103 protein-coding genes and 38 pseudogenes (1 of these 141 cut by a window edge) are annotated in these 115,343 nt (G+C 29.1%); 67 read left to right on the top strand and 74 right to left on the bottom strand.

Features of this window, described 5'->3' with window-relative positions:
• Both bshB1 and ACZ1HD_RS08990 read right to left on the bottom strand, forming a co-directional pair.
• A pseudogene (gene bshB1 / locus ACZ1HD_RS08985) lies at positions 1-75 on the bottom strand (bacillithiol biosynthesis deacetylase BshB1) (it extends 641 nt beyond the left edge of the window).
• Between the two features lie 23 nt (positions 76-98).
• The gene (locus ACZ1HD_RS08990) at positions 99-1,256 is read right to left on the bottom strand and encodes a trans-sulfuration enzyme family protein (protein WP_472687244.1); all 1,158 of its coding nucleotides are present in this window, start codon (positions 1,254-1,256) and stop codon (positions 99-101) included.
• Between the two features lie 74 nt (positions 1,257-1,330).
• Here ACZ1HD_RS08990 and ACZ1HD_RS08995 point away from each other — a divergent pair, with 74 nt between their 5' ends.
• From ACZ1HD_RS08995 to ACZ1HD_RS09015, 5 genes are all read left to right on the top strand, one after another.
• Positions 1,331-1,627 (top strand): hypothetical protein, encoded by a 297-nt coding sequence (locus ACZ1HD_RS08995; RefSeq protein WP_472687245.1) that lies wholly within the window; start codon positions 1,331-1,333, stop codon positions 1,625-1,627.
• Positions 1,594-2,034 (top strand): Rossmann-like and DUF2520 domain-containing protein, encoded by a 441-nt coding sequence (locus ACZ1HD_RS09000; RefSeq protein WP_472687246.1) that lies wholly within the window; start codon positions 1,594-1,596, stop codon positions 2,032-2,034. Before ACZ1HD_RS08995 ends, ACZ1HD_RS09000 begins: the two co-directional genes overlap by 34 nt.
• 23 nt (positions 2,035-2,057) lie before the next feature.
• Positions 2,058-2,582 (top strand): KdsC family phosphatase, encoded by a 525-nt coding sequence (locus ACZ1HD_RS09005; RefSeq protein ID WP_472687247.1) that lies wholly within the window; start codon positions 2,058-2,060, stop codon positions 2,580-2,582.
• Positions 2,583-2,656: 74 nt separating this feature from the next.
• Entirely contained in the window at positions 2,657-2,926 is a 270-nt protein-coding gene (locus ACZ1HD_RS09010) for a DUF2147 domain-containing protein (RefSeq protein WP_472687248.1), read from the top strand.
• A gap of 25 nt (positions 2,927-2,951) precedes the next feature.
• The gene (locus ACZ1HD_RS09015) at positions 2,952-3,080 is read left to right on the top strand and encodes a DUF2147 domain-containing protein (protein ID WP_472689318.1); all 129 of its coding nucleotides are present in this window, start codon (positions 2,952-2,954) and stop codon (positions 3,078-3,080) included.
• A gap of 44 nt (positions 3,081-3,124) precedes the next feature.
• On the opposite strand, the pseudogene ACZ1HD_RS09020 reads toward ACZ1HD_RS09015, so the two are convergent.
• A pseudogene (locus tag ACZ1HD_RS09020) lies at positions 3,125-3,767 on the bottom strand (protein-L-isoaspartate(D-aspartate) O-methyltransferase).
• A 192-nt stretch (positions 3,768-3,959) separates the two neighbouring features.
• On the opposite strand from ACZ1HD_RS09020, the pseudogene ACZ1HD_RS09025 reads away from it, so the two are divergent.
• The 4 genes and pseudogenes from ACZ1HD_RS09025 to ACZ1HD_RS09040 all read left to right on the top strand — a co-directional run bounded on the left by ACZ1HD_RS09025 (position 3,960) and on the right by ACZ1HD_RS09040 (position 6,589).
• Positions 3,960-4,918, top strand: a pseudogene (locus ACZ1HD_RS09025) (Gfo/Idh/MocA family protein).
• Positions 4,919-5,054: 136 nt separating this feature from the next.
• Positions 5,055-5,943, top strand: a pseudogene (locus tag ACZ1HD_RS09030) (3-hydroxybutyryl-CoA dehydrogenase).
• A 9-nt stretch (positions 5,944-5,952) separates the two neighbouring features.
• Complete coding sequence (locus ACZ1HD_RS09035; protein ID WP_472687249.1) at positions 5,953-6,243, top strand: hypothetical protein; 291 nt, start codon at positions 5,953-5,955, stop codon at positions 6,241-6,243.
• 52 nt (positions 6,244-6,295) lie between these two features.
• The gene (locus ACZ1HD_RS09040) at positions 6,296-6,589 is read left to right on the top strand and encodes an acyloxyacyl hydrolase (RefSeq protein ID WP_472687250.1); all 294 of its coding nucleotides are present in this window, start codon (positions 6,296-6,298) and stop codon (positions 6,587-6,589) included.
• Between the two features lie 46 nt (positions 6,590-6,635).
• On the opposite strand, the gene ACZ1HD_RS09045 is transcribed toward ACZ1HD_RS09040, so the two are convergent.
• The gene (locus ACZ1HD_RS09045) at positions 6,636-7,109 is read right to left on the bottom strand and encodes a Dps family protein (protein WP_472687251.1); all 474 of its coding nucleotides are present in this window, start codon (positions 7,107-7,109) and stop codon (positions 6,636-6,638) included.
• A gap of 103 nt (positions 7,110-7,212) precedes the next feature.
• Here ACZ1HD_RS09045 and ACZ1HD_RS09050 point away from each other — a divergent pair, with 103 nt between their 5' ends.
• Positions 7,213-8,151, top strand: coding sequence for a hydrogen peroxide-inducible genes activator (locus tag ACZ1HD_RS09050; RefSeq protein ID WP_079736688.1), 939 nt, complete (start codon positions 7,213-7,215; stop codon positions 8,149-8,151).
• A gap of 74 nt (positions 8,152-8,225) precedes the next feature.
• Here the strand turns inward: ACZ1HD_RS09050 and ACZ1HD_RS09055 are convergent, their stop codons facing one another.
• Positions 8,226-9,845, bottom strand: coding sequence for an ABC-F family ATP-binding cassette domain-containing protein (locus ACZ1HD_RS09055; protein ID WP_472687252.1), 1,620 nt, complete (start codon positions 9,843-9,845; stop codon positions 8,226-8,228).
• Positions 9,846-10,031: 186 nt separating this feature from the next.
• On the opposite strand from ACZ1HD_RS09055, the gene ACZ1HD_RS09060 reads away from it, so the two are divergent.
• From ACZ1HD_RS09060 to ACZ1HD_RS09070, 3 genes and pseudogenes are all read left to right on the top strand, one after another.
• Entirely contained in the window at positions 10,032-10,244 is a 213-nt protein-coding gene (locus tag ACZ1HD_RS09060) for a hypothetical protein (protein ID WP_472687253.1), read from the top strand.
• A gap of 8 nt (positions 10,245-10,252) precedes the next feature.
• Positions 10,253-11,425: a hypothetical protein gene (locus ACZ1HD_RS09065; protein WP_472687254.1), complete on the top strand. Its 1,173-nt coding sequence runs from the start codon at positions 10,253-10,255 to the stop codon at positions 11,423-11,425.
• Positions 11,426-11,563: 138 nt separating this feature from the next.
• Positions 11,564-13,400: pseudogene (locus tag ACZ1HD_RS09070) on the top strand (DEAD/DEAH box helicase).
• A 54-nt stretch (positions 13,401-13,454) separates the two neighbouring features.
• Here ACZ1HD_RS09070 and ACZ1HD_RS09075 read toward each other — a convergent pair.
• The 3 genes and pseudogenes from ACZ1HD_RS09075 to pheT form a co-directional block, all read right to left on the bottom strand.
• A pseudogene (locus ACZ1HD_RS09075) lies at positions 13,455-14,073 on the bottom strand (LysE family translocator).
• 38 nt (positions 14,074-14,111) lie between these two features.
• On the bottom strand, positions 14,112-15,143 hold the full coding sequence (locus tag ACZ1HD_RS09080) for a quinone-dependent dihydroorotate dehydrogenase (RefSeq protein ID WP_472687255.1): 1,032 nt from the start codon (positions 15,141-15,143) through the stop codon (positions 14,112-14,114).
• A 48-nt stretch (positions 15,144-15,191) separates the two neighbouring features.
• A pseudogene (pheT, locus tag ACZ1HD_RS09085) lies at positions 15,192-17,616 on the bottom strand (phenylalanine--tRNA ligase subunit beta).
• 347 nt (positions 17,617-17,963) lie between these two features.
• Between pheT and ACZ1HD_RS09090 the strand changes: the two are divergent.
• Both ACZ1HD_RS09090 and ACZ1HD_RS09095 read left to right on the top strand, forming a co-directional pair.
• Positions 17,964-18,593, top strand: coding sequence for a hypothetical protein (locus ACZ1HD_RS09090; protein ID WP_472687256.1), 630 nt, complete (start codon positions 17,964-17,966; stop codon positions 18,591-18,593).
• Positions 18,594-18,831: 238 nt separating this feature from the next.
• Positions 18,832-19,956 (top strand): annotated as a pseudogene (locus ACZ1HD_RS09095) (LTA synthase family protein).
• Here ACZ1HD_RS09095 and ACZ1HD_RS09100 read toward each other — a convergent pair.
• From ACZ1HD_RS09100 to ACZ1HD_RS09125, 6 genes and pseudogenes are all read right to left on the bottom strand, one after another.
• Positions 19,953-20,507 carry a phosphatase PAP2 family protein gene (locus ACZ1HD_RS09100; protein WP_375240376.1) on the bottom strand — a complete coding sequence of 185 codons (555 nt, stop codon included), beginning with the start codon at positions 20,505-20,507 and terminating at the stop codon, positions 19,953-19,955. The pseudogene ACZ1HD_RS09095 and the gene ACZ1HD_RS09100 sit on opposite strands and share 4 nt — an antisense overlap.
• A 5-nt stretch (positions 20,508-20,512) precedes the next feature.
• On the bottom strand, positions 20,513-21,667 hold the full coding sequence (locus ACZ1HD_RS09105; protein WP_472687257.1) for a peptidylprolyl isomerase: 1,155 nt from the start codon (positions 21,665-21,667) through the stop codon (positions 20,513-20,515).
• A 4-nt stretch (positions 21,668-21,671) separates the two neighbouring features.
• Entirely contained in the window at positions 21,672-22,400 is a 729-nt protein-coding gene (locus ACZ1HD_RS09110; RefSeq protein WP_079736698.1) for an FKBP-type peptidyl-prolyl cis-trans isomerase, read from the bottom strand.
• A gap of 9 nt (positions 22,401-22,409) precedes the next feature.
• Entirely contained in the window at positions 22,410-22,538 is a 129-nt protein-coding gene (locus ACZ1HD_RS09115; RefSeq protein WP_472687258.1) for a hypothetical protein, read from the bottom strand.
• A gap of 5 nt (positions 22,539-22,543) precedes the next feature.
• Entirely contained in the window at positions 22,544-22,942 is a 399-nt protein-coding gene (locus ACZ1HD_RS09120; protein ID WP_472687259.1) for an FKBP-type peptidyl-prolyl cis-trans isomerase, read from the bottom strand.
• Positions 22,932-23,959: pseudogene (locus tag ACZ1HD_RS09125) on the bottom strand (DHH family phosphoesterase). The gene ACZ1HD_RS09120 and the pseudogene ACZ1HD_RS09125 overlap by 11 nt, the downstream one beginning before the upstream one ends.
• A gap of 80 nt (positions 23,960-24,039) precedes the next feature.
• Here ACZ1HD_RS09125 and ACZ1HD_RS09130 point away from each other — a divergent pair.
• Positions 24,040-25,071, top strand: a complete 1,032-nt coding sequence (locus ACZ1HD_RS09130) for an alkaline phosphatase D family protein (protein ID WP_472687260.1) — start codon at positions 24,040-24,042, stop codon at positions 25,069-25,071.
• Positions 25,072-25,121: 50 nt separating this feature from the next.
• Entirely contained in the window at positions 25,122-25,541 is a 420-nt protein-coding gene (locus ACZ1HD_RS09135; RefSeq protein ID WP_077809436.1) for a nucleoside-diphosphate kinase, read from the top strand.
• Between the two features lie 71 nt (positions 25,542-25,612).
• On the opposite strand, the gene ACZ1HD_RS09140 is transcribed toward ACZ1HD_RS09135, so the two are convergent.
• Both ACZ1HD_RS09140 and recF read right to left on the bottom strand, forming a co-directional pair.
• Positions 25,613-25,909 (bottom strand): DciA family protein, encoded by a 297-nt coding sequence (locus ACZ1HD_RS09140; protein ID WP_077809437.1) that lies wholly within the window; start codon positions 25,907-25,909, stop codon positions 25,613-25,615.
• On the bottom strand, positions 25,909-26,988 hold the full coding sequence (gene recF / locus ACZ1HD_RS09145) for a DNA replication/repair protein RecF (protein ID WP_472687261.1): 1,080 nt from the start codon (positions 26,986-26,988) through the stop codon (positions 25,909-25,911). The genes ACZ1HD_RS09140 and recF overlap by 1 nt, the downstream gene beginning before the upstream one ends.
• Before the next feature lie 114 nt (positions 26,989-27,102).
• On the opposite strand from recF, the gene ACZ1HD_RS09150 reads away from it, so the two are divergent.
• The 9 genes and pseudogenes from ACZ1HD_RS09150 (at position 27,103) to ACZ1HD_RS09190 (ending at position 34,257) form a co-directional block, all read left to right on the top strand.
• On the top strand, positions 27,103-27,870 hold the full coding sequence (locus tag ACZ1HD_RS09150) for a tetratricopeptide repeat protein (protein WP_472687262.1): 768 nt from the start codon (positions 27,103-27,105) through the stop codon (positions 27,868-27,870).
• Between the two features lie 75 nt (positions 27,871-27,945).
• Positions 27,946-28,451, top strand: a pseudogene (gene ribH / locus ACZ1HD_RS09155) (6,7-dimethyl-8-ribityllumazine synthase).
• 120 nt (positions 28,452-28,571) lie between these two features.
• Positions 28,572-28,847 (top strand): riboflavin synthase subunit beta, encoded by a 276-nt coding sequence (locus ACZ1HD_RS09160; protein ID WP_077809441.1) that lies wholly within the window; start codon positions 28,572-28,574, stop codon positions 28,845-28,847.
• Positions 28,847-30,659: pseudogene (mutL, locus tag ACZ1HD_RS09165) on the top strand (DNA mismatch repair endonuclease MutL). The gene ACZ1HD_RS09160 and the pseudogene mutL overlap by 1 nt, the downstream one beginning before the upstream one ends.
• A 2-nt stretch (positions 30,660-30,661) precedes the next feature.
• Positions 30,662-31,425: pseudogene (locus tag ACZ1HD_RS09170) on the top strand (rhomboid family intramembrane serine protease).
• Complete coding sequence (locus tag ACZ1HD_RS09175) at positions 31,391-32,245, top strand: rhomboid family intramembrane serine protease (RefSeq protein WP_472687263.1); 855 nt, start codon at positions 31,391-31,393, stop codon at positions 32,243-32,245. The pseudogene ACZ1HD_RS09170 and the gene ACZ1HD_RS09175 overlap by 35 nt, the downstream one beginning before the upstream one ends.
• Position 32,246: 1 nt before the next feature.
• Entirely contained in the window at positions 32,247-32,687 is a 441-nt protein-coding gene (locus ACZ1HD_RS09180; RefSeq protein WP_472687264.1) for a hypothetical protein, read from the top strand.
• A gap of 55 nt (positions 32,688-32,742) precedes the next feature.
• Positions 32,743-33,261: an endonuclease/exonuclease/phosphatase family protein gene (locus ACZ1HD_RS09185; RefSeq protein WP_472687265.1), complete on the top strand. Its 519-nt coding sequence runs from the start codon at positions 32,743-32,745 to the stop codon at positions 33,259-33,261.
• A 42-nt stretch (positions 33,262-33,303) separates the two neighbouring features.
• Positions 33,304-34,257: an FAD-dependent monooxygenase gene (locus ACZ1HD_RS09190; protein ID WP_472687266.1), complete on the top strand. Its 954-nt coding sequence runs from the start codon at positions 33,304-33,306 to the stop codon at positions 34,255-34,257.
• Positions 34,258-34,487: 230 nt separating this feature from the next.
• On the opposite strand, the gene ACZ1HD_RS09195 is transcribed toward ACZ1HD_RS09190, so the two are convergent.
• Positions 34,488-34,778 carry an antibiotic biosynthesis monooxygenase family protein gene (locus ACZ1HD_RS09195; RefSeq protein ID WP_472687267.1) on the bottom strand — a complete coding sequence of 97 codons (291 nt, stop codon included), beginning with the start codon at positions 34,776-34,778 and terminating at the stop codon, positions 34,488-34,490.
• Between the two features lie 193 nt (positions 34,779-34,971).
• Between ACZ1HD_RS09195 and mtaB the strand changes: the two genes are divergently transcribed.
• The 3 genes and pseudogenes from mtaB (at position 34,972) to ACZ1HD_RS09210 (ending at position 37,972) form a co-directional block, all read left to right on the top strand.
• On the top strand, positions 34,972-36,294 hold the full coding sequence (gene mtaB, locus ACZ1HD_RS09200) for a tRNA (N(6)-L-threonylcarbamoyladenosine(37)-C(2))-methylthiotransferase MtaB (protein ID WP_340933649.1): 1,323 nt from the start codon (positions 34,972-34,974) through the stop codon (positions 36,292-36,294).
• Between the two features lie 102 nt (positions 36,295-36,396).
• The gene (locus ACZ1HD_RS09205; protein WP_472687268.1) at positions 36,397-37,023 is read left to right on the top strand and encodes an alpha/beta hydrolase; all 627 of its coding nucleotides are present in this window, start codon (positions 36,397-36,399) and stop codon (positions 37,021-37,023) included.
• A 47-nt stretch (positions 37,024-37,070) separates the two neighbouring features.
• A pseudogene (locus ACZ1HD_RS09210) lies at positions 37,071-37,972 on the top strand (lytic transglycosylase domain-containing protein).
• Between the two features lie 9 nt (positions 37,973-37,981).
• Here the strand turns inward: ACZ1HD_RS09210 and ACZ1HD_RS09215 are convergent.
• The 9 genes and pseudogenes from ACZ1HD_RS09215 to ACZ1HD_RS09255 all read right to left on the bottom strand — a co-directional run bounded on the left by ACZ1HD_RS09215 (position 37,982) and on the right by ACZ1HD_RS09255 (position 43,894).
• Positions 37,982-38,179, bottom strand: coding sequence for a YwbE family protein (locus tag ACZ1HD_RS09215; RefSeq protein WP_340933642.1), 198 nt, complete (start codon positions 38,177-38,179; stop codon positions 37,982-37,984).
• 86 nt (positions 38,180-38,265) lie between these two features.
• Entirely contained in the window at positions 38,266-38,457 is a 192-nt protein-coding gene (locus tag ACZ1HD_RS09220; RefSeq protein ID WP_077809452.1) for a cold-shock protein, read from the bottom strand.
• 116 nt (positions 38,458-38,573) lie between these two features.
• Positions 38,574-39,514 (bottom strand): annotated as a pseudogene (locus ACZ1HD_RS09225) (NAD(P)H-dependent flavin oxidoreductase).
• On the bottom strand, positions 39,511-39,711 hold the full coding sequence (locus ACZ1HD_RS09230) for an energy transducer TonB (protein WP_472689319.1): 201 nt from the start codon (positions 39,709-39,711) through the stop codon (positions 39,511-39,513). The pseudogene ACZ1HD_RS09225 and the gene ACZ1HD_RS09230 overlap by 4 nt, the downstream one beginning before the upstream one ends.
• 29 nt (positions 39,712-39,740) lie before the next feature.
• Complete coding sequence (locus ACZ1HD_RS09235) at positions 39,741-40,319, bottom strand: toxin-antitoxin system YwqK family antitoxin (RefSeq protein ID WP_472687269.1); 579 nt, start codon at positions 40,317-40,319, stop codon at positions 39,741-39,743.
• Positions 40,319-40,987 (bottom strand): T9SS type A sorting domain-containing protein, encoded by a 669-nt coding sequence (locus tag ACZ1HD_RS09240; RefSeq protein WP_472689320.1) that lies wholly within the window; start codon positions 40,985-40,987, stop codon positions 40,319-40,321. The genes ACZ1HD_RS09235 and ACZ1HD_RS09240 overlap by 1 nt, the downstream gene beginning before the upstream one ends.
• Entirely contained in the window at positions 40,957-41,964 is a 1,008-nt protein-coding gene (locus ACZ1HD_RS09245) for a S8 family serine peptidase (RefSeq protein WP_472687270.1), read from the bottom strand. Before ACZ1HD_RS09245 ends, ACZ1HD_RS09240 begins: the two co-directional genes overlap by 31 nt.
• A 72-nt stretch (positions 41,965-42,036) precedes the next feature.
• Positions 42,037-43,214, bottom strand: a pseudogene (mnmA, locus tag ACZ1HD_RS09250) (tRNA 2-thiouridine(34) synthase MnmA).
• A gap of 71 nt (positions 43,215-43,285) precedes the next feature.
• A complete protein-coding gene (locus ACZ1HD_RS09255; protein ID WP_472687271.1) occupies positions 43,286-43,894 on the bottom strand; it encodes a toxin-antitoxin system YwqK family antitoxin in 609 nt (202 codons plus the stop codon).
• Between the two features lie 199 nt (positions 43,895-44,093).
• Between ACZ1HD_RS09255 and ACZ1HD_RS09260 the strand changes: the two genes are divergently transcribed.
• The 7 genes and pseudogenes from ACZ1HD_RS09260 (at position 44,094) to ACZ1HD_RS09290 (ending at position 49,982) form a co-directional block, all read left to right on the top strand.
• Complete coding sequence (locus ACZ1HD_RS09260) at positions 44,094-44,645, top strand: adenylosuccinate lyase (protein WP_472687272.1); 552 nt, start codon at positions 44,094-44,096, stop codon at positions 44,643-44,645.
• A gap of 45 nt (positions 44,646-44,690) precedes the next feature.
• On the top strand, positions 44,691-46,034 hold the full coding sequence (gene purB / locus ACZ1HD_RS09265) for an adenylosuccinate lyase (RefSeq protein WP_472687273.1): 1,344 nt from the start codon (positions 44,691-44,693) through the stop codon (positions 46,032-46,034).
• Positions 46,035-46,124: 90 nt separating this feature from the next.
• Complete coding sequence (locus ACZ1HD_RS09270; protein ID WP_472687274.1) at positions 46,125-46,520, top strand: hypothetical protein; 396 nt, start codon at positions 46,125-46,127, stop codon at positions 46,518-46,520.
• Between the two features lies 1 nt (position 46,521).
• Positions 46,522-47,285: pseudogene (locus ACZ1HD_RS09275) on the top strand (TerC family protein).
• Positions 47,286-47,388: 103 nt separating this feature from the next.
• Positions 47,389-47,607, top strand: a complete 219-nt coding sequence (locus ACZ1HD_RS09280; RefSeq protein ID WP_472687275.1) for a hypothetical protein — start codon at positions 47,389-47,391, stop codon at positions 47,605-47,607.
• Between the two features lie 81 nt (positions 47,608-47,688).
• Positions 47,689-49,305: a TonB-dependent receptor gene (locus tag ACZ1HD_RS09285; RefSeq protein ID WP_472687276.1), complete on the top strand. Its 1,617-nt coding sequence runs from the start codon at positions 47,689-47,691 to the stop codon at positions 49,303-49,305.
• Positions 49,248-49,982: a TonB-dependent receptor gene (locus ACZ1HD_RS09290; RefSeq protein WP_472689321.1), complete on the top strand. Its 735-nt coding sequence runs from the start codon at positions 49,248-49,250 to the stop codon at positions 49,980-49,982. The genes ACZ1HD_RS09285 and ACZ1HD_RS09290 overlap by 58 nt, the downstream gene beginning before the upstream one ends.
• A gap of 72 nt (positions 49,983-50,054) precedes the next feature.
• On the opposite strand, the pseudogene ACZ1HD_RS09295 reads toward ACZ1HD_RS09290, so the two are convergent.
• Together ACZ1HD_RS09295 and ACZ1HD_RS09300 are read right to left on the bottom strand one after the other, a co-directional pair.
• A pseudogene (locus tag ACZ1HD_RS09295) lies at positions 50,055-51,428 on the bottom strand (MFS transporter).
• Between the two features lie 181 nt (positions 51,429-51,609).
• Entirely contained in the window at positions 51,610-52,320 is a 711-nt protein-coding gene (locus ACZ1HD_RS09300; protein ID WP_472687277.1) for a M48 family metallopeptidase, read from the bottom strand.
• A 200-nt stretch (positions 52,321-52,520) separates the two neighbouring features.
• Between ACZ1HD_RS09300 and msrB the strand changes: the two genes are divergently transcribed.
• From msrB to ACZ1HD_RS09330, 6 genes and pseudogenes are all read left to right on the top strand, one after another.
• Positions 52,521-53,003: a peptide-methionine (R)-S-oxide reductase MsrB gene (gene msrB / locus ACZ1HD_RS09305; protein ID WP_472687278.1), complete on the top strand. Its 483-nt coding sequence runs from the start codon at positions 52,521-52,523 to the stop codon at positions 53,001-53,003.
• Between the two features lie 89 nt (positions 53,004-53,092).
• Positions 53,093-53,440, top strand: coding sequence for a hypothetical protein (locus ACZ1HD_RS09310; RefSeq protein ID WP_472687279.1), 348 nt, complete (start codon positions 53,093-53,095; stop codon positions 53,438-53,440).
• Between the two features lies 1 nt (position 53,441).
• Entirely contained in the window at positions 53,442-53,624 is a 183-nt protein-coding gene (locus ACZ1HD_RS09315) for a hypothetical protein (protein ID WP_472687280.1), read from the top strand.
• Complete coding sequence (locus tag ACZ1HD_RS09320; protein WP_340933610.1) at positions 53,611-54,075, top strand: hypothetical protein; 465 nt, start codon at positions 53,611-53,613, stop codon at positions 54,073-54,075. The genes ACZ1HD_RS09315 and ACZ1HD_RS09320 overlap by 14 nt, the downstream gene beginning before the upstream one ends.
• Before the next feature lie 74 nt (positions 54,076-54,149).
• Positions 54,150-55,479 (top strand): annotated as a pseudogene (gene ffh / locus ACZ1HD_RS09325) (signal recognition particle protein).
• Positions 55,480-55,624: 145 nt separating this feature from the next.
• A complete protein-coding gene (locus ACZ1HD_RS09330; RefSeq protein ID WP_472687281.1) occupies positions 55,625-55,801 on the top strand; it encodes a hypothetical protein in 177 nt (58 codons plus the stop codon).
• 426 nt (positions 55,802-56,227) lie between these two features.
• Here the strand turns inward: ACZ1HD_RS09330 and ACZ1HD_RS09335 are convergent, their stop codons facing one another.
• A complete protein-coding gene (locus tag ACZ1HD_RS09335; protein ID WP_472687282.1) occupies positions 56,228-56,476 on the bottom strand; it encodes a hypothetical protein in 249 nt (82 codons plus the stop codon).
• Between the two features lie 87 nt (positions 56,477-56,563).
• On the opposite strand from ACZ1HD_RS09335, the gene ACZ1HD_RS09340 reads away from it, so the two are divergent.
• The 3 genes from ACZ1HD_RS09340 to ACZ1HD_RS09350 all read left to right on the top strand — a co-directional run bounded on the left by ACZ1HD_RS09340 (position 56,564) and on the right by ACZ1HD_RS09350 (position 58,713).
• Positions 56,564-56,749, top strand: coding sequence for a hypothetical protein (locus ACZ1HD_RS09340; protein ID WP_472687283.1), 186 nt, complete (start codon positions 56,564-56,566; stop codon positions 56,747-56,749).
• 195 nt (positions 56,750-56,944) lie between these two features.
• Complete coding sequence (gene folD, locus ACZ1HD_RS09345; protein WP_472687284.1) at positions 56,945-57,823, top strand: bifunctional methylenetetrahydrofolate dehydrogenase/methenyltetrahydrofolate cyclohydrolase FolD; 879 nt, start codon at positions 56,945-56,947, stop codon at positions 57,821-57,823.
• Complete coding sequence (locus tag ACZ1HD_RS09350; RefSeq protein WP_472687285.1) at positions 57,823-58,713, top strand: YitT family protein; 891 nt, start codon at positions 57,823-57,825, stop codon at positions 58,711-58,713. Before folD ends, ACZ1HD_RS09350 begins: the two co-directional genes overlap by 1 nt.
• Here the strand turns inward: ACZ1HD_RS09350 and ACZ1HD_RS09355 are convergent.
• Positions 58,710-59,741: an AI-2E family transporter gene (locus tag ACZ1HD_RS09355; protein ID WP_472687286.1), complete on the bottom strand. Its 1,032-nt coding sequence runs from the start codon at positions 59,739-59,741 to the stop codon at positions 58,710-58,712. The genes ACZ1HD_RS09350 and ACZ1HD_RS09355 overlap by 4 nt on opposite strands.
• Before the next feature lie 120 nt (positions 59,742-59,861).
• Here ACZ1HD_RS09355 and ACZ1HD_RS09360 point away from each other — a divergent pair, with 120 nt between their 5' ends.
• Both ACZ1HD_RS09360 and ACZ1HD_RS09365 read left to right on the top strand, forming a co-directional pair.
• The gene (locus ACZ1HD_RS09360) at positions 59,862-60,233 is read left to right on the top strand and encodes a TMEM164 family acyltransferase (RefSeq protein ID WP_472687287.1); all 372 of its coding nucleotides are present in this window, start codon (positions 59,862-59,864) and stop codon (positions 60,231-60,233) included.
• 58 nt (positions 60,234-60,291) lie between these two features.
• Positions 60,292-60,591, top strand: a complete 300-nt coding sequence (locus tag ACZ1HD_RS09365; protein ID WP_472687288.1) for a TMEM164 family acyltransferase — start codon at positions 60,292-60,294, stop codon at positions 60,589-60,591.
• Here the strand turns inward: ACZ1HD_RS09365 and ACZ1HD_RS09370 are convergent.
• From ACZ1HD_RS09370 to ACZ1HD_RS09460, 19 genes and pseudogenes are all read right to left on the bottom strand, one after another.
• Positions 60,560-60,925 (bottom strand): cupin domain-containing protein, encoded by a 366-nt coding sequence (locus tag ACZ1HD_RS09370; RefSeq protein WP_077809474.1) that lies wholly within the window; start codon positions 60,923-60,925, stop codon positions 60,560-60,562. The genes ACZ1HD_RS09365 and ACZ1HD_RS09370 overlap by 32 nt on opposite strands.
• A complete protein-coding gene (locus ACZ1HD_RS09375) occupies positions 60,926-61,315 on the bottom strand; it encodes a hypothetical protein (protein ID WP_472687289.1) in 390 nt (129 codons plus the stop codon).
• Positions 61,316-61,321: 6 nt separating this feature from the next.
• Entirely contained in the window at positions 61,322-61,663 is a 342-nt protein-coding gene (locus tag ACZ1HD_RS09380) for a hypothetical protein (protein ID WP_472687290.1), read from the bottom strand.
• A 266-nt stretch (positions 61,664-61,929) separates the two neighbouring features.
• Positions 61,930-63,500: pseudogene (locus ACZ1HD_RS09385) on the bottom strand (helicase HerA-like domain-containing protein).
• Between the two features lie 132 nt (positions 63,501-63,632).
• Complete coding sequence (locus ACZ1HD_RS09390; protein WP_472687291.1) at positions 63,633-64,781, bottom strand: hypothetical protein; 1,149 nt, start codon at positions 64,779-64,781, stop codon at positions 63,633-63,635.
• 14 nt (positions 64,782-64,795) lie between these two features.
• Positions 64,796-65,569: a lipocalin family protein gene (locus tag ACZ1HD_RS09395; RefSeq protein WP_472687292.1), complete on the bottom strand. Its 774-nt coding sequence runs from the start codon at positions 65,567-65,569 to the stop codon at positions 64,796-64,798.
• 137 nt (positions 65,570-65,706) lie between these two features.
• Complete coding sequence (locus ACZ1HD_RS09400; RefSeq protein WP_472687293.1) at positions 65,707-66,249, bottom strand: DHH family phosphoesterase; 543 nt, start codon at positions 66,247-66,249, stop codon at positions 65,707-65,709.
• Between the two features lie 35 nt (positions 66,250-66,284).
• Entirely contained in the window at positions 66,285-66,707 is a 423-nt protein-coding gene (locus tag ACZ1HD_RS09405; protein WP_472687294.1) for a DHH family phosphoesterase, read from the bottom strand.
• Between the two features lie 170 nt (positions 66,708-66,877).
• Positions 66,878-67,204, bottom strand: a complete 327-nt coding sequence (locus ACZ1HD_RS09410) for an outer membrane beta-barrel protein (protein WP_472687295.1) — start codon at positions 67,202-67,204, stop codon at positions 66,878-66,880.
• Positions 67,205-67,251: 47 nt separating this feature from the next.
• Positions 67,252-67,458 carry a hypothetical protein gene (locus ACZ1HD_RS09415; RefSeq protein ID WP_472687296.1) on the bottom strand — a complete coding sequence of 69 codons (207 nt, stop codon included), beginning with the start codon at positions 67,456-67,458 and terminating at the stop codon, positions 67,252-67,254.
• Between the two features lie 128 nt (positions 67,459-67,586).
• Positions 67,587-67,961, bottom strand: a complete 375-nt coding sequence (locus ACZ1HD_RS09420; RefSeq protein ID WP_079736739.1) for a VOC family protein — start codon at positions 67,959-67,961, stop codon at positions 67,587-67,589.
• A 50-nt stretch (positions 67,962-68,011) separates the two neighbouring features.
• The gene (locus tag ACZ1HD_RS09425) at positions 68,012-68,743 is read right to left on the bottom strand and encodes a helix-turn-helix domain-containing protein (protein ID WP_472687297.1); all 732 of its coding nucleotides are present in this window, start codon (positions 68,741-68,743) and stop codon (positions 68,012-68,014) included.
• A 174-nt stretch (positions 68,744-68,917) separates the two neighbouring features.
• Positions 68,918-69,672, bottom strand: a pseudogene (locus tag ACZ1HD_RS09430) (LytR/AlgR family response regulator transcription factor).
• A 40-nt stretch (positions 69,673-69,712) separates the two neighbouring features.
• Complete coding sequence (locus ACZ1HD_RS09435) at positions 69,713-70,021, bottom strand: 2TM domain-containing protein (protein WP_340933591.1); 309 nt, start codon at positions 70,019-70,021, stop codon at positions 69,713-69,715.
• Between the two features lie 45 nt (positions 70,022-70,066).
• Positions 70,067-70,261: a 2TM domain-containing protein gene (locus ACZ1HD_RS09440; RefSeq protein WP_472687298.1), complete on the bottom strand. Its 195-nt coding sequence runs from the start codon at positions 70,259-70,261 to the stop codon at positions 70,067-70,069.
• Positions 70,262-70,363: 102 nt separating this feature from the next.
• Complete coding sequence (locus tag ACZ1HD_RS09445; RefSeq protein WP_472689322.1) at positions 70,364-70,588, bottom strand: 2TM domain-containing protein; 225 nt, start codon at positions 70,586-70,588, stop codon at positions 70,364-70,366.
• 60 nt (positions 70,589-70,648) lie between these two features.
• Positions 70,649-70,972 carry a 2TM domain-containing protein gene (locus ACZ1HD_RS09450; RefSeq protein WP_079736744.1) on the bottom strand — a complete coding sequence of 108 codons (324 nt, stop codon included), beginning with the start codon at positions 70,970-70,972 and terminating at the stop codon, positions 70,649-70,651.
• Positions 70,972-72,333 carry a 2TM domain-containing protein gene (locus ACZ1HD_RS09455; protein WP_340933585.1) on the bottom strand — a complete coding sequence of 454 codons (1,362 nt, stop codon included), beginning with the start codon at positions 72,331-72,333 and terminating at the stop codon, positions 70,972-70,974. The genes ACZ1HD_RS09450 and ACZ1HD_RS09455 overlap by 1 nt, the downstream gene beginning before the upstream one ends.
• Positions 72,334-72,362: 29 nt before the next feature.
• Positions 72,363-72,776 (bottom strand): DUF2141 domain-containing protein, encoded by a 414-nt coding sequence (locus ACZ1HD_RS09460; protein WP_472687299.1) that lies wholly within the window; start codon positions 72,774-72,776, stop codon positions 72,363-72,365.
• Positions 72,777-73,396: 620 nt separating this feature from the next.
• On the opposite strand from ACZ1HD_RS09460, the pseudogene ACZ1HD_RS09465 reads away from it, so the two are divergent.
• From ACZ1HD_RS09465 to argH, 9 genes and pseudogenes are all read left to right on the top strand, one after another.
• A pseudogene (locus tag ACZ1HD_RS09465) lies at positions 73,397-74,012 on the top strand (GNAT family N-acetyltransferase).
• Positions 74,009-75,183: pseudogene (locus tag ACZ1HD_RS09470) on the top strand (argininosuccinate synthase). Before ACZ1HD_RS09465 ends, ACZ1HD_RS09470 begins: the two co-directional pseudogenes overlap by 4 nt.
• Before the next feature lie 2 nt (positions 75,184-75,185).
• Positions 75,186-76,162: pseudogene (argC, locus tag ACZ1HD_RS09475) on the top strand (N-acetyl-gamma-glutamyl-phosphate reductase).
• Positions 76,163-76,275: 113 nt separating this feature from the next.
• Positions 76,276-77,077 (top strand): annotated as a pseudogene (proC, locus tag ACZ1HD_RS09480) (pyrroline-5-carboxylate reductase).
• Positions 77,074-78,203 (top strand): annotated as a pseudogene (locus ACZ1HD_RS09485) (aspartate aminotransferase family protein). Before proC ends, ACZ1HD_RS09485 begins: the two co-directional pseudogenes overlap by 4 nt.
• A pseudogene (locus tag ACZ1HD_RS09490) lies at positions 78,197-79,124 on the top strand (Rossmann-fold NAD(P)-binding domain-containing protein). Before ACZ1HD_RS09485 ends, ACZ1HD_RS09490 begins: the two co-directional pseudogenes overlap by 7 nt.
• A 3-nt stretch (positions 79,125-79,127) precedes the next feature.
• Positions 79,128-79,910 (top strand): acetylglutamate kinase, encoded by a 783-nt coding sequence (gene argB / locus ACZ1HD_RS09495; RefSeq protein WP_472687300.1) that lies wholly within the window; start codon positions 79,128-79,130, stop codon positions 79,908-79,910.
• Positions 79,910-80,978 (top strand): annotated as a pseudogene (locus ACZ1HD_RS09500) (M20 family metallo-hydrolase). Before argB ends, ACZ1HD_RS09500 begins: the two are co-directional and overlap by 1 nt.
• A 101-nt stretch (positions 80,979-81,079) precedes the next feature.
• Positions 81,080-82,353: pseudogene (gene argH / locus ACZ1HD_RS09505) on the top strand (argininosuccinate lyase).
• Between the two features lie 64 nt (positions 82,354-82,417).
• Here the strand turns inward: argH and ACZ1HD_RS09510 are convergent.
• The 5 genes from ACZ1HD_RS09510 to idi form a co-directional block, all read right to left on the bottom strand.
• Positions 82,418-82,618 (bottom strand): hypothetical protein, encoded by a 201-nt coding sequence (locus ACZ1HD_RS09510; protein WP_472687301.1) that lies wholly within the window; start codon positions 82,616-82,618, stop codon positions 82,418-82,420.
• A gap of 104 nt (positions 82,619-82,722) precedes the next feature.
• A complete protein-coding gene (locus ACZ1HD_RS09515) occupies positions 82,723-83,013 on the bottom strand; it encodes a hypothetical protein (RefSeq protein WP_472687302.1) in 291 nt (96 codons plus the stop codon).
• Positions 83,014-83,060: 47 nt separating this feature from the next.
• Positions 83,061-83,810 (bottom strand): metallophosphoesterase family protein, encoded by a 750-nt coding sequence (locus ACZ1HD_RS09520; RefSeq protein WP_472687303.1) that lies wholly within the window; start codon positions 83,808-83,810, stop codon positions 83,061-83,063.
• Between the two features lie 107 nt (positions 83,811-83,917).
• On the bottom strand, positions 83,918-84,331 hold the full coding sequence (locus ACZ1HD_RS09525; protein ID WP_472687304.1) for a 6-pyruvoyl trahydropterin synthase family protein: 414 nt from the start codon (positions 84,329-84,331) through the stop codon (positions 83,918-83,920).
• Positions 84,324-84,842: an isopentenyl-diphosphate Delta-isomerase gene (idi, locus tag ACZ1HD_RS09530; protein WP_079736756.1), complete on the bottom strand. Its 519-nt coding sequence runs from the start codon at positions 84,840-84,842 to the stop codon at positions 84,324-84,326. Before idi ends, ACZ1HD_RS09525 begins: the two co-directional genes overlap by 8 nt.
• A gap of 121 nt (positions 84,843-84,963) precedes the next feature.
• Here idi and ACZ1HD_RS09535 point away from each other — a divergent pair, with 121 nt between their 5' ends.
• The 5 genes and pseudogenes from ACZ1HD_RS09535 to ACZ1HD_RS09555 all read left to right on the top strand — a co-directional run.
• Entirely contained in the window at positions 84,964-85,653 is a 690-nt protein-coding gene (locus ACZ1HD_RS09535; RefSeq protein ID WP_472687305.1) for a peptidylprolyl isomerase, read from the top strand.
• Between the two features lie 44 nt (positions 85,654-85,697).
• A pseudogene (locus ACZ1HD_RS09540) lies at positions 85,698-87,336 on the top strand (peptide chain release factor 3).
• Positions 87,293-88,876, top strand: a complete 1,584-nt coding sequence (locus ACZ1HD_RS09545; RefSeq protein WP_472687306.1) for a hypothetical protein — start codon at positions 87,293-87,295, stop codon at positions 88,874-88,876. The pseudogene ACZ1HD_RS09540 and the gene ACZ1HD_RS09545 overlap by 44 nt, the downstream one beginning before the upstream one ends.
• 52 nt (positions 88,877-88,928) lie before the next feature.
• Positions 88,929-89,861, top strand: a complete 933-nt coding sequence (locus ACZ1HD_RS09550; RefSeq protein WP_375240451.1) for a peptidylprolyl isomerase — start codon at positions 88,929-88,931, stop codon at positions 89,859-89,861.
• A 150-nt stretch (positions 89,862-90,011) separates the two neighbouring features.
• Positions 90,012-90,731 (top strand): annotated as a pseudogene (locus ACZ1HD_RS09555) (flavodoxin family protein); the annotation flags it as partial.
• A gap of 66 nt (positions 90,732-90,797) precedes the next feature.
• On the opposite strand, the pseudogene leuB reads toward ACZ1HD_RS09555, so the two are convergent.
• From leuB to leuC, 4 genes and pseudogenes are all read right to left on the bottom strand, one after another.
• Positions 90,798-91,851, bottom strand: a pseudogene (gene leuB / locus ACZ1HD_RS09560) (3-isopropylmalate dehydrogenase).
• 78 nt (positions 91,852-91,929) lie between these two features.
• Positions 91,930-93,448 (bottom strand): annotated as a pseudogene (locus ACZ1HD_RS09565) (alpha-isopropylmalate synthase regulatory domain-containing protein).
• Positions 93,449-93,475: 27 nt separating this feature from the next.
• A complete protein-coding gene (gene leuD / locus ACZ1HD_RS09570; protein WP_472687307.1) occupies positions 93,476-94,075 on the bottom strand; it encodes a 3-isopropylmalate dehydratase small subunit in 600 nt (199 codons plus the stop codon).
• An 88-nt stretch (positions 94,076-94,163) separates the two neighbouring features.
• Positions 94,164-95,561 (bottom strand): annotated as a pseudogene (gene leuC / locus ACZ1HD_RS09575) (3-isopropylmalate dehydratase large subunit).
• Between the two features lie 395 nt (positions 95,562-95,956).
• Here leuC and ACZ1HD_RS09580 point away from each other — a divergent pair.
• From ACZ1HD_RS09580 to ACZ1HD_RS09595, 4 genes are all read left to right on the top strand, one after another.
• The gene (locus tag ACZ1HD_RS09580) at positions 95,957-96,646 is read left to right on the top strand and encodes a tetratricopeptide repeat protein (RefSeq protein ID WP_472687308.1); all 690 of its coding nucleotides are present in this window, start codon (positions 95,957-95,959) and stop codon (positions 96,644-96,646) included.
• A complete protein-coding gene (locus tag ACZ1HD_RS09585) occupies positions 96,637-97,173 on the top strand; it encodes a YfiT family bacillithiol transferase (protein WP_472687309.1) in 537 nt (178 codons plus the stop codon). Before ACZ1HD_RS09580 ends, ACZ1HD_RS09585 begins: the two co-directional genes overlap by 10 nt.
• 65 nt (positions 97,174-97,238) lie before the next feature.
• Entirely contained in the window at positions 97,239-97,700 is a 462-nt protein-coding gene (locus ACZ1HD_RS09590) for an Mpo1 family 2-hydroxy fatty acid dioxygenase (protein WP_077809514.1), read from the top strand.
• A gap of 4 nt (positions 97,701-97,704) precedes the next feature.
• The gene (locus tag ACZ1HD_RS09595) at positions 97,705-98,046 is read left to right on the top strand and encodes a tRNA-binding protein (RefSeq protein WP_472687310.1); all 342 of its coding nucleotides are present in this window, start codon (positions 97,705-97,707) and stop codon (positions 98,044-98,046) included.
• Positions 98,047-98,054: 8 nt separating this feature from the next.
• Here ACZ1HD_RS09595 and ACZ1HD_RS09600 read toward each other — a convergent pair whose 3' ends face one another.
• Together ACZ1HD_RS09600 and ACZ1HD_RS09605 are read right to left on the bottom strand one after the other, a co-directional pair.
• A complete protein-coding gene (locus ACZ1HD_RS09600; RefSeq protein WP_472687311.1) occupies positions 98,055-98,213 on the bottom strand; it encodes a YqaE/Pmp3 family membrane protein in 159 nt (52 codons plus the stop codon).
• A 122-nt stretch (positions 98,214-98,335) separates the two neighbouring features.
• Positions 98,336-100,833: pseudogene (locus tag ACZ1HD_RS09605) on the bottom strand (M14 family metallopeptidase).
• 198 nt (positions 100,834-101,031) lie between these two features.
• Between ACZ1HD_RS09605 and ACZ1HD_RS09610 the strand changes: the two are divergent.
• Positions 101,032-102,875 (top strand): annotated as a pseudogene (locus tag ACZ1HD_RS09610) (PLP-dependent aminotransferase family protein).
• Positions 102,876-102,926: 51 nt separating this feature from the next.
• Here the strand turns inward: ACZ1HD_RS09610 and ACZ1HD_RS09615 are convergent.
• Positions 102,927-103,199, bottom strand: a complete 273-nt coding sequence (locus ACZ1HD_RS09615; RefSeq protein ID WP_472687312.1) for a winged helix-turn-helix transcriptional regulator — start codon at positions 103,197-103,199, stop codon at positions 102,927-102,929.
• 158 nt (positions 103,200-103,357) lie between these two features.
• On the opposite strand from ACZ1HD_RS09615, the pseudogene ACZ1HD_RS09620 reads away from it, so the two are divergent.
• Positions 103,358-103,871 (top strand): annotated as a pseudogene (locus tag ACZ1HD_RS09620) (lactoylglutathione lyase family protein).
• Between the two features lie 60 nt (positions 103,872-103,931).
• Here the strand turns inward: ACZ1HD_RS09620 and guaB are convergent.
• From guaB to ACZ1HD_RS09685, 13 genes and pseudogenes are all read right to left on the bottom strand, one after another.
• Positions 103,932-105,404, bottom strand: a pseudogene (gene guaB, locus ACZ1HD_RS09625) (IMP dehydrogenase).
• Positions 105,405-105,471: 67 nt separating this feature from the next.
• Complete coding sequence (locus ACZ1HD_RS09630; RefSeq protein WP_472687313.1) at positions 105,472-105,696, bottom strand: hypothetical protein; 225 nt, start codon at positions 105,694-105,696, stop codon at positions 105,472-105,474.
• The gene (locus ACZ1HD_RS09635) at positions 105,644-107,167 is read right to left on the bottom strand and encodes a TonB-dependent receptor family protein (RefSeq protein ID WP_472687314.1); all 1,524 of its coding nucleotides are present in this window, start codon (positions 107,165-107,167) and stop codon (positions 105,644-105,646) included. The genes ACZ1HD_RS09630 and ACZ1HD_RS09635 overlap by 53 nt, the downstream gene beginning before the upstream one ends.
• Before the next feature lie 59 nt (positions 107,168-107,226).
• Positions 107,227-107,871, bottom strand: a complete 645-nt coding sequence (locus tag ACZ1HD_RS09640; RefSeq protein WP_472687315.1) for a hypothetical protein — start codon at positions 107,869-107,871, stop codon at positions 107,227-107,229.
• A 3-nt stretch (positions 107,872-107,874) separates the two neighbouring features.
• Positions 107,875-109,247, bottom strand: a pseudogene (locus ACZ1HD_RS09645) (HTTM domain-containing protein).
• Between the two features lie 70 nt (positions 109,248-109,317).
• On the bottom strand, positions 109,318-110,418 hold the full coding sequence (locus ACZ1HD_RS09650) for an imelysin family protein (RefSeq protein WP_472687316.1): 1,101 nt from the start codon (positions 110,416-110,418) through the stop codon (positions 109,318-109,320).
• Between the two features lie 89 nt (positions 110,419-110,507).
• Positions 110,508-111,698 (bottom strand): DUF4856 domain-containing protein, encoded by a 1,191-nt coding sequence (locus ACZ1HD_RS09655; protein ID WP_472687317.1) that lies wholly within the window; start codon positions 111,696-111,698, stop codon positions 110,508-110,510.
• Between the two features lie 98 nt (positions 111,699-111,796).
• A complete protein-coding gene (locus ACZ1HD_RS09660) occupies positions 111,797-113,299 on the bottom strand; it encodes a bifunctional metallophosphatase/5'-nucleotidase (RefSeq protein ID WP_472687318.1) in 1,503 nt (500 codons plus the stop codon).
• Positions 113,300-113,390: 91 nt separating this feature from the next.
• Positions 113,391-114,017 (bottom strand): CHRD domain-containing protein, encoded by a 627-nt coding sequence (locus ACZ1HD_RS09665; RefSeq protein ID WP_472687319.1) that lies wholly within the window; start codon positions 114,015-114,017, stop codon positions 113,391-113,393.
• Positions 114,018-114,031: 14 nt separating this feature from the next.
• A complete protein-coding gene (locus ACZ1HD_RS09670; protein ID WP_472687320.1) occupies positions 114,032-114,385 on the bottom strand; it encodes a hypothetical protein in 354 nt (117 codons plus the stop codon).
• A 14-nt stretch (positions 114,386-114,399) separates the two neighbouring features.
• Positions 114,400-114,753 (bottom strand): hypothetical protein, encoded by a 354-nt coding sequence (locus tag ACZ1HD_RS09675; RefSeq protein WP_472687321.1) that lies wholly within the window; start codon positions 114,751-114,753, stop codon positions 114,400-114,402.
• Positions 114,754-114,767: 14 nt separating this feature from the next.
• Positions 114,768-115,046, bottom strand: coding sequence for a hypothetical protein (locus ACZ1HD_RS09680; protein ID WP_472687322.1), 279 nt, complete (start codon positions 115,044-115,046; stop codon positions 114,768-114,770).
• Positions 115,047-115,134: 88 nt separating this feature from the next.
• A complete protein-coding gene (locus ACZ1HD_RS09685; RefSeq protein WP_472687323.1) occupies positions 115,135-115,320 on the bottom strand; it encodes a hypothetical protein in 186 nt (61 codons plus the stop codon).
• Between the last annotated feature and the right edge of the window lie 23 nt (positions 115,321-115,343).

Genomic DNA, 115,343 nt, shown 5'->3' on the forward strand with positions numbered 1-115,343 from the left:
TTTTGCTATTGTTGCACCACAACCTAACTCTACATCATCCGGATGTGCCCCAAAAGCTAATATGTCTAATTTCATTCTTTCAATTTTATAAAAAGCTCTTATTTCTTAGCTTTTTGTATTGCTTGTTCAATGTCTTCAATTAAATCTTTTGGTTCTTCGATACCAACAGAAAAACGAATTAATCCATCTTTAATACCTCTTTCTAAACGTTCTTTTTCACTTAATAAAGCATGTGTAGTTTGCACAGGACTAACTGTTGTACTTTCTAAACCTGCCAAACTCATAGAAGGTTTAATAAGTTTTAAATTATTTTGAAAATCCATTGCATCAATTCCGTTTGTCAACTCAAAAGACAACATAGCGCCAAAACCTTTCATTTGTTTTTTTGCTAATTCATGCTGCGGATGACTTTTTAAACCAGGATAATATACACAATCGATATCTGAATTGGCTTCTAAATATAATGCCATTACTTCGGCATTTTTAGTTTGTTCTTTTACACGAAGATTTAACGTTTTTAAACTTCTTTCTAATAACCAAACTGTTTGATCGCTTAAGTTACCACCATAATTGATTGCGGTATTCCATATATGTTCAATATGTTCTTTACTAGCAGCAATGGCACCTGCAGAAATATCTGAATGACCACCCATATATTTTGTAGCAGAATGTAACATAATGTCTATGCCAAAATCAACAGGATTTTGATTGATAGGAGAAGCAAAAGTATTATCTATCATTGTTAAAATATCTTTTGACTTAGCTAAATTAGAAATTGCCGCTAAATCTGTAATTCCTAATAACGGATTAGAAGGTGTTTCTATATATAAAACTTTCGTATTGTCTTTAATTAGCGATTCAAAATCTTCTATAGTATCAGATTCTGTAAAAGAATATTCAATTCCGTATTTATCAAATTCAGAAACAATAAAATTATAGGTTCCGCCATAAATAACTTGCTGAATAATTACATGATCTCCAGATTTTAGAAAAGCAAACATAGCAGCAGAAATTGCCGCCATACCGGAACCAAATATTAAACCATCTTCTGTTTTTTCTAAAGCTGCAATTTTTTTACACAGCATTTCTTGATTAGGTGTATTAAAATATCTAGGATATCGTTTTACATCTACACCGTCAAAAGCATAAGAAGTAGACATATACATTGGTGAAACTGCACCTTTAAATTGTTCATCTTTAACTTCTCCAGTATGTACACAAATGGTATTTATTCCTGGTTTATTGTTTTCTTTCATTTCGATAAATTTACATCAGCTAATTTAGTAAAAGCAATTCTAAAATTATATAAAATTATAATATCTTCGCTATAATGATATCAACAGTAATTATCGGAAACGGAAACGTAGCACATCATTTAGACAAAGCTTTTTTAAAAGCTAAAACTATTGATGTTATTAAAATTAATTCTAGAAATTTAAGTAACATCCCTAAAGCAGATATTACAATTATTGCCGTTTCAGATAATGCGATAGAAGAAGTTTCTTCTAAAATAGAAAATAGTTTTGTTGTGCATACTTCGGTAGTTTTTCTATGGATAATTTACAGAACAAAACTCGCAAAGGCGTTTTTTATATGTTGCAAACTTTTTCTAGAGACAAAGAAATAGACTTTTCAAAAGTACCATTTTGTTTAGAAGCCGAAACTGAAAAAGATTACATTCTACTAGAAAAACTTGCAAAAAGCATTGGTAACAAAATTTATAATATTACTACAGAACAAAGAAAAACATTACATGTTGCGGCCGTTTTTGTAAATAACTTTACAAACCATTTATACAAAATTGGCGCAGATATTTGCGACACAAATAATGTTCCATTTGAAATTTTACAACCTTTAATAGATGAAACAGCATCTAAAATTAAACAGTTAAAACCTGCTAGTGCGCAAACAGGTCCGGCAGTAAGAAACGATACTGAAACTATTAAAAATCATTTAGATTTACTTTCTAAAGAACAGCAAACTATTTATAAAATACTAACCAAATCTATTCAGAAATCGAATAAAACTGAATAAAAAATAAAGATTACAATATAATTATGGAATTGAGTTATAAACAATTATTACCAAAAATTAATACTTTTATTTTTGATGTTGATGGAGTTTTAACCAACGGAATGTTAACAATTATGCCAGATGGCGAATTGGTAAGACATATGAATGTGAAAGATGGTTATGCTATGAAAAATGCTTTAAATAAAGGTTATAGAGTTTGTATAATTTACGGCGGAACAAATGAAGGCGTAAGAAAAAGATTAGCAGCTTTAGGTATCGAAGATATTTACCTTGGTGCTCATAACAAAATAGAACAATATAAAGAACTTGTAAAAAAATACGATTTGAAAGCCGAAAACGTATTATATATGGGTGATGATGTACCAGATTTTCCTGTAATGGAATTGGTAGGAATGCCTGCATGCCCAAATGACGCTGTTCAAGAAATACAACAAGTAGCTAAATATATTTCTTATAAAAAAGGTGGTGAAGGTTGTGTTAGAGATGTAATAGAACAAGTTTTACGTGTTCAAAACAAATGGAATGAAAATTTTGATGCGAGTTTATAAAACTTTAACAACAATATTCTAAAATATTTTATATTTTTAAATCCATTTTAATATGAATTCAATACTTTTTTAACATGAAAAAAACATTTTTTACATTTTTATTTTTGTCATTAGTACTTTCTATCAATTCGCAAACAATTTTTGGAAAATGGAATTCTAAAAATGAAGCAGGTACAGTAGATTCTGTATTAGAAGTTTATGAAAAAAATGGCAAAGCATATGCAAAAGTTGTAGAAATATTAAATCCGGCTAGAAAAAATGCACTTTGTGTTGATTGTGAAGGTGAATATAAAGACAAACCCATTTTAGGTTTAGATATTTTATCTCGGATTAGAAAAAGATGATGACGAATGGTCCGGAGGACAAATTATAGATCCAAGAAATGGTAAAACGTACAAATGCTATATTAAATTAGTGAATGCTAATAAGCTAAAACTTAGAGGATATATTGGTGTTTCACTCTTTGGTAAAACTGCCTATTGGGAAAGAGCTAAATAGAAATAAAAAAGCCGATTAAAATTAAATTTTAATCGGCTTTTTTATTAGTTTTTTTCTTCTAACATGGGTACAAATGCAAAATCACCAAGTTCATGTTTTTCAAATTCTTTTGCAGATTTTCTTATAAATAATGTCATAATTTGAGTTTTGTCTCCTACCGGAATCAACAACTTCCCTCCTACTTTAACTTGTGCTAATAAAGCTTTTGGCACATAAGGTGCACCTGCTGTTACTATAATTTTATCAAAAGGTGCTTTTTCTTTTAAACCTTTGTAACCATCACCAAAAATAAATCTCTTGGGTTTGTAACCTATTTTAGGTAAAAACAAAGATGTTTTTTTAAACAACTCTTTTTGTCTTTCTATAGAATAGACTTCTGCTTTTAATTCTAATAATACAGCCGTTTGGTAACCGTGAACCTGTACCAATTTCTAAAACTTTTTCTCCGGGTTTAATTTCTAAAGTTTCAGATTGAAAAGCAACTGTATAAGGCATAGAAATTGTTTGTTCTGCTGCAATAGGAAAAGCTTTGTCTTGGTAAGCATGAGCTTCGAAACTAGAATCTATAAACAAATGTCTTGGTATTTTTCTAACCGCATTTAAAACATTTTTATCGGTAATACCTTTTGCTTCTAAAACAGCAGCTAATTGATTTCTAAGTCCTTGATGTTTGGATGTGTCTTTCAAATGTAATAATTTCTAAAGTCTAAAAATAGTAATAATTCTAAATACAATATTATAAAATTGTATCTTTGTTTTCGTTGATTTTTTCTATTAAAAAAATAGAAATTTTAAAGCATTTAAAAACAACATTATTCACTATTGTTTTTAATTTAAATGCTGCAACAACAGCTATTAATTCAAAAAAATAATACATATATGCTAAAAGCTGGCGTTTTAGGTGCAGGACATCTTGGTAAAATTCATTTACGTTTACTACAACAATCGGATAAATATGAACTTGTTGGTTTTTTTGACCCATTTAAAGAAAATGCAGAAAAAGTTGCAAAAGAATTTGGGTATAAATTATTCGATTCGATAGAAGACTTAATAAAAGCTGTAGACGTTGTAGATATTGTTACACCAACTTTATCGCATTTTGAGTGTGCTAAACTTGCCATTGAAAACGGTAGACATATTTTTATTGAAAAACCTATTACTAAAACCGTTGTAGAAGCAGAAGCTATTAAAACTTTAGCGAGTCAGTTTCATGTTAAAGGTCAAGTTGGGCATGTAGAACGTTTTAACCCAGCTTTTACTGCAGTAAAAGATAAAATTGATACACCAATGTTTATCGAAGCACATCGATTAGCAGAATTTAACCCAAGAGGTACAGATGTACCGGTTGTTTTAGATTTAATGATTCACGATATCGATATTATTCTTTCTGTGATAGATTCTAAAGTAAAAAATGTAAACGCTAGCGGAATTTCTGTAATCTCTGAAACACCAGATATTGCAAATGCAAGAATAGAGTTTGAAAATGGCTGTGTTGCCAATTTAACGGCAAGTAGAATTTCAATGAAAAATATGCGTAAAACACGATTTTTTCAGAAAGACGCTTACATTTCTGTTGATTTTCTTGAGAAAAAATCTGAAATTGTTAGAATGAAAGACGTGCCAAACAAACCGGATGAGTTTGCAATGATTTTGCAAAATGCAGAAGGTGTAAAAAAGCAAATTTATTTCGACAATCCGAAGTAGAAAATAACAATGCTATTTTAGATGAATTAGAATCTTTTGCAGATGCTATTCATAACAACACTAAACCTGTTGTTTCTTTAAGACAAGGTGCAGAAGCTTTAAGAGTTGCACAAATGATTATAGATTGTTTCTAAAACTTAACAAACAAGTGCGTTAAGGATAGAGCGGTTTGTTTGAGCTCTTTTTAAAATTATTGTAAAATAAATTTTAAAAAAGCGAGTAGCGAAAGCCTGTTTAAACGCCCAAAAATAAATTTTAAATTAAATATTGATGAAAAATATCGCTGTAATTGGTGCTGGTACAATGGGTAACGGAATTGCCCATACTTTTGCGCAATTTAACTATAATGTACACTTAATAGATATTTCTGAAACTGCTTTAAATAAAGGTATTGCAACTATTACTAAAAATCTTGATAGAATGGTTGCTAAAGAAAAAATTTCTGAAGCAGATAAAACTGTTACCTTAAATAACATAACTCCTTTTATTTCAATTGAAAACGGAGTTAAAGATGTTGATTTAGTTGTTGAGGCTGCTACAGAAAATGTAGCGTTAAAATCTAAAATTTTTAAACAATTAGATGAAGTTTGTAGTGAAAAAACAATTTTAGCTACCAATACATCGTCTATTTCTATTACTCAAATTGCTGCTGTTACTAATAGACCGAGAAAAGGTTATTGGTATGCACTTTATGAATCCTGTACCGATTATGAAGTTGGTAGAAATTATTAGAGGTTATAATACTTCTGATGCTGTGATGGAAACGATTGTGAATTTATCTAAAGAAATTAAGAAAACTCCGGTAGAGGTTAACGATTATCCTGGTTTTGTAGCAAACAGAATTTTAATGCCTATGATTAACGAGTCTATTGAAACTCTATATAACGGTGTTGCTGGTGTTGCAGAAATTGATACTGTAATGAAATTAGGTATGGCACACCCAATGGGGCCTTTACAATTAGCAGATTTTATTGGTTTAGATGTTTGTTTGTCTATTCTTAATGTTTTATACGACGGATTTAAAAACCCAAAATATGCTCCTTGTCCACTTTTAGTAAACATGGTAATGGCTGGTAAATTGGGTGTAAAATCTGGTGAAGGTTTTTATGATTATTCTGAAAACAGAAAAGCAGAAAAAGTTGCTAAAATGTTTAGCTAAGAAAACGTAATGAAAAAAGTACTCTTAGTCTTTATTTTTTCTACATTGATGTGTACTGCACAACAAACAAAAAAAGGGATTTTAAATTTTAAAAAAATTGGTTTTTTGTACAATAATGTAGATGAAGATAGTTTTTTATCTGCTGATAAAGACTATACTTATACTTCTGATGTTTATAAGTTTCAGTTTTTTTATGATTTAGGAAAATGGAAATCTTTAGATTTTGATTTAATTGTTCAACCGCAAAAACAAACGATCAAACATCAACTTATAAATGAACAATTTGTAACACCGAGATGAAGATAATTATGAAGCTAAAAGAGCTGAATTTACAGCTTTAAAGTCAATAAATTTGTATGGTTTAGAGTTTGGTTTACTTATAGAACAAAAAATATTTGAGAAATTAAATGCCCAAGTAACTCTTGGTTTAGGTTTGGCTACCATAAATAAAAGAACAGAACGTTTGGCAAAAGGTTTTACGTTTATAGAAAATGCCTCTGTGGGGCTTTCTTATAAACCATTTAAAAAGGCGTTTATATACTTTGGTGGCAATATTGGTCATGTTTCTAACTTAGATACACAACAACCAAATAGCGGCTACACATTCGCGGGTTACGAGATTGGTTTTTCTTATTTATTGAGATAAAAAAAGGGAGCAAATTGCTCCCTTTTATATTTTATGTTATTATTGATTATTTTCCTAACCAAGAATTTAACATCCAAATTGTTTTTTCTTGTTCTGCGATAAAATCACTCATCATAGAGTTTGTACCTTCATCATCTGCTCTATCTGATAAATCTAATATTTCTCTTTCAATTTTTAATAATTCTGATAATGAATTTACAACAAGCTCTACTCCTTCTACATCATTAGAAATATCTTTACCAACAGCAACAGAAGAAACTTCTAAATAATCTGTAAATGTGTGTAATGGTTTACCTTGTAATGTTAAAATTCTTTCTGCAATGTCATCTATTTTAACTTGCGAATCTGTATAAAACTCTTCGAACTTTACATGTAATTCAAAGAAATTTTTTCCTTTGATATTCCAATGTAAACCTCTTAAATTTTGGTAATATATTTGAAAATTTGCTAATAATCCGTTTAAATTATCAACTAAATTTGCACTGTCTTTTTTATCTAATCCTAATATTGATTTGCTCATTTTGTTCTCTTTTAAGTGTACATCAAATTTAATCAAAATTAAACCCCTTATTAGATAATAATTATTGATAGTTTTAATATCTTTATCAAAATTTCTTATATAAATGACTATTACTCAATTAAAATACGTTTTATCTGTTTCAGAATACCAAAATTTTACGGTAGCAGCAGAACATAGCTTTGTTACACAACCTACTTTAAGTATGCAAATACAAAAATTAGAAGATGAATTAGGCGTAAAAGTTTTTAATAGATCTAAAAAACCAATTGAACTAACAGAGGTTGGTAGAAAAATTGTAGAACAAGCTAAAGTTATTGTTGATGAAAGCAACCGAATTTTAGACATTGTACATCAACAAAAAGGATATATTGGTGGTGAATTTAAAATAGGAATTATACCTACAATTATGCCAACGTTGTTACCAATGTTCTTGCAAAATTTCACTAACAAATATCCGAAAGTAAAATTAATTATCGAAGAATTAACAACAGAAGATATTGTTAGAAAGTTAACTGACGGACATATAGATGCCGCAATTGCAGCAACACCCTTAGAAAATGAAGCAATAAAAGAAAGACCTTTATATTACGAACCATTTGTTGGTTTAGTGCCAAGAAACCACAGGTTATTTGATTCTAAACAAATTACCGCAGATGAGTTAGAAATGGAAGATATTTTGTTATTAGAAGATGGTCATTGTTTTAAAGACAGTGTTATTAATTTATGTAGAACTCATAAACAAGATAATAAAAAAGGTTTTCAATTAGAAAGTGGTAGTTTTGATACATTAATTAAACTATCTAAAGAAGGTTTGGGCATGACATTGTTACCTTATTTACATACTTTAGATTTAAACGCAACAGATAAAAGCCATTTAAGAGAATTTACAAATCCGCCACCAGCGAGAGAAGTAAGTTTAATTTATCATAAATCGCAATTAAAAATGCAATTAATAGAAGCTTTAAAGAAAACTATTGATGGTGTTGTTAGAGGTGCAATTTCATTTTCTGATGTAAAAATTATTAGTCCGTTAAAAAACTAACTTCAAAAATTCACATAAAAAAAGGAAACCAAATTAAATTGGTTTCCTTTTTTTATTTTGCTAATAAGCTATTCTTAAGAATACATCTTATCTCTTAATTCTTTAATTTTAGAATCTGATAAATATTCTTCGAAAGTCGTATATCTATCAATAACACCTTTTGGCGTTAACTCTATAATTCTATTTGCAACTGTTTGTGCAAACTCGTGATCATGCGTTGTAAATAAAACAGTCCCTTTAAAATTAATTAAAGCGTTATTTAAAGATTGAATAGATTCTAAGTCTAAGTGGTTGGTAGGTTCATCTAAAACTAACACGTTTCCTCTTTTCATCATCATTCTAGACAACATACAACGTACTTTTTCACCTCCGGAAAGCACATTACTTTTCTTTAAAGCTTCTTCACCAGAAAATATCATTTTCCCTAAGAAACCACGTAAAAACACTTCTTCTCTTTCTTCTTCTGTTTGGGCATACTGTCGTAACCAATCTACCAAATTTAAATTTCCATCTTGAAAAAAGCTAGAGTTGTCTAGTGGTAAATATGATTGCGTAGTTGTAACTCCCCAAGAAAATTTACCAGCATCTGCATCTTCATTTCCATTTATAATTTGATAAAAAGCTGTTACTGCTCTAGAGTTTTTAGAAATTACAGCTACTTTATCTCCTTTATTTAGATTGATATGAACATCATTAAATAATTTTTCTCCTTCAAATTCTTTAGATAAACCTTCTACATTTAAAATTTGATCACCAGCTTCTCTATCTCTATCAAAAATAATTGCTGGGTAACGTCTACTAGATGGTTTAATATCTTCAACATTTAATTTATCAATCATTTTTTTACGAGAAGTTGCTTGTTTAGATTTTGCAACGTTTGCAGAAAAACGACGGATAAATTCTTCTAATTCTTTCTTCTTATCTTCAGCTTTTTTGTTTTGTTGTGCTCTTTGTTTTGCCGCTAATTGGCTAGATTCATACCAAAAAGTATAGTTACCGGAGTAATGATTTATTTTTCCAAAATCTATATCAGAAATATGTGTACAAACAGCATCTAAAAAGTGTCTATCGTGCGATACAACAATTACTGTATTTTCAAAATTAGCTAAGAAGTTTTCTAACCAAGCAATCGTTTCGAAATCTAAATCGTTGGTTGGCTCATCCATTATTAACACATCAGGATTACCAAATAAAGCTTGTGCTATTAACACACGTACTTTTTGCTTACCATCTAAATCTTTCATTAAAGTGTAATGCAAATCTTCTTTTATACCTAGGTTAGAAAGCATTGCGGCAGCATTAGAATCTGCATTCCAACCATCCATTTCTTCAAAAACAATTTGAAGTTCTCCAATTTTTTCTGCATTTTCATCAGTATAATCTGCATACAAAGCATCAATTTGTTTTTTAATCTTAAACAAATCTTTGTTTCCCATTACTACGGTTTCTAATACCGGATACTCATCAAAAGCATAATGATCTTGCGTTAAAACAGACATACGTTTACCTGTTTCTAAGTGCACTTGACCGGAAGTTGGTTCTTGCACGCCGTAAATTATTTTTAAAAATGTAGATTTTCCGGCTCCGTTTGCTCCAATAATTCCATAACAATTTCCTTGAACGAATTTTGTATTAACTTCGTCGAACAAAATACGTTTTCCAAATTGAACAGATAAATTAGATACTGATAACATAAATAAGCTTTTTTGAATTTTGTGCAAAAGTACAAATTCCATTTTTCTTTTTACCCATAATCGCTAATACTTTTCTAAGTAAAAAATTGATTTCTAAATATTCTTTTAAACTATTTTAACAGTGAATTAACAACCTTACATTGTTCTAATTTCTACATTTGTATACTATATTTGCGTTTTATATATATGAGTAAAAATTACATATTAATTGCACCGCTTTTATTACTATTAGTAGCAATGCAAAGTTGTACAAATAGTGGCAATAACACCAATACTTATTTTGGTGGTAAAATTATAAACCCTAAAACTAAATTTGTTGTTTTATATGCAAACGATAAATTAATAGACACACTTACTTTAGACAAAAAAACAAGTTTCTTGGTACATTTAATAATTTAGATGAAGGTTTGTATTACTTTAAACATGGTAACGAAAACCAATACATTTATTTAGAACCAAAAGACAGTTTAATGTTGCGTTTAAATACTTGGGATTTTGATGAATCTTTAGTATTTGCAGGTAAAGGTGCAGAACGTAATAATATTTTAATTGATATTTTTCTTGAAGACGAAAATGAAAGAAAACTTTTTTATAAATTAAATAGGTTATCACCAAACAAATACCAAGAAAAAGTTGATTCTATTATTGATGTTAGATTAGAAACCTATAAGGAATATATTGAAAAACATCCTAATGAAACTGATAGCTATTTTAAAATACTTAAAACAGCATTAACTTATACTATTTATTCTAGAGCAGAAAGATATCCTACCAATCATGTTTATAGTTTAAGAAAAAAGGATTTCGAAATTAACTCTTCTTTTTATAATTACAGAAAAAATATAGAATACAATAACAATGATTTAATGTATTACACACCTTATGCAAGATACATTACTAATTATCTATATAATAAAACCTATGCTTTAGGTCATAAACCAAAGCAAGATAGTTTTACAACTGCTTTTACAGTAGATTTACTTAATACAATAGATAAAGAAATAAATTCAAAAGATTCTAAAAATGCTCTGCTTAAAAGAACCGTTTTAGATCATTTTTACAGAAAATCTAGTTGTAATATTAATAATGAATCGTTTGAATTATTTTTTAAGCTTTCTACAAATAAAGATGATATAAGATTAGTAAAAAATGTTTTAGAAGATAATAAGGTAATTCATAAAGGAGATAAAGTTAAAGGTTTTTCAATTTTTGATTTTACCAATCAATCAATAGATATCACAGATTTTACAAAAAATAAAAAATCTGTTCTATTATTTTGGAACAAAGAATATATGTCTAAATCTTTCTTAAGCTCTAGAATACCTTACTTACAGAAAAAATTTCCAAATTTAAATTTTGCTGTGATAGAGGTTGATGGTAACAATAACAATAGAATTAAAAATATTGATATTAAAAATCAATACTACATTAATTCAAGAGATTTAAAAGAAAATTTCCTTACAAGTAAAATGAACAGAACAATTCTTGTAAATAAAAACGGAATTGTTACTAATGGTTATGCCGCAATATCGTCTTATAACATTAATAATCAGCTTAAAGAACTAAGCAAAAACAATTAAACACTTAAAGACTTGCTATTAAGTTAATTTGATGTACCTTTGCACGATTTTAATTTTGAGGTAACTCATAGAAAATCAAGTCGAAATTTATAAATTGATTTGCAGGTGGGCGTTCTGTGAATCTACAAAAACACAGTAATGTCAACATTTTTAGAGTTAGGTTTAAAAGAACCTATAAACAAAGCATTAACAGATTTAGGTTACGAAAAACCAACTGTTATTCAAGAAAAAGCAATTCCACAAATTATTTCTTCTACAGACGATTTAAAAGCATTTGCACAAACAGGTACAGGTAAAACTGCAGCTTTTAGTTTACCAATTTTAGAACTTTTAGATTCTAATAGTAAAAATGTACAAGCAATTATTTTATCTCCAACAAGAGAACTTGCAGTACAAATTGGTAACAACATCAAAGACTTTTGTAAATATTTACCAGACGTAAAAGTAACTACAGTATACGGTGGTTCTAGTATGGAAGAACAAATTAGATCTTTAAAAAAAGGATCTCAGATAGTTGTTGGTACTCCTGGTAGAACAGTAGATTTAATCAATAGAAGAGCATTAAAATTAGGAAACGTTGAGTGGTTAGTTTTAGATGAAGCCGACGAAATGTTAAACATGGGTTTCAAAGATGAGTTAGATAGCGTTTTAGATGCTACACCAGAAACGAAACAAACATTGTTATTTTCTGCAACTTTTCCTAGAGAAGTAGAAGCTATTGCAAGAAACTACATGACAAAGCCAGTAGAAATTACTTCGGTGAAAAGAACCAAGGTTCTGATAATGTAAGTCATGAGTATTATGCAGTAACTGAAAGAACTCGTTATCCAGCATTAAAAAGAATCGCAGATTTAAATCCAAATATATATGCTATTATTTTTTGTAGAACTCGTAGAGAAACTCAAGAAGTAGCAGATAATTTAATTAAAGACGGTTATAATGCAGATTCTTTGCACGGAGATTTATCTCAAGGACAAAGAGATTCTGTAATGGGTAAATTCAGAAAAAAACAATTCAAATTTTGGTTGCAACAGATGTAGCAGCAAGAGGATTAGACGTTACTGAATTAACACACGTTATTAACCATAAATTACCAGACCAAGTAGAAAACTACAACCATAGAAGTGGTAGAACTGGTAGAGCTGGTAACAAGGGTATTTCTATAGTTTTAGTTAATGGTAAAGAAAAAGGAAAACTAAGACAAATAGAAAGAATAATAAAAAAGAAATTTGTTGAAGCTAAAGTGCCTTCGGTAAAGAAATTTGTCAGAATCAATTAATGCATTTAATCGATAAAGTTCAAAATATAGAAGTAAATGAAACTCAAATTAACGAGTTTTTACCAAGTATTTACGAAAAATTAGAATCTTTAGATAGAGAAGAGTTAATTAAAAAATTCGTTTCGTTAGAATTCAATACAATGTTGGCATACTACGAAAACGCTAAAGATTTAAACGATTTGTCTTCTAGAGATAACTCTAGAGCAAGATCTACTAATGAAAACATGACACGTTTTTTCATCAATATTGGTAGAAAAGACAATTTAAACCCAGGTAAATTAATTGGATTAATTAACGAGCAAAATATCGGTGATAAAATTGAAATTGGCGCTATAGATATTCTAGATACTTTCTCTTTCTTTGAAATTGATAAAAACTTCGAAGACAAAACTTTAGAAACTTTCTCTAGCAATCAACCTGATTTTGAAGGTAGATCTGTAAATGTAGAAGTTACTAAAAAAGAACGCTCTCGGTGGCGGAAGAAGAGGCGGACGTAAAAAATCTTTTGGTAAAAAAGATGGCGGTTTTGGTAGACGTAGAAATTCTGAAGGTTCTTCATCATCTTCTAGAAGAAGTGATTCTGGAAATAGAGGTCGTTCTGATAGACGTTCTTCTGATAGACCGGACAGAAGTTCTAGAAGTGGAGGAGATAGAAAAGCTTCTAGCGGATTCGGAAGAAAACGTAGAGAAAGCTAGATTATAAAATTTAAAAACCTTAAAAGCTCGTAAAATTAATTTTTTACGAGTTTTTTATTTATATAAAATTAAAAAAGCGATTAGTGTAAAAACAATTACTTGCATCCATTTTAGATAGAAACCTATTTTATTATTGAGTTTTATTTTTTCAGATATTTTTCCTGATAAAATTGCTATTCCGAGAAAAGATTACTAAAGAAACTAACATAAAAATTAAACCCAAAACATAAAATTGAATAACTGTACTTAATTGATCACTGAATAAAAACCCTGGAAAAAAGGCAAGAAAGAAAATGGTTACTTTAGGATTTAAAACATTCATGATAAATCCTTGCTTAAATAATTGTAGCGTAGATTTTTTTGGAATATTATTTTGTGAAAGTTCAATATTATCGTCAGATTTATAAACTTTATAAGCTAAATATAATAAGTAAATAGCTCCAAATATTTTAATTGTTAAGTAGACACTCTCCGACTCTTTAATTATTGCGGAAACTCCGAAAGCTAATAATGTCGTATGAATTAAACAACCACTTATCAAACCAAAAACAGTTGCTAAACCGTATTTTTTACCATTAACAATACTTTGAGTTAACACAAAAATATTATCAGGTCCTGGAGATAAAGCTAGCATAGAGGTTGCTATGGCAAACGAAAAAAGGGTTTCTATCATTTTATAAGTAAATCTGTATAATTTAATTATAAAAATAGTTAATTATTTAAAATAGCTTTATTTATTTTTTTGATTAAACTTGGTCCTTCATAAATAAATCCTGTATAAACTTGCACTAAATCTGCACCTGCGTTTAATTTTTCTAAAGCATCATCTGCAGAATGAATACCTCCTACTCCAATAATCGGTAAACTTTTATTAGAATTATCAGCTAAGTATTTAATTACTGCTGTACTTTGATTTTTTATAGGTTGACCACTAACCCCACCGTTGCCAATTTCATTTAACCTTTCTTTACTCGCTTTTAAATTATCTCTTTTAGTCGAAGTATTTGAGGCAATTACACCATCAATATTGGTCTCTGCAACTAACTCTATTATTTCATCTAATTGTACATTATTTAAATCCGGAGCAATCTTAAGCAGAATTGGTTTTTTAATGGTAAACTGGTTGCTCTTTTTTTGACATTCTGTAATCAATTCAACTAAATAATCTTTATCATTTAATTTAGCGTGACTTCCTACATTTGGACAACTAACATTTAAAACAAAATAATCTACAAAAGGATGTAATTCTGCAAAAACTTCTAAGTAATCTTTGGTATAATCTTCAGCAGAAGTAGTTGTATTTTTACCTATGTTACCACCAATTATTACTTTATGTTTATTCTTTTTTAAATTTTTTATTGCCTCTTCGACACCATCATTATTAAAACCCATTCTATTAATGATACCTTTATCATCCTTTAATCTAAAAAGTCTTTTTTTAGGGTTACCAACTTGTCCTTTTGGTGTAACTGTTCCTATTTCTATAAAACCGAAACCAAAATTTGCCAACTCATTATATAAAACTGCATTTTTATCGAAACCAGCAGCTAAACCTACAGGATTTTTAAAAGTTAATCCAAATAGATTACGTTCTAATTTTTTATCATTAATTTGATATACTTTTCTAAATAAAGGTGCTATCAAAGGGATTTTACATAAAAATCGAATTAGAGAAAATGTAAAGTAATGAACTTTTTCTGGATCAAATAAAAATAAAATAGGTCGTATAATTAATTTGTACATAAAATTAGGGTATAAAAAAAGCCCCAAATAACATGGAGCTTTTATAAATTATCTTAAAACAGCATTAAAATTCTTTTTGAAAGTTTGCTGAAGTTTTTGCATTATTTTGTCAATCTGTTTATCGGCTAACGTTTTTGTTTCATCTTGCAATAAAAAACTAACTGCATAAGATTTTTTACCTTCTGGTAGATTTTCACCTTCGTAAACATCAAATAAATCAACTTCTTTTAATAACTTTTTTCTGATTGAAAAGCAGCATTATAAAGCTCTTTAAATTCGGTTTTAGTATCTAATAATAATGCTAAATCTCTTTTTACAGCAGGAAACTTAGCCAAATCTGTAATTTTAATGTTTTTATTTCCAGTAATTTTTAAAATCGTATCCCAATTAAAATCTGCAAATAAAACCTCTTGTTTAATTCCGAATTCTTTTAATAAAGATCTTTTAACAACTCCAAATTCTACAAGTTTCATTTTACCTAAACTTAGGGTAATTCCTTCAGAAAAAACATCTAATTTAGAAGGCGTTGTTTTTAGTTTATCTACCCCTAACCTACCAAGAATGTTTGTGATTATACCTTTTAAGTAGAAAAAATCTGATTGCTTATTGTTCTGAACCCAAGTATCATTTGTTCTGTTACCAGTAACAAATAATGTTAGGTGTTTGTCTTCTTGATATTTATCATTGTATTTATGATAAGTTTTACCAAACTCATAAAACTTTAAAGCATTATTTTTTCTATTGATGTTGTAAGAAACAGACTCTAAACCACTAAATAATAAAGACTGACGCATCACCTTTAAATCATTACTTAATGGGTTTAACATTTCTACATTAGCTTCTTCATTTATATTTTCTGATAAAGTTACATAATGCGGTTTTGTTAAAGAATTTGCCATAGTTTCATTAAAACCTAAAGCAGATAATTGATTTGCTACAACATTTTCTATCTTAGAATCTTTATTAGAATCAAAAGAAATAGAAGTATTTAATTTATGAGAAAATTCGATATTGTTATAACCGTAAACTCTTAAAATTTCTTCTATAATATCTGCTTCTCTTTGAACATCTGTTCTGTAAAAAGGAATTGTTAATCCTAAACCACCTGCAGTTTCACTGTTAATTTTAATTTCTAATGAAGCTAAAATATTTTTAATTGTTTCTTTTGGTAGTTCTTGACCAATTAACCTGTATGCATTTTCGTAAGATAAAAACACTTGATAATCTTCTGCTTTTTCCGGATAGAAATCAGAAATATCAGATCCCATTTTTCCGCCAGCATATTCTTCAATTAACAAAGCAGCTCTTTTTAAAGCATATTCTGTCATATTAATATCGATTCCTCTTTCGAAACGGAAAGAAGCATCTGTATTTAAAGCATGTCTTTTAGCTGTTTTTCTAACAGAAACCGGATTAAAATATGCACTTTCTAAGAAAATTGAAGTTGTATTTTCTGTTACACCGATTTACTTCCTCCAAATACCCCTGCAATACAAAGCGGATTTGAATCTGCATCACAAATCATAATATCTTCTGATGACAATTCTCTTTCTACATCATCTAGTGTTGTAAACTTTGTTCCTTCTTCTAAGGTTTTAACTAAAACTTTATTTCCTTTTATTTTCTGAGCATCAAAAGCATGTAAAGGCTGTCCTAATTCATGTAAAACATAATTTGTTATATCTACAATATTGTTTTTAGGCGTTAAACCGATTGCTTTTAATCTATTCTGAATCCACTCCGGAGAATCTTTAACAGTTACATCTGTAATTGTAATACCGCAATATCTAGGAGCTTGTTCTTTGTTTTCTACTTCAACATCAAAACGGAGTGTTCTTTCATCAACATGAAAATCACTTACAGAAGGAGAAATTAATTCTAAATTAATTTCCTGCTGCATTAAACCCGCTCTTAAATCTCTAGCAACACCAAAATGGCTCATCGCATCAGATCTATTTGGAGTTAAACCAATTTCAAAAATTTGATCTATTTCTATATTAAAAACTTCTGCAGCTGGTGTTCCTGTAGTAAGAGTTTCATCTAAAATCATAATACCATCGTGCCCAGAACCTAAACCTAGTTCGTCTTCGGCACAAATCATTCCATGACTTTCTTCTCCTCTAATTTTACCTTTTTTTATTTTAAACCCTTCTCCTTTATCATCATATAAAGTAGTACCAATAGTTGCAACAGGTACTTTTTGACCAGCAGCTACATTTGGTGCACCACAAACAATTTGTACAGGTTCTCCGTTACCTAAATCTACTGTAGTTACTTTTAATCTATCTGCATTTGGGTGTTGCACACATGTTAAAACTTCACCAACAACAATACCTTGTAAGCTTCCTTTAATAGATTCTTTAGTTTCTATTCCTTCTACTTCTAGACCTAAATCAGTTAATAATTCGCCTGTTTTAACAGCATCCCAATCTGTTTGTAAAAACTGTTTTAACCAATTGTATGATATTTTCATATTCCTTTTTTCGGGTTTATAAGCTGCAAATTTAACTATTTTTATCGTTTTTTAAGTCCATTTTCTACTTAAAAGACGTAAGTTTATTCACAATAAACATAATATTTAATTCTGTTGAATTTGAAGAAATGGAATCTACATTTTATATTTTTTTAATCTTCTGTATTTCATAGAATAAACTAAAAATTAAATCATGTTTATTTATTATAAATTTTGATGAATCAAAATTCATCAGTAAAAATATTTCACTAAATTATTTTTTAAACACAGGATAGGCCAAGTTTTTGAAAACATTTATAAATTTATTAGTAACCGAAAAACAATATATTTGCAGTTAAAAAAATATAATGTTCAAAAGAATACCAAACTATATTAAGTATATTTTCACTCATCTTATTTTTCTGTTTGCTTATATATTTTTCTTTAGAATTTTATTTTACTTTTTATTTTCCGAGTTAGATAATATTGCAATTAGTGAAGTAAGAAAGGGTTTCTTTTTAGGAGCACGTTTCGATTTAAAATTAGCTGTAATTACAATTTTTCCGATAGCTATTTTAGTATTAATAACCAACTATAATTTTTTTAGTAAAAAAATATTCAAAATTATTGCAAATATTTATTTCTTAATTGGTTATGTAATTTTAACGCTATTCTTTTTATTCGATTTTGGGTATTATGACTATTTAAACATTAGGCTAGACGCATCTTCTTTACGCTTTTTAAGCAATTTAAAAATTTCTAGTAAGGTTTTAATAGAAAGCTACCCTATTTATAAAGGTTTAATTGGGCTATTATTACTTTGTGTTGCTGTCTTTTGGTTTTCTAAATTTATTTACAACTCATTTACAACTCAAAAAACTCTTATTACTAACAAAATTAAATCACTTTATTTTATTGTAACATTTTTAATTCTTTCTTTCGGAATTTATAATAGTTTTACTCACTATCCGCTTCGATGGAGTCAAGCTTTTTTCTAAAAATAATGCAGTAAATCAATTTACTTTAAATCCTGTTTTATATTTTTTTGACAGTTTTGCCTACAGAAGTGAAGGCGTAAATATGAAAGAATTCAACAAATATTACCCTGTAATTTCTAAGCACTTAAAATTACCAAAAGATTCAATATCATTTTCTAGAAAAGTAAATTTTGAAACGACTTTTAAAGAGAAACCAAATGTAATTATTGTTATGTTAGAATCCGTTGGTGTTAAACCAATGAGCTATTATGGTAACCCAATAAAAAGCACACCTATTTTAGATTCTTTACTTCAAAAAAGCATCAGTTTTCCTAATTTTTATGTACATAAATCGGAACAGCTGCTAGTGTCTTTGCAAGTGTAACAGGTTTACCGAGATGTCGAAAATATTAGAACAGCTTCTAGAAACCCTCTTTTACAAGACCAAAGAATTCTTTTTGATCAGTTTACAGATTATGAAAAATTATATTTTTTAGGCGGAAGTGCAAATTGGGCAAACATTAGAAGTATTTTTCAATCGAATATTAAAGGTTTAAAAATTTTTGAAGAAGGAAGCTATGAAACTGAAAACAGAGCAGATGTTTGGGGAATTGATGATTATGAATTGTTTAAAGAAGCTAATAAAGAGTTAGAAAAAATATCTAAAAAAGGCAAACCCTTTGTAGCTTATATACAAACAGCAACAAATCATATGCCTTTTACAGTACCTGATGCTAAGGAGAGTTATAAACCTTTAAAAGAGAATGATATTTCTAAAAATCAATTAGAAAAAAGCGGATTTAAATCTGTAGATCAATTAAATGCTCTTAGATATCTAGATTTTAATGTGGGTAGATTTCTAAAAAGAGCTAAAGAATCTGGTTATTATGATAATACAATTTTTGCATTTTTTGGTGATCATAATACTGCTATGACAAAAACAGATTTGTATTCTAAAGAATATGATTTAAATATTCAATCGCAACATGTACCTTTTTTAATTCACGCGCCTAAATATGTAAAGCCGAGAGTTATTAAAAAGAATGGTAAATTAATTGACTTATTTCCTACTTTAATTAGTTTAGCTAAAATAGAACACACAAACTATACTTTAGGAAATAACCTTTTAGATAGCACCTACACAAATAGTAACTCTTTTGTATACCTTGGTATAAAAGGAGAACCTGCTGTAGGAATAATTGAAGACAGTTTGTATTACTATAAAACGACCATTACAAAATCTAATGGTTTGTATAATTTAAAAGAAAAATCACTAACAGATTTAAAAGATAATTTACCAAGAAAAACTAGAGAATTAGACAGTTTACTTAGTGCTTATTATAACGCTACTAAATACTTATATTTTAATAATAAAAAAGACTAACTAAAAATCTTTTTATCTAACTTATTAAATAAGTAAAAATAAATTTTTGCAAAAGTGATTCCGATTAGAATTCCTACTAAAATGTCTATTGGATAATGAATACCCAAATACAATCTACTATAAGCAAATATCATTGGAAATAATAACAAAAAGTACACATGTTTGTACGCATCTTTTAGCAATAAAATAACAAATACAGTAAAGAAAGTAGATGTTGTTGCATGACCAGACATAAAACTAAAGCTTTGCGGACTTATTAATGTTCTAAGCTGATATTTTATAGTTATATCGTTATTAGGTCTTATTCGTTGTACAGAATTTTTAATTAGATTGGTAAATTGATCTGAAAATGCTACTAAAATAATCATCGCCAATAAAACGAATCCTCCTTTTTTCCAACCAAATTTTTTAATTACCAAAAACATAATTAAAAGAAATAAAGGAATCCAGTTTCGTTGATCTGTTACAGTCAACCAAAACGGATCCCAATATTCATTTCCTAAATTATTTAGAAAAATTAGTAATTCTTTGTCTTTTTGAATAATATTCATAAAACTTACTTACCAATTTTTAGAACTTCAACCTCAAAAACCAAATCAGATTTTGCAGGAAAAGGCCCAAATTTTATATCACCAAAACCAATAGTATATGGTATAAAGAACCTTGCTTTTTCACCTTGTCTCATAGTCAAAATACCTTCTTTCAATCCACTTATCATAGGTCTAGCTTCATCATTTAAATCAAAAACTATAGGATTACCAACATCACTAGAAGATTGCATTCTTGTACCATCTGCAATGTAAAGAGTATAATTTACTGTAACAGATTTATTAGGGTTTACCTTTTTACCGTTCGTTTCTTTTAGTTTTAATATACGTAAACCTGTACCTGTTTTAGTTGCTTCAGATTCTTCCTTTTCAATTAAAAATTCTTTTTTAGCTTTTAAATATTTAGCATATCTCTTTTCTTCTAGAATTTTTTCTTGTTCTAGTTTTTCTTTTTGAGATTTATTAAAATTTTCAACTTCTCTATCAAAAACTTCTGCAGCATTAAAATTCTCTGCAAAATCACCTATTCTGATAATATTTATAGTTTTTATAGTATCGTTTTGAACTATACTATTAACTACTAACATTCTTGTAGAATCTATTGCTTTTACTAATTGTAAAGAATCAGAATGTTTTTGTTGAAGTTTTTTTAATTCAAAAGGGTTCACAACAGTTTTTCCAAAAACACTGTGTTTACCATCTAAATGCGGAATTGGTCTATGTGTTATAAAAAATTGACTATTATTTGTTGTTGGACCTCCATTAGCCATAGAAAGCACACCTTGATCGTCGTGCTTATACAAAACATCTCCATTTTGATCTCTCGGAAATTCGTCACCAAAAAGATATCCTGCACTTTTTCTACCATCTGGTGTAAATCCGCCACCTTGAATTACAAAATTAGGCACAACTCTATGAAAAATTATACCTTCATAAAAGTTTTTACCTTTTAAAGAATCGGCTAATCTGCTATTTGTACCCTCAACTAAAGCAACAAAATTCGCTACAGTTTTGGGTACATTTTCTGCATGTAATTCTAATAAAATATTTCCTTTATTGGTTTCTATTTCTGCATACAAACCGTTGTCTAAATCTTTATACTTTTGAGTATTACAAGATGTTAGAACAATCAATAATAAAGAAACTATGAAAAAATTTTTCATTCTATTATTTTAAAACTTCTAATAATTCGATTTCGAAAATTAATGTAGAAAAAGGCTTGATATTTTCTCCTCTTTGCTGCACACCATATGCTAATTCTTGTGGAATAAAGAATTTATACTTTGCTCCTTCTTTCATTAACTGCACACCTTCTGTCCATCCTTTAATTACTTGATTTAAACCAAATTCTGCTGGTGTACCTCTATCTACAGAACTATCAAAAACTTTACCATCTAAGTTAGTACCATGATAATGAACTTTTACTCTAGAGTTTGGTCCTGCTGGTTTTTCTCCTTTACCTTCTTTTAAAACGATGTATTGAATACCACTTTCTGTAGTTTTTACACCTTCCTTATTTTTATTTTCTGCTAAAAATTCTTCTCCTGCTTTTTTGTTTTCTCCAAACTTAGCCATTGCTTCTTTTTCTGCTTTTGCTTGCATTTCTTTCATTTGAGCTTCTTGCTTCTTCTGAAAGTATGAACTTAAGACTTTTTGAATATCTTTATTCTCAATTAATAAATTTGTAGAGTCTAAACCATTTCTAATACCTTGTGCTAATAAATCTTTATCTACTTCACTAAAATTAGATTTTAATTGACCGGACATACTTAAACCAACTGCATAACTAACAGAGTCTAATTCTGTTTCTAAAGAACTAACTTCTTTTACTTGGTTACCACAAGAAAACATAGATACTGTAATTGCTACTGCTGCTAAATTTTTTACAATTTTCATTTTTATAAATTATTTAATGTTTATTAATTTTACGTTACTTTTAATTGTTTTGTTCATTTCTATTTTGTTGCCATCTCCAGTAATACCAAAAGCATTATAAGACGGAATAACAAATGTAATTGTTTCTCCTATTTTCATCAACTTTATTCCTTTTTGAATTCCGAAATAAAATCTTCTTTATCTACTCGGTAAGTTTTTACACCTAATTCTTCTTTAGAATAAATTATTGAGTCGTTCAAATCTCTAATATCGTATTCTATCTCTACAACATCACCTGTTTTTGGTGAAATGGTATCTGTTAAATTTTTATTTTTATATGTGTACCAAAATCCGTTTGATGAATTTTGATAAACCTTAAGAGAATCTTTTCTAATAAAATCTAAAATCTTTTCATCTTCATATTTCGCCATTTTTTTAGCCGTTTCTATATTATCTTGAAAGATAGTTGTGCTTGCCTTCGGATTAATAGGTCTTCTTGGTTGTGGTTTAGAACAACCTAAAATCAATAGTAAGAAAATAATAAAATAGAAATTAGTCTTCATAAGAGGTTTTTAATTCAGTTTTATATTTTGGTAATAGCGCTTTAAATTCTTCTATAATTTCTTCTATAGAACCGAAAACCTTCCTCCTGCTGCATTATCATGTCCGCCACCATCAAAATGATTTCTAGCAAATTTGTTTACAGAGAATTTGCCTTTAGATCTAAACGAAATTTTAATAATATTTTGCTCTTTATCTTCAATAAAAATTGCTGCAAAAATTATTCCTTTTAAAGACAAAGCATAATTTACAACACCTTCTGTGTCTCCTTTCTGAAAATCAAATTTTTTCTTTTCGTCTTCGGTTAACGTAATAAAGGCGGTTTTAAATTCTGGTAATATTTGTAAATTTGTTAGTGCTTGTCCTAATAATAATAATCTTCCGTAAGAATTAGAATCGTAAACGTTGTTATGTATTTTATCGTTTTTGGCTCCTTTGTCAATAAGATTTGCAATAATTCTGTGAGTAGTACTTGTTGTAGATCTAAATCTAAAAGAACCTGTATCTGTCATGATACCAGTATACAAACAAGTAGCAATATCTTTATCAATTAAATCTAAATCATTGTTCATTTCTATAAATTGATACACCATTTGACATGTAGAACAAATTGTAACATCAGAATACATATATTTTACATCGTCTGGTTGCTGATGATGATCTATCATTGCAAAATCATTAGGATACTTTTCTAATGTATTCTGCATGTCGTTACCAACTCTGTGTAAAGCATTAAAATCTAATAAAAATATAATTTCTGATGCTTCTATAGCTTTTTTAGATTGAGAGTTTTGCCAATCGAAACGATACGTGTTTTTAGAACCAGGTAGCCAATGTAAAAAATCCGGATACTCATTTGGTACAACAACTGTTGGTTTATGACCTTTTTTTCTAAATAATGTAATAAGCCTAAAGTAGAACCCATTGCGTCTCCGTCTCGGGTTTCTATGACCAATAATTACAATATTTCTTGGTTCTGATAAAAACGTTTTTAACTCTTCAAATCCTTTTAAAATCATATGTGGCGAATATACAATTTAATAACATTGTTCAAAATAAAAATTAATTTACATTTGTTTAAAACTCAAACCTATTTAAAGTGAAATTAATTATTAAATATTATTATTTTATCTGTGCTTTATTTATTTTTTCATGTACATCAACTGGCACAATCATCGAAAATGAAACAAACGATTTTACAATTGCTTTTGGATCTTGTAACAAACAATATGTAGAAAATGTACTTTGGAAAGAAATTAAAAAAAACAAACCTAATTTATGGATTTGGGGCGGAGATAATATTTATGCAGACACTCATAATTTAGCAAAGCTTAAAGAAGATTATGCAACTCAAAAAAATCAAAAAGGGTATTTAGATTTAGTTAAAAATATTCCCGTTATGGCTACTTGGGATGATCATGATTACGGAGTTAATGATAGTGGTGTAGAATCGCCAAATAAAATAGAAGCTCAAAAAGCTTTTTTAGATTTTTTTAATGTAGATACTAATGATTCTCGCAGAAATCGAAAAGGAATTTATCATACTGAAACTTTTAAGACAGCAAAAGGTGCAATAAAAGTATTTACTTTAGATACACGATATTTTAGAACTGCCTTAACAGACGACAACGATACTAAAAAAAGATACAAGCCAAATACATATGGCAAAGGCACAGTTTTAGGCGATCAACAATGGGAATGGTTAACCAAAGAACTAAAAAACTCTAATGCAGAATTCAATATTATTGTTAGCAGTATACAAGTATTATCTCAAGAACATGGTTACGAAACTTGGGGTAATTTTCCGCATGAAGTAGACAAATTAAAGCAAACAATAAAAGATAGTAAAGCAAAGGGTGTTTTATTACTTTTCGGCGACAGACACATTTCTGAGTTTTCTAAAACAGAAGTAAAAGATTTAAACTATCCTTTAATCGATTTTACTTCTAGTGGATTAACACATTCTTACAAAAATTTTAGTGGTGAAGAAAATAAAAATAGAGTTCTTAATGTTGTATCAGAAATAAGTTATGGTTTGTTAAAATTTGATTTTGACACTCATAAAATTACAATGGAAATGCGTGGTAAAAACAATAAATTGTTACAAGAACTTTATCAAATCTATCCATAACTTGCTATTAATATTAAAAAGTGTACTTTTGCAAAAATTTAAAAATTACAATGGCAACAAATAGAACATTTACAATGCTTAAACCAGATGCTGTAGAAAACGGTCACACTGGTGCTATCTTAGACAAAATTAACGCTGCAGGCTTTAGAATAGTAGCTTTAAAGAAAACTCAAATGACTAAAGCAGACGCAGAAACTTTTTATGCTGTGCATAACGAGCGTCCGTTTTTTGGTGAGTTAGTAGAATTTATGACTCGCGGACCAATTGTAGCTGCAATTTTAGAAAAAGAAAATGCAGTAGAAGACTTTAGAACTTTAATTGGTGCAACAAACCCAGCAGATGCTGCAGAAGGTACAATTAGAAAATTATATGCAACTTCTATGGGAGAAAATGCTGTACATGGTTCTGATTCTGATGAAAACGCAGAAATTGAAGGAAACTTTCACTTTTCCGGAAGAGAGCAATTTTAATAAGAATTTTTAGAAATTCTTAGTCTAAAAATATATTTAGAAAACTCGTAACTTAATTGTTACGAGTTTTTTTATACCAACATTACTTTAGAGATTACATCTTCACCAATCTCTTCATTTAACATTTTAGCAATTTTATCTTTACCATAACTCAACTCTTCTCTCAAAACAGAAGAAGTCAATTGTACAACAAGCGTTTTATTTTGTAATTTAACAGATGTTGTATGATTTGCAACTCCTGGCCCCATCATTTTGGTCCAAGATTCTTCAATTTTAATCTTTTGCATTCCTTTTGTCAAATTGTTTTCTTTGATAAAAAGTTGCATTAAATCTTCAATAGAAAAAGAATCATTTTCTCTTTTAGACATTATAATTTAAATATTTGATAAGGTTTATTACTTTGTTTTACGATGTTTTCTGTTCTTTCAGAATGTGTATCTGTTATAAAAATTTGTCCAAATTCATCATTATTTACTAAATTGATAATTTGCAACACTCTACTTTCATCTAATTTATCAAAAATATCATCTAGCAATAAAATAGGTGTTAAGCTAGCTTGTTGCTTTATAAACTCGAACTGCGCAAATTTTAAAGCGATTAAATAGGACTTTTGTTGCCCTTGTGAGCCAAATTTTTTAATAGAATAATTTCCTATCTCGAAACTTAAATCGTCTTTATGTATACCAGATGTAGTATACTGTATTATTTTATCTTTATCTAAAGATTTCTGAAATAATTCTTTTAAAGAAAAATCGTGTAACTGACTTTTATAAACCAAGTTTACATGTTCTTTATCATCAGAAATTATTTGATATTTCTCATTAAAAATAGGAATAAATTTTTCTAAAAAAGCTTTTCTAACCTCATAAATTCTTGAACCGTATTCACATAATTGCTCATCATATACATTTAAATTTAATGCATCAAAAGTTCTATTAGCGGCAAAATACTTTAACAAGGCGTTTCTTTGACTCAGTATTTTATTATATGCAATTAGGTCTTTTAAATATCTTTTATTTTGCTGCGAAATAACACCATCTATAAATTTTCTTCTTGTATCACTACCTTCTGTTACTAAATCTCTATCAGCAGGTGAAATTATTACTAAAGGTAATTGCCCAATATGATCAGAAAACTTGTCGTAATTTTTACCATTTCTCTTTAAAACCTTCTTTTGACCTTTTTTTAAACTACATACAATCTTTTCATTTCTGTCGTTTAAATTGTAATCGCCTTCGATCATAAAAAAAGATTCTCCGTGTCTAATATTCTGTGTTGCGACAGAATTAAAGTAACTTTTTGCAAAAGACAAATAATAAATAGCATCTAAAACATTTGTTTTACCAACACCATTATTACCAACAAAACAATTTATTTTTTGCTGAAAATCAAAAGATTGCGATTCGATATTTTTAAAATTAACTAAAGAAAGTTTTTGTAAATACATGAATAAGTTTTGTTCTTTAAAAAGAATTGCAAATTATTGAAAATTTTGCGAAATATGTGCTTTTAAAATCCAATTAAAAAAACTATTTTTGTCGCCACTAATTTTAAACTAAGCATGGCTACATACAAGAAAAAATATAAACCAGAAGGTAAAAAAGAGCAACAACAATTTGATGATTCTGAATTTGAAACAGCTGGAGTTTTAAACACTTTAGACGAAACTGCTTCTAAATCTGAACAATGGATAGAAAAAAATAGCAAGCCGTTATTTTACTCTTTAATTGCAGTAGTTGTTTTATTTTTAGCTTACCTAGGTTATAATAATTACATTTCTGAACCAAACGAATTAGAAGCTTCTAACGAATTGGCTTTTCCTAGAAAATACTACGACATGGCTTCTACAGCTGGTTCTGGTATCGATTCTTTATTAAATTTAGGTTTAGAAGGTGCAGATGGTAAATATGGTTTCTTAGACATCGCTGATAATTATAGCGGAACAAACGCTGGAAATTTAGCTAATTACTATGCAGGTGTTTCTTATTTAGAAATGAAGCAGTATGATAAAGCAATAAATCATTTAGAAAAATTTGATTCTGATGATGAAATGTTAGGTCCTATTACTCTAGGTGCAGTTGGTGATGCTTTTGCAGATATTAACCAACCAGAACAAGCTTTAGAATACTACGAAAAAGCAGCAAATAAAAAAGACAACGAATTTACAACTCCTTTATTTTTATATAAAGCAGGTATAACTGCTATGGAAATAAAAGAGTTTGATAAAGCAACTTCTTTATTTACAAAAATAAAAGACAATTATCCAACATCAGATCAAGGTCTTAATGTTGATAAATTTATTAATGCTGCAAAATACTCTGAACAATAGTTCTAAGTAATAACAGTAACAATTTGCAGTAAGTAGTTTTATAAATACTGCATACTTAACTGAATACTGACTTAAATGGCAACAACAAACTTATCTTATTACGATAAAGCTACAATCCCAAATGCGAAATCTTTTCGATTTGGGATTGTTGTTTCTGAATGGAATCCGAAATCACAAAAAACCTACAACAAGGTGCAATAGAAACTTTTTTAGACTGTGGTACTTCTAAAGAAAATATAATTTCTTGGGATGTTCCTGGAAGTTTCGAATTGGTTTACGGTTGTAAAAAAATGATTGAATCTGAACAAGTAGATGCAATTATTGCAATTGGTAATGTTATACAAGGCGAAACAAAACACTTCGATTTTGTATGTGAAGGTGTAACACAAGGTATTGTAGACTTAAATATTAAATACGATGTGCCTGTAATCTTTTGTGTATTAACAGACAATACAAAGCAACAATCTATCGATAGATCTGGTGGTAAACTAGGTAATAAAGGTATAGAATGTGCTGTTGCTGCAATAAAAATGGCTGCTATAAAAAATATAGACAGAAAAAGCGAAAGCATAGGTTTTTAAGAATTGTTTTAACATCATTTTTAGTAAGTTTCCTTTAATTTAATTAAATTTGGAATCCTTTTTCAATTGGTATTAAAATTGATTTACTCTAAAATCTATTCATCAATTATTACTAAAATTATGGGATTTCTAAAAAGAACAAATAAAAAATTTGATTATCAACCTCGCTATTATAAAGGAGAAGGAAACCCTTTTAAAATAGAGCACAAATTAGATCAGTTCAGAACAACTGCCGGAAAAAATAAAAATCTTAAAGGTAAGTTTCATGATGCTATTGGAGATTTAAAAAATTCTGATAAGAAAACAAATAGAACTTTAATTATTATAATTTCTATTTTAGTTTTAATCTTTCTTTACATAATAGACTTCGACTTATCTATATTTATAAATAATTAATGTCTGATATTATTCAACTTTTACCAGATCATGTAGCAAATCAAATTGCTGCAGGAGAAGTGGTACAACGTCCTGCATCTGTAGTTAAAGAATTACTAGAAAATGCAATAGACGCTGGTGCAACAAATATTAAATTACTAATTAAAGATGCAGGAAAAACTTTAATACAAGTAATTGATGACGGTAAAGGCATGAGTACTACCGATGCAAGAATGAGTTTTGAGCGTCATGCAACTTCAAAAATTCAGAAAGCAGAAGATTTATTTAATTTAAATACCAAAGGTTTTAGAGGTGAAGCTTTGGCTTCTATTGCTGCTATTGCTCATGTAGAATTAAAAACAAAACCTAAAGGAGAAGAATTAGGTACTTGCATTAAAATAGAAGGAAGTAAAATAATTTCTCAAGATTTTATTTCTACCGGTGAAGGAACAAGTTTAGCTGTTAAAAATCTATTTTATAACATTCCTGCTAGAAGAAATTTTTAAAATCTGATACTGTAGAAACGCGTCATATTATAGACGAGTTTCAACGAGTTGCTTTGGCACATTCTAGCATTTCTTTTTTGTTACACCATAATAACAATGAGGTATATCATCTTAAAAGCGGAAATTTAAGACAAAGAATAGTAGCTGTTTTTGGTACTAAAATGAATGAAAAATTAGTTCCGATAGATGAAAAAACAGATATTGTTGCTATTGAAGGTTTTGTAGCAAAGCTGAATTTTCTAAAAGAAAAAGGGGCGAACAATTCTTTTTTGTAAATAACAGATTTATTAAAAGTTCTTATTTAAACCATGCAGTAGTTAGTGCTTTTGACGGTTTATTAGAACAAGGTTCGCATCCCTCCTATTTTTTGTATTTACAAGTTCCTGCAAATACAATAGATATTAACATTCATCCTACTAAGACAGAAATTAAGTTTGATAATGAGAAGGCGCTTTATGCTATGCTAAGAGCAACTGTTAAACATAGTTTAGGCCAATACAATGTAGCACCTGTTTTAGATTTTAATAGAGATGCAAATTTAGATACACCTTACAATTTTAAATCTAGCACTAAAACCGCTGCGGTACCAACTATATCGGTTAATCCAGATTTTAATCCTTTTAAAGAAGAACAAAATACGCAGCCAAACTTTAATTACAAAAGAGAAAAACAAACAGAAAGTTGGGAATCTTTATATACTAACATAGAGAGCACAGAAACTAATAAAACAGAAAGCTTATTTGAACAAGTTGAAGAAGAAAAGACTCAAAAGACTTTTCAAATACAGCGTAAATATGTAATGAGTTTGATTAAATCTGGCGTTGTTTTAATCAATCAATCGTTAGCACATCAAAGAGTGTTATACGAACAATTTTTAGAAAGTATTACCGTTAAAGAAGCAAACAGTCAGCAATTGCTATTTCCTGTTAAAATTTCATTTTCATCAGCAGAAATAGAAATGATATATACTATAAAATCAGAATTAGAAAATGCTGGTTTTTCTTTTGATGAATTTACAAAAGATAGTGTTACAATTAAAGGTATACCGGTTTCGGTAACAGAAAGTAAAATAACAATTATTTTAGAAGAATTGTTAAATGATATGAATTTAGAAGTACCGGATGCTAGTTTTAGTCATTTTGATGTAATGGCAAAATCTTTTGCCAAAACTCTATCTATAAAAACAGGTACTCTTCTTTCAGAAAAAGAACAAGAAAGTCTTGTAAACAACTTATTTTCTTGTAAAGAACCTACTATTTCTCCGTTTGGAAAAGCTACTTTTAAAACACTAACTTTAAACCAAATAGATAATTTATTTAATAGTTAATTATGAATAAAATTACAGACGGAATTAAACATCTAATTATAATAAATGTTATTTTATTTATAGCTCCTCAGTTTTTAAAATTAGATCTTACTAATGTTTTAGCATTGCACTTCCCAAAAAATAGTCATTTCGGATTTTGGCAATATTTAACTCATATGTTTATGCATGCAAGCTTTCCGCATATTTTATTTAATATGTACGGTTTGTGGGCTTTTGGTACACCGTTAGAGCAAATGTGGGGCAAAAAGAAATTTTTATTCTTTTATTTTTCTGCTGGTTTAGGCGCTGGTTTAATTTATACTCTTGTAAACTATTATCAATTTAACGGAATTTATGATTTATTTATAAATGCTGGTTTAAATAATGTAGATGTAATTTCTATTTTAGAAAAAGGTTCTACTGCTGGTTTTAATGTAAACGCAGCGATAACACAAGCTCAGTTTGATAAAATTTATTCTTTATACCACATGCCTGCAGTTGGTGCTTCGGTGCTGTTTACGGTGTTTTAGTTGCTTTTGGATTGTATTTTAAAGATGCAAAATTGGCCTTATTATTCTTTCCGGTTCCAATTGCTGCTAAATACTTTATTCCGTTAATGATTTTAGGAGATTTATTTTTCGGAATGACCAACTATTCTGTTGGTAGTGTTGCTCATTTTGCACACATTGGTGGTGCTTTAATAGGTTTTATAATTGCCTACTATTGGAAAAAAATCAATTTAAAATTTCATAATGAGTTTTATAGACAATTTAAAATACAAGTATAAATCTGGTAATATTATAGAAAAACTAATCTATATAAATGTAGGTGTTTTTTTAGTAACACTTATTCTTAAGGTATTTTCTGGTTTATATAAAAGTAATCAGAATTTTGTTTTCGAGTGGTTTTCTTTAGATGACAAATTAAACATCTTTATATCAAGACCTTGGTCTATTATTTCTTACGGATTCTTGCACGCAGATTTTATTCACCTGTTGTTTAATATGATAACGCTATATTTTATAGGCAATCTTTTTATTCAATATTTTACTCAAAAACAAGCGCTAACATTTTATATTTTAGGAACCTTATTTGGCGGATTATTTTTTATGTTAAGTCAAAATTATTTTCCTTTATTTGATGGTGAATCTTCTAGATTGGTTGGTGCATCTGCCGGAGTATCAGCAATATTTATAGGTATTGTTACCTACATGCCAAATTATCAAATAAAAATACCTTTGTTAGGCTTTTTAAAATTATGGCACTTAGCAGTAATTTGGTTAGCTTTTGACTTTATCGGGTTAATTGGTGCTAATGCGGGTGGTAGTTTTTCTCATTTAGGTGGAAGTTTATTGGGCTTTTTGTATGTGAGACAAGCAAGTAATAAAAAAATCAACTTTTCTGAAATATTTTCTTCGCTATTTAAAAAGAAAGAAAAGAGATTAAAAACTGTTTATAATTCTAAGAGAGCTAAAAAAACGAAGCCAAAAACCAATAGTCTTAACCAAGAACAAGTTGATCAAATTTTAGATAAAATTAGTAAATCTGGTTACGACACGTTAACGAAACAAGAAAAAGAGTTTTTATTTAAACAAGGGAAAAAATAATATGAAAAACTTATCTTTTATAGACAAAGTTCTTTATTTATTGAACTCTCTTGCTGCAACACTACTGTTACTTTCTTACTTGTTGCCATTTATATCACCAAGTGTTGTTCCGGTATTTGCTATTTTAAGTTTATTTGTACCCTTTTTACTAATTATAAATCTTGTCTTTGTTATTTATTGGTTGTTGAAACTTAAACGTCAGTTTTTAATATCAATAATAGTTTTAATTGTTGGATGGCTTTTCACACCTCCTTTTTACAAAATTTCAAGTAATAATTCATCTTTAAATTCCGATTTAAAAGTGATGAGTTATAACGTAAAAGCTTTCGATTTATTTACAAAATCAAAAGACAGTAGCAACTTTTCTAATGGTTTTGATTTTATTTCTGATAAAAATCCAGACATTTTAGTTATTCAAGAATATTATAAATCAAAAAAATAAATTATCGTTTCCTTATAAATACATCAAACTTAGATCAAAAAAGAGTCAATATGGATTGGCAATTTATTCTAAATATAAAATTGTAAATTCAGGTTCGCTAGATTTAGATAGTAAAGGAAATAATATAATTTTTGCAGATATACTTAAGAATAAAGACACCATAAGAATTTATAACGTTCATTTCGAATCTCTAAGAATAAAGCCTAACGAAGAAAATTTTGGTGAAGAAAATTCAGAAAAATTAATAAAACGAGTTTCAAATTCATTTAAAAAACAAGCAGAACAAACCAATATTTTTTTAGCGCATGAGAAATTATGGACTGGTAAAAAAATTATAAGCGGAGATTTTAACAATACTTCTTACTCTTGGTTATATCATCAAATATCAGATAACAAAAAAGATGCTTTTATAGAAGCTGGTAAAGGTTTTGGTAAGTCTTTTTCTTATTGGTTTCCGTTAAGAATAGATTTTATTTTAACCGATAAAGATGCTATAGTTAATCAATTTTTAACTTTAGAAAACAAAAACTCAGACCACTTCCCTATTCTATCAAAAATTAATTGGAAAGATTAAGTAAATTAGCTAAAATTAACAAAAGAGATTCACCCAATAGCTATGATAAAAACTGATGTCTGTATTATTGGTGCTGGCCCATCGGGTGCAAGCACATCTTTGACTTTATCAAAGATGAAAATACCACATTATATCATAGATAAATCTACTTTTCCTAGAAATAAAACTTGTGGCGATGGATTGATTTTATATGCTTACAAAGCTTTACGCTTAATAGATGAAGGTTTGTTTGATAAATTTTTAAATCACCCTAAATTTATACATAGTAAAAATATTAAACTACATGTAAATAATAATGTAGATATCAACTTTAAAGAAAGTAAAGATCGGAACATGGTAATAACTTATGCTAAAAGATTCGATTTTGATGACTTTTTAGTTAAGAATATTTCTGATAAGTATGCTTCTTTTGATTTTGGTAATGGAGTTAAAAATATAACAGAACTTAAAGACGGTGTGCTCATCAAACTAAAAGACGGTAAAGAAATTTTAAGTAAAATTGTTATTGGCGCAGATGGTGTTAACTCTATTGTAAGTAGAAAACTAGCCGGAAATAAACTTCAAAAAAACTTAACATCTACATTTGTAAACGGTTATTTTAAAAATGTTACCAACTTATCTAAAACTAACGAAGCTGAAATAAGGATCATTTATAAAAAAATTCCATTATTTTTCTATATTTTTCCTCTTTCTGATGGATCTGTAAATATAAGTTTAGGCGGAAATGCAAAATTGGTATTAAAACATAATATTAATTTAGTGGAGCAAGTAGAATCAATAATTAAAAACCATCCTAAAGTAGCGTATAAATTTAAAAATGCTATTAAAATTGATTCGTGGCGAGGATGGAGTATTCCTTATAATTTTGGTAAAAATAAAGTATACGGAAATAGATTTATGTTGGTTGGTGATGCTGCTGGCTTAACAAATCCTTTTTACAAAGAAGGTGTTGGTACAGGAATGATGTCTCGGTATCATTTGTGCAAAATCTATTGAGGCTAGTCTAAAAAACAATGACTATAGTGAAGATTTTTTATCAACTTACTCTAAAAACTTAAAAAGTGAATTTGGTAGGTTATTAAAGTTTAGCCGTTTAATGCTTAAAGCTACAGAATTTAAATTTTTGTTTGGTTCAATAACTTATTTACTAAAAAATAGAATTCAAACAAAAGCAACAAAAATTATCAAAAGAAAAAGTTATTAGCTCTCAAAACCATATTCTCTTTCTACTTTACAAATACGTAAACGATATTTCTTGTACCATTTTTTCTCCCTAATTCTCTAGCTTCTGTATGTTCTACATTGTTTTTCCAAGCAATTATAGCCTCTAAAGAACTCCAATAAGAAATAGTAATACCAATACTTTTTCTAGCAGATTCGATACCTAAATAACCAGGTTGTTTTTTTGCCAACAGCTCCATTTTATCAGCCATTTCTTCATAACCTTTTATATTATCGGTTAAAATTGTTGAAAAAACTACAGCATAATATGGTGTTTTCAAATTATCAATTATCATTATAACATATTTTTAAACTCCAAAAATATAATTTAGAGATTAAAAAACGATTAATTAAGTTAAAAAATAAAATGTAATATCAAGTTAATGAATAGTTTATAATTTTACTATTTAACCATTTATTAATATGTAATCGATCCATTTTAAAAATCATCAATAAAATCGTACTTTTGCATTTGCAAAAATCATAAAAATGGTCGCAGAAAAAAAGGTAGCTTTTTATACTTTAGGTTGTAAACTTAACTTCTCTGAAACATCTACTATTGCTAGAAATTTTGTTAATGAAGGTTTTAAACGTGTAGAGTTTGAAGAGAAAGCAGATGTATATGTAATAAATACATGCTCTGTTACAGACAATGCAGATAAACGTTTTAAATCTATTGTAAAAAATGCTTTAAAGAAAAATGATGATGCATTTTTAATAGCTGTTGGTTGTTACGCGCAACTTAAACCAGAAGAATTAGCTGCAGTAGATGGTGTAGATTTAGTTCTTGGTGCAACAGAAAAATTTAATGTTACTTCTTACATAAATGATTTAACTAAAAACAATGTTGGTGAAGTACATTCGTGTGAAATTTCTGATGCCGATTTTTATGTTGGTTCTTATTCTATTGGAGACAGAACAAGAGCATTTTTAAAGGTTCAAGATGGTTGCGATTATAAGTGTACATATTGTACAATACCACTAGCTAGAGGAATCTCTAGAAGTGATACTTTAGAAAACGTAATTTCTAACGCCAAAGAAATTTCTTCTAAAGGTATTAAAGAAATTGTATTAACTGGGGTAAATATTGGTGATTATGGTAAAGGTGAGTTTGGTAATAAAAAACACGAACATACCTTTTTAGAACTTGTTAAAGAACTAGATAAAGTAGATGGAATTCATCGTTTAAGAATCTCATCTATAGAACCAAATCTATTAAAAGATGAAACTATAGACTTTGTTTCTAAATCTTCTTCTTTTGTACCTCATTTTCATATTCCTTTACAATCTGGTAGCGATGTTTTATTAAATAAAATGAAACGTAGATACTTAACAAATACTTATACAAATAGGGTTACTCGTATTAAAGAAGTTATGCCAAATGCTTGTATTGGTGTTGATGTTATTGTTGGTTTTCCTGGTGAAACAGACGAATTATTTTTAGAAACATATAATTATTTAAACGAAATGGATATTTCGTACTTACATGTTTTTACCTATTCTGAAAGACCTAATACAGAAGCTGTTGAATTTGAAGGCGTAGTTCCTAAAAAAGTAAGAGCAAAAAGAAGTAAAATGCTTAGAGGTTTATCTGCAAAAAAACGTAGAGCTTTTTACGAAAGTCAATTAGGTAATACTTTAACTGTTTTGTTCGAAAGTGAAAATAAAGAAGGATATATACATGGTTTTACAGAAAATTACGTAAAAGTAAAAACTCCATGGAATCCTGCATTGGTAAATACACTTCATAAAGTAGTCTTAACTGAAATAGACGAAGATGGTTCTGTGAGATTAAATTTTACAAATCTTTAAGATTAAATTAACATTAAGAAAAAGTAAATTTGGCATTTGTTTTGATGCTCTAATGTCGACAAAATACATATAATTTAAATGAATAAAACCCCTATATATTTTATGCCCGGTTTAGCTGCGGGTCCAGAAATTTTTGAAAATTTAGAATTAGATCCAGAAAAGTATACTTTTCATTATTTAAAATGGATCAAACCACTGGCTTTAGAAGAAGATATAGATAATTATGCATGCAGGTTAAGTGATGAAATTAAAGAAAAAAATCCTGTTTTAGTTGGTGTTTCTTTCGGCGGAATTATGGTACAAGAAATTGCCAAATTTGTAAATCCTAAGAAAGTAATTATTATTTCTAGTGTTAAAAATCAAGGCGAATTGCCTAAAAAATTTAAACTGGCAAAATTTACAAAGGTTTACAAGTTTTTTCCTACAGTAATTGTAGAGAATTTTGAAGATTATGCAAGGTATTTTCTTGGTAAATCTTTAAAGAAAAAAGCAGACTTATATAAGAAATATCTTTCTGTTAGAAGTAAGAAATACCTTAAATGGTCTATTTACAATGTTCTTAAATGGGAACAAATTAGTCCTTTAGAAGATATTGTACATATTCACGGAACTAAAGACACCGTATTTCCTATTAAAAATGTAAAAAACGCTATTGAAATCAAAGGCGGAACACATATCATGATATTAACCAAAGCAAAAAAATATCTAAGATTATTGATGACGTTTTAACTTTTAAACTAAAGTGTTTTCCATACATTTATGGTAAAATTGATATTATGAAATCTTTACAACGCATATTTTCTTTACTAAGTGTAACTCTTATAACCATCGTTTTTTTAACGGTGTACATAAATCTGATACAGATCCGGAAACACTTACACATAGAACTTACAAAATTAAATCTCTTAAATTACCTGAAGGATTAAACCTTGCAGGAGAAAGAGTTCCTTTAGAAATTAATGATGTAAGAGAAAGAATGGAACGCGAATTACTTGTAAATACCTATTGGCAATCAAATGGATTATTGCTTATAAAGAGAGCCAATAAATATTTCCCAATAATAGAACCATTATTAAAAAAATATAATTTACCTGATGATTTTAAGTTTTTAGCTTTAGCCGAAAGTGGTTTTACAGATGAAACTTCTTCTGTTGGTGCCGCGGGTATGTGGCATTTTATGAGAGCAACAGGTAAAGAATACGGATTAGAAATTAATAAAAACGTAGACGAACGTTATAATATTGAAAAATCTACTAGAGTTGCCGCCGAATACTTAAAGAAATCTAAAAACAAATTAGGTTCTTGGACGTTAGCTGCTGCTGCGTATAACGCTGGTAATTATGGTGTTTCTAAAAGATTAGAAACGCAACAAGTAAGCAGTTATTACGATGCTTTACTTCCTGATGAAACAGAGCGTTACATATTTAGGATAATTGCTTTAAAAGAAATAATTTCGAATCCAAAGAAATATGGATTTGTTTTCGAAGATTCTGATCTTTATACACTTGAAAAAACAAGAACAGTTAAGGTTGATACTGTAATTACCAACTTGACTAACTTTGCTAAAAACTACGGAATGAATTATAAAGAATTAAAAATTCACAATCCTTGGTTAAGAGAAAACAAATTAAATAATAAAAGTAGAAAGCTTTATGAAATTAAAGTTTTAGACAAATAGAAGAAAAACTTAATCTAGTATATTCTTTACTCTACCAACCAAACCAGATTCTAATTGTACTTTTATTCCGTAAGGATGGTTTTTAGATTTGGTTAATATTTTCTGTACAACACCTTTTGTTAATTCACCGGAAGATTGATGATGTTTTTGTACAATTTCTACAAAAATACCCAATTGTACATTTTTTCTTTGTCTACCATCTTTCATATTAATTTTTTAATGACTAAAATAAAAAAAGCCTATCAATAATTGATAGGCTTTTAGATAAAAATTTAACTAGTAATAATATATAATTATATAACTCTTACGTTTACTGCGTTTAATCCTTTTCTTCCATCTTGTAAGTCAAACTCAACTTCATCGTTTTCACGAATTTCGTCAACTAAACCTGACACATGTACAAAATGTTCTTTGTTTGTTCCTTCTTCAGTGATGAATCCGAATCCTTTAGATTCATTGAAAAATTTTACGGTACCTTTATTCATTATAATAATATTAAATATGTTGCTTGTTTAATTACTAACAACGTTTATTGAGTTACAAAGATAATGCCAATAAAATTAAATAACCAAGTTTATTTACTTTTATTTTAGAAAATAACTTAAATACTGGCAATTAATGCTTTAACAGTATTAAATTCAGCTACAATTTCATCTAAAACTTCTTTAGCTGGTTTAATTTTATGTATTAATCCGGCTACTTGCCCTATTTCTAATTCACCATTTTCTAAATCACCTTCAAACATTCCTTTTTTTGCACGTGCTCTACCTAAAAGATCTTTAATTTCTTCTAAAGTTGGATTTTGTTGATATAATTCTTGTATTTGATTGTAAAAATTATTTTTAACCAACCTAACTGGTGCCAATTCTTTTAATGTTAATTGTGTATCACCATCTTTAACATCAATAATAGTTTTCTTAAAATTAGAGTGTGCAGAAGATTCTTCTGTAGCCGCAAATCTACTACCAATTTGCACTGCATCTGCACCTAAAACCATTGCTGCAAGCATTCCTCTACCCGTTCCAATTCCTCCTGCTGCAATAACCGGAATTTTCAATTGCTCTTTAACCATTGGTATTAACGTAAAAGTTGTAGTTTCTTCTCGACCATTATGTCCACCAGCTTCAAAACCTTCACAAACTACGGCATCAACACCTGCAACCTCAGATTTTAATGCAAACTTTACAGAACTAACAACATGTACAACAGTAATACCTTTTTCCTTTAGAAAAGAAGTATAAGTTTTAGGGTTACCTGCAGAAGTAAAAACTATTTTAACACCTTCTTCAACAATAATTTCTATTATTTTTTCAATATCAGGATATAACATTGGTACATTAACACCAAAGGGTTTTGAAGTTGCTTTTTTACATTTCTGTATATGTTCTCTTAGAACTTCGGATACATCGAACCTGCACCAATTAGTCCTAATCCACCTGCATTTGATACTGCTGCAGCTAATTTATAACCAGATACCCAAATCATGCCGCCTTGAACTATAGGATATTTTATTTTAAATAATTCTGTTATTTTATTTGTCATAATTTAAAATTTATCTTTTGGACTATACTTGCTTCAACCAATCTATTTCTATCAATTGCTGGAGACCATCCTTTTATCGATTCAAAAAATGTAATGACTTCCTTCTGAAGTTTCAATGGTAAATCTCCATCTAGTGTTACATCAACTATATCGCCTAGTGTGTTAATTTTAAAATAAACATTTACAGTTCCATTAATTTTGTAAGTTAACTTATCTTTTAATTCTCTTAACTTTTTTTGAAAGCTTTTTCACCTCCTTTAAACTCAGCTTTTTGTCTACAAACAACATCTTCTTTATTAACAACATTACCTTTAATATCATAATAAATTTCACGAGTTAAAGTATCATTTTTAAAAATCGCTTTACCAGCTATTTTAGAATTGAAATGATAAACTTTAAAAAGACCTTCTTTTTTATTATTGAAATATCTTCCTTCGAGACTTAAATTACCATTATCAAACCATTGCTTATGCATTCCATGTATTTCACCTTTATGATTAAAATACATTAATCCTACAGTTTTACCATTACTGTTTATAGTTAAAGCTTGACCAATTTTAATCTTTTTATTCTTGGATTTATAGTGCACATAATGGAATATCTTTCCATTTTTCTTATATCTTCTACTTAGCCAAAGAGAATCAGTAACTTTTGTTAAAATTTCAAAAAAGTATGCTTTAGATTTATTTTCAACTACATTAAATTTGTTATCGTAAAAAGTAACAATCGAATCTTTTTGAGCATTCGACTTTGCATAACATAGAATAAATAATAATAGTAATAATTTTTTAATGTACTTGATCATTATTTTTTAATAAATTTAAGAGATTTTAAAGAAGTCCCATTTTTAATTTTCAACAAATACACCCCTGATTTTAAAGATGAAACATCTATATTTTTTTTATTTTCAAAGGTTAAAATCTTTTTACCAAGAATTGTATAAACTGAAACTTTAGTTTCATTTAAATGAAGATTATCAATAGTAATATTAAGCTCATTTAAAACCGGATTTGGATAAACTTCTATATCATTTATTGAATAATTTTCTGTGGATAAGCTTACTAAAAAACTATTGTAAGCAGTTTCAAAATTAGGAATACCGTAACCATGCTGATCTGTTGGATTATTAAATTTATCAGCAGATTCTATTATAGACTGTTTTAACTTTTGAATTCGATTGTTTAATTGTTTTGCTTGATCCTTTTTATTTGACGTTTTAAAAATTATATTTCCTGTATCATTTAAACAAGCTATTAAACCTGCCATTATTGGAGCAGAAAAAGAAGTACCACTAGCGCTTGAAACAGAATTATCTGTATGATTAATAATAGCCGATGCAGTACCCTGCGCTAAAATTTCTGGTTTAATTCTTCCATCAGAAGTTGGTCCAAAAGAACTAAAACCGGATATATTTCCGTTACTATCTACAGAACCTACAGTAATTACAGATACAGCATCTGCAGGTGCAGTAATATATTTCCAAGAATCAGTACCGAATTTCCGGCAGAATTAACAACTAAAATTCCGCGGTTTGCAGCAATTTCTGCTCCTCTAGATATAAATGTAGTTTTTCCATCCATATCATTATAATTATAACTGTAATCTGGATTATCAAAAGTAGAATACCCCAAAGATGTGTTTATTACATCAACACCTAAACTATCTGCTCTTTCTGCTGCCTCTACCCATAATGTTTCTTCTAACGGAACTTCTACAGCGACATTTTCTGTTCTAAATAAGTAGAATGAAGCATCTGGCGCTGAACCAACAAATTCATTTTCTATATAACCACCAATTGTAGAAAGTACATTTGTACCATGATTATGACCCGAATAAAAATTTGTACTTCTTTCTACAAAATCATAACCTCCTAAAATCTTATTATTATCTCTTAATCTTTGAAATGCCTGTAATGTATTTACGTTTGGAAAACCAGCGTCAATAACTGCTATAATTTGGTTTTTTGCGGTTAAATTAATTCCATGTAAAAAATCACCTTTTAACATTTCAATTTGATTTTTAGTACTTCCGTAGGTAAAATCAGTCATAGAATTATTAAATTTATTCTGATGATTTTGTTTGATTTTCTTACCCTTTCTTGCCGCTTGATTTAAAGATTTATTGGCATATTCTATATAATCTATAAAACTTAAATTTTGTTTAGCATTTTCAATATCACTTTGTGTAGCTTGAATATGAACTGCATTTAACCATTTAGAAGCACCTAAAACTGTTATACCATTAGTAGTTTTTAGTGTTTCTAAATATGTGTTTTCTAAAGGAACATCAATTAAACCAACCGCTATATTTAGTTTATTTCTTCTATCTAATGCTCTTTGAGATAACATTAGAAGCGGGTTTTCTAAATATGTTTCTGCACTAGGTTTATCTTTTAAAAACAACCAAGCATCTTCTTGAGCCTTTGCTTGAGAAAAAGTAATTGCAAACAAAAAAGTAGTAATTTTTTCATGTTTTCGAAATTACTACTTTTTTATGATTTTATAAATTTAAAGCTTACGAAATTACTCGGACCCGAGCAATTCTTCGTCTAAATACCAAGCAACAAATTGTCCTTCTTGTATTGCAGATTGTTTATTTTCAAATTCTACATACATACCTGTTTCAACTTTATGTAAAGTGGCTTTTTCTAAAGCCTGTCTGTATCTTATTCTAGCTTCGACGTCTAAAGTTTCGCCGGCTTTAAGCGTTAAATCTTCACGAATCCAATGAATTTCTTCATTAGAAACAAACAACACATTTCTATATAACCCTTGATGGTTTTTACCTTCACCTGTGTAAATAACATTTTCATTTACATCCGTTTCAATAACATACAAAGCCTCTTTTGTTCCGCCAACATTTAAACCTTTACGTTGTCCTTTTGTAAAATAGTGAGCTCCTTGGTGTTTACCAACAACTTTACCATCGTTTTTATGATAAGAAAACTTAGTAGCATAATACTTTAAAGCTGCTTCTTTATTTTCAAATTCTGGTGTTGGTTTTGTGTATTGTTCAAAATCTGAAGGAATTGTAACAATTTCACCAGTTTTAGGTTGCAATTTTTGCTGTAAAAACTCGGTAATCTAACTTTACCAATAAAACACAAACCTTGCGAATCTTTCTTTTCTGCAGTAATTAAATCTGCTTCTTTGGCAATTTCTCTAACTTGAGGTTTTGTTAATTCTCCTATTGGAAATAAAGCTTTTGTTAATTGCTCTTGCGATAATTGACACAAAAAGTAAGATTGATCTTTGTTATTATCTTTACCAGCTAATAATTTATAAACAGATTTACCGTTCATAATTTCTTCTCCTTTTCTGCAATAATGACCCGTTGCAACATAATCTGCACCTAACTTTAAGGCAATGTCCATAAAAACATCAAACTTAATTTCTCTATTACAAAGTACGTCCGGGTTTGGTGTTCTTCCTTTAGAATATTCATCGAACATATAATCCACAATACGCTCTTTATATTGTTCGCTTAAATCTACCACTTGAAACGGAATACCTAACTTTTCTGCAACAATCATTGCATCATTACTATCTTCTAACCATGGGCACTCATTAGAAATAGTTACAGAATCATCGTGCCAATTTTTCATAAAAAGCCCAATAACTTCGTAACCTTGTTCTTTTAATAAATGTGCAGTAACACTAGAATCTACACCACCGGAAAGACCAACAACTACTCTTTTCATTATCTATTTTTGAGTTTGCAAATGTACGAATTAGAAATGGTTTTTAAAGATTGAAAAAATTGATAGATATATTAATTTATGTTATCTATTAATTGTCTTTTTTTCGTGTAAACGTACTTTTTTCTTTTTTCTAAATCTGTAGCAAGTTCTCCGTCTAAATAATATTCCCATTTACCAACTCGAACACCATTTTTATAAGTTCCGGTTTCTTTAAGATTACCATTCAATTCAAAATATTTTGCTAATCCGTTTGGTTTACCTTCTTTATATGTAACTTCTTCAATTAAAACTCCTTTACTAGAATATTTACTAGTTACACCATCTAACAATCCGTTTTTATAAGTAGCAAATTCAGTGACTTGTCCGTTAGGATAATATACCAACTGTTCGCCATCGAGTTTTCCATTTTTATAATTTTCTTCAGACATTAAAGTTCCGTCAGGATAAAAATATTGCCAATTCCCTACTCTTTTTCTATCATTTAAAACGCCTTCAGTTTTAATCTTTCCTTTTAAAGTGTAAAATTGAACAAAAAGAGAATCAGAATCCTCAAAAAATGTTTTTATGATAACAGGATGCTCAGAAGTTCTTATGTCGTAAAACTTAAAAACACCAACTTCTTTTCCGTTTTTAAACTGGCCAGTATAACGCACACGCTTATTAGGATAATATTTTTCCAAACACCAGTTCTTTTCTTATTCGCATCAAACTGATTTATTTTTTGAGCATTGATTCTTTCAGTTGTTAAAAAACAAGAGAAAAAGCATAAAATCAAAAACAGTCTTTTTATATTTATCATTTAAACAAAATTTTTAAAACAAATATACATTAATAGTGCCAAATTCAAATTTACTTTATATAACTGAGCAACTTAATAATATGGCAAATCCAAAAAGAGATAACCGCCAAAGAGTTGCAAATATTGTATTAGATAATCCAGATTTATTTAAAGATTTGATAACTATTACTTTTAATGTTGATGATAAAACATCTATTAAAGCTGCTTGGATTTTAGAATGGATTTGCACACATAATCACATAAACTGGATTTTACCACATTTAGATACTTTTACAACTGAAATTTACAATGTAAAATTTGATAGCGCTATAAGACCTTGTGCTAAAATTTGTGAACATTTGGCTACTGCTAATTATGCAAAAAAAGAAAATGATGTTCAAAAAACATTAACCAAAAAACATATAGACAACATCGTTGAAACAGGATTTGATTGGTTAATTACACCACAAAAAATTGCGGTTAGAGCTTATACAATGAATACTTTATACTTTTTTGGCTTAGAAAAAGAGTGGATTCATCCTGAATTAAAACATTTAATACAAACAAAAATTATACACGAAAGCAAAGGCTGTAAAGCTCGCGGTAATCACATTTTAGCAATGATAGAAAAACATCAAAAATCGAGTTTATAAATCTGTTAAATTACCTATTTTTGCAATTAACAACATAACTAAAAAATGAACTTAACAAAATTAAATGCCATCTCACCTATTGATGGTCGTTATAGAGGTAAAATTGATAAACTTGCAAACTATTTTTCTGAAGAAGCTTTAATTAAATATAGAGTTCGCGTAGAAATAGAATATTTTATCGCTTTATGCGAAATTCCTTTACCACAATTAGAAAGTTTTGATACTTCTCTTTTTGAAGAATTACGTAAAATTTATACAGAATTTACAGCTGAAGATGCGCAGAAAATTAAAGATATCGAAAGCATTACAAACCATGATGTAAAAGCTGTAGAATATTTTATCAAAGAAAAATTTGATGCTTTAAATTTACAAGAATTTAAAGAATTTATCCACTTCGGATTGACGTCTCAAGATATTAATAATACTGCTGTTCCGCTTTCTATAAAAGAAGCAATGAATGATGTTTATGTACCTCAATATTTTGAAGTTTTAGAAAAACTACAAGAATTGGTTACAGAATGGGCAGATATTTCTATGTTGGCAAGAACTCATGGTCAACCAGCTTCTCCTACAAGATTAGGAAAAGAAATAGAAGTTTTTGTGGTTCGTTTAAAAGAACAATTCAATTTGTTAAATGATATACCAAGTGCAGCTAAATTTGGTGGCGCAACAGGTAATTATAATGCACATAAAGTTGCTTATCCTACAATAGATTGGAAAGAATTTGGAACTACTTTTGTACAAGAAAAACTAGGTTTACAGCATTCTTTTCCAACAACTCAAATAGAACACTACGACCATATGGCTGCTTTGTTTGATACTTTAAAACGTATCAATACAGTAATTATAGATTTAGACAGAGATTTACGGACCTATGTTTCTATGGATTATTTTAAGCAAAAAATTAAAGCTGGTGAAGTAGGTTCTTCTGCAATGCCACATAAAGTTAACCCAATCGACTTCGAAAATTCTGAAGGAAATTTAGGTTTGGCTAATGCTATTTTCGAACATCTTTCTGCAAAATTACCAATTTCTAGACTACAAAGAGATTTAACAGATAGTACAGTTTTACGTAATGTTGGTGTACCTTTTGGTCATACCATTATCGCATTTACATCTACTTTAAAAGGTTTAAATAAATTGTTATTAAACAAAGAAAAGTTCGAGCAAGATTTAGAAAATAATTGGGCTGTTGTTGCAGAAGCAATACAAACAATTTTAAGAAGAGAAGCATATCCTAATCCTTATGAAGCTTTAAAAGGATTAACTAGAACAAACGAAAAAATAAATCAAAATTCTATTGCGAATTTTATAGATACGTTAGAAGTTTCTGATGAAATTAAAAACGAATTAAAAGCAATAACACCAACAAATTATACAGGTATTTAAAATGATAAAAACAGAAAAAAAGATAGAGAAAAAAGAGGTTTCAACATTTATTTTTAAAAGAAATAAAGGCATTGTTTTGTCTCTTTTTTCTTGTCTTTTTTTCTAATATTAGCTTCTTGTAAAGCTGAAAAAGGTGATCCGGATAGATTTAAACAAGGTGTTTTCGAAATTCCTGCCGGAGACGGTTATAGTAAAACTAAAATTACTAGAATCGATAGTTTGCAAATAGAAGAGTACGATAAAATTGTAAGTATTTCTGCAGATAGTTTAACCACAGAAAAAAGAATTAAACATATAGATACTTTATACATTAAATGGAAAAGTAATTTTTTCTATTCTTTAAAAATGAAATCACCAAAAAAGCAGTTAGACAAAGATGCTATTTATGTGCAAATAACTAAGATTAAAGACAGTTCTTACGATTTTTCTGCTAAAATAGGATTCAGTAAATTTTTAACCGACGGTACTATTTATAAAATAAAATAACATGGAAATATTTCTAAATGCAGATACTTGGGTAGCACTACTAACATTAACGTTTTTAGAAATAATTTTAGGTATAGATAATATTATATTTATATCAATATCTGCCAACAAATTACCAGAAAATCAAGTAAGAAAAGCAACAATTTTAGGTTTGGCCTTAGCAATGATTACGAGAATCATTTTGCTATTTGGTGTATCTTATTTAATTGCTTTAAAAGATCCTTTTTTAAAAATAGATATCGATTGGTTTAAAACAGGTATTACTGGTCAAAGTATAATTTTATTTTTAGGTGGATTATTTCTATTATACAAAAGCACAAAAGAAATAAGACAAAAAGTAGAAAACACAAACGAAGATGAAGTACTAAAATCACCAAAAGTAATTTCTTTTTCTAGTGTAATTATTCAAATAATATTAATAGATATTGTTTTTTCTTTTGATAGTATTCTTACCGCAGTTGGTATGACTAACGGAATCGAAGGTGCACTTATAATTATGATTATTGCAGTAATTGTCTCGATTCTTATTATGATGATTTTTTCTAAACCAATAAGTAATTTCGTAAATAAAAATCCAACAATTCAAATGTTGGCGCTTTCTTTTTAATTTTAATTGGCTTTATGCTTATTACAGAAGCTGCACATTTATCGCATACAGAAATTTTTAACAAAACTGTAGGAGCTATTCCTAAAGGATATTTGTACTTTGCGATTGCTTTTTCTTTAGGAGTAGAAATGCTGAATTTAAAAATTAGAAAAAAGTAATTTTATCAAAGGTTTTAAACAACATATCAGTTTTTTATTTTTGTTCGTATTGATGTTTCCTGCATCAATACAAATAACCCACGCGCTAGAAAATCATGACCATGTGGTTTGTTCATCAAAAGTAGAGCAACACTTACATCAAGATTCTTTAAATTGTGATGAACTGCACAAACAATTAATAACATTTAACTTTACTTTTAATTCATTCGAATTAACAAACATAGAAATATACAAAAGTAATTTTATATCAAAAAAAATTAGATTTAAAGAAGTAAAAATTTCTAAAAAATCTTCTAGAGCACCACCTAAATTTACTATTTAGAACTATATACCTATACCCTACTAATTATTTTTCAATATAATTTTCTAGGAAAATCTTCTATTTAATAGTAAATACATTACAATGAAATCATATTTAAAACTGCTATTTTTAACGGCATTTATATCTGTGAATGCTCAAAATAGCATTTCAGGAAAAATTACAGACACTAATAACAATGCACTAATTGGTGTAGAAATTCATGCACAAGAAATTCACAAAGGAACTATAACTAATAATGATGGTTTTTATAAATTAAAAAACATCCCAAACGGAAAAATTAAATTAACATTTACTTATTTAGGTTATAAAACTGTATCTAAAAATGTAGATTTAAACGATAACAACCTAGAAATTAATTTACAATTAGTTGAAACATTTTATGAAATAGACGAAATTATTGTTTCTACTCCTTTTAATAAATTGCAATCAGAAAATGTGATGAAAGTTGAAAGACTTTCTGCAAATAAATTGCAAAAATTAGGAGCTACAACATTATCCGAAGGAATTGTAAATATTGCAGGAGTTTCTCAAATCTCTACCGGAAATTCTATTGGTAAACCTGTTATTAGAGGTTTAAGCGGTAACAGAGTTTTGGTTTACACACAAGGTATTCGTTTAGAAAATCAGCAATTTGGTGGCGAACACGGTTTAGGTATTAATGATGCCGGTATTGGTTCTGTAGAAGTAATTAAAGGTGCTGCATCTTTACTTTATGGTTCTGATGCATTAGGTGGTGTTTTATATCTAAATCCAGAAAAATTTGCTTCTTCAAATAAAACAAAAGTTAATATCAATCAGCGTTACTTTAATAATACTTTAGGAACAAATACATCGGTAGGAGTTAAAAGTTCTTTAGAAAATTGGAAGTTTTTAGCAAGAGGAACTTATGCAAATCATGCAGATTATAAAATACCTACAGATAAAAGAGTTACAAATACACGTTTTAACGAAAAGGATTTTAAATGCGGAATTGCATATTCTAAAAATAAATTTACATCAGAATTAAGATACAATTACAACAAATCTAATTTAGGTTTAACAGAAGGAATCGGTCTACAGTCAACAAGTAATGATTTATTAGAACCGTTTCAAACAATAGACAATCATATTATAAGCTCTCATAACCACTTCTTTTTTGGAGATTCTAAATTAGATATCGATTTAGGTTATACTTTTAATGATAGACAAGAGTTTGAAGAACATGAAGAGCACGATGACCATGAGGAAGATGAAGATGAAGACGACCACGATCATGACCACGCAGATAAAGACCATGATGAAGAAAATGAAGAAGCTGCTTTAAGAATGAAATTAAAAACATTTACCTACAATGCAAAATATCATTTCCCTAAGATTGGAAGCTTAGAAATTTTATCCGGCATACAAGGTTTACACCAAACAAATACTAATTTTGGTGAAGAAATTTTAATACCAAATGCTACCGTAAATGACTTCGGAATTTTTACAACCGCAAATTACACATGGAATAACAATACTTTACAAGCTGGTATTCGCTTTGATAATAGAAAAATTGATTCAGAAAGACATGAAGTTGCTCATGATGATGAAATACATGTTTTTGAGGCTGTAAATAAATCTTACAACAGTTTTACAACTTCTTTAGGTTTTAAAACTTCATTATCAGATCAAATTACAACAAGAATAAATGTTGCTTCGGATTTAGAGCTCCTAACCTAGCAGAATTAAGTTCTAACGGAGTGCATCATGGTACAAATAGATTTGAAAAAGGAAATAGTGATTTGGTAAATGAAAAAAATGTACAATTAGATCTTTCTTTAGAATACAAAACAGAACATTTCGAGGTATTTGCTAACGGATTTTACAATCATTTAAACGATTATATATTTATAACGCCTACGGATGAAATTGAAGATGGTGAACAAGTATTTACGTATATTCAAGAAAATGCAAAATTGTATGGTGGTGAATTTGGTTTCCATTTACATCCGCATCCACAAGATTGGTTGCATTTAGAAAGTACTTTCGAAACTGTAATTGGTAAACAAAAAAATGGAGATTATTTACCGCTAATACCTGCTAATACTTGGAGAAATACCTTTAGAACAGAATTTAATTATAAAGACTGGTTAACGCAAGGTTATACTTCTATTACATTAGAAAGTACTTTTTCTCAAGAAAATGTAAGCTCTTTTGAAACCCCAACTAGCAATTATAATTTATTAAATTTTGCTTTAGGTGGAGATGTTTCTATAAGAAATGTAAAATTTACAGGTTCACTTAGCGTTAATAATTTATTAAATAAAAAATATATCAATCATTTATCTCGATTAAAAAATGATGGAATATTTAACCAAGGTAGAAATGTAGTTTTAGGAATTAATGTTCATATTTAAATTGAACATTTGTGTTTATAAAAAAAGTGTCACTAAACAGTGACACTTTTTTTAAATAATTTTATTCTAAAATTAATGAACGTGTTCCGTTCTTTTTAAAGTACTTAATACAATTAAAGCAGCTACAAAAAACAAAGCCAAAGAAAGAACACTCCACTGCATAGAGTCTGTTAAATAGATTAAGAATCCGAATACAAAAGTTCCTAATACAATTGCTATCTTTTCTGTAACATCATAAAAACTAAAATACGTTGCATTGTCTTGAGTTTTTGGTAAAAGTTTAGAATATGTAGATCTTGTTAAAGATTGAATTGCACCTAACACCAAACCTAATAATCCGCCTAAAGCATAAAAATAAATTTCTACATTTTTTAATTCTTTTTCTAGCATAAAAGCAGAAAAACAAACTAAAATCCATATGAAAATAGTGATTTTTATTGCCATAAAATTTCCTAATTTTTTAGAAACGTTAGAAAAAACCCAAGCACCTAAAATAGCAACAAACTGAATAAGTAATACCGTTACAATTAAATTTGTAGTACCTAAACCTAATTCTGATGAACCAAAAATTGTTGCTAATAAAATAATTGTTTGTACACCAACACTCAGTAAAAAGAAAGCAATTAAAAAGTTTCTTAAGGTTGGATATCCTTTTAATTCTATCCAAACTTTTTTTAGTTCTTTAAAACCCTTCCAAATAAAATCTTTTCTGGTTTTCTATTGTAAATATTGTTTGGCAATTTTTTAAATGTTAATTGTGCAAAACCAATCCACCATAAGCCCACCATAACAAAAGATATTCTCATGGCCTTTAATGATGCTGCATTTTTAGCATCTTCTATAGCTTTTTCAATTTCTAAACTGTTACCGGAAGATAATATAGTCTCAGAAATACTGGTATCAAAACCAAAAGTATTAGGAGCTAAAATCATTCCTAAACAAATTAAAAGTAAAATTATAGAACCAATATAACCATGAATAAAACCTTTAGCACTTGCAGCATCTTGTTGTTCCGGATGCGCAACTTCAGTAAATAAGAATTGTAAAAAACAATACTAGACCAAAAACCAATACTTGCTAAAATTGTACAAATAATACCTATCCAAGCGGTGTTTAAATCTTTAAAGAAATACATAGAAATTACAGACAAACCACCAAGCCAACAAAAGAATTTCATAAACTTAAGTTTGTTACCCGTATAATCTGCAATAGCAGATAAAATTGGAGACATAAATGCAACAACTAAAAAGAAAAAGATAAAGCGTAACTGTATAAAGTATCCGGGTAATCCCATTTCATGCCTAAAAATGTTACAATTTCATCTTTTGTTATGGCGCTATAAAATAAAGGGAAAACAGCAGTACTAATAACTAAAGAATACACAGAGTTTGCCCAATCATAAAAAGCCCAAGCATTAATTAATTTTTTATCTCCTATTTTTAACATATCGTTTTTTTAAATAAAAATGCCGTTCAATGTGTATTGAACGGCATACAATATAGTAAAAGTTTTTACCTTTTAAATTATTTTTATTTTGCGGCTACATTAAATTTAGCTGCATACTTTCTTGCGGTAGGTAAATACGTTTTTAAATCTTGAATTCTAGATTCGTTAGAAGGGTGTGTACTTAAAATTTCCGGTTGAGAGCTTCCGCCGGATTTCGGCTCATTCTTACCCAAACTTCTGCAGCTTCTGTACCATCATAACCAGCCATAATCATAAATACCAATCCTAATCTATCTGCCTCTTGTTCGTGAACTCTACTAAACTTTAAAACTCCTAAACCAGAACCTATTCCAAAAGCAGTATTCCATAATTGTTGTGTTTTTGCATCTTTACCAGAAGTACCTAAAGCCACAGCTAATCCTCCGATTTGTTGTAATTGTCCTTGAGACATTCTTTCTTGACCATGTTTAGCAAATGCATGTGCAACCTCGTGCCCCATAACTGCTGCTACTCCATCAACATTTTTACAAATTGGCATTATACCAGTATAAAAAACCACTTTTCCTCCTGGCATACACCAAGCGTTTACCGTATTGTCTTCTACTAAATTAAATTCCCATCTATAAGCCTCTGCTTCACTAGTCATATTATTGGCTCTCATAAATCGATCTACAGCAGCTGCAATATTTGTACCAACACTTTTTACTTGATTAGTCATGGTTCTATTTGTAGAAAGTTTATTTTCTTCTAAAAAACCTTGATATTGTGCAAAACTTGCAGGTAAAACTTGTGAATCACTTACAAAATTAACTCTACTTCTACCTGTAATAGGAACTTTACTACATTCTGAAAAAAGAATAACAGTAAATAATAAAATGGCTATTTTCTTCATTTTTGATTGTTTTTATTCTAATATTTTATTTTCGATAGCAATTTATAAATTTTATTATTAGAATTTGAACTATATCAGTTTTAATCTTAACTGAAAAAGAAAATCACTTTAAAATGAATTTTAAAAAAAGTAAATTTGTGTAAGTTTTCGATAGCTATATCGACAAAATAATTCAATAAAAACTTAAAAACAAAATCATCATGAATAAAATATTTTCATTAATTATTATTTTCTCTTTTTTTAGTTGTGTTGGTAATGCTCAGAAAAAATCTGATAAAACCAAAACGTACAAAATATCAAAAACAGATGCACAATGGAAAAAAGAACTAACAGAACAGCAATATTATGTGCTTAGGCAAGCAGGCACAGAAAGACCACATTCTAGTGAATTAAATAAAATAAAAACGCCAGGAACATTTGTATGTGCTGCATGTAAAACACCTTTATACGAAACAAAACATAAATTTATTTCTGGAACAGGATGGCCATCTTTTGATAGAGCAGTTAAAGGAAACGTAGAATTAGATGTAGATTATAAAATTGGTTATGCAAGAACAGAACTTAAATGTAATACTTGTGGTGGCCATTTAGGGCATTCTTTTGATGATGGGCCACAAGAAACCACAGGAAAACGTCATTGTATTAACGGAGTTGCTTTAGAATTTATTCCGAAACAAAAATAATTTGTAATCATTTTAATGATATAAGAGCTTTAGCAAAGCTCTTTTTTTATGCTTTAAATTTTGTATATTTATTGATATAATTATTCTGAATGAATAAAAAAGAAATAATAGAATTGTTACAAACTAATCATGATATTTTAATCGATTGGTTAGAAAAACAACCCAAAGAAATTTGGGAAAAAGGTCCTTCTGATAAATGGACTACTGGGCAGCATGTTCTGCATCTGGTTAACAGTTTTCAATTATTAAACAAAGCTTTAAACTTTCCGAGATTCTTTTTAAAACACAAATTTGGTTTGTGCAACAGAGAAACAAGAGATTACGATACGGTTGTTAAGAATTATCAAAATAAATTAAAAGGCAATGAAGATAAGGCGAGAAAATTTAATAGTAAATTAAAAAAACCTTCTTTAAAAAGTAGAAAAAATACTTCGTAAATTGTCTTTATCTAATAAAAAACTTCAAAATAAAGTTAGAAGAAAAAGTGATTTAAATTTAGACCGATTAGTTATTCCACATCCTTTAATGGGTAAAATGACTATTAGAGAAATTGTTATGTGGTCTGCATATCATTTAGAACATCACACTACTATTCTTTCAGAAAAATATGAAAACTTATAAAGTATCTTTATTAAAAAACTGTTTAGATAAACCATACTTAACATTTCTAGCGTTTAGCATTTCGTTCATCATCTTAGGTATTGTAAATAATAATCTTATAAATATCGATTTTATGGATATTTACATGACTATAAGTATCAATTATTGGTTCTATGTATCTGCTGTGTATTTTTTATTAATTGCTTTTAATTATTATATTTTAAAATGGACAGGCAAAAAACCAAATAAATGGCTCACTATTTTACATTTAATTACCCAAATTTCATCATTAGTAACCTTAATGATTTCTCAATATTTTAAAACCCTAAAAACATATAATAATTTAGATTACAAAAACTTATACAATTATAGTTCATTATTATTTACAATAGCAATTATATTTTTCTTGATTTCTATTTTTTTACATTTTACAAACTTTTTTACCGCATTATTTTTAAAGAAAAACTTGTAAAAAAAGGCATTAATAACTTTCTTAAAATTCTTGTTAATTTATTATATTTGTGTTTCCAAAAAAAGACACAAATTATGTTTAATAATTTAAGCGATAAATTAGATAAAGCCTTACACACCCTTAAAGGACACGGTAAAATTACAGAAGTAAACGTTGCAGAAACTTTAAAAGAAGTTAGAAGAGCGTTATTAGATGCCGATGTTAACTTTAAAATTGCAAAACAATTTACTAAAAGTGTTCAAACAAAAGCAATAGGACAAGATGTATTAACTACATTAAATCCTGGGCAATTAATGGTTAAATTAGTTAAAGATGAACTAACAGAACTAATGGGTGGTGAAACTGTAGGTGTTAACCTTGGTGGATCACCAACCGTAATTTTAATGTCTGGTTTACAAGGTTCTGGTAAAACAACTTTTTCTCGGAAAATTAGCTAACTTCTTAAAAACAAAAAAAGCAAAACAAGTACTTCTTGTTGGTTGTGATGTTTATAGACCTGCAGCAATTAACCAATTACAAGTAGTTGGTGAGCAAATTGGTGTAGAAGTATATGCAGAAGTTGGTAATAACAATCCTGTAGAAATTTCTAAAAACGCTATACAACACGCCAAAGCTAATGGCAAAAATGTTGTAATTATCGATACTGCTGGTCGTTTAGCTGTTGATGAAGAAATGATGACAGAGATCTCTAATATTCATAAAGCAATTACGCCACAAGAAACGCTATTTGTTGTAGATTCTATGACAGGGCAAGATGCAGTTAATACAGCAAAGGCCTTTAATGATATTTTAAATTTTGATGGTGTTGTTCTTACAAAGTTAGATGGTGATACTCGTGGTGGAGCTGCGTTATCAATTAAATCTGTAGTAGACAAACCAATTAAATTTATTGGTACTGGAGAGAAGATGGATGCTATAGACGTTTTTCATCCTGATAGAATGGCAGATAGAATTCTTGGAATGGGAGATGTTATTTCTCTTGTTGAAAGAGCTCAAGATCAATATGATGAAGAGGAAGCTAGAAAATTACAGAAAAAAATTGCAAAAAATCAGTTTGGTTTTGATGATTTCTTAAATCAGATTCAGCAAATAAAGAAAATGGGAAGCATGAAAGACCTTATGGGTATGATTCCTGGTGCTGGTAAAGCAATGAAAGATATTGATATTGATGATGATGCTTTTAAAGGTATTGAAGCAATTATACATTCTATGACACCATCAGAAAGAAGCACACCAACAACTATTAATGCTAGTCGTAAGAAAAGAATAGCTAAAGGTTCTGGTACATCGGTTACAGAAGTAAATCAATTGATGAAGCAATTTAATCAAATGAGCAAGATGATGAAAATGATGCAAGGTGGTGGTGGCAAAAAAATGATGCAAATGATGAAAGGAATGAAATAAAATAAATATAAGCTGCAATTTTGCAGCTTTTTTTAATTAATAAATGTACATTTTTTTGCAAACGTTATTCAAATCAAAAAATAAAAGAATCCTTTTCTTTATATCTTTTGGTGTCTTACTATTTCTGTTATCTTTTAAAAATGGAATGTTTTGGGATAATGTATTGTTTGCTTCAAAAATGGGTAATCATCTGTATGAAAACTCTTTATTCGACTGGAACATTCCTATTAGTTTCGATCCTGGTCATCCGCCTTTTTTAGGTTTTTTATTAGCCATTTTCGGAAAATTTTTGGTCATGAATTATGGGTTTCTCATTTATTGATATTACCTTTTACTATTGGGTTCTTTTTTCAAATTAGAAAATTTATTTCCTATTTTATAGAAGCTTCTAATAAGCACTTCTTTTTATTTATTCTAATAATTGCAGAACCAAGCTTAGCAACCTCTTTTGTTATTGTTAATCCAGAAATAATTATTCTATTTTTCTTTTTTTAGTTGTAAACTCGATTCTATTTAAAAACGATTACTTAAAATTTATTGGTCTTATATTTTTAAGCATTATATCATACAGAAGTATGATGTTAGTTGCAGGAATTTTTCTTTTTGATGTGCTGAATAAATTATACATTCAAAGAGAGAAAATAAATTCTATATTAAATTTTAAATTCCTATTAATTTATTTTTTTGGCAATATAACTGGCATCTCTTTTGTGGTTTGGAGACTTATTACTAAAGGTTGGTTGCAAACTCATCCAAATTCTCCTTGGGCTAGTTTATGGCAATTTGTTGATATTAAATGGTTTGTTAAAAACTGTTTTATTTTAGTACAAAGATATTTAGACTTTGGTAAAATTTTTATTTTCTTATTTTTAATTATTTCATTCATTATTTTTGGTAAAAAAACAATAAACTCTGTTAAAAATAAACAGTTGTTATTATTATCAATTTCTTCTGTATTTTTTGTTATTCTAGTTTCATTAATATCTACTAACACCATTGGGCATCGATATTTTATAGTTTCTTACATTGTATTTATCACATTATCTTTTAGAATAATTATTTTCTTTTTTACTAGAAAAAAATTATGTACAGTATCTTATTTCTTGGTCTTGTAACCGGTAATTTATGGATTTATCCAAAGGAAATCTCACAAGGTTGGGATGCTACTTTAGCCCACATTCCTTATCATTCTTTGCGCTTAGAAGCTATTAATTATTTAAATAAAGAAAATATTAATGTCGAAGATGTTGCTAGTTTTTTCCTAACTTAACCAAATTAGATTTTGTTGATTTTAAGGGAGACACAAGATCTTTTCAAAAATTTAATAAAAAAACAAGTACGTTTTTTACGCCACAGTTTTTAATTTATCTGATGATGAATTAAAAAGTTTAGAAAATGACTATACCATATTAAAAGAATTCAATAATTTTAACATAACTATCAATATTTATATTTTAAAAAAACAATGATTTTATTAGACGGAAAAAAGACATCTGCAGACATTAAAGAAGAAATTGCTTTAGAAGTTAGAGACTTAAAAGACAAAGGCCATAAAACGCCTCATTTAGCTGCGGTAATTGTAGGTAACGACGGTGCTAGTATAACTTATGTAAATGCAAAAGTAAAAGCATGTGAACGTGTTGGCTTTGAATCTACATTAATTAGACTTTCAGAAGAAACTACAGAAGAAGAACTACTTAACGAAATTGCTGTTTTAAATGTAGATAATGATATTGATGGCTTTATTGTACAATTACCATTACCTAAACACATAGACGAGCAAAAAATATTAATGGCAGTAGATCCTGAAAAAGATGTTGATGGATTTCACCCAACTAACGTTGGTAAAATGGCTTTAAACTTACCAACATTTATTTCTGCAACTCCTTTCGGAATTTTAGAATTATTAGATAGATACAACGTAGAAACATCAGGTAAACATGTAGTTGTTTTAGGAAGAAGCCATATTGTTGGTAGTCCAATGAGTATACTTTTATCTCAAAAACGTAAAGTTGGTAATGCAACTGTTACAATGTGCCATAGTAGAACAAAAAACTTAAAGGAAATTACATTACAAGCAGATATTGTAATTGCTGCAATTGGTATTCCAGAATTTTTAAAAGCAGACATGGTTAAAGACAATGTAACTGTGATTGATGTAGGAATTACACGTTTAGCAGATTCAACTAAAAAAAGTGGTTTTAGATTGGTTGGCGATGTTGCTTTTGAAGAAGTTTCTAAAAAATCTGATTTTATTACGCCGGTTCCTGGTGGAGTTGGTCCTATGACAATTGCAATGTTATTAAAAAACACTCTTTTAGCTTGTACTAGAAAATCTAAATAATGTCAATTAAAAATGTAACCACTTACCTATCAGAATATTTTCAAATATTTGTTGGAATCGTTTTAACAAGTTTGGGCTTGAAAGCCTTTTTATTACCAAACGGATTTCTAGATGGTGGTGTAACTGGTATTGCACTTTTAGTAAGAACGCAAGTAGACATTAACATGTCTTATCTATTGTTAGTATTCAGTATACCTTTTTTAATATTAGGTTATTTTACAGTTTCGAAAAGAATTGTAATCAAATCTATTATAAGTATTTTAGGCTTAGCCTTGTTTATTCATTTAGAGAACTTTCAAACTATTACCAACGATAAACTGCTAATTTCAATATTTGGTGGTTTATTGGTTGGTTCTGGTATTGGAATAGCGATAAGAAATGGTTCTGTTTTAGATGGATCTGAAATTTTGGGTGTTTACTTAAACGATAAATTCGGAATAAGCATCGGTAAAATTGTATTATTTTTTAACATTATTCTATTCGCAATAACAGCTTTTGTGGTTTCTGTAGAAGTTGCACTCTACTCTATTTTAACATATATAATTGCTGCTAAAGTTACAGATACCGTAATAGAAGGCTTTGAAGATTTTATTGGTGTAACAATAGTTTCTAGAGAACATAAAATTATTAAAAAAGCTATTTTAGAAGAATTGGGTGTAGGTTTAACAATTTACAAAGGATCTTCTGGTTTTGGTAGCAACGGCAAATCAGAAGATTTTGATATAATCCATTCTATAATCAATAGAATTGATATTAAAAAAATGTATCGAATTGTACAAAATTTAGATGAAAATGCATTTATTGTAGAGTTTGATGTAAATAGTGTTAAAGGCGGAGTTTTAAGACATTATATTAACAAGAAGAAAAACAAAAAACTACCAATTATTTAGAGTACATTTTCTTCTGATCTTTGTGCACCAAATTCTTTTCTATAAATTCTTACTATCACTAAGAATAAACTTATTAGTAATGGTCCAAAAATTAAACCAATAAATCCGAATAAAGGCACACCAACAATAACACCAATTAATGTAATTAACGGATGTACATTATCTAATTTCTTTAAAACAAACAGCCTTATAATATTGTCTGTAGAACCTACTACAACTAAACCATAAATTAGAATTCCCCAAGCTGCAAAATTGTTACCTGTAGAAATTGTTAAAATAAAAACGGGTAAGATTCCTATAAGAGTTCCCACAAACGGAATCATAGAACCTACAGTAACAATTATAAACCAAAAGAAAGGGTCGTTAATTTCAAAAATTAAAAAACCAATTAAAGCAATTATACCTTGACCAATAGCAACTAACGGAATACCAATTGCATTAGAACGAACCATTGCTTGAGATTCTTCTCCTATAATTTTTAAATTCTTATCACTTATTGGTATGTATTGATACAAAGAATTTCTAAGTTCTGATCTATTGGTAAACATATAATACAACATAAAATACATGATACCAATTGCTATAAAAATATTAAATGTTCCGCCTGCAAAACCTTCTAAATTACTTGTAACCCAAGTAGAAACTTCAGACACATTAATTTTTTCAGCTAAATCATAACCAAATTTATTTTCAATTTTACCAAATATATCTTTTAGGGCCTGTGTAACTTCTGCTGAATTTTTAACTGCATCTCCTATTTTACTGCCTAACATCATTAATAAACCTGTTACCGGTAATAAAATGCATACAAATGATATCAACATTAAAAATATTGCTGCTACATCTGGATGCCATTTTCTTTTTACTAAAATAATCATCCATTTTCTTAGCAAGACATACACAGTTATAGCACCTAAAACGCCCGATAAATAAGGCATCATTTCCTTAAAAATCAAAATACCTATAACTAATATTAATAATAAAACAAATACTTGTCTTATGGTTTTGGGTGCAATTGTATCATTCATAAAATAGATTTTATGCAATTTATTAAATTATAAATCTATATATTGTAAAAATCAATTATAAATTTAACTCATTTAAACCTCATAATATTAGAGGTAACAAAATTATATTTAGTACGTTTTATGGATTTCTTTTTGAAGGAAAACAATGATTTTACACCTTTTACAAATCAACACTTAAGTGTAGTCGCTTGTTTAATTATTTTTGGATTTCTTTTACTTTTATTTGCAAAAAATCAATCTAAAAGAAAACAAATATTAATAGGAAATATATTTGCTTTCAGTCTTTCTTTTACCGTAATATTAGGTACAATTATAAACTTTTATAAAGGAAACTTTAATTATCAAAAAGACTTACCATTGCATTTGTGTAGTTTTATGGCAATTATTATACCTGTTTTGTCACTTACCGGAAAACTTATATACTACGAAATTCTTCTATTTTTAGTCTTTGCAGGAACTTTGCAGTCTTTAATAACACCGAGACGAAAGTAATTATTTAAATTTTAAGTTTTTTAGATATTGGTTTGTACACGCAGGACTAATCATTTTTATGTTATATGCCACGTTTATATATAAAATGAGACCCACTATAAAAAGTGTAGCAAAATCATTTTTAGCAATGCAAATTTATATGATAATTATGTTTGTATTAAATTATTTCTTAGGTTCTAACTATTTTTACACCAATAGAAAACCGGATGCTGAAACCTTATTAGATTTATTCGGAGAGTGGCCAAAATACATTTTTGTAGTAGAGATTATAGTAATCCCTTACTTTTTACTAATTTATTTACCTTTTTATATCGCAAAAAAAGGTCTTAATTTTCTTCTCGATTTACTAAATCGATAGAAAATGCAGGTAAACAAACTGCAAGATATTCACAAGGTTCATCAAAAGGATTTGAATATTGCACTCTAGTATTTTTTTCAATTTTAATAGACTCGCCTGTTTTTAAAATAACAGTTTCTCCATCTATAATAAATTGCTTTTTACCTTTAATAATATAAGTGTATTCGTCAAATTCTGGTGTTTGAAATGGCTCACTCCATTTAGATGGCGCAACCATATGTGCAATACTTATTTGAGAATTACCATCAGTTGCATTACCAAAATGTTCTTCTATTAATTTACCATCTGTTGTTGGTACAACAAACGGAGATTTCTGAATTGTATATTTTTTCATTTAATAAACGATGTTAAATTCTCTTCTTATAATTTGTTCATTTCTATTAAGACTATCGTATTTATTTTCTTCAAAATAATAAGAAACAGCTTTATTTAAAACTTCTGAATCTAGTAAAGAATTTGATAATGTAGAAAGTTTAAAATTAGATCTATTATTTGCACCGATAACTAATCTTAAAGAATTTAGTAAAGATTTATCATCTAGCAAGCAACCAATAATACCTATAGACTCGTGTTCTGAAACATAACATTCATTTAAAATATCTCTTTCTATCTCGTTAATTTTAATATCATTATCAAGATAATATTGAAGAATAATTCTTCTTTCGAATTCAGAATTTGGTCTTAAAATTGAATCTTTACTATTTTCTATAGAATACGTGCTCATATTCTATTAATTAAACCAAACAATAAAAGATTTCATTTTTGCTAAATCAGGAATTTGTTCTAAAGTTACATTCTGAGTAGAAAAATCTTTTAAGCCTAATTCTTCTTTGTCGATTCCTATAGTTGCGTTTAAATCATCTATAAATAATGTTGCAGTAGAAAAAGTAGACTCTACTCTATTTATATTATTGTTTAAGTTTATTTCAGAAAAACTAGAATTAATATTGATACCAGATTCAGTAGCATATCTTGAATCATGAATTTCGATACTTTTAATTGTAGATACAGAATCTAATTGTTCTTTAGGTACAATTGTTAGTTTTAATTTCCCTCCTTTTTCATATACCAAATACTCGTCATCATCTTGAAAATAATTATCACCTAAAGCCCCTTCACTTAAATTTTTAACAATAGAATCATTTTCAAAAATTTCATCTAATTCTTCAATAGTTGTTTTTGGTGTTAAATGACCTACTTTACCTTTTTCTATTGTAAATCTTCCTCCATCGCCACAACTAATTACTAAAAGTGAACATGCAATTATTACTATTGATAATATATTTTTTAATCATACTTGGTAGTTTATACGTTTATAACGTGCTATATCTATTTTTGTTATTTTAAAACTTTTTTTAATATTCCGAAGGCTGCTCTTATAAAGGTAGCACTTGTAAGTACTTTTACAATTGGGTTTTGAGCTGTACTTCTTCTTCTAGAATAACTTCTAGAAGCTTTTTCTTCTCTTTTTCTTTCTCGTTCTTTTTCTTTTGCTAGTTTTTCTCTTTCCTTCTTTACTTCGGCTTCTTTAATTGCTTTTGCTTCAGCTAAATTTACTTTTTCAATTTTAGAGTTTAGCAACTCATAAGCGCTTTCTCTATCTAAATTTTCATTGTATTTATAAAAAAGTCTCGAATTATTAATAACACTTTTAAGTTCTTTGGGTGTTAAAACATCCATTCTACTCATTGGTGCTCTTAACATTGTTCTAGCCAATGGTGTTGGTATTCCTTTTTCGTTTAAAACAGAAACAAAGGCTTCACCAATACCTAATTGAGTTAATACTTCTTTCGTATCGTAATATTCAGAATCTGGATAATTCTCTGCAGCCAATTTAATTGCTTTTCTGTCTTTAGCAGTAAACGCTCTTAATGCATGCTGAATTTTTAAACCCAATTGTGCTAAAATATCTTCTGGTACATCTTTAGGGTTTTGCGTTACAAAATACAAACCTATACCTTTAGAACGAATCAATTTTACAATACTTTCTATTTGATTAAGCAATGCTTTAGAAGCTTCTTCAAAAACTAAATGTGCTTCATCAATAAAAATTACCAATTCTGGTCTACCAGAATCTCCTTGCTCGGAAAAGTTTCATAAACTTCTGCCAATAGTTGCAACATAAATGTAGAAAACAACTTTGGTTTGTCTTGAATATCTGTTAAACGTAAAACTGAAATTATTCCTTTACCGTCTTCATCTATTCTTGTTAAATCTTCTACATCAAAAGATTTTTCACCAAAAAACAAATCACCACCTTGTTGCTCTATTTCTACAATTTTACGTAAGATTGCACCTGTACTTGCAGTAGAAATTCGACCATATTCTGCTTGAATCTCTTCTTTACCTTCTTGCGTTACAAATTGTAATACCTTTTTAAAATCTTTAATATCTAACAACGGATATTTATTGTCATCACAATATTTAAAAATTATAGATACAATTCCGCTTTGTGTTTCTGTTAAATCTAAAATTCTAGATAACAAAACTGGTCCAAATTCTGATATTGTTGCACGCAACCTTGTACCATCTTGTTCAGATATGGTTAAAACTTCAATAGGAAATTTTTGAGCAGTAAATTCAAATCCAATTTTTGCATGACGTTCGTCTATTTTTGCATGTCCTGGGCTTGGTTGTGCTAAACCAGAAAGGTCTCCTTTTATATCCATTAACAAAACCGGAATTCCTTTTTCTGAAAGGTTTTCTGCTAAAACTTGTAAAGTTTTGGTTTTTCCGGTTCCTGTTGCACCAGCAATTAAACCGTGCCTATTTAAAGTTTTTAAAGGAACTTTAACAATGGCGTTTGTTATGGTTTCTTCACCTAACATTGCAGCGCCTAACTCAATAGACTCACCTTTAGTTTTGTAGCCATTATTAATGTATTCAAAAAATTCTTCCTGCTGACTCATCTTCGTAAATTTTGATAAAAATAATCAAACTTTAACATTTAAGAAATTATTTGAAGATTATAATTAATTTATTTAATAATTTCTACAAAGAAATCTGGTTCATTATCCGTATGTGTTTCATTATAAGAATCTCTAGGAAAACCGAGAAGATAAACTAATTATATTACCTTTTTTATCTTGTGATATAAATAAAGGATAACCTTTTGAAGAAAATGTGTTGATTTCATTATTTTGAAGGTTATAAATTATTACTTCTTTTTTATAATTTTGATCAAAGTTTGAAATACCAGGCTTATTATTTGTACCATAAATTTTAGTGCCTGAATAATTAAAATTGGATATTACTAAAGGATTTGTAAAAGTTAAGACTTTGGTGAAATCATTACTATCATATAAAGTATTTCTATTTTTATTTAAGATATAAGAATTGCTTTGATTTACAATTACATCACTATTAAGTTTAAAATTTAAAGGTATTTCTTTAACACCTTTATTTGTTATATTTCCTTGGTTATCTATAGAGTAATGTATTGCCCTACCTTCGTTATTATGACTTACTAGAATTGAATTTTCATCAATTTTAGTAATATCATAATTACCACTACCTTGATGATCTGTAAAATGCAATTTCTTATCTATAAGAGTAAAACTTTTTTCATCTCTCTTAAAAGTATAAACATTATCATTATCAGTCAAAATCCAAACGTTGTTTCTTAAATAATTAAAACTATTTATACTTAAAAAATCTGTATCTAATGCATATTTATAATTAAGTGTTTCTGCATCATAAGCCCATAATTGATTACTTTGAGGGAAAATCAATTCTTTTCCATATTCTGAGTTAATTAACTTCATTTCAACTTCTGTATAACTAACTGGTAGTTTAAATGCCTCTTTAATAACTTTATTTGTCAAACAATCGTATTTAAATAATTTAGTTTTATTTGCAGAATTTCTACCATAAATATAAAACGAACTACTTTCCGCATCAAAATTTAAATATTTTATATATTCTAAATCTAATATTTCTGGTCTAGTAAAATTAGTTTCAACTACAGATTTAGCATTATTTAAATTACTAACATTTCCAAATATATTATGTACAAATATTGAATAAACAGGATTATTTACATAAGGTGGGCTTTTATCTAAAAATTCGGTAATATTTACATCTGTTATAATCTTGACGCTTTCTATATGCGAATTAGAATTTTTATTCTGATCTTGTACTTTTATTTCATAGTGAGAAAAGTAATAACCCGAATATTTTTCCCAAGACAAGTTTATTTCATCACCTATAACATCAACATTATTAAAAATAACATTACTTGGTAAAATAAATTCGGATTTACATATCTTGGTTCACTTTGCGCTAAAAGACCTTTATTTGTATATATTTTTAGGAAATAACATGCTTCACCTTCTCTAATTGGGTTATTATCTATAAAATTATTCAGACTAGCATTTTCTATCGTTTTTATTAATGTTGCAGAATTTAAATTGCAGCCTTTACCACTTCTGTAAATTTCATATTTTACAAAGTTATTATAGCCTTTATATGCATCCCAACTAAATTCAATATGATTAGAAAACGGTGGTTCTTCTTTTCTCTGAAAAGTAGAAGTATAAATATCTACTTCATTTGGTGGTATATATCTATAAGCTGTAAATGTAAATTTCTCCTTAACTGCATCCCCATCAATATCTAAATCAGCTATAAAAACAAAATTATCTTTACTAACATTTTTGATTTTAATTATTTGATTATCTGAAGAGTTTTCAGATGTCAATTTAATTATTCCATTATCTAAAGTCCAATTTAACTTATTTTGAATAGGTACACACGTAGTATTTTCTTGATATAGAAACTCATTATACTTGCCAGATTCATTGTATGTAAAAAAATCTCTGCCACATTCTTCGAAGTTTACAGGAACTTGCGCTTCTTTACCATTAATTTCTACTTTATAAATAGACCAAACACCAAGCAAATCTTCCTTTTTAGCATCTTTCTGTATAATATCTGGTTCAGTAAAATTATCATCCTCACCACAAAATGAGAAAGTCAACAATAAAAAAACATAAAATTTGACAAATTTTACTCTTAGCAATAGAACAATAAAAAAACCCGTAACCTTTCATAAAATTATTTTGCAATAAAAATAAAGAAAGTTTACGAGTTTAAAAGCTATTTAACTTAATACTCTTAATTAGAAAAATATTCCGGAATTAAACTTTTAAGTTTTACCAATGTTTCTTCTACAGACAATTCACTCATTCCGCCAGCTGCATTTGCATGACCACCACCATTAAAATGTTCTTTAGCTAGAACGTTTACAGGATTTTCTGCTCCTTTAGATCGAAAAGAAATTTTCATAATTCCGTCTCTTTCTGTAAAAACTATGGCGGCTCTCATGCCTTTTATTGATAAAACTAAATTTGCCAAATTATCGGTATCTCCTTTAACATATTTATATTTTGCCAATTCTTCTTTAGACAAAGAAATTATAGCAACATTATAATCATATAAAACCTCTAACTTTTCGCTCATTGAAAAACCTTGTAAGCGCAAGCGAGTTTCTGTATTATTATCACTCAATTTTTCGTGAATTAAATGATGCTCTACACCTGCATCTAATAATTTAGCCAAAACCTCATGCGTTCTTGGTTTTACAGAATTAAATCTAAAACTACCGGTATCTGTTAAAATACCTAAATACAACGGAGTACCTATTTTAGCGTCTAACACATCTAAATTATCAGACTGCTCTATTAAATCTACAATTAATTGTGATGTTGATGATGCCGTTGTTTCAGAAACAATAATATCAGGAAAATCTTCGGATTTAAATGATGATCTATCATTATTTTCTTAGCAGTAGAAGCTGCCAACAAAGATTCCATTTCACGCCCTACTCTGTTAATTGAATTGTAGTCTAAACAAAAAATTAAATCTGCTTTACTAATTTTATTTGTAACTTCTTCAGAATTTTCATCCATTAAAAGTATTTCTGATGTATCTAACCAATGTAAAAAACCGGGTGCTTTATCGGGATGACAAATTACTGCAGATTTACCCAATTTCTCTATAAAATGAAGTAATCCTAAGGATGATCCAACAGAATCTCCGTCTGCAGATTTATGAGCTGTTATTACGATGTTTGTAGCTGCTAATATTTCAGCTTCAATTTTCTTATAAATATTCATGAAAATTATTTTTATAATTACTTTAGAAGAGTAATTATTTTAAAGTTCGCGAAGTTAGGATTATTATTGAAGTGAAATAATAATTTCAATTTAAAAATTGAAATCTATCATAAAAACAAAAAAGGAAGCTTTTAAGCTTCCTTTTTTATAATTTGTATATTTTTTTAAGTTTAAAAGAAATAACCTACAGAAATTTGAAATACAGAATTCTTTACGCTACTTTCAGATTCTTTTGCAACATTAGATAAGCCTAAGTTGTAACGAGCACTAAAATTTAAACCGCTGTCTAATTTATAACCAGCACCAAAATTTAAACCAAAATCTACAGTTTCAAATTCATCTTTAATATCTGTTTCACCTGAATCTCCACCAATTTTTGCTTTTGCTTTTGCAGACAATAAAAAACCTACTTGAGGACCAAATTCTAAGCTAAAACCTTCTGCGGCATAAAATTTAGCTATAACTGGTACGTTTAAATAATCTAACTTTAAAGTCAAATCTACATCACTTTCTTCTTCTAATTTAGCTCCTTGTGCAGAATAAATTAATTCGGTTGAATAGAAAATTTATCTGAGATTTCAAATTCTACAACAGCACCAACATTAAATGATGTTCTTGTTATATTGTCTTCAACATCTTCACCACTTACATTCGCAAAATTCACACCTGCTTTTGCACCAAAATTTACTTCTTGGGCATTTGCTGTTAACCCTGCTGCTAAGATAGCAACAGCCAATAATACTTTTTTCATAATTACAATTTTTTGAGTTTTTATCAGGACAAACATATAATTAAATTCAAAAAAATAAAAATAAAAACTTGTGAATTTTGAACCGAAAAATAGCAAGAAATAAATTATATACTTAAAAATTACATTTACTATTCCATAGAATGTAATCCAATTGAATTACCATCAATATCCTCTAGAATCGAAACAAAACCAAATTCTCCAATAGACATTTTAGAACGGATAGTTTTACCGCCTGCTTTTTCTACCAAACGTTCTTCTGTTATACAATCTTTAGATTCAAAATAAATAATTGTATTGTTATTACATTTTACAAAATTTTCTCTTTCTACTAACGCACCGGTAATGTTAAGCCCTTTTGGATCAAAAGGAAAACCAGCTTGTTTACCAAATTCTACAGGAAAATCTACCAATTTTATATTAAATACAGTTTCATAAAACTCTTTAGCATTTTTTAAATTTGATACATGAATATCGAACCAATTTACAGGATTTACATTTTTCATCTTCTTTTTGTTTTAATTATTTTGTTGCTTAATTGCAATACAAAGATGCGCTAAGATGAAATCTTAAAATTGTAAAAATGGGACATATTATTTTTTTGATCAAAAATTAAAGACATTTTTAAATTGTCACCATAAAATTCTTTAGGAGTTAATCCTGTAAATTCTTTAAAGTCTTTAATAAAATGTGCTTGGTCAAAATATTCGTTTTCATAAGCCAAATCCGTTAGACTAGTAACTTTATTATTTAACATTGACTTTAAAGCATGTTGAATTCTAACAGTTTTAGAAAGTTGTTTTGGGCTTAGACCTATTGTTGATGAAAATTTACGAGTTAATTGTCTTCTACTAGTATTATTTTGTTTCGATAATGTATCAACAGAATATTGACCATTTACTGCTAAAATAGTATCAATAGTTGATTTTACAATTGAATCGATGGTGTATTTATGCTTCAATTTATTAATTAAAAATGCTTCTATGCATTCAATTCTTTCGTCTGTAGAGTTTGCATTTAAAATTTCATCTCCTAACAGTTTACCTTCTAAACCAAATAACGTTTCTAATAGAATGGCAGTGTTTTGAATACTTTTTATTGATAATTTACAAAAAGGTAAAAAACCATTAGGTTGAAATCTTACCACAAAAGAACCCGTAACTCCCAAAGGTTCTACAATATATGGTTTGGTAAGCTGACCTATTAGAAAACATTTTGGTAAAATTGAGCTAGTATTATTATCAAAATGATGTTTATAAGTATCACCATAATGAAATATCAGTTTCATTGTTCCGTCTGGAATTATAGTGTTTTTTTCGGGGTATTTTCAAAATCACTTTCTAATGTCCAATAACACTTTACCCATTCTTTTAAATTCTCTTGAGGTTCAAATATTTTATGATTCATTTATGCAATTTTTAAAAGATTTAGTTGCTACTAATTTGGGTGATTTTTTTAAATATCATTCAATCCAATTTTTAAAATCTTTTACTCGTTCTCTACTTACAATAATTTCTGAATCTTGATACGTATTTAAAATCAATTTTAAGCGTGAATTAGAATAGGCAATGATATCTTTAATCGAATTTATATTGATAATAAAAGTACGGTTTACTCTAAAAACTTTTCTGGATCTAGTTGTTCTTGCCAGTTTTCTAAAGAGCCATCTAATAAATAATTCCTATTTTCTGATGTATGAATGTATGTAGCTTTATTTTCGCTATAAAAACATTCAACTTCATCAATATTAATAATTTTAATATGTTGCCCAACTTTGATTGAGATTCGTTTTTTAAATTTACGATCTACAGGATTTACCAAAAGTTTACGGATATCATCTAAGTTTACTTGAACGTCTGATTGCTTTGGTTGGTTTTCTTTAAATTTTTTTACAGCAACCTTTAATTCATCTTCATCTAAAGGTTTTAACAAATAATCTATACTATTTAATTTAAACGCTTTTAAAGCATATTCATCATAAGCCGTTGTAAAAATTATTGCAGACTTTACTTCTATTTCTTCAAATATTTCAAAAGACAAACCGTCTGATAATTGAATATCTAAAAATATTAAATCCGGGTGCGGATTGTTTTGTAACCAACTTAAAGATTCTTCTACAGAATGTAGCATTTGTTGTACTTCTATATCTAATTCTGCTAACATTCTGTTTAATCTTCTTGCAGCAGGTTTTTCATCTTCAATTATTAATACGTTCATAGAAATTGTTTTCTTTTTTACTTTTTATGAATGAAATGTTTTATTTCATAAACTCTTTCATTTTTCTTTCTTCCCAATCTTTACCAAAAATAGTAATCACATCATAAGTTCTAAATGCATCAAATATTAAGAAGATTCCCCAAATTAACCAAAACGGAATGTGTTTAAATCCGTCACTATCATATTGATTGCTCAATATAAAGTTTCCAAATATTTTAAACGAAAATTTCCAAACAAATGTTAAAAATAAATTTACTATTAGATAAGTAACTACATGTTTGTAAAACTTTTTAATGTTTTCTACTTTCTTTCTTGCTTTTGCATATTTGTATTCATCTGCATTTTTCATAATTACCTTTTGTTGTCTCTATCGTTTTGTCTGTCTAAAATCTCATTAATTTTTTTCTTCCCAATTAGAGCCAAAACCAATAGAATTAAATCCGAATACACCTAACCAATGAAAAAACATACCGATTCCCCAAAATAACCATGTAGAATAGGTGCCGAAATTGGTTAATGCTACTTTAAAATTATAGCCATTTTGCATTAAACCAAAAATAACAATTCCGCTAATAAAAATATTTACCAACACAAAAACTATTAAGTGAATGTAGAAACCTTTAATGGCTTTTACTCTTTTTTTGCTTTAATATATTGCTGTTCTTTTCTAAAATCTTTTTCCATAACAGTTTTAATTATTATTCATTAATTCTTTAATTTTCTTTTCTTCCCAATTTTCTCCAAAACCTAATAAGTTCATGCCAAAAACCGCAAACCAATGAGAGAAAAGACCAATACCCCAACCGCATAAAGAAAACCAAAACCAATGAAAACTAGGATCGAATTTTAAATTTATAAAGATTAAAGTTGGTATTACAATGCAGTAAACGGTTAAGTGAGAATAGAAACCTTTGATCTTTTTTACCCTTTTTTAGCAACAAAAAGTTTTTGTTCTTGTGTATAATTTGCCTCCATTTTATTGTCTATAATTTTGTTCGTTCATAAATTTATCTATCTTTCTTTTTTCCCAATCATTTGTAAAAAAGATATTTAAACCAAATGTATTTATAGCTTGAAAAGCGATTCCTATTCCCCAAAACAACCAAATTTTATAGTTGCTATTGTAAAACACTGCTTGTGTAAAAGTACTACCATCATTTATATCACCAACAATAAAAATTGCACTTAAAAAAGTATTAACTACAATATAAACTGCTAAATGCTTGTAAAACTTACTTAACCTTTCAACCTTCTTTTTTGCTAAAATATAGTTTTGTTCTTCTGTATAATTCGTTTTCATTATCTGTAATTTTTTTGCTGATTTTCTTTATCCATTATCTCTTTAATTTTTCTGTCCTCCCAATTATTTCCTAAGAAAATATTGTAATTATTAACTTCTAAGAAGTGAAAAATTAAGCCCATTCCCCAACCAAAAATTGGAAACCAAAACCAGTGAAATCCTGGAGAAAATCTTAAATTGATAAATATTAAAAAAGGTATTACAATACAGTAAGAAGCTAAATTCTGATAAAATTCTTTTAATTTTTCTACTTTTTCTACTGCTTTTACATATTTGCTGTTTTCTAAATCGTCTGTGTACATAATGTCATTTATTTTATATAAGAGAGGCAAGCTCACCTTAAAAGTTTTGTTATTGTTTTCTATTTTCACTCCTTTCTGAGTGATTAATCCGTATCTATCTGCAATATTTTGCAACCCAACTTTGGTGCTTTTACCTATTGCTTCTTTAGGATTGATGTTATTTTCTATGATTAAATAATTATCTTCTTCATAAATTGATATTTCTAAAGGTTTTGAAGATGAAACCACATTGTGTTTTACTGCATTTTCTAGTAATAATTGCAGTGATAATGGCACAATTTTAAGATCGTTGTTACTTACAAGATCTGGTATATTAAATTTTACAGCATCTTCAAAACGCATACCTAATAATTGCATGTAGGTTTTTGCAAAATTTAACTCTTCGGTAATTGGTACTAAATCTTTATTTCTTTGTTCTAAAACGTACCTATAAACTTTAGAAAGTTTGGTTGTAAATTTTTCTGCTTGATTAGGGTTTTCTCCAATTAAACTCGTTAAAACGTTTAAACTATTGAATAAAAAATGAGGATCTAACTGATTTTTAAGAGATTCAAACTTTGCAGTTTCTGTTTTCGCCACAATTTGTTGTTGCGTGCTTTCTTTGGTCATTGCCTTTTTCCAGTTGATCATAAAACCCTTTGCATGAAAAAAAACGGCAACTCCAAGAGAAAAAACGATGGCAAATAAATGAACCCAAATTAAAAATCCTTTAAAAAAATCTTCGAATTTGTAACCAAATATTAAAATGTATTGCACATAATGAATAATTAAAACTGCAATAACAGTATAAATAAATGTTGCTACAACACCTGCCCAAACTCTACTATTCGTTTCGGTAACCCAATCCCATTTTTTGTTTAAGAATTCGTTTAAAATTCCGTTTCCTAAACCTAATGTAAAAGAATACATAGCAGATATTAAAAATGTTAGAGCCATTCCTTTTACTGTAAACTGTTGATTTATCAGTATAAATACTACTCCTAAAATTAAAGCAAGCTTTAAAGAAATTAACAAATCTTTTCTTAATTCTTTAAATAAATTCGAGTTGGTTGCAAACATTTTTACTATTTAATTTTATAAATAAATTCTTAAAATTTTATCTCTAAAGATACATCTTTATCAGAAACTGTAAATTTAGAATCTTCAAAATTTGGAGGTCCAAAACTCATAACATTATTAGATGCACCGTAATCTTCTAATGGCATTCCGTTAGATCTAAAATCCATTTTATCGTTGTCATTTCTGTCATGGTAGCAAATAATTGCATAATCTCCAGGGATTATATCTTTAAAGACAACGACACTTTTACCTTCTATAATTTTAGATGCTGATGCTTTTATTGGTTTTAATCTAAAGTTAGATTTGTCATACAGCGCAAATCCTACTTTACGAGAATCTGAAGTTACATTTACTACAGTTGCAGTTATTGTTTTGTTTTGCGCAATTAAATCATTTGTTAATGTTAACATTGCGATTACTAAAAAAGATACTAAAGTTTTCATGTTGTGTGGTTTTTGTTATTAATTATGGTTCAAAGATGCAACACAAGTACAGTTTTTAAAACTAAACAATACCGAACTGTAAAATTTGTATGATGAATTGTAAAAAAATTAAAATTTCTACCTCTTTTAATTAAAAATCTGAATGATAACTTAGTTTTAATTAGTTATAATATGTAATTAGAGATGACTTTATGTATAGAAAAATTAATAATTATGAATTGATATAGGTATATTTTAATAAATTGATAAAAATTAAAAATTCTTTTCTTTTTTTATTTCTGTATTTAAAAAATACTATACTTTTACCACATGTTTATAACAGAAAATAAAATAAATACAATGGTTCCCGGATTGCGACGACGCAATACTAATCGCTAATATCTTTTTTAGCAACAAGAAGAGAGAGTACCATAATTTTTATTTTTTTATAATCATGTTTCACACACAAAACTTACAAAGCCTACAAAACCAAATAATTACAATTTATAGTAATTGTATTTCTGTACGCCGCTTTTTCTCACCTCGCCCTTTGGGTGTTTAGTAAGTTATGGAATTAGGTGAGTCCAATTCTGCATTCAAAAACAAATATCAAATACATTTAAATTTTAAATATCAATACAATGGAAATTGTAATTGCTAATAAATCACATATAATTTACGCAGATATTATTTGTAAGACAATAGAAGACGCTGCTCAAGTAAGAGGAACTGGTATTGCCAAAAGAAAGCGCGAATACGTTGCCAAAAAAATGGAAAATGGCAACGCTGTTATTGCTTTAGATGGTGGAATGTTTGCCGGTTTTTGTTATATAGAACAATGGGGTCATGGTAAATTTGTTGCCAACTCTGGTCTTATAGTGCACCAGATTATAGAAATATTGGTTTAGCCAAAAAAATTAAACTTGTAATTTTTAAACATTCTAGAACCAAATTTCCGAAGCTAAAGTCTTTAGTATTACAACAGGTTTAGCTGTAATGAAATTAAATAGCGATTTAGGTTATAAACCAGTAACTTTTTCTGAATTAACAGACGACCAAAGCTTTTGGGATGGTTGCCAAACATGCAGAAATTTTGATGTTTTAACAAGAACTGATAGAAAAATGTGCTTGTGTACAGGAATGTTATTTGATCCAAAAAACAATAATAAAGAAGCCACGAAAGAGGTTAAAGAAAACGTTTTTAAAAGATTAAAACATATAAAACAAAACTTGTTTTTAAAAAAAGATAAAAAATGAAAAAATTAGTAATTGCATATAGTGGTGGTTTAGATACTTCTTATTGTGCTGTAAGTTTATCTAAAGATTATGATGTACATGCTGTAAGTGTAAACACAGGTGGTTTTACATCCGAAGAAATTAAAAATATAGAAAGTAACGCTTATAAAATGGGTGTTACAACCTATAAAAATATAGATGCTGTAGCTACTTTTTACAATAAAGTAGTTAAGTATTTAATTTTTGGTAATGTTCTAAAAATGCCTCATATCCACTTTCTGTTAGTGCAGAAAGAATTATTCAGGCAATAGAAATTATAGAATATGCAAAAAGCATAGATGCAGAATATATAGCACACGGTAGCACTGGTGCGGGTAATGATCAAGTTAGATTTGACATGATTTTTCAAACTTTAGCGCCAAACATTAAAATTATTACACCTATTAGAGATCAAAAATTATCTAGACAAGAAGAAATAGATTATCTAAAATCTGAAGGAATTGACATGAATTGGGAGAAATCTAAGTATTCTGTTAATAAAGGCCTTTGGGGAACAAGTGTTGGTGGTGTAGAAACTTTAAAATCTGAAAAACCTTTACCAAGCGAAGCATATCCTTCTCAATTAGAAAAAGAAGGAGAAGAAAAAGTAACGTTAACTTTTAAAAATGGTGAATTTGTGGCTTTAAACGGACAAGAAAATAAGCCGAGAGATAAATATTGAAAATCTAAACGAAATTGCTTCTAAATATGCAATTGGTAGAGATATTCATGTTGGTGATACAATTGTGGGTACTAAAGGTAGAGTTGGTTTTGAAGCTGCCGCGGCATTAATTACAGTTAAGGCGCATCATTTATTAGAAAAACACACGCTTACAAAATGGCAGTTACAACACAAAGAGTATTTATCTAGTTTCTACGGAATGCATTTACACGAAGGTCAATATTTAGATCCTGTAATGAGAGATACAGAAGCTTTTTTACAAAGTTCGCAAAAAATGGTTTCGGTAATGTAGTGGTTTCTTTAAAACCATATCATTTTACTTTAGACGGAATAGTATCTAACCACGATTTAATGTCTAGTGCTTTTAGTACTTATGGTGAAGAAAATAAAGCTTGGACAGCCGATGACGCGAAAGGTTTTATAAAAATTATTGGGAATCAGAATAAAATATACAAACAAGTAAATTCTTAATTATGTTAGAAGTAGGAATTATTGGTGGCGCAGGTTATACTGCAGGAGAATTGATTCGATTATTATTAAATCATCCAAAGACAAACATAAACTTTGTATACAGTACTTCTAATGCTGGCAACAAATTATATAAAGTTCATCAAGATTTGGTGGGTTCTACAGATATTAGTTTTTCTAGTGAAGTTAATGCTGATGTTGATGTTTTATTTTTATGTTTAGGACATGGAAATTCAACCGCTTTTTTACAAAAAAATAGTTTTTCTGATACTACAAAAATTATTGATTTAAGTAATGATTTTAGACTAACTGCTGATAAAAACTTTGAAGGTAAAGAGTTTGTATACGGATTACCGGAATTGCAAAAAGAAGCAATAAAATCTGCTAAATTCATTGCAAACCCTGGTTGTTTTGCTACCGCCTTACAATTGGCAATTTTACCTTTAGCTGCAAACGGATTGCTAAAAAATGATGTTCATATTAATGCCGTAACAGGTGCAACTGGTGCAGGTACTTCTTTATCTGCAACTACTCATTTTACATGGCGAGACAATAATTTTTCGCATTATAAAGCTTTTAATCACCAACATTTAGGCGAAATAAATCAGACAGTTAAACAATTGCAAGCAGATTTTAATAGTGAAATTAACTTTATGCCAAATAGAGGCGATTTTTCTAGAGGAATTTTTGCAACAACATATACAAAATTTGATGGCACTTTAGAAGAAGCGAAAACAATTTATAAAGAACATTATAAAGACGCCGCTTTTACAATTGTTTCTGATGAAAGTATTTTTATGAAACAAGTTGTAAACACAAATAAATGCTTGGTACAACTAGAAAAACATGGCAACAAATTATTAATTACAAGTACAATTGATAATTTATTAAAAGGCGCTTCGGTGCAGCGATTCAGAACCTAAACTTAATGTATGGCTTTGAAGAAACGTTAGGTTTAAATTTAAAAGCAAATTATTTTTAAGAAGCCAAAGTCCGCGTTAGCGATTGAAGTGGCATCCTTTTTTTGTTGCCACATATGGCAAAAAAAGATATAACGGAAAGCGCGACCTTTAGGTAACGCCCAAAAAAATAAAAATGAAAATAGCAATTATAGGTACAGGAAATTTAGGAAAATCTATTGCAAAAGGTTTAATTACCAACAATGCAATTACTTCTTTATACCTTACAAAAAGAAATATTGATGGTATTGCAGAGTTTGAAGGATACACAAATGTTTTTTTAACTACAGATAATATTAACGCTGTAAAAAATTCTGATATTTTAATTTTTGCAGTTCAACCTGCACATTTTGAAGGAATTTTAAGAGATATAAAGCCTTATTTAACAGAAAAACATGTAGTTATTTCTACAATAACTGGTTTTTTAATTCCGCAAATAGAAGAAGAAATTGGTGCTGATAAATTTATAATTCGTGCAATGCCAAATACGGCTATTGCAGTTGGTAAATCTATGACGTGTATGTGTAGCAACCCACAAGGTGAAAAACGTATTAAAATTGCAGAAGCTATTTTTAATCGGCTAGGACATTCTTTAAGTATTCCGAGAAAGTCAAATGCAAGCTGCAACCGTGGTTTGTGCTAGCGGAATCGCTTTTTGGATGCGTCTAATAAGAGCCACAACTCAAGCTGCTATTCAGTTAGGTTTTGATGCAAAAGAAGCGCAAGAATTGGCAATGTTTACTAGTGAAGGCGCTGCAAATTTATTAATAACTAACGGCAATCATCCAGAAGAAGAAATTGACAGAGTTACAACACCAAAAGGTTGTACTATAGAAGGTTTAAATGAAATGGAACATAAGGGTTTGAGCTCTTCTTTAATACAAGGTATGGTTGCTTCTTTTAACAAAATTAATAACATTAAAAAAGAACAAATATGAGTTTATTTAATGTATATCCATTATTCGATATCACTCCTGTAAAAGCTAAAGATATATATGTTTTTGATGAAAACAATACAAAATATTTAGATTTATATGGTGGTCATGCAGTAATATCTATTGGGCATTCGCACCCAAAATATGTAGCGGCAATATCAGAACAAGTTTCTAAATTAGGTTTTTATAGCAACTCGATTCAGAACCCGTTACAAAAGGCATTAGCAGAAAAATTAGTTTCGTTTTCTCGGTTGCAAAGATTATGAATTATTTTTATGTAATTCGGTGCAGAGGCTAATGAAAATGCTTTGAAACTAGCCTCTTTTCATAACCAAAAGAAAAAGTTATTGCATTTAAAAACGGATTTCACGGTAGAACTTCTGCAGCAGTTGCGGCAACAGACAACGCAAAAATTATAGCACCAATTAACGCGCAACAAGAGGTAGAAATTTTAGAATTAGGCGATTTAGTTGTCTTAGAAAAAGCATTAGCTAAAAACGATGTTTGTGCAGTAATTATAGAATGTATACAAGGTGTTGGTGGTTTAGATGAAAGTAATACCGCTTTTTATGAAGGCGTAGATCTTTTATGTAAAAAATACAATACTTGTTTTATTGCTGATGAAGTACAATCTGGCTTTGGAAGAACAGGAGACTTTTTTGCTTTTCAAAAATACAATGTAACACCAGATATAATTTCAATTGCAAAAGGTATGGGAAACGGCTTTCCTATAGGTGGTATTTTAATTCATAAAAATATTAAAGCTTCTTATGGTTTATTGGGTACAACTTTTGGCGGAAACCATTTAGCATCGGTTGCTTCTTTAACTGTTTTAGAAGTTATAGAAGAAGAAAACTTAATGCAAAACGTCAAAGAAATCTCTGCTTATTTTTTAGAAAAAGCAAAAGAAATATCTGAAATTAAAAATATTAAAGGTCGTGGTTTAATGCTTGGTTTAGAGTTTGATTTTCCGATTGCAGAACTGCGTAAGAAATTAATTTTTAATCAACAGATATTTACAGGTAGCGCAAAAAATCCTAATTTATTAAGAATCTTGCCACCTTTAACAATTAAAAAAGAACACGTTAACGCATTTTTTAATGCTTTAAAAATAGAATTATCATGCTAAATTATACTTCTATCGATGATATAGAAAATATAAATTCTTGGATTAAAGAAGCCCAAGAAATAAAGGCAAATCCTTTAAAAAATAAAGATTTAGGTAAAAATAAAACTTTAGGTTTATTATTTTTTAATTCTAGTTTACGTACACGTTTAAGCACGCAAAAAGCAGCTTTAAATTTAGGAATGGATCCGATTGTAATGAACGTTTCTCGGCGATGCTTGGGGAATTGAATTTGGAGACGGTACAATTATGAATGGTAGCACAGCTGAACATATTAAGGAAGCTGCAGCTGTTGTTTCTCAATATTGCGATATTATTGCGGTAAGAGCTTTTCCGAGTTTAACAGATAAAGAAAAAGACGAATCTGAACAAATCTTAAAGTCTTTTGTAGAATTCGCTTCTGTACCAATTGTTAGTATGGAAAGTGCAACGGGTCATCCGCTACAAGGCTTAACAGATGCAATTACTATTGCAGAATTTTCAACTAAAAAGAAACCCAAAGTAGTTTTAAGTTGGGCACCGCATATTAAGGCTTTACCACATGCAGTTGCAAATAGTTTTACGCAAGCAATGCATAAAATGGATGTTGATTTTGTAATTGCAAACCCTAAAGGATACAATTTAAACAAAAAAATTACTAAAAACACTCCTGTTTATCACAACCAAGAAGAAGCATTTAAAGACGCCGATTTTATATACACAAAAAACTGGAGTTCTTATGAATCTTATGGCGAGGTTTTAGATGTAGAAAATAATTGGACCATTACTAAAGATAAAATAGCTGATGCAAAATTTATGCATTGTCTACCTGTTAGAAGAAATGTTGTTGTAGAAGATGCTGTGTTAGATTCTGATGCTTCTTTGGTTATAGAACAAGCTAACAACAGAACATATGCAGCCCAATTAGTTTTGAAAAAATTCTAGAAAATGCTTAAAGAAAAACTATCAATCATAAAAATTGGAGGAAATATTATCGAAGATGAAACATCTTTGGCTGTCTTCTTAAAACTTTTTTCTAATTTAGAAGGGAATAAAATTTTAGTTCATGGTGGTGGTAAACGTGCTACAAGTGTTGCGTCTAAATTAGGAATAACTTCTAAAATGATTGATGGTAGACGAATTACCGACGCCGAAACTTTAGAAGTTATTACTATGGTTTATGGTGGTTTAGTTAACAAAAACATTGTTGCAAAACTACAAGCTTTACAAGTAGATGCAATTGGTTTAACTGGTGCAGATATTAATAGTATTAAATCTGATAAAAGACCTATCAAAGAAATAGATTTTGGTTATGTTGGTGATGTTAAAGAAATAGCCTCTAACTCTATAAATAAATTAATTAAAGCCGATTTTACACCTGTATTTTGTGCAATTACCCACGATGGAAATGGACAATTATTAAACACAAATGCAGATACAATTACAAGTACAATTGGTGTTGGTATGAGCCAAATTTATGACACATCTATTTACTATTGTTTTGAATTGAATGGTGTTTTACAAGATTTTTCGGATAAAGAATCAGTAATAAAAAATATCGATTCTGAAACATATCAAAATTTACTAAAAAATGGAATTATCTCAGACGGAATGATTCCGAAATTAGACAATTGTTTTGATGCTCTACAAAATGGTGTCCAAAAAGTTCATATTGGCAATACAGCCATGTTCACTAAAGAAAACAACAACTTCACAACTATAACTTTATAATGATTTCTATTGAAAAATTAACAGAAAAAGCAATATCACTTTTAAAAAATCTGATTGAAACACAATCATTTTCATCCGAAGAAGACCAAACAGCAACTCTAATAGAAAATTGGTTTAAAGAGTTTGAAATTCCTTTTAAAAGAACAAAAAATAATGTTTGGGCAACCAATAAATATTTTGATGATAGCAAACCTACATTATTATTAAACTCGCATCACGATACTGTAAAACCAAACTCGGCATACACAAACGACCCTTTTAAAGCTTTTGTAAAAGATGGTAAATTATTTGGTTTAGGTTCTAACGATGCAGGTGGTTGTTTGGTGTCTTTAATAGCAACCTTTACAAATTTTTACGCTTTAAAAGACTTAAAATACAATTTAGTTATTGTTGCATCCGGGAAGAAGAAAGTTCGGACCAAACGGATTAAATAGTATGTTGCCAATAATACCGCATATAGATGTTGCTATTGTTGGTGAACCAACATTAATGAATTTAGCAGTGGCAGAAAAAGGATTGGTAGTTTTTGATGCAGTAGTAAAAGGCACACCTAGTCATGCAGCTCATCCAAATAATAACAATTCAATTTACAATACCATAGAAGTTTTACAGTGGTTTAAAGATTATAAATTCGAGAAATCTTCGAATGCTTTAGGCGATGTAAAAATGACAGTAACTCAAATAAATGCAGGTAAACAACACAATGTTGTACCTGCGCATGTAGATTTAGTTGTAGATGTTCGTGTAAATGATGCGTATTCAAATCAAGAAATTGCAGATATTTTACAAAACCAATCTCCTTGTACAGAGATAAAACCTAGAAGTTTACGATTAAATTCATCTTCTATATCTTTAAATCACGATTTAGTAAAAGCAGGTATAGCAATGGGAAGAGAAACTTATGGTTCTCCTACCCTATCAGATCAATCTGTGTTAAGTTGCCAATCTTTAAAATTAGGCCCTGGCGATAGCACGCGTTCTCACTCTGCAAATGAATTTATATATGTTGCAGAAATTGAAGAAGGAATACAGATTTATATCGAATTACTAAATAATGTAATTGTTTAAAATTATATAATCGTCATTACGAAGAAATATGACGAAGTTATCTCTTCATTAATGATAAGATTTCTTCAATACATTCGCAATGACATCAAAAAATAAAAATTATGAAACTTTGGGATAAAGGGTTTTCAATAGACAAACAAATAGAAAATTTTACAGTTGGTAATGATAGAGAAATTGACATTCATATTGCAAAATATGATGTACAAGCTTCTTTGGCACACGCAATAATGCTAAAATCTATAGGAATTATTTCTACGGATGAATTAAAAAACCTTAAAAAAGTTTTAGAAGAACTGGCAAAAGATATAGAAAACGGAACATTTGTGATTGAACCTTCTTTTGAAGATGTACATTCTAAAATCGAATGGGAATTAACCAACAAGTTAGGTGAAGTCGGTAAAAAAATTCATACAGCTCGTTCTAGAAACGATCAAGTTTTAGTGGCCTTACATCTATACTATAAAGAAAATTTAGCCATTGTAAATGATAAAGTAAAAGCTCTTTTTGATACGTTATTAAATTTAGCTGATACGCATAAAGAGTCATTATTACCTGGTTATACGCATTTACAAGTTGCAATGCCATCATCTTTTGGGTTGTGGTTTTCTGCTTATGCAGAGTTATTAATTGATGATGTTTACGTTTTAAATGCAGTTTCTAAAGTTGTAGATCAAAATCCTTTAGGTTCTGCTGCTGGTTATGGTTCTTCTTTTCCAATAGATAGAGAGTTAACTACTAAAGAATTAGATTTTGCAACATTAAAATACAATGTTGTAGCTGCGCAATTAAGTCGTGGTAAAAGTGAACGTTCTATTGCTGCTGCTTTGGGCGGATTGTGTAATACAATGGCTCGTTTTGCGATGGATGTTTGTTTGTACATGAGTCAGAATTTTGGTTTTATCACTTTTCCTGATGAATTAACTACAGGAAGCAGCATTATGCCTCACAAAAAAATCCTGATGTTTTTGAATTGATCCGTGGAAAATGTAATAAAATTCAGGCTTTACATTCAGAAATGTTATTGATTACAAATAATTTACCAACAGGTTATCATAGAGATTTTCAATTATTAAAAGAAAATATTATTGCTGCTTTTGAAGATGTAAAAGATATTTTAGACATTTTTAATTATGCGATACAACAAGTGATTGTAAAAGATATCGATTTAAATGACGAAAAGTATCAATATTTATTTACAGTAGATTCTATTAATAATTTGGTAGTAGAAGGCATGTCTTTTAGAGAAGCTTATCAAAAAATTGGCGGTCAAGTTCAAGAAGGAACTTATAAACCAGATTTAGGAAAACAACATTCGCATGTTGGAAGTATACATAATCTATCCTTAGAAAAAATTAGAGAAAAATATCCTAAATAATAAATCAAAAAAAACCTTGTTCACTAAATGTAAACAAGGTTTTTTTAAAATTTTAAATGTATTTTTATAAATAGAAATTTACACCAATACTTGCACTAAAAGCATCACCAAAAGATACTTCTTTAGAGGTTATGGCGTACCATAAATAGGTTTCTACAGTACCAACTTCTGCATAAAAATCTGCTCCGCTAAAAATTTTCTTATTCTTAAATTCTTGATGTACTAATCCACCACCAAAAAGTGTAAAATGAAATGCGTTTGGCACGTAATAATCTTCAGGATAAATACTAGGCAGAGAGGTAAATGAATTTGTACCAATTTCATATGATAAAGCAAAACCTGCAATTGGAGTAATTGTTAAGTTTTCGCTTATTTTTTTCTATAAATAGGAAACGTGTTTTTGATTGTTAATAAATGAATTCTGTCTGCTTTAGAAACGGATTCTGGCACATAACCATATAATAATTCTGAATACAAAACTTTATCAAATAACTGATAACCTGCACCTAAAGAAATCATACCAATATTACCGGCAAATTGCGCTTTTACATAATCCGGTACATACCAAGATTTATTTTTAACCGTTTTTTCTTCTTGTGCTATTGTTTTACCAACAAACATTATCAGCATTACTGCCGTAAATAATTGTTTAATTTTCATGTTACTTTAATTCTATAAGTTCAATATCAAAACTGTCTTGTTGTACGCTAATAATTCCGTATTCTCGGTTTTTTAAGTGCCGGAATTACTAAATAGTTTACATCACCTTCTTCATAAAAATATCCGTGTGTATGGCCATGCACAGAAAGTGCAACATTATTTTCTTTTAAAATAGTATTGTACTGGTTTTTCATTTCGTCTGGTAAATCATTACTAACAACAATAGGAATATGAGAAAAAGAAAATACTTGGTTGTAATTTGCATTGTCACTTAACTCGTTAGACAACCATTCAAAATCAGGATCTTTATTGCTTTCCCAAATAATATCGTCAAACATTACAAACTTGTTGTTATTAAATTCGAAAGAGTAATTGTAATCTCCAAACATTTCTTTGTAAATCAATGCTCCTTTAGAGTTATAATCATGATTACCAATTACAGTAAAATAAGGTTTGTTTAAATTTTTCATGATATCATAAAAAATTTCAAACTCTTTTAAAAGTGCTTGATCTGCAATATCACCTCCAAAAACAACAAAAGCAATATCTTCTCTATTATTGATATCTTCTACTACAGATCTTAAGTTATTATAGAAATAATGAACATCTGTAACAAAAGCGAATTTAAAATCTTGATTATTTTGCTCTAATTCTGCTAAAAGTTTTAAGTTTTTTGCTGTTGTATTTTTTTCTGAACTATTTACTCCTGCTTCATACACACTGTATTCAAAAAGATTTTCGCAAGCAATAAATATTGTAATAATGCTTAATAGCATTACTAGTTTAAAATTTTTCATTTTATTAAATTAATATATGATTTTATAAATGTTTAATTCATTAACAATTCTAATAGACGGTACTATTAAAAAAACTTACAGAATTAAAAGTAAAGTTATGTACGCTGTTATTCTCCGGAATAACTTACAAAGTTTCTTAGGGTTTCGTACAACGTAATTTTTAAATCTAAATTAGTTGGTAATAACTTTCTTAACTTATTGTAGGTAACAACACAAATGTTTTCTGCTGTTGGATTTAATTCTTTAAACTCCGGTACTTCTAAATTTAAATTTTTATGATCGAAACAGTCTTCAATTTCAGATTTTATATGATTTCTTAAAATTCCTAAATCATAAACATAACCAGTTTCTTTATCAATTTCACCAGTTAAAGAAACAATTAACTCGTAATTATGACCATGAAAATTAGGATTACTGCATTTACTAAAAACTTCGAAGTTTTTATCGTCGCTCCAATCTTTTCTGTACAATCTATGTGCAGCGTTAAAATGTGCTTTTCTATGAACTGTAACTTTAGGCATTTGTTAGTTTTTCGTAAGATTTATCAAAAATAATTTTAAACCACTCTGTATAATTCGTAGGATTTTCTTCGATGTCTTTTTTAACATCATCTAATAACATCCATTTGTAAGCTTCTACTTCTTCTTTATTAATGTTGGGTGCATCATTATATTTACCAACCATAACATGGTCTAATTCATGTTCTGTTAAGCCGTTATCAAAAGGTGCTTTATAAATAAAAGAAAAAACTTCTTTTATATCTGTTACAAAACCCATTTCTTCTTGCAATCTTCTTTTACCAGCTTCTAGGTTACTTTCTCCTTCTCTTTGATGTGAACAACAAGTATTTGTCCATAACAATGGCGAGTGATATTTAGATGCTGCTCTTTGTTGTAGCATTAACTCTCCGTTATCATTAAAAACAAAAACCGAAAAAGCTCTGTGTAACAATGCCTTTTCATGTGCTTCTATTTTTTCCATTAAGCCTATTTGCTTATCGTTTTGGTCTACTAAAATTACTTGTTCTTTCATTATTGCAAAAATAAGGAATACAAGTATCAATAAATCATAAAAATTGATTAAAAACTATAAGATTTTTCTATTCTTTTATATTGATGATTTATATTTGACATTTAAAATGAACTTTTACTCTATGAAATTTTACTTTAAGTTATTATTTTTTATCGCTTTATCTTCTCTATATAATTGCAGTAATTCTGAAATTAAAAATGATAAGAAAAAAACTAAAACAAACATTAAACAAGTTGTAGAAAAGAAAGTAGAAAAGCGTTGGGATAGTTTAAACAAAACAAATGTTGAAGCTTTTTTCACAGAATATGGCAAGCAAAACAAAGAGAATAAAGTCATTATAAAAACCAAATTTGGTAATATTAAACTTCGTTTGTACGATGATGTGCCTATACATAGAGCTAATTTTATTTTTTTAACAAAACTTAAATATTTTAATACAACAGTAATTTATCGAGTAGCTAGAAACTTTGTAATTCAAGGCGGTAACTCAGATGAAACTTATACGCACAATCAAAGAAGATTATACGGCAATTATTTAATTAAACCCGAATTTAAAAGTAACCGAAAGCATAAATATGGTGCTTTAGCAGCTGCAAGACAGTGGGAAAAAAATCCGAATAAATTATCGAGTCCTTTTGAATTTTACATGGTACATAATAGAAATGGTGCACATCATTTAAACAACGAACATACCGTTTTTGGTGAAGTAATTTCTGGTTTCGACACATTAGATAAAATTTCTAGAGTAAAAGTTGGTGTAGATGAATGGCCTGTTGAAGATATTAAAATGACAATAGAAATTTTAGATTGATATTTCTCTTTGTAAAACCTATCTTTGCACCTCAAATTTTGTAGATGAGTTTTTTAGAAGAAATAGCACGTAGAAGAACATTTGGTATAATATCGCATCCAGATGCTGGTAAAACAACATTAACGGAAAAGCTTTTACTTTTTGGTGGTGCAATACAAGAAGCAGGTGCTGTTAAAAACAATAAAATAAAAAAAGGTGCAACTTCAGATTTTATGGAGATTGAACGCCAACGTGGTATTTCTGTAGCCACCTCTGTACTTGCCTTTATTTATAAAGATAAAAAGATAAACATACTAGATACGCCTGGGCATAAAGATTTTGCCGAAGACACTTTTAGAACTTTAACTGCGGTAGATAGTGTTATTGTTGTAATTGATGTTGCAAAAGGTGTAGAACCACAAACCGAGAAATTAGTTGAAGTTTGTAGAATGAGAAGCATACCAATGTTGGTTTTTATCAATAAATTGGATAGAGAAGGAAAAGATGCTTTTGATTTATTAGATGAAGTAGAACAAAAATTAGGTTTAACAGTAACTCCTATGAGTTTTCCTATTGGTATGGGATACGATTTTAAAGGGATTTACAATATTTGGGAGAAAAAATTAATCTTTTTTCGGAGACAATAAAACTTCTATATCCGAAGGTGTTGAGTTTGATGATTTATCAAACCCAGAACTAGATAACATAGTTGGTGAAACTGCAGCAGAAACCTTGCGTGAAGAAATAGAATTGATAAGCGAGGTGTATCCGAATTTGATAGAGATGAATACCTAAATGGTGCTTTACAACCTGTATTTTTTGGATCTGCTTTAAACAATTTTGGTGTAAAAGAATTATTAGATGCTTTTATAGAAATTGCACCGGCACCACAACCTAAAAAAGCAGAAGAACGTTTGGTAGATTCTAAAGAAACAAAACTTACTGGGTTTGTCTTTAAAATTCATGCAAACATGGATCCTAAGCATAGAGATAGACTTGCGTTTATTAAAATTGTATCAGGAACTTTTAAAAGAAACTCTCCTTATTTACATGTTAGAAATGGTAAAAAAGTAAAATTTTCTAGCCCGAATGCATTCTTTGCAGAAAGAAAAGAAATTGTAGAAGAATCTTTTCCTGGTGATATTGTTGGTATTCACGATACTGGTAATTTTAAAATTGGAGACACATTAACAGAAGGAGAACAATTAAACTTTAAAGGAATACCTAGTTTTTCTCCAGAACATTTCCGTTATGTTAATAACGCAGACCCAATGAAATCTAAACAATTATACAAAGGTTTAGATCAGTTAATGGATGAAGGTGTTGCGCAGTTATTTACATTAGACATGAATGGTCGTAGGGTAATTGGTACTGTAGGTGCATTACAATACGAAGTTATTCAATACAGATTAGAACACGAATATGGTGCAAAATGTACCTATGAGAATTTACAAGTTCATAAAGCATGTTGGGTTGAACCGAGAAAACCCTAAGAATGATGAATTTAAAGAATTCAAAAGAGTTAAACAGCGTTATTTAGCAAAAGACAAGCAAGGTCAATTGGTATTTTTAGCAGATTCTGAATTCACAATTCAAATGACACAGAGTAAATACCCAACAGTTAAATTACATTTTACAAGTGAATTCAAAAAATTAGTTTATGAAGAAAATTGTATTACTGATAATCTTATTATTCGCTTTTAAAACCTATTCGCAAAATTATAGTATCAATGATTTAAAAGGGAAAGAGTTAAAAAACAGTATTCGTTTAAATTATATATTAATAGACCAACCAGATATTACATATAATTATGGTGACGGTACTACATATAAATTAGACCCAACAATGGGTTTATTCGGCTTAAACTATAATATTCCTCTAAACGATTGGCTATACACTGGTGCAGGTTTTCATGGTGCCGTTTATGGCGATCAAGGCGGATTATTTACTTTGGGTGTAAATCTTGGGGTTAATAAGAAAATTTATAAAAATTTATATTTTGATGCAAATATTCACTTTGGTGGTGGTGGCGGATTTAGAAGTTTAGTAAACGGTGGCGGAATTATTTACCCAAATATTGGCTTGCAATACAAAACAGATAAGTTTGCTTTTGGTTTACAGTATGGTCATGTAAACTTCTTTACAGGTATTCAAAAAGGAGATAATATTTCTTTTTTTGTAGAAATTCCTACAACAGTAAGAGCTGCTTCTTACAAAGATGCGCAAGAAAGATTTGAAGTAGAAAATACTTTTAGCGATTCTTTTTGGCAGAAACCGGCTGCAAAAAGTGTACAACAAATTACATTTGATTACTTATTTCCTGTTGGATCAACTAGAAATGATGGTTTCGGAAACTTTAACAACACTACTCCTATTACACAAACATTAAGTCTAATAGGTTTCGAATATCAACGTTATTTAACAGAAAGTTCTTTTGTATATGCGCATCTAGATGCTATGTATGGTGGTTTAAGAGCTGGTTTTATGGATGTTTTTATAGGATTAGGTAAAAATTTTGTGCAAACAAAATATGTAAACTTATTTGCCAAAGTTGGTATTGGAGCTGCAGGTGGTAGAGTTTTTCCGGAAGGTGGTTTAACAATGTATCCAAGTGTGGGTGCAGATTTTAAAATCTCTAAAAAGATTGGCGTAAGTCTTCACGGTGGTTATCATAGATCTGTTGGCGGAACTTTTGAAGCTTATACAGCTGGTTTTAGTTTAAAATATTACGGATTAAGTGGTGGTATTAAAGATCCTTATTCTTCACAAAAAATTAAATCTATAAAAACTCAAGGTATTCAAATAGGATTTCAAAATCAGACCTATTATAATGTTGCAATTCTTGATAGACAAGATAATGATTTACAGTTACTAGCTGTAAAAATTAATTATGATATCAACAAACGTTTTTATGTGGCTGGTGAAGCTTCATTTGCTTATTTAGGAGGTGCTGGTGGTTATGCTCACGGAATTTTTGGCCTTGGTATAAAATCTAATAAATTTTTAAATAATAATTTTTCACTATTCTTAGAAGCAGCTGGTGGTGTTGCAGGAGGAGGTGGTGTAGATTCTGGTGAAGGTGTTTTAATTAGACCAACTATCGGTCTTAATTATCATGCTTCAAAAGACTTTTCATTTCAGGTATCCGGCGGTCAAATGTGGTCTCCATTTGGTAATGTGAATTCTACAAACATAAATGTTGGTATTTCCTACGGATTATCAATCTTAAATTCAAAAAAATAAATACAGTTTAAACTGTAAATAATAATAAAGTAAAATAATTAAATAATAAGAAATGAATAACGGAATCTATGCAAAATTCACTACATCAAAAGGTGAAATTTTAGTACAATTAGAACACGAAAAAACTCCTGGTACTGTAGGTAATTTTGTTGCTTTGGCAGAAGGAAATTTAGAGAATGAAGTAAAAGAGCAAGGTACACCTTATTATAATGGTTTAAAATTTCATAGAGTTATTCCTGATTTTATGATTCAAGGTGGTTGTCCTTTAGGAACAGGAACAGGTAACCCTGGTTATAAATTTGATGATGAATTTCACCCGGATTTAAAACATGATGCACCAGGAAAATTAGCTATGGCAAATTCTGGACCTGCAACCAATGGTTCTCAATTTTACATCACTCATGTACCAACACCTTGGTTAGATGGTAAACACACTGTATTTGGTTCTGTAATAGAAGGGCAAGATGTTGTAGATGCTGTTGCGCAAGGAGATGAATTAACTTCTTTAGAAATTATTAGAGTTGGTGCAGAAGCTGAAGCTTTTAATGCTGTAGAAGCTTTTAGAACTTTTGAGGGTGCAAGAGAAAAAAGAGAAGCAGAAGAAAAAGCAAAACAAAAAGAGCTTTTAGACAGTGTTGCTGCTGGTTATGATGAAACTAAAAGTGGTTTACGTTACCAAATTTTACAAAAAGGTGAAGGAAAAAAGGCAACAAAAGGAGCTGGAGTTTCTGTACATTATAAAGGACAATTATTAGACGGAACTGTTTTTGATTCTTCTTATAAGAGAAAACAACCAATCGATTTTAATGTTGGTGTTGGTCAAGTTATTGCTGGTTGGGATGAAGGAATTCAGTTATTACAAGTTGGCGACAAAGCTCGTTTTGTAATTCCATCTAATTTAGCTTACGGTGCTGCAGGTGCTGGTGGAGTAATTCCTCCAAACGCTACACTTATCTTTGATGTAGAATTAATGGACGTTAAGTAATTACATACTTAAAATAATAAAAAGCCTCAATACATATTTTGTATTGAGGCTTTTTTGTTTTTGTTAAAAAAGTTAATTTAAAATCATAACTATTTAATTTTCTTTATATTAGAAATAATTTATTTAATTAATCTAATAAATACTTCTATTGTGAAAAAACCTGACTTTAGTAATTTAAAAGTTATATATGTTAATTGTACTTTAAAGAAATCTCCTGCCAAAAGCCACACCTCTTTATTAATGCAAGTTTCTAAAGACATTTTAAAAAAAGAAAAAGTAGATTTTGAAGAAATTAGATTTATCGATTATGAAGTAGCTAGCGGTGTTTATCCTGATATGACTGAGTATGGATGGAGTAAAGATGATTGGCCTATATTATTTAATAAAATAATTGAAGCTGATATATTAATTGTAGGCACGCCAATTTGGCTAGGAGAAAAATCTTCTGAAGCTCAAAAATTAATAGAAAGATTGTATGCTATGAGTGGTAAAACAAATGATAAAGGTCAGTATTTGTTTTATGGTAAAGTTGGTGGTTGTATAATAACAGGAAATGAAGATGGAGTTAAACATTGTGCTATGGGTATTTTATATTCTTTACAACATGTAGGCTATTCTATTCCACCGCAAGCGGATGCTGGCTGGATAGGTGAAGTTGGTCCTGGACCAAGTTATGGCGATACAGAATGGAAAAATAAAAAATTAGAAAATCCTGTTGGTTATACAAGTGATTTCACAAATAGAAATACCACCTTTATGACTTATAATTTATTACATCTAGCATCATTATTAAAAAGTAATAAGGGATATCCAAGTTATGGTAATTCTAGAGAAGATTGGGATGATGGTGAACGTTGGAGTTTTGAAAACCTGAATATAGATAAATTAAAAAAAGCGTATTCAAAAGAATACGCTTTTTTTAAAACTCTAATTTTTTTATATGTTTTTAGACAACCAATCTCCTACTTCACTTGTTCCGAAAGCTTTACCTCCATCTGCTAAATCTTCGGTAACTATACCCTTATTTAAAGCACTATTTACGGCATCTCTAATTGCTTTACCTTCTTCTTGTAAACCAAAGTTTTCGAACATCATTGCTGCAGATAAAACTGTCGCCATTGGGTTTGCAATATTTAAACCTGTTGCTTGTGGATACGAACCGTGAATTGGCTCAAATAAACCAATATTAGAACCTAAAGAAGCACTTGGCATTAACCCCATAGAACCAGATATAACAGAAGCTTCATCAGTTAAAATATCACCAAATAAATTTTCTGTAATTAAAACATCATAGCTATTTGGCCATTGTACCAAACGCATTGCAACGGCATCTACAAATTCATAAGAAACTTCAACTTCTTGATATTCTTTCTCCATGGCTTGTACAGTTTCTCTCCACAATCTAGAAGTTTCTAAAACATTTGCTTTATCTACGCAGCAAAGTTTTTTACCACGAGTCATTGCTAATTCAAAACCTTTTTTTGCCAATCGTTGTACTTCTGCTCTAGTATAAACACAATTATCAAAAGCTGTTTCACCTTCATCTCTTCTACCCTTTTCGCCAAAATAAATACCACCTGTTAGTTCACGTAAAAACACCAAATCTGTACCTTCAATTCTTTCTCTTTTAAAGGAGATTTATCTAATAAAGAAGGAAATGTAAATGTTGGTCTAACATTAGCAAACAGACCTAATTTTTTACGCATTTTTAATAAACCTTGTTCCGGTCGAACTTTTGCTGATGGATCGTTATCAAATCTTGGATGACCAATAGCGCCGAATAATACAGCATCTGAAGAAGCACAAATTTCATGCGTTTCATCTGGATAAGGTTCTCCGACAGCATCTATGGCTGCAGCACCAGTTAAAGCTGGTCTCCAATTTATCTCATGATTAAATTTTTTTGCAACTGCATCAGATACTTTTACTGCTTGATCAATTACTTCGGTCCAATTCCGTCTCCTGCTAATAAGGCTATATTTAATTTCATTTTCTATTTTCTATTTTCTATTTTCTATTTTGGCTCTTGGCTCTTGGCTATATGCTAATTGCTAAAAGCAAAAAGCTATTATATAATATTTAACATTTTTTCTGTGGCTTTAATTGCAGATACTGTTTGATCTGAATCTAAACCATGTGTTATAAACTCTTTTTCTTCTCTTTGCCAAGTTATAATAGTTTCACACAATGCATCAGAATGACTTCCTGGAGGAATTCTAACAGCATAATCTATTAACTTTGGTAATTCTTTTTTACTATGTATTTTATATAATTTTTTTAATGCATTCATAAAAGCATCAAACTGTCCGTCTCCTTGCGCATGTGCTTCATATAAAATCCCTTCAACTTTCAATTGCAATGTTGTAGAAGGTTTCATTCCTTTTGCATGTCCTAAAACGTAATTTTCGACAACTACACGTTTTTCTATAGTGTCACTATCTAAAACATCAGAAATTATATATGGTAAATCTTCTTGAGAAACAATTTCTTTTTTATCTCCTAATTCTATAATTCTTTGCGTTACTTTTTTTAACTCTTCATCATTTAAACTAAGTCCTAAATCTTGTAAATTCTTTTGAATATTTGCCTTACCAGATGTTTTACCTAAAGCATATTTACGTTTTCTACCAAAACGCTCTGGCATTAAATCATTAAAATAAAGATTGTTTTTATTATCACCGTCTGCATGAATTCCTGCAGTTTGCGTAAAAACATTGGCACCAACCACAGGCTTATTTACAGGAATTCTAAATCCTGAAAAAGTTTCTACTAGTTTACTAACTTTATTTAACGCTTTTTCATTAACATTAACTTCACAATTATCTAAAAAATCACTAATAACTGCAATAACGCTTGCCATTGGTGCATTTCCTGCACGCTCACCCATTCCGTTAATTGTTAAGTGTAAACCATTTACACCAGCTTTAACAGCCTCCATAACATTAGCAACGCCTAAATCGTAATCATTATGTCCATGAAAATCAAAGTGCAACTTCGGATATCTTTCCCTTAAAGCTGTAACATATTTGTAAGTTTCATCGGGAGTTAAAACTCCTAAAGTATCCGGCAATAAAACACGTTCTATCTTTTGATTTGTTAAAAAATCTAAATAAGCTAAAACATATTCTTTAGAATTACGCATTCCGTTAGACCAATCTTCTAGATAAACATTGGTTTTAATACCTTTTTTAGCTGCTAATTCTATTGTAGATGCAATATCTTTAAAATGTTGTTCGGTGTTTTTTTAATTGATGTGTAAGATGATTTATAGAGCCTTTGGTTAATAAATTCTGAACTTTAGCACCCGATTCTAACATCCAATTGATAGATTTACCACCATCAACAAAAGTTAACACTTCGATGTTTTCTAAAAAATGATGTTCTTTTGCCCAAGAAGTAATTTTCTTTACTGCTTGTAATTCACCTTCAGAAACTCTTGCAGATGCAATTTCTAAACGATCTACCTTTAATTCTTCAAGTAATAATTTAGCAATTGTTAATTTTTCTGAAACCGAAAACGACACTCCTGATGTTTGTTCTCCATCACGAAGTGTCGTATCCATTATTTCTATCTTTCTACTAACCATAGTATTTTTAACCTTTAAAAGTTATTCTTAAAATGGTCTAGTTTCTGCAAATGTAGAAATTTCGTTTTCGATGTTTTTTAAATAATCTATATCATCGAAACCGTTTAACATGTTATCTTTTTTGTAAGCATTAATTTCAAAAGATTCAGATTCACCAGTTGCTACCAAAGTAACAGTTTGACTTGGTAAATCTACTTTTATTTCAGTTTTAGGATCTGCCATAATCGCAGTAAATAAAGTATCTGCAAATTCTGTTGAAACCTGTACAGGTAAGACCCCAACATTTAAACAGTTGTTTTTAAAAATATCTGCAAATGCTGATGAAATTACACAACGTAAACCAAAATCATACACAGACCAAGCCGCATGCTCTCTAGAAGAACCCGAACCAAAATTTCTACCTCCAACAAGAATTTTAGAACCTGCATAAATTTCTTTATTTAGAGGAAAATCTGCTTTTGGTGTTCCGTCTTGATTAAATCTCCAATCACGAAAAAAATTGATATCAAAATCTTTACGCTCTGTAGCTTTTAAAAAACGAGCAGGAATTATTTGATCTGTATCTACATTTTCTGTTGGTAATGGATAAGCTGTACTTGTTAGTACATTAAATTTATCGTAAGCCATTGTTTTTATACTTTTAGCCTTTAGCAGTTAGCTATTGGCAATAATTAATAATTTTAAGCTAATGGCTAACAGCCAAAAGCTATAGCTATTATGCTGTTAATAATGTTCTTGGATCTGTTACAACACCTTCTACTGCAGATGCTGCTGCAACTAATGGTGATGCTAATAAAGTTCTAGATCCAGGTCCTTGTCTACCTTCGAAGTTTCTGTTTGATGTTGAAACTGATAATTTTCCTGAAGGAATTTTATCATCATTCATCGCCAAACAAGCAGAACAACCAGGTTCTCTTAAAACAAAACCGGCATCATCTATAATTTTATCTAAACCTTCTTCTTTAATTTGATCTACAACTTTATGTGAACCTGGTACTAACCAAGCAGTAACATTCTCTGCTTTTTTCTTCCTTCTACAATAGAACAGAATGCTCTAAAATCTTCTATTCGACCGTTTGTACAAGATCCTAAGAAAACAAAATCTATTTCTTTACCTATCATTGCATCGCCTTCATTAAAAGACATGTACCCTAAAGATTTTTTATATGTTTCTACGCCACCTTCTACATTTTCTGCGTTTGGTATCGATTTTGTAACTCCCATTCCCATACCTGGGTTTGTACCATAAGTAATCATTGGTTCAATATCAGATGCTTCATAATTAAATTCAACATCAAACTCTGCTCCTTCTTCTGTATATAAAGTTTCCCAATATTTCATTGCTTTGTCCCAATCTGCTCCTTTTGGAGTTTGAGAACGTCCTTTGATATAATCGAACGTCTTTTGGTCCGGAGCAATCATACCACCACGTGCACCCATTTCAATAGATAAGTTACACACAGTCATTCGACCTTCCATAGTCATATCTTCAAAAACATCACCAGCATATTCTACAAAATAACCGGTAGCACCGAAGTAGTTTGTTTTGATATAATATATAAGGCAACATCTTTTGGCGTAACACCCAAACCTAACTTACCATTTACGTTAATACGCATTTTTTTAGGTTTTGGTTGCATAATACATTGTGTAGATAATACCATTTCTACTTCAGAAGTACCAATACCAAAAGCAATTGCACCAAAAGCACCATGCGTAGATGTATGCGAATCTCCACAAACAATAGTTGCTCCAGGCAAAGTAATTCCGTTTTCTGGACCAACAACATGCACAATTCCGTTATTTACATCACCTAAACCCCAGTGAGAAATACCATACTTTGCAGCATTTTTTTCTAAAGCATTTAATTGATTTGCAGATAAAGGATCTGCAACTGGTAAATGTTGATTTATTGTTGGTGTGTTATGATCTGCAGTTGCAAAAGTTCTCTCTGGATAAACTACACTGTTTCCTCTACTTTCTAATCCTAAGAAAGCTACAGGACTTGTAACTTCATGGATAAAATGACGATCTATAAAAAACATCTCGGTCCGTCTTTTACGCTACGTACCACATGTGAATCCCATACTTTGTCAAATAATGTTTTTGCCATTTTTTTCTTTGTTATATTCAAACTATAATCTACTCTCAAAAATATAGTATTCCTTAAATTAAAACCTTTAAAATAAAATAAAAGCATTATACCCAAATGTTAAAGTCTTTTTTAACTAATTAAAATTCAGTTATTTAAATCAAATTAAAATACGATGTCTAATATTTGAAAGTTTCTATCAATTATAATTATATAAAATAAATCCGAAGTGAAATATAAACAAACGGAATCATTTTTTACACCTTTAAAAATCAATAAATTAACTACATTTACCTTAAAATTATCTTTTAAAGCTATTTTACTATATTGGATATGTGAATTTTAAGAAAACTGATTATTGTTGTAACAATATCCTTCTTTGAATCGTCTTATCTCTAAAATTAACCAATTTAACCATGAAAAAATCTATATTAATTTTATTCTTACTTAGTTTATGTATCAGCTGCTCTTCTTCTAAAAACTCTGAAGAATTTGTAAATAAAGCAGAAGGTCGTTATCTTTTTAATGCCAACGAAGTTTTAGAAGTTTACTTTAAAGAACAAGAACTTTATGTAAAATGGAGAGGTAGAGATGATATTAAACCTTTAAAGGTTAGTGAAAAATCTTTCTATATGAAAGAGATGAATGAAAAAATGATTTTTATAACAGAACCTACTATTCAAATTAAATTAGCAGAAAAAACTGAACATAAAGGTGTAAAGTATCATTTTAAAAAAATGGCTGCAAATGAAAAAACTCCGCATGAATACTTTGCGAACAAAGAATACAAAAAAGCACTAGAAGGTTACTTAAAAATTAAAAAACAAGATTCTTTAAATCCTGTTATTAGAGAGTATGAAATAAACGGCATTGGCTATAGCTACCTTAGAGAAAAGGAATTTGAAAAAGCGATAGAGATTTTTAAAATTAATACCGTTTTACACAGCAATAGCTCTAATACATTTGATAGTTTGGCAGAAGCGTATTTATCTAATAAAGATACTACAAACGCAATTGTAAACTATAAAAAAGCACTATCAATTAATTCTGAAAATAAAGGTGCTTTAAGAAGCTTAAAAAAATTACGAAATAGTAAATGGATTTAGAAAAATTAAAATATCCGATAGGGAAAACAAAATTACCAACTTCTATTACTGATAAAGATTTAGAAGAATGGATTTCTGTTCTAGAAAGATTTCCGCATGAATTAGAATTTTTAACCAAAGATTTATCCGAAAATCAACTTGATACTCCATACAGAAAAGATGGCTGGACAGTTAGACAAGTAATACATCATTGTTATGATAGTCATCATAATTCTTACATACGTTTTAAATGGGCTTTAACAGAAGAAAATCCAGAAATTAAAGCTTATTTTGAAGAACGTTGGGCAGAATTACACGATACTAAATCTGCTCCAGTTTCTCTCTCTTTGGACGCCCTAAAAGCTTTACATGCAAAATGGGTTTATTTATTAAAAGGTTTATCTAAAAAAGAATTATTAAGAAAATTTACGCATCCAGCTAGTAAAGACGTAATAACGCTACAAGAAAATATAGGTATTTACGCGTGGCATTGTTTGCATCATTATGAGCATATAGAACAATTAATGTTAAGAGAAGGTTGGCAATAAAAAAATGTAATATTTCATTTCTATAAAAATAACTATATTACGAGTTCTAATTTTATAGAAAAACAATGAAAAATGCACAACAATGGTTTGATGAATACGCTGTAAGTCATCAAAATGAAACAAATCAAATGGTACATTATATTTGTGTGCCTTTAATATTTTTTAGTGTTATTGGTTTATTAATGAGTATACCAACAACTTTTTTAGAAAATACAATTGGCCTTTATAATCCTTTAATCGAAAATTGGGCAGTTGTAATTGGTTTGGTTATTTCTCTTTTTTATTTACAATTAGGATTTTGGTATTTTGTAGAAATGCTATTTGTAATTTTATTATCGGTTATTGGAAATTATTGGTTAGGAAATAATTTTAATCTATTATATGCATCAATAACCATATTTGTATTAGCTTGGATTGGACAGTTTTGGGGACATAAAGTTGAAGGTAAAAAACCTTCTTTTGCCAAAGATTTACAATTTTTATTAATTGGACCGTTATGGGTAATTCAAAAAATAGGTAAAAAATAAAAAAATGGAGAACAAAGAAATAACTTTTGAAGATTTTTTAAAAGTTGATATAAGAATAGGTACAATTATAGAAGTTAACGATTTTCCGAAAGCTAAAAAACCTGCATATCAACTTAAAATAGATTTTGGTGCTTTGGGTATAAAAAAATCTAGCGCTCAAATAACTGATTTATATACTAAGGAAGAACTTTTAAATAAACAAATTTCTGCAATTGTAAATTTTAAACCAAGACAGATTGCTAATTTTATGAGCGAAGTTTTAGTTATTGGTGTATATAATGTAGAAGGAAATGTTGTGCTTCTAAAACCTTCTAAAGAAATTAAAAACGGAGAGCAAATTTCTTAATTAAGTATTTATTTGTTTGGGTTATTTAAAATTACTAAAGCTCCTATAATTCCCGGAATCCAGCCGCAAAGCGTTAATAAAAAAATGATAAAGAAAGATCCACAACCTTTATCAATTACAGATAATGGCGGAAAAATAATAGCAAATAATACTCTAAAAAAACTCATAATACAATTTTGTTGGTTCTATAATTAAGACGATTACCAATTAAAATTGTTACATAAAAAAAGTGATAGAAAGTATAATAATTAAACTTTCTATCACTTTTTTATTTTATTATAAATGTAATTTACATTTTATCTCCAAAGAAAATAGCATTCATTAATAACTTATTAGTACCGTACCAAAATGCTCTAAAGTTAGTATTATCTGTAAATACAATTACTTTTCCTCTACCCATTCTTTGGGTTTTAAAAGGTATTGTTTTACCAATTACTTTGGCATTCTCTTTCGAAATATAACCACTTAATAACGGTTTGTTTGTATATTGAATTGGGTTGTTATAGCTATTTTTATCGGCTTTAATAAACATGGTCGAATTTCTGAATAAAGCTACTTTATCATTTTTATAACCAAAGTTAACCGGATGTGATCTATCTATATCCGCTTCAAAAATTGCACCACCAATTACTTGTGCACCAGATTTTAAACTACGGTTTTCAAACGTAACATTTTCTGCAGGTGCAACTTCAGCATTTACAAATTCTAAGTTGATAAATTTACTTCTAGCCAACCATCTTGCCGTGTTTTTGTAACCAATTAAAACACCACCGTTTCTAACCCAAACTTTTAATTTTTCTTCTGCACTTTTACCTAAATTATAACTACTTGGTATAATAATAGAAGTGTATTTAGAAATATCTACTCTATTAAATCCTCTCATATCTAATCGCGTTAAAGCAATATCGAATCTTTGATCTAATAAATGCCAAATTTCTCCGAATCATTTCCTGTTATTCCGTCGCCAACCAACATAGCAACTTTTTGCTTTTTAATGTTTCTAAAATTGTTACTTCCTAAGTCTATTCCTTCGTTTAAACCTGTTACAACACCATCCATAGAAATATTACTATTCTTAGCAACATTTTGTAAGAACACATATAATTCTGATGCATTTAAACTTTGATTTTGAACCGGAATAAATACCGTTCCGTAATCATAAGAAGTATTTCCGTTTGTAAAGTTTTTCATAGAAACTTTTGCACGAATTCCTTTTTGTAAAATTTCATTTAACGCTTTTGGTGCATAATATTCGTTCCATGGCATTAAATATCCATATTCACTTTTAGAAGAAACAACACCTTGCTTCATCTTTAAATTTGTTATTTCTTTTCCTGCTTTTGATAAAGAAATATTTTCTGCATAATCTACACCAAATGCATGATTAAATGTCCAAGCAGAAACATCATAAAACAAACTATCTGCAAAAGAAGTTCTAACATCAAACATTGCTTTTACCAATCTTTGATTTTTTTGATTCATTGGCACAACGTAACTGTAACCTTTTTTAAACTTCTTTCCGTTTTGTGTAAAATCAGATTTTACTTCGTGAATTTTTATTTTCTGATTCTTTAAAACTTCTGCTAAATGAAAACTTTTTGCAGCATCTTTTTCATCACCAAAAACAATCGCTTTATTACTACCGAATTTCTAGATTCTTTGTAAAAATCTTGCTGATATTTTAAAATTTTAACTCTCATTTTTCTACTTGCTTCTAAAGTAGATAATGCTGCAGTAAATTGGTTTCTAATAGTAAACGGAAACGTTAACACTCCGTTTATTGTTTCTTGAGCATGACCTCTAGAACTACCTTGTTCAAATAAAATACCAATACTACCATTAATGTCTCGGAAAAGTAGAACCTTTACCATAATAAAAATCGTCATAACTTTCTTCAGAATAATATAAAGAACCTATTTTATCTAAAGCTTTTGCATGATAAGAACCTATTTCTTTCGTTAATTCTTGATTTAATTTTGGTGTTAACGGGTTTGTTCTAGAAGGAACTCCTGGTTGAAAAAAGAAACTAGAATTACTTCCCATTTCATGATGATCTGTTAAAACATTTGGCAACCATTTATGAAAAGTAGCTATTCTTGCTTTACTTTCCGGCAATTGCACAGGCAACCAATCTCTATTCATATCAAACTGATAATGATTTGTTCTTCCTCTTGGCCAAATTTCTGAATATTCTCTGTCGTTTGGATCTGGATTTATATTTTTACTTCTGTTGGTATTTGCCCAATATGCAAAACGTTGCAATCCGTCAGGATTTAAAGAAGGGTCAAATAAAATTACCGTATTTTCTAGTAAATCGTCTATTTCACTTCCTTGTGCCGCAGCCAAATAATACGCAACTGCTAATGCAGCATTAGAACCACTTGCTTCGTTACCATGTATAGAAAAACCTTGATACACCACAATTTTATTATTGCTAACATCTACGTTACTATTGTTTGTAGCATCGATATGATTTTTTCTAATTTCTTCTAAATTTTGATGATTTTTAGGAGATGTAATTGTTAATAAATACAATTGTCTGTCTTCGTAAGTTTTACCTCTTTTCTCTATTGAAATTCTATCTGAAGAAGCCGCTAAAGCTTTCATGTATTCTGATAATTTATCATGAGTAATATGCCACTCTCCTACTTCATGACCAATTACTGATGCTGGCGTAGGTATTGCTGAATTATAAGAAACATCTTTAGGTAAATAATAAGATAAATCTACTTTTTGAGCAGAAACTGTTATTGAAATAAACAGGAAAAATAATATAATTTTTTTCATAAATTAAAAGTTGGTTATCTAACAAATATAAGGATTCGTTAATTTTAATGATATTCTTTAACAACTTATTAACTTCTTTTTAATAAAATGATTAAAACTGCAAATAATTGGTAAGTTTAATTGACGTAAATCGTCTTAATATTTTTAAAAAATAACGCAATTTAACGTAAATTGCAATCCTATTTTTAAGTGAAGATTATGCAAGACAATAAAACCATAAATTATATTAAAAGCGTAGTAAATAATATGCCTAGTAATTGGCTAAATTTAACAACGCATCGATTAGATATTTATAATGAAGAATTAGCTAAAACTCAGTTTTTAGAGCATTTCGAAAAACTATACGAAGCTAATAATTCAGAACAATCTGCTTTAGATCTTTTGCCAACGGCATACGATTATATTAGATTAGGACATCCTTTATCTTGTGTTTTAGAATGGTCTATTGCAAAGTTAAATAACCTAGACGCCTCGAATGTTATCAGTTTTTCATCTAAATCTGCACCCATTCTTGCCGTTTTAAGAAAGAATTTAATCGATCATAAAAACACAAGAATCTTATATACAGATAGTTTGCCTAAATCTTTTTCATCAGAAATGATAAAAACAGTTTACGGTTACACATTCGAAACTCAAAAAATTGAAGATTTAAATTCTATTTCTCCTTTTGATGGTAGCACTATTTTGGTTGCTTCAAATTCTGAAATTGGCGAATTAACAATGCATAAAAACATAGATTTTTATTTGAATCTTTACCAAGAGTTAGGAAGTATTTTAGCTGTTAACGGAACAGAGAATGAAGAATATATTTCCGAAATTCAGCATGTAAGAAGAAGAGAAACTGTTGCAATGACACCTGCAAACACCTTAAATGCTTTACAAATTTTAACTGATAATGTTAATATATCTGAAAAAAGTAAAGTAAATCTTAATGATAAAGCATCCGTTTTAGAAGAAATTAAAAGTATAACAGGTACAAATTTAAAACCTGTTGTTGGTTCTAGCGGTTTGTCTATTCAATATGCCATAATGATGGGATTAGTAGACAATGCTCTAGAAAATCATAAAGGAAAAGCTATTAAATTTATAGTACCACCAAATTGTTATGGTGGAACAAATGACCAAGCAAGACGTGTAGCTGCATGTTTAGATTTTGTAGAAGTTGTAGATTTACCGGTAGATGGTGATAATGATATGGTTAAAAGTATTCATACTGTTTTAAATAAGATTGCTAAACAAGATGCTGTACCTTATATTATTGCAGAAATACCTACAAATCCTAGAGTTGAAGTACCAGAATTATTAGCTTTAAAAGAAGTTTTAAGTAAAGAAAGAAAAACAGAAAATGGTTCTATTGCCGTTGATCCTGTATTTATATTAGACCAAACTTTTTGCCCAAATGTATTGTTTTTAGGTGAAGGAAAAATCTTATCTACTGTAAGAACAATTTCTTACGCAAGTGGTTCTAAATTTCCTAGCGGAGGAAAATGTACAGCAGGTTATTGTGTTGGTAATGATAAAACTGAAAACCTTATTGATAAAATTCATACTCATTTAGAATTATGTGATAATGAAGCTACAGCACATCAATATGAAATTTTGGCAAAGCAATTACCATCAATGAATCAAAGAATTGCTAATGCATACACAAACACTAGAGAATTTGTAAACTTTATTCAAGAAGTTTTACCGAAGCTAAAATTAATTTTGTTTCAGAAGAATTGGCTAAAGAAGGTTTTACACCGTCTGTGTTTTCTTTAGATTTACCAACAAAAGGTAATTCTGATGAAGAAAGAGAAGCTTACAAGAGAGCATTGAATTTAAAGTTGATAAATTTAATGATTACGGAAATTCCGGATGAAAGCAAATATTGTGTTAGTTACGGACAATTAAAAGGTTGTTATTGGACGATTCCTGCAACTTCTACACAAGGAACCACAAAAGAAGGTGACAAAGATTATATTGCACGTGTTGCCTTATCTGCAAACCTAAATTTAGAATTACATAAACAAGTTTTTCAAAAATTTGTAGATAGTATTTAAAAAAAGCTAATCGAAAAAAACAAAGCCTAAGAACTGATTCTTAGGCTTTTTTTATTTATAATTTTCTGTTCCCCAACGGTCTAAGCTTCTTAAAATATATTCTAAAGTTTTTCCTTTTTCGGTTAAAGCATATTCAACCTTTGGAGGAACAACAGGATATATTTTTCGAGTAATCAATTCGTCTTTTTCTAATTCTCTTACTGTTTGCGTAAACATTTTATTAGAAATACCTTCTATATGCTTTTGCAAAACACCGGACCTTAATCCTCCATCTAATAAATGGAATAACACCAACGGTTTCCATTTAGTACCTATTAAACTCATTGTATAATTTAGCGGACATTTCAATTTATTTTCAATCATAATTTAAAATTAAAAATCTAAAAATCAACATTTTACTACTTTTAGTAACTATACTACTTTTAGGTAAGTTATTGTCTATATGACAAATATAAACGAATTTTGCAACTTAAATTAACGACATGAAAGAAACAAAAAATTATCCGAAGTCATTTTCTCATATTGGTATTACTGTACCGAGATATAAATAAAGCTGTAGAATTTTATTCTGAAGTTATGGGTTGGTACGTTATAATGCAGCCATCAGAAATAAAAAAAGAAACAGAAACAGCTATTGGGCAAATGTGTATCGATGTTTTTGGTAACGATTGGACCTCTTTTGAGATTGCACATTTAGCAACCTCAGACGGAATTGGAGTTGAATTATTTTCTTTTCCTGACGGTATTAAAGAAGCACCAGAATTTAATCCATTTAATACAGGATTATTTCATTTTTGTGTTCAAGATCCTAATATCGAAGAATTGATAGAAAAAATTATTTCTTACGGAGGAAAACAACGAATGCCAATTAGAGAATACTATCCAAAAGACAAACCTTTTAAAATGTGTTATGTAGAAGATCCTTTCGGAATTGTGTTTGAAATTTACACACATAGTTACGAATTAACTTATTCTTCCGGAGCATATGCAGAGTAATCTAAAAGAAAAAAGCTCAAGATGTAAAGTCTTGAGCTTTTAATATATACTTTTTAAAAATTATCTTCTACTATAGTTAGGAGATTCTTTTGTAATTGCAACATCATGAGGATGACTTTCGTTAATTCCGCTTGCCGTAATTCTTACAAACTGACCAGTTTCTTTAAGAGTTTCGATATCTTTTGCACCACAATAACCCATACCAGCTCTTAAACCACCAACAAATTGATGAATACTTTCATCTAAATCTCCTTTATAAGGAACTCTACCTACAATTCCTTCGGCACAAGCTTTTTAATATCTGCTTCTACATCTTGAAAATATCTATCTTTAGAACCTTGTTTCATTGCTTCTACAGATCCCATACCTCTATAAGATTTAAACTTTCTACCTTCGTAAATAATAGTTTCTCCTGGAGATTCTTTTGTACCTGCTAATAAAGATCCTAACATTACACAATCTGCTCCTGCAGCAATCGCCTTAGGAATGTCTCCTGTATAACGAATTCCTCCATCTGCAATCACTGGTACACCGCTTCCTTTTATAGCTGCGGCAACTTCTAAAACTGCAGAAAACTGAGGAAACCAACACCAGCAACAACTCTCGTTGTACAGATAGAACCTGGGCCAATACCAACTTTTACAGCATCTGCACCTGCTTCTACTAAATATTTTGCAGCTGCACCCGTTGCAATATTACCCACAACTACATCTAATTCGGAAACTTATCTTTAACCTGTTTTAAAACAGTTACAACACCTTTTGTATGTCCATGGGCAGTATCAATAATAACTGCATCTACGCCAGCATTCACTAATGCTTCTGCTCTATCTACAGCATCACTTGTAACACCTAAAGCTGCAGCAACTCTTAATCTACCATAAGAGTCTTTATTTGCAATTGGTTTTTGCGTAACCTTAGTAATATCTCTAAAAGTAATTAATCCTTTTAATTTGTAATTTTCATCAACAATTAAAAGTTTTTCAATTTTATAATTTTGTAATATTTTTTCTGCATCGTTTAAAGAAGTACCAACATCTGCAGTAACCAAGTTTTCTCTTGTCATTACTTCAATAATTGGTCTTGTTGCATTGTGCTCGAAACGTAAATCTCTGTTGGTAACAATACCTTTTAAAATTCCGTTATCATCTACAATAGGAATACCACCAATGCTATGCTCTTTCATATGAGCTTTTGCATCTAAAACAGTAGCTGTTAAAGGTAAAGTTACAGGATCTAAAATCATACCAGATTCTGCTCTTTTTACTCTTCTAACTTCTTGCGCTTGCTGCTCGATAGTCATGTTTTTATGTAAAACACCAATACCACCTTCTCCGGCAATAGCAATTGCTAAGGCAGATTCTGTTACAGTATCCATAGCTGCAGAAGCTATTGGTACATTTATAGTAATATTTTTAGTGAATTTTGTTTGAATACTTACTTCTCTTGGAAGGACTTCTGAAAAAGCTGGAACTAATAAAACGTCATCATACGTTAAACCTTCTCCTAAAATTTTGTTGTTGTGTGCTGTCATGTTGCAATTAAGATATAATTGCGAGCAAATTTACAATTATTTATTGACTTTAAACCTATATTAAAGCTTAGAATTTTAATTCTAAACCTACGTAATAATTTCTTGGCGCTGATGTTATAATACCAGGCCCAGGATAACCTGTTGCTCTTCTTGTAAAATAAGCATTATCTAATAAATTATTTACCCCAGCTTCTAATTTTGCAAACTTGTATTTATAAGAAGTAGAAAAATCTAAAATACTATATGCTGGTATTTCTCCGGTTACACCACTTATACTTCCGCCGAGACGCATTTGTTGCATCAGAAAATTGTCTAGATAAATATGAATATTGCAAACTTGCTATAAAATTATTATATCCAAATTTAAATCCTGTTTTAATATTAACATTTGGTATAAATTCGACTTCATTACCAACTACACCATTTTTTTCTGATTTTGTATATTCTGATGTAATAAATGATGAATTTATAAAGTAATTAAAAACAAAGTTAGAATTCATTTGAAACAACTTTTTTAAATTAAAATCTACCAAACTTTCGATTCCTAAAATTCTAGCATCACCAATATTATCTCGTTCAGCTTTACCATCATCTCTTGTATAAATATTTATTCTATCATTGTAAAAAAGTCCGAAAATATTGGCATCGTAAGAAAAATAGTTTTTAAAATTACCTCTAAAACCTGCGTCAATAGTAAAACCTTTTTCATCTGTAATATCTGGCGATATTTCAAAAGCAGGATTTGCTGTACTGATATCAGAAAAAGTTACAGATCTATAGTTTTGAGAAATATTTCCATAAAATTCTAATGCTTTCGATTTTTTATAACTCGTACCAACACCTAACAAAAGAAAAGTCCTTTCATTTGTTTCTTTTTCTTCTCTAAGATTGTCGTTAATTACATTACCAGCGGCATCGGTTACAATGTCTTTTATGATTTCGTCTCTTTTTGTATTGATGTATTCGAATCTAACACCTGGTGTAACAGACCATTTATCATTTAAATACACAATATTTTCTCCGAATAATGAAACGTTTAAATTCGGAAATTTACTATCAGATTGACGCGGATAATTTGGATATTCGTTATTATAATATTCAAAATCTGCATCCGAATTATTAGAACCAGGACCTTGCATATTCGTATTATTGGCTTTGTAAAATTTTGAGCCAATTAAAAAAGTTGCCTTTTTATCAAACAAAGAGTATTTACTTAATAATCTAGTTTCAAAACCAAAGTTCTTAAAAGTTCCCTTAATTAAATCTCTTTCAGAACCAGGATCTACTTGGTTTACTCGATTTGTTCTAAAACCAATGGCGTCTCGAGAGGCATCTAATCCGAAGAAATTAAAAGAAAAATTAGTGTTGTCAGAAAATAAATGTTCCCATTTTAAATTATAAAGTAACCATTGTACCTGAAACCAATTACGGGCTCTATTACTTTGATAAGGATCTTCGTTAAACATAGCATCTGTTAAACCACCTGCTTGTTGCGCCAAATAATCTAAAACAGTTATTTCTAAAGAAAGTTTACTTTTTAAATTAAATTGATATCCTAAATGTAAAAACGCATTTTTAGATTCGAAATTAGAATTTGGTCTAAATCCGTCTCCTTTTTTGTAATTTATAAATGTGTAATAACTCCATTTACCTTGCGTATCACTTAAACTTGTAAAATTTGTAAACAAACCATTACTACCTATAGTATTTCTAAAAATAATTTCTTGGTTTATAGTTGGCTTTTTAGTGACAAAATTAACCAAACCACCAAATTGGGTTCCGTATTGTAAAGAAGCAGCACCCCTAATAACTTGTATTTCTGCTAAACTCTCTGCTGCAGGTGTATAATAGCTTTCGGGTAGCCTAAAACATCTGCACTAATATCATAGCCGTTTTGTCTAGTATTAAAATTTGCAGTTCTGTTAGGATCTAATCCTCTACCGCCAATATTTAATTGCAAACCTGCGTCGTCATTTTGATAAATATTTAAACCTGCAATTTGATTAAAAATTTGACGAGCATTATTTGTTGCCACATTTGCAGTAGATTGGTTTACAAGAATAACTTCTGTCTTTTTACCGGCAAAAATAGAAGTTCCTTCTACATCTTTTAATCGTTTTAATTCGAAAACTCTTTCTTTTCTTGCTTTAATTTGAATTTCTGATAAATCTTCTGAAAAAATATTTAAAACGATTTTTAAATTTTGAAATTTATTTAATTCTACAAAAACATTTTTAATTTTATATCCTTCTGCATAAAAAATTAATGGCAGTTTTGTTTTTTCTGTAATAAATTTAAACTCACCTAAAGCATTTGTTTCTGCTAACAAACCGCCCATTTCGTTATAGACTTGCACATTTTTAAGAGGTTTATTTGTTGCTGTATTTACAGAACCATTTACTTTATTCTGACCAAATATGATTGTTTGAAAAAACAGTAAACTTATAATAAGTATTTTATTGTTCATTACTTAAATACCTTTAATTTTTATATTTGATTGAAAAGGAAGTATCCAATCGATAGGTTTAAATGTTGCTAAATCTTTGCGGTACAAATTTACGGATTCATCTACAAACTTAGTGCTTAATCTGCCATTTAATGCAACATAACTATCTGCAAAAACTCCAATATTTTTATAACCTTGCTTTGTAAAATGATTTCCAAGAAAATGAGCATATTCTAAAATAAAATCTGGTTGATAACTCATTTGTTTTTCTTGAAATGAAGTTAAAAAATCTGAGTTTTCTACACGAAAGTAATTTCCTGTGTTTAAATCTTTTATTCTAAATGTAGTATTACCAGCTTTTTCCATTAACATAACTCGCCACGAGTATCTGTAGCCTTCTTCGGTCCAAAATAATTCTCCTGGGTACAATAAATATCTCCACGGAATTAAAATTTGCAAAACAAAAAACACAATTAAAACTGGCTTTATAAGTACTAATTTTGTTTTACTAAAGCTATATTTATCAAAGGATTGAATATTGTTTTTTGGCAAATAATTATTTATAAAATTGATGATTTTTTGATGAAAAGGTGCATCAAAAAATATTAAAGCAGACACAATCATTATAAAAGGAAACATACCAATAGGAAAAAGAACTCTTGTAAAAACATGAAAAATGATTACAAATAGAAATGCAATATATCTTGTTCTTTTGTATAACAGTAAAAAAGGAATTGCCAAATCATAGATTAATCCGAGACCAACTCATTGCAAAATGAAACCAATTTTGTTGCATCAAATTACCTCCTATAAATGGTAAATCGTATTTAGAAGGCAACCATATTTTTAAAGGCATTGCTCTAAACAACCAATCTGAATTTATTTTTGCCAAACCTGCATAAAAATATACTATTGATAAAAGAATTTTTATGCAATCTATTGTCCAAGTAGAAACCTTTAAATACTGTTTTTTCTTTTGAAAACTGTCTAAAGAGAAATAGACGTTTGCTGGTAAGAAAATTAATAAAAAACTAAGTATTGTTATAAAATAATAATGATTTAAATAAGTAGTTTTGTCCATTAATTCTATGTACAAAAATGATAAGAAAAAGGTTACAATAGCGAATCTATACTTGTAACCTACAGCAACCATTAATGCAGAAATTGCACAAATAATAAATAATATATATGTGTAATTACCAATCGGTTTTATAAAGTCTAATCCGAAGTAAGAAAAATGAAATTTAGGTTGTAAATAAAGTTTTTCAATCCAACCGTTTGCCCGAGAATCTAATAATACTCGCAAACATCATTACACCAAAAAACAAACGAAATACAGCTAAAGGAGCTGCACTTGTTTGTTGGGTAAATTTATATGTAATTTTATTTTTTGACATAAAAAAACCTAATTTTCAATTGAGTTTCAACTGAAAATTAGGAATCCATTTTTAATTAATTATTATTTTATTAATCACCATCTGCATCAACATAATCTACATTTATATTGAAAGCCTGTAGCATATCAACTTTAAAATAAACGACTACTTTTTGTAACTCATCGTAAGATTTTGTCATTGCAGTATTATCAGAATTTACTTGAACAGTAAAGCTATTATCCAATTTATTAATTTCTGATGTAGCTGCCTCCAATTGAGTTGTTATAGCGCTTGCAATATCTTCTCTTTCTAGTTGAATTAAGTAATTTTTAAAACTTAAGCCATTTGAATTACCATTGTAAGATGTACCTTCAAATAAATTTTTAACAGCCGTTAAAGCCTCCAAAGAAAGTTCTTTAGAAACATCATTTTTATAAAAACCTTCTACTTTGTTTGGCAAAGTTGTGTTAGAAAAAACACCTGCAGGAATTCCGAATTTATTAGCTCTTAAACCTTTTTCGTAATAAAAAATATAATCATTTATTAACTTATTAACTACACTAGTTGCAGTATTTTGCGTACTTACAACAAATGTATCTCTCTGCGTTTTAAAATCTGAAACAATTGTGTTTGTTAGAGTTGACATTTGATTTAAAACATCTGTAATATACTTCTTGTAATTATCGTTATTAGCAGCTGTAGTATATTTTTCTAATATTTTAGCATCAGTATCATCTACACCATATAATAAATAATCTAAAGCCGGAAAACCTTGAGCATCATGATTATTTACACTATTTAGATCGTAACTACCATTCGCTATATTTTCTTCTACATCACTAACTGTTAAAGGGTAAATATTCATGTAAAAAGAATACTGCAATTCTTCTGCTTTGCCAATATTAAACATTTCTACATACTGCCAAGTTTTATAAGCTGATAACCAAGCAGATCTAAAACTATCTAAATTTGTTTGATTAGGGTTTGCCACAAAACTATCACCTGCAGACTTAAGAGAATTCATTTTGGCGTTAAAATCTTCATAAGCAGGAATAATTATATTATCAGCAATATTTACCAACATCGCTCCTCTATCAAAACTATCTGTAATTACTTGTTCACCACCTTCTGATGAAGAACAAGCACTCATTGTAAGTATTACTGTAATAAGTAAAGAAAATTTTTTAATCATTTTATTTCTATTTATTCTAAATAAAGATACAAAAATACGAAAAAGTAGGTAATATGTTTACTTTTTATACTGCAATTTGTGATGTATTTTTAAGAACCTGCCTGTGCAACTGTAAAGTTAAATTTTGCAGCAATTGTTGCAGAAATTTCATCTAAAGTTGTAATTGAAACATCCCAAAAACCATTACCTGATAATAAAGTTGACATAAAGTTATCTACTTCTTCTTTTGTAAAGTAAGATACACTACTATTTGGTTTTCTTGTAAATTGTAAACTATAAACAAACCCTAAACCTTCTGATAAATCATGAAAAGCACTAGCTTTATCAGTTTCTAATTTAGTTTTACCTTGTTGTAAATAATAAACTGCTCTTATGGCAATAACTTCAGATATTTTTTCTCTTAAGATCTCTGCTTGTTCATTTCTAGTTTCATAATCACCCGATACTATTGCAGCTCTACCTAGTTTAAACGCATTGTAAATAGCTTGAGCAATACCCGTAAAATCTGTATCACCTTCTACTCTACTTAAATATTTATTTAAGTATCCGTCTTGATTTAATTCAGGTGAACTAGCATTAGTTTCGTTACCGTATAAATAACCAAAAGCCTCATCCCATTTATGCTCCATGTTTGTATAATTTTTGCCGCTTAATAAAACATTAGCATCATTATCTTCTACATTTGTAGCTTCATCTAAAACAGCAACACTTAAATAATTATTTAGTATTTGATCTGTCATTAAACCACCAATTAAACTTTTTGTAATTAACTGGTTATATTCTAATCCTTTCGCATTTACATATCGAATAGATCCACCACCTGCTTCTTGAATTTGACCAGCTACACCAGCAGAAGCATCTGTATTCCAATTAGGAAAAACTTCATTTACTTGTGCTTCTATCCAACTATCAAATTCAGCTTTAATTGCTAATGCATCTGTAGTATTACTAGCATAAAAATCTGTTGATGCAGCAGTTTTACTTCTAATATTTTTTGAAGATGTATTTAATTCTGTCTCTGTAAAATCATTATCACCTTCTGCATGCGCAAATTTATCTTTAAGACTTGCAATAGTTTCTGAAGTAGACAAAAGAGCCGATGCAAACTCATCTGCCATTCTAATTCTAGTAGTTTGCCCGCTATAACTTACAGTACTTTCTCCGTTTCTTTCAAAGTTATAAGTCGCTGGAGCAACTGTTTCAATTCCGTTATCACTATCATTATTATTACAAGATATTATTGATGCAGCAACGGCTATAGTCAAAAAAACTTTTTTCATTTTATTTAGATTAGTTTAAAATAGTATTTTATTTTTTTGCAAATATACTACCCAAATCTAATTTAAAAAAGCTTATTTAGAATAAATTAAAATAAAATTTATTGTTTTAAATAAGCAACCAACGCTTTTCTAACATCTATAGCTATTTCATTTTCTTTAGGATGATAAATTTCAAGAACATCTATATTCTTTTCTGATAAAAAAGGAATGTCGAAACCTTTTAATAAGTAATCAGAAAAGGCAACTGTATAGATTTTATTTAAGTCGATTGGTTTTTTGTTTATAAACCAACTAGTTTCTATTAATTTAATATTATGTCTGTGCAAATAAGCTCCTGTTCCCGCGGCAAGTTCACCATAATCTAAAACTCTTTTTAGTAAGCTTCCTTTAATTTTAACTTTTAAAACTGGTCCGCCATAAGGTAAAACTCTAAAAATATCTATCGGAGAAATATCTCCAACTAAAACATCATCAATTCGAATAGAACCACCGTTTACAATTGCTGCATCAATTTTGTCATTATATGCAAAAGACATTGCACTAGTAATCAATTCTCCTAAATTAGTTTGTCTACTTCTTATTGGTGTATCTCTACCATCTAAAGGAATTTTTGTATTGTAAATAATTTCATTAGGTTTTTTAATAACCAGCTTAATTTTTTCATCTAAAATAGATTGCCAGTTCGCAACAATTTCTTTAACCTTTTTATTTTCTTTAATAGAACTATTTATTTCTTTTAATTCTGATTGAATTGTGGTTTTCTTTGTTTTTTTGTCATAAGAAATTCTATGGATGTAAACAGTTTTAGCATTTGCATCTGCTTTAGATATTTGAACATTTCCTATAAAGTTGTTGCTATTAGTATGTTCGTGACCTCCCATTATTAAAGGCAAGTCTGGAATTAATTTTGCAATTTTTTTATCGTTTGCCAGTTTTACATGTGTTAAACCAAAAACTATATCAACTTTGTCTTTTAAAGCTGCATAAGAAGCTCTTGCCTTTATAAACATGTTACCATACTCTACATATTCTTTAGGATTAGAAGGAATACAAACACTTATAAAACCAATTTTAATTTTTGTGCCATCTTTGTCTGTAAACTCTTTTATAAAAGTTTCGTTAACATTTTCTTTTTCACCATTCTTTTCTTTGTAATATAAAACTGCAGCTTCTTTAGTTTTCAGTTTTACGTTTGCAGAAATCCAAGGAAAAGTACTTTCATTTAATCTTTGCTGCAATTCATCTTTAGAAAGATCGAATTCATGATTACCGAAGGCTACCAAGTCGAAATTCATGGCATTCATTACTTCTACCATTTGCTTTCCTTTTACTCTTTTACCGTCTACTTTTATTGTTCCTAATAAAGACGGATTCAAAAAGTCACCTGCCATAAAAAGCATGGTGTTTTTATTTTCTTGTAAAAGCTCTTGATGAATAGTTTCTACTCTTGCCATTCCGCCATATTCACCGCCCTGAATTGGCGCAATTTCATAAACATCATTCAATTGTAAAAATGTAAAATCTATTTTAGAATCGTCTTTTTTGCAATCAGTAAAAGAAATTAATAACAATAAAAGAAGCAGTTTTATATAAAATTTCATGATGATAATTTTTGTTTCAAAAGTAACAACATAAAATAAGAAAACCCATCAAAAAATGATGGGTTTTAGAATTATTATGTTAGACATCTAATTATTCATTAGAACCTATATTACCTTGAGCAACAATAGTTCCCAACTGAGATGCACTTAAATGTACGTTAATATAACCATCAAAAGTTAAAATTTCATCATAAGTAATTGCAGTACCGTCATCTAATGTTTCTACTTGAGACATACTCATTCCTGTATCTCCGTTTACAGGAGAAAAGCTAAAAGCGATTGGTCCACCAGTAGCTGCATCATTTTCATGAATATGTGCTGGATGCATTCCACCTGCTGGTGTATTCATAATATTTAATACTGCCAATGCAGAACCGTCAATTCTTTTATAAAAAGTTGCAGTACCAGAAATTCCTGCTACATCTTTTTCTGCCAAGGTATACACTTTACTTTCTGATGTTAAATCGTTTTTACCAATGTCTCCTTGAGCTACAATTGTAGAAAGTTGAGTTGCACTTAAATGAACATTGATGTAAGCATCTAAATTTGCAATATCAGCATAAACAAAAGAAGACCCATCATCAAAAGTAGATACATTGGTCATACTCATTCCTGTATCTCCATTTACTGGGTTAAAAGAAAATAATATTGCACCACCTTCTACGGCTGTATTCGCATGAATATGTGCTGGATGCATTCCTCCCGCAGGTGTATTCATAATATCTAATGTTGCTAAAGCTTCTCCGTTAACTCTTTCAGAAAAAGTTGCTGTTCCGAAATTCCCGCTACATCTTTCTCACCTAAGTCGTACATTGTTGTATTTCCTGTTAAGTCATTCTGACCTATATCTCCTTGAGCTACAATTGTAGATAATTGAGTTGAACTTAAATGAACATTAATATAACCATCTAATTCTGCTATGTCAGCATACATAAAAGAAGATCCATCGTCAAAAGTAGATACATTTGTCATACTCATTCCTGTATCTCCATTTACCGGATTAAAAGAAAATAATATTGAACCACCTTCTACAGCTGTATTGGCATGAATGTGCGATGGATGCATCCCTCCCGCAGGTGTATTCATAATATCTAAAGTAGCTAAAGCTTCACCATTAATTCTTTCAGAAAAAGTTGCTGTTCCGAAATACCTGTTACATCTTTTTCTCCTAAGTCATACTCTTTGGTGTTTCCTGTTAAGTCATTCTGACCTATATCTCCTTGGGCTACAATTGTAGATAATTGAGTTGAACTTAAATGAACATTAATATAACCATCTAATTCTGCTATGTCAGCATACATAAAAGAAGATCCATCGTCAAAAGTAGATACATTTGTCATACTCATTCCTGTATCTCCATTAACTGGATTAAAAGAAAATAATATTGAACCTCCTTCTAAAGCTGTATTAGCATGAATGTGCGATGGATGTGATCCACCAGCAGGAGTATTCATTAATTTCAAAGTAGCTAAAGCTTCACCATTAATTCTTTCAGAAAAAGTTGCTGTTCCGAAATACCAGTAACATCTTTTTCTCCTAAATCATATTCCTTAGTGTTTCCTGTTAAATCATTCACACCAATATCACCTTGAGATACAATTGTAGAAAGTTGTGTTGCACTTAAATGAACGTTAATGTAAGCATCTAAGTTTTGTATATCAGAAAAACTTAATGCTGTTCCATCATCTAATGCTGTAAAATTTGTAAAGCTTTTCCCAGTATCTCCATTCACTGGTGTAAAAGACAATAGTATACCTCCTCCTTCTAGTGCTGTATTTGCATGTATATGAGCTGGGTGCTCTCCGCCTTCGGAGTATTCTGAATATCTAACTCTGCTAATATGCTTCCATTTTTTCTTTCAGAAAAAGTTGCTGTTCCGAAATACCTGCTACATCTTTTTCACCTAAATCATAAACAATAGCATTTGGTTTTAGGGCATTTTGTCCTATATCACCTTGTGCAACAATGGTTCCTAATTCATCTTTACTTAAATGAACATTTATATAACCATCAAATTCCAAAAGTTCAGAGAAAGTTATAGGTG

The organism is Polaribacter sp. HA6-7 (genome assembly GCF_055693625.1).

Excerpts from the sequence above, each read along its gene's own strand:
- ACZ1HD_RS08990 (WP_472687244.1), bottom strand. The coding sequence starts at position 1,256 with ATGAAAGAAAACAATAAACCAGGAATAAATACCATTTGTGTACATACT.
- ACZ1HD_RS08995 (WP_472687245.1), top strand. The coding sequence starts at position 1,331 with ATGATATCAACAGTAATTATCGGAAACGGAAACGTAGCACATCATTTA.
- ACZ1HD_RS09000 (WP_472687246.1), top strand. The coding sequence starts at position 1,594 with ATGTTGCAAACTTTTTCTAGAGACAAAGAAATAGACTTTTCAAAAGTA.
- ACZ1HD_RS09005 (WP_472687247.1), top strand. The coding sequence starts at position 2,058 with ATGGAATTGAGTTATAAACAATTATTACCAAAAATTAATACTTTTATT.
- ACZ1HD_RS09010 (WP_472687248.1), top strand. The coding sequence starts at position 2,657 with ATGAAAAAAACATTTTTTACATTTTTATTTTTGTCATTAGTACTTTCT.
- ACZ1HD_RS09035 (WP_472687249.1), top strand. The coding sequence starts at position 5,953 with ATGAAAAAAGTACTCTTAGTCTTTATTTTTTCTACATTGATGTGTACT.
- ACZ1HD_RS09045 (WP_472687251.1), bottom strand. The coding sequence starts at position 7,109 with ATGAGCAAATCAATATTAGGATTAGATAAAAAAGACAGTGCAAATTTA.
- ACZ1HD_RS09050 (WP_079736688.1), top strand. The coding sequence starts at position 7,213 with ATGACTATTACTCAATTAAAATACGTTTTATCTGTTTCAGAATACCAA.
- ACZ1HD_RS09055 (WP_472687252.1), bottom strand. The coding sequence starts at position 9,845 with ATGTTATCAGTATCTAATTTATCTGTTCAATTTGGAAAACGTATTTTG.
- ACZ1HD_RS09060 (WP_472687253.1), top strand. The coding sequence starts at position 10,032 with ATGAGTAAAAATTACATATTAATTGCACCGCTTTTATTACTATTAGTA.
- ACZ1HD_RS09080 (WP_472687255.1), bottom strand. The coding sequence starts at position 15,143 with ATGTACAAATTAATTATACGACCTATTTTATTTTTATTTGATCCAGAA.
- ACZ1HD_RS09090 (WP_472687256.1), top strand. The coding sequence starts at position 17,964 with ATGTTCAAAAGAATACCAAACTATATTAAGTATATTTTCACTCATCTT.
- ACZ1HD_RS09100 (WP_375240376.1), bottom strand. The coding sequence starts at position 20,507 with ATGAATATTATTCAAAAAGACAAAGAATTACTAATTTTTCTAAATAAT.
- ACZ1HD_RS09105 (WP_472687257.1), bottom strand. The coding sequence starts at position 21,667 with ATGAAAAATTTTTTCATAGTTTCTTTATTATTGATTGTTCTAACATCT.
- ACZ1HD_RS09110 (WP_079736698.1), bottom strand. The coding sequence starts at position 22,400 with ATGAAAATTGTAAAAAATTTAGCAGCAGTAGCAATTACAGTATCTATG.
- ACZ1HD_RS09115 (WP_472687258.1), bottom strand. The coding sequence starts at position 22,538 with ATGAAAATAGGAGAAACAATTACATTTGTTATTCCGTCTTATAATGCT.
- ACZ1HD_RS09120 (WP_472687259.1), bottom strand. The coding sequence starts at position 22,942 with ATGAAGACTAATTTCTATTTTATTATTTTCTTACTATTGATTTTAGGT.
- ACZ1HD_RS09135 (WP_077809436.1), top strand. The coding sequence starts at position 25,122 with ATGGCAACAAATAGAACATTTACAATGCTTAAACCAGATGCTGTAGAA.
- ACZ1HD_RS09140 (WP_077809437.1), bottom strand. The coding sequence starts at position 25,909 with ATGTCTAAAAGAGAAAATGATTCTTTTTCTATTGAAGATTTAATGCAA.
- recF (WP_472687261.1), bottom strand. The coding sequence starts at position 26,988 with ATGTATTTACAAAAACTTTCTTTAGTTAATTTTAAAAATATCGAATCG.
- ACZ1HD_RS09150 (WP_472687262.1), top strand. The coding sequence starts at position 27,103 with ATGGCTACATACAAGAAAAAATATAAACCAGAAGGTAAAAAAGAGCAA.
- ACZ1HD_RS09160 (WP_077809441.1), top strand. The coding sequence starts at position 28,572 with ATGGGATTTCTAAAAAGAACAAATAAAAAATTTGATTATCAACCTCGC.
- ACZ1HD_RS09175 (WP_472687263.1), top strand. The coding sequence starts at position 31,391 with ATGAGTTTTATAGACAATTTAAAATACAAGTATAAATCTGGTAATATT.
- ACZ1HD_RS09180 (WP_472687264.1), top strand. The coding sequence starts at position 32,247 with ATGAAAAACTTATCTTTTATAGACAAAGTTCTTTATTTATTGAACTCT.
- ACZ1HD_RS09190 (WP_472687266.1), top strand. The coding sequence starts at position 33,304 with ATGATAAAAACTGATGTCTGTATTATTGGTGCTGGCCCATCGGGTGCA.
- ACZ1HD_RS09195 (WP_472687267.1), bottom strand. The coding sequence starts at position 34,778 with ATGATAATTGATAATTTGAAAACACCATATTATGCTGTAGTTTTTTCA.
- mtaB (WP_340933649.1), top strand. The coding sequence starts at position 34,972 with ATGGTCGCAGAAAAAAAGGTAGCTTTTTATACTTTAGGTTGTAAACTT.
- ACZ1HD_RS09205 (WP_472687268.1), top strand. The coding sequence starts at position 36,397 with ATGCCCGGTTTAGCTGCGGGTCCAGAAATTTTTGAAAATTTAGAATTA.
- ACZ1HD_RS09215 (WP_340933642.1), bottom strand. The coding sequence starts at position 38,179 with ATGAAAGATGGTAGACAAAGAAAAAATGTACAATTGGGTATTTTTGTA.
- ACZ1HD_RS09220 (WP_077809452.1), bottom strand. The coding sequence starts at position 38,457 with ATGAATAAAGGTACCGTAAAATTTTTCAATGAATCTAAAGGATTCGGA.
- ACZ1HD_RS09235 (WP_472687269.1), bottom strand. The coding sequence starts at position 40,319 with ATGATCAAGTACATTAAAAAATTATTACTATTATTATTTATTCTATGT.
- ACZ1HD_RS09260 (WP_472687272.1), top strand. The coding sequence starts at position 44,094 with ATGGCAAATCCAAAAAGAGATAACCGCCAAAGAGTTGCAAATATTGTA.
- purB (WP_472687273.1), top strand. The coding sequence starts at position 44,691 with ATGAACTTAACAAAATTAAATGCCATCTCACCTATTGATGGTCGTTAT.
- ACZ1HD_RS09285 (WP_472687276.1), top strand. The coding sequence starts at position 47,689 with ATGAAATCATATTTAAAACTGCTATTTTTAACGGCATTTATATCTGTG.
- ACZ1HD_RS09300 (WP_472687277.1), bottom strand. The coding sequence starts at position 52,320 with ATGAAGAAAATAGCCATTTTATTATTTACTGTTATTCTTTTTTCAGAA.
- msrB (WP_472687278.1), top strand. The coding sequence starts at position 52,521 with ATGAATAAAATATTTTCATTAATTATTATTTTCTCTTTTTTTAGTTGT.
- ACZ1HD_RS09310 (WP_472687279.1), top strand. The coding sequence starts at position 53,093 with ATGAATAAAAAAGAAATAATAGAATTGTTACAAACTAATCATGATATT.
- ACZ1HD_RS09320 (WP_340933610.1), top strand. The coding sequence starts at position 53,611 with ATGAAAACTTATAAAGTATCTTTATTAAAAAACTGTTTAGATAAACCA.
- ACZ1HD_RS09330 (WP_472687281.1), top strand. The coding sequence starts at position 55,625 with ATGTTTTGGGATAATGTATTGTTTGCTTCAAAAATGGGTAATCATCTG.
- ACZ1HD_RS09335 (WP_472687282.1), bottom strand. The coding sequence starts at position 56,476 with ATGGTGTTAGTAGATATTAATGAAACTAGAATAACAAAAAATACAGAA.
- ACZ1HD_RS09340 (WP_472687283.1), top strand. The coding sequence starts at position 56,564 with ATGTACAGTATCTTATTTCTTGGTCTTGTAACCGGTAATTTATGGATT.
- folD (WP_472687284.1), top strand. The coding sequence starts at position 56,945 with ATGATTTTATTAGACGGAAAAAAGACATCTGCAGACATTAAAGAAGAA.
- ACZ1HD_RS09350 (WP_472687285.1), top strand. The coding sequence starts at position 57,823 with ATGTCAATTAAAAATGTAACCACTTACCTATCAGAATATTTTCAAATA.
- ACZ1HD_RS09355 (WP_472687286.1), bottom strand. The coding sequence starts at position 59,741 with ATGAATGATACAATTGCACCCAAAACCATAAGACAAGTATTTGTTTTA.
- ACZ1HD_RS09360 (WP_472687287.1), top strand. The coding sequence starts at position 59,862 with ATGGATTTCTTTTTGAAGGAAAACAATGATTTTACACCTTTTACAAAT.
- ACZ1HD_RS09365 (WP_472687288.1), top strand. The coding sequence starts at position 60,292 with ATGTTATATGCCACGTTTATATATAAAATGAGACCCACTATAAAAAGT.
- ACZ1HD_RS09370 (WP_077809474.1), bottom strand. The coding sequence starts at position 60,925 with ATGAAAAAATATACAATTCAGAAATCTCCGTTTGTTGTACCAACAACA.
- ACZ1HD_RS09375 (WP_472687289.1), bottom strand. The coding sequence starts at position 61,315 with ATGAGCACGTATTCTATAGAAAATAGTAAAGATTCAATTTTAAGACCA.
- ACZ1HD_RS09405 (WP_472687294.1), bottom strand. The coding sequence starts at position 66,707 with ATGAATATTTATAAGAAAATTGAAGCTGAAATATTAGCAGCTACAAAC.
- ACZ1HD_RS09415 (WP_472687296.1), bottom strand. The coding sequence starts at position 67,458 with ATGAAAAAAGTATTATTGGCTGTTGCTATCTTAGCAGCAGGGTTAACA.
- ACZ1HD_RS09420 (WP_079736739.1), bottom strand. The coding sequence starts at position 67,961 with ATGAAAAATGTAAATCCTGTAAATTGGTTCGATATTCATGTATCAAAT.
- ACZ1HD_RS09425 (WP_472687297.1), bottom strand. The coding sequence starts at position 68,743 with ATGAAACTGATATTTCATTATGGTGATACTTATAAACATCATTTTGAT.
- ACZ1HD_RS09435 (WP_340933591.1), bottom strand. The coding sequence starts at position 70,021 with ATGAAAAATGCAGATGAATACAAATATGCAAAAGCAAGAAAGAAAGTA.
- ACZ1HD_RS09450 (WP_079736744.1), bottom strand. The coding sequence starts at position 70,972 with ATGAAAACGAATTATACAGAAGAACAAAACTATATTTTAGCAAAAAAG.
- ACZ1HD_RS09455 (WP_340933585.1), bottom strand. The coding sequence starts at position 72,333 with ATGTTTGCAACCAACTCGAATTTATTTAAAGAATTAAGAAAAGATTTG.
- ACZ1HD_RS09460 (WP_472687299.1), bottom strand. The coding sequence starts at position 72,776 with ATGAAAACTTTAGTATCTTTTTTAGTAATCGCAATGTTAACATTAACA.
- argB (WP_472687300.1), top strand. The coding sequence starts at position 79,128 with ATGCTTAAAGAAAAACTATCAATCATAAAAATTGGAGGAAATATTATC.
- ACZ1HD_RS09515 (WP_472687302.1), bottom strand. The coding sequence starts at position 83,013 with ATGAAAATTAAACAATTATTTACGGCAGTAATGCTGATAATGTTTGTT.
- ACZ1HD_RS09520 (WP_472687303.1), bottom strand. The coding sequence starts at position 83,810 with ATGAAAAATTTTAAACTAGTAATGCTATTAAGCATTATTACAATATTT.
- ACZ1HD_RS09525 (WP_472687304.1), bottom strand. The coding sequence starts at position 84,331 with ATGCCTAAAGTTACAGTTCATAGAAAAGCACATTTTAACGCTGCACAT.
- idi (WP_079736756.1), bottom strand. The coding sequence starts at position 84,842 with ATGAAAGAACAAGTAATTTTAGTAGACCAAAACGATAAGCAAATAGGC.
- ACZ1HD_RS09535 (WP_472687305.1), top strand. The coding sequence starts at position 84,964 with ATGAAATTTTACTTTAAGTTATTATTTTTTATCGCTTTATCTTCTCTA.
- ACZ1HD_RS09545 (WP_472687306.1), top strand. The coding sequence starts at position 87,293 with ATGAAGAAAATTGTATTACTGATAATCTTATTATTCGCTTTTAAAACC.
- ACZ1HD_RS09550 (WP_375240451.1), top strand. The coding sequence starts at position 88,929 with ATGAATAACGGAATCTATGCAAAATTCACTACATCAAAAGGTGAAATT.
- leuD (WP_472687307.1), bottom strand. The coding sequence starts at position 94,075 with ATGGCTTACGATAAATTTAATGTACTAACAAGTACAGCTTATCCATTA.
- ACZ1HD_RS09580 (WP_472687308.1), top strand. The coding sequence starts at position 95,957 with ATGAAAAAATCTATATTAATTTTATTCTTACTTAGTTTATGTATCAGC.
- ACZ1HD_RS09585 (WP_472687309.1), top strand. The coding sequence starts at position 96,637 with ATGGATTTAGAAAAATTAAAATATCCGATAGGGAAAACAAAATTACCA.
- ACZ1HD_RS09590 (WP_077809514.1), top strand. The coding sequence starts at position 97,239 with ATGAAAAATGCACAACAATGGTTTGATGAATACGCTGTAAGTCATCAA.
- ACZ1HD_RS09595 (WP_472687310.1), top strand. The coding sequence starts at position 97,705 with ATGGAGAACAAAGAAATAACTTTTGAAGATTTTTTAAAAGTTGATATA.
- ACZ1HD_RS09600 (WP_472687311.1), bottom strand. The coding sequence starts at position 98,213 with ATGAGTTTTTTTAGAGTATTATTTGCTATTATTTTTCCGCCATTATCT.
- ACZ1HD_RS09615 (WP_472687312.1), bottom strand. The coding sequence starts at position 103,199 with ATGAGTTTAATAGGTACTAAATGGAAACCGTTGGTGTTATTCCATTTA.
- ACZ1HD_RS09630 (WP_472687313.1), bottom strand. The coding sequence starts at position 105,696 with ATGCGTCTCGGCGGAAGTATAAGTGGTGTAACCGGAGAAATACCAGCA.
- ACZ1HD_RS09640 (WP_472687315.1), bottom strand. The coding sequence starts at position 107,871 with ATGAACAATAAAATACTTATTATAAGTTTACTGTTTTTTCAAACAATC.
- ACZ1HD_RS09650 (WP_472687316.1), bottom strand. The coding sequence starts at position 110,418 with ATGATTAAAAAATTTTCTTTACTTATTACAGTAATACTTACAATGAGT.
- ACZ1HD_RS09655 (WP_472687317.1), bottom strand. The coding sequence starts at position 111,698 with ATGAAAAAAGTTTTTTTGACTATAGCCGTTGCTGCATCAATAATATCT.
- ACZ1HD_RS09660 (WP_472687318.1), bottom strand. The coding sequence starts at position 113,299 with ATGAAATTTTATATAAAACTGCTTCTTTTATTGTTATTAATTTCTTTT.
- ACZ1HD_RS09665 (WP_472687319.1), bottom strand. The coding sequence starts at position 114,017 with ATGAATACACCTGCGGGAGGAATGCATCCAGCACATATTCATGCGAAT.
- ACZ1HD_RS09670 (WP_472687320.1), bottom strand. The coding sequence starts at position 114,385 with ATGAATACACCTGCGGGAGGGATGCATCCATCGCACATTCATGCCAAT.
- ACZ1HD_RS09675 (WP_472687321.1), bottom strand. The coding sequence starts at position 114,753 with ATGAATACTCCTGCTGGTGGATCACATCCATCGCACATTCATGCTAAT.